This is a genomic window from Solicola agrisoli (genome assembly GCF_049059935.1).
GTDB lineage: Bacteria > Actinomycetota > Actinomycetes > Propionibacteriales > Nocardioidaceae > JAURVT01.
Genome location: NZ_JBMGQR010000009.1, coordinates 1 through 100,502 on the forward strand (window position 1 = coordinate 1; position 100,502 = coordinate 100,502).

Consider the following 100,502-nt stretch of genomic DNA (forward strand, 5'->3'; position numbering starts at 1 on the left):
GCAGCCGGGCCGTCGACGTCGTCGCCGAGGGGCAGCCGCCGATCATGGGCGAGGAGTTCGACCTGGTCGAGCAGATCCTGTGGGCCGACGCCGCCTGGGGCGCGGCGATGGCCAGGCGCGGGCTCCACGAGCCCGAGCGCGTGCGCATCTCGGCGCTCAGCGCCGGCTGCTTCGACATCCCCGGCGAGGAGGGGCGCCGCCTCGTGCGGTGCCTGTCGTTCCTGCAGCTCGACGACGACGACAACGTGTGGGCGCACCCCATCGACGGCGTCGTGGCGTACGTCGACCTGATCACCGCCGAGGTGGTCGAGCTGATCGACGACGGGATCCACCCGATCCCCACGGCCCGCGCCGACTTCCAGCGCGACGACGGCTCGCTGCCGCAGCGGACCACCCAGCGTCCGATCGAGATCACCCAGCCCGAGGGGGGCAGCTTCACCGTCGAGGGCGACGTCGTCACGTGGGAGAACTGGCAGTTCCGGATCGGCTTCGACCAGGTCGAGGGGCTCACCCTCCACCAGCTCGGCTTCCACGACCAGGGGCGGCTGCGGCCGATCGTCTACCGGGCGTCGGTGGCCGAGATGGTCGTGCCCTACGGCGACCCGTCGCCGGTGCGCTTCTGGCAGAACTACTTCGACGCCGGCGAGTACTCCCTGGGCAAGGAGGCCAACGCGCTGTCGCTCGGGTGCGACTGCCTGGGAGAGATCCACTACTTCGACGCGGTGGTCGCCGACGACGACGGCAACCCCCGCGAGCTGCCCAACGCGGTCTGCATGCACGAGGAGGACCACGGCGTCCTGTGGAAGCACACCGACGCGTACAACGGCACCAGCTCGGTGCGCCGCCAGCGGCGCCTCGTCGTCTCGTTCTTCATCACCGTGGGCAACTACGACTACGGCTTCTACTGGTACCTCTACCTGGACGGCACCATCGAGCTCGAGTGCAAGGCCACCGGCGTGGTGTTCGCGTCGGCCTACCCCGGCCCGCGTCCCGACGGCAGCCCCTACCCGTGGGCGAGCGAGATCGCGCCGGGCGTCGGCGCCCCGTACCACCAGCACCTGTTCTCGGCGCGCCTCGACCTGATGGTCGACGGTGTCGGCAACGCGGTCGACGAGGTGGACGCCGTCAGGGTGCCGGTGGGCGAGGACAACCCGTACGGCAACGCGTTCACCCGCCGCGCCACGCGGCTGGCCACCGAGTCCGAGGGTGCCCGGCTCGCCGACGGCTCGGTGGGCCGCACCTGGCACCTGACCAACCCCCACGAGCTGAACGCGCTCGGCCAGCCCGTCGCGTACGCCCTGCACCCCGAGGGGCAGCCGACCCTGCTCGCCGACGACAGCTCGTCGATCGCACGACGCGCGGCCTTCACCACGCGGCACCTGTGGGTGACCGCCCAGTCCGACCAGGAGCGTTACCCGTCGGGCCAGTTCGTCAACCAGAACGCCGGACGCACGGGGATCGACACCTGGGTGCAGGCCGACCGCGACATCGACGGCACCGACATCGTCGTCTGGCACACGTTCGGCCTGACGCACTTCCCCCGTCCCGAGGACTGGCCGATCATGCCCGTCGACCACACCGGGTTCGTGATCAAGCCGGTGGGGTTCTTCGACCGCAACCCCGCCCTCGACGCCCCCGAGCCCCGCTCGGCGCACTGCGGCAGCGGCGCCGAGGGCACGCCCTGCCACGAGGCCCCGTGAGCATGGGGGTGCTCCACGCGGTCTGCGTGGTGGCCGCCGCCGTGATGGTGCTGCAGTCGCGCACGACCCGGACCCGTGTCGCCCACGTGGTGATGCTGCTGGCCATGGTGGCGGTGGCCCTCGCGGGCACCGCCCTGGTCCTGGCCGCGTCGGCCGCCGCCCTGGTGGCCACGGGGCTGTGGCTGCTCGGCGGCCGGCGCCGGGCCGACGTCGCCTCGTGCGGCCTCGACCTGGTGGCCAACGCCTCGCTGGTCGCCCTGATGGGCGTCGCCACGGTGTGGGGCGACCACGACCACGGGGCCGGCTCGCACCCGATGCCGGGCATGGCCGACGGCTCGCATCCTCTCGTCGGCCTCGTCGTGCCCGCCCTCGCCGGGACCGTGGTCCTGACCTGGGCCGTCGTGCGCGCTCGGGTCGACCGCGGTGAGGGCGGCACGGGTGCGGCCCTGGCCGCGTGGTCGATGGTCCTCGTCATGGGCGCGATGTCGTTCGCCTGACTGCGTTCGGTACGCCGGCGGCTCGGACGACCGCCGCTGCCCGACCTGCACCTGGTCCGAGCCGGGGGGTTGACCTTTGTTGTGGCACACGTCATATTCATGGGAACGCTCCCACGGACGCGCCGGGGAGCAGTGGAGGAAGGGAGTCGTCATGACTCGCACCAAGGTTCGCTGGGCATCGGCAGCCGTCGCTCTCACCGTGGCCGTCGGGCTGGCCGGGTGCGGCGGCTCGGGCTCCGGCGACGGTGGCGGCGACGTCACGCTCCGTGTCAGCACGTTCGGGACGTTCGGCTACGAGAAGGCGTACGAGCAGTTCGAGAAGGACCACCCGGGCGTCACGGTCGTCGAGTCCGACGAGGGCGACCTCGGCAAGTACGGCACCCAGCTCACCCAGCGGATCGCCGCGGGCAACGGCGCCGGCGACGTGGTCGCGATCGAGGAGGGGCAGATCGTCAACTTCCTCCAGGCGCCGGACAAGTTCGTGAACTTCCAGGAGCACGGCTCGAACGAGCGCAAGGACCAGTGGCTGGACTGGAAGTACGCCCAGGCGACCACCGCCGACGGCTCGGCGACCATCGGGCTCGGCACCGACGTCGGCGGCCTGGCCATGTGCTACCGACGGGACCTGTTCGAGAAGGCGGGCCTGCCGACCGAGCGCACCGAGGTCGCGAAGCTCTGGCCCACCTGGGACGCCTACGTCGCCACCGGCAAGAAGTTCAAGGCCGGCATCGGCGACGACAGGACGGCGTTCCTCGACGCCGCGACCAACACTTACAACTCGATCCTCATGCAGGGCGCCGACGAGACGTACTTCGACCGCGACGACCGGCTGGTCATCGACTCCAACCCGGTGGTCAAGGACGCCTGGGACACCGCGGTCGGCATCTCCGAGTCCGGGCTGTCCGCCCGGCTCAAGGCGTTCTCCAACGAGTGGAACGCCGGGTTCAAGAACGGGGCGTTCGCCACCATCGCGTGCCCGGCGTGGATGACCGGGTACATCAAGGACCAGTCCGGTGAGGCCAACGCCGGCAAGTGGGACATCACCACGGTGCCCGGCGGCGCCGGCAGCTGGGGCGGCTCCTTCCTCGCCGTGCCCACCCAGGGCAAGAACCAGAAGCTCGCGATCGAGCTCGCCGAGTACCTCTCGGGCCCCGACGGCCAGCTCGCCGCGTTCGAGAAGGCCGGCAACCTGCCGTCCAACCCGACGCTGTACGACCGTCCGGAGCTGAAGTCGGCGACCAACCCGTACTTCAACGACGCCCCCATCGGCCAGCTGTTCGTCGCCGGCGCCCAGGGGCTGGAGCCGGTCTACCTCGGGGCCAAGAACCAGCCGGTGCGCGACGCGGTCGAGAACGCGATGCGCAGCGTCGAGGGCGGCCAGCGCTCGCCGGCAGCCGGGTGGAAGCAGGCGGTGAAGGCGGCCGAGCAGGCCGCCCGCTGACCTGACCGCCGGGGCCACGGACCTCGGTGCCCACGTCGCCGCCGGGTGTGCGGCGTGGGCACCGAGCACCACCCCGGACCACCACCCCCCGTTCCCATCCCTTCCTGACAGGACGCACATGAGCCTCACCGACCTGAGACGGGCGCCGCGCGCTGCGGCGAAGGCGCCCCCGCCGCCACCTGCACCGGCGCGCCGCCGACGCCGCCCCTGGCGGGACGTCCTGGCGCCCTACGCGTTCGTCTCGCCGTTCTTCGTCGTGTTCGCGGTCTTCGGGCTGTTCCCGCTGCTCTTCACGTTCTGGGTCTCGCTGCACGACTGGAGCCTGATCGGAGGGGACCGGCCGTTCGTGGGCCTGGGCAACTACCGCGAGCTCGCGGCCGACGGGGTGTTCTGGAACGCGATGGCCAACACGCTCGGCATCTTCGTGCTGGCGACCGTCCCCCAGCTCGTCGTCGCCACCGTCCTGGCGCAGGTGCTCAACACCTCCCTGCGCGCGATGACCTTCTGGCGCATGAGCGTCCTGGTGCCCACGGTGACGTCGGTCGCCGCGGTCGGCATCATCTTCAGCCTGATGTTCGCCCGCGACTTCGGCCTGGTGAACTGGCTGCTGTCGCTCGGCGGCGTCGACGCGATCTCCTGGCAGGACCACCGCTGGTCCGCCTGGGTGGCGGTGTCGGCGATGGTCGACTGGCGCTGGACCGGCTACAACGCGCTCATCCTGCTCGCCGCCCTCCAGGCCGTGCCGCGCGAGCTCTACGAGGCGGCCCGGATGGACGGCGCCAACGCCTGGCGCCAGTTCTGGTCGATCACCGTCCCGATGCTCCGACCCACGATCGTGTTCGTCACCGTGATCGCCACCATCGGCGGCGTCCAGCTCTTCACCGAGCCGCTGCTGTTCAACGCCGGCTCCAACGACCTCGCCGGGGGCACCACCGGGCAGTCCCAGACCGTCGCCATGTACCTGGTGCAGCAGGCCTTCACCGGCCAGCGGTTCGGGTACGCGGCGACCGTCGCGTGGGTGCTGTTCCTGGTGATCGCCCTCGTCTCGGCCGTGAACGTCCTGCTCCTGCGACGCATCCGATCGGCGGAATGACATGACCCTGCTGACCTCCCCGCCACCGGCGGCCGTCGCGACGGCCCCGGCCCGCCGCGGCCGGCGGATCGGCCGCGCCGGCTGGCGCACCTACCTGAGCCTCACGGTCGTGACCGCGCTGTCGCTCGCGCCGCTGTACTACATGCTCGTGATGGCCTCGCGCCCCAACAGCGACATCACCTCGACGCCGCCGCCCCTGCTGCCCGGCGGCGCCCTGCGCGACAACGTCACCCGGGTCTTCGACAACCAGGACGTGATGTTCGCCCAGGCGTTGCTGAACACGCTGCTGGTGGCGACCGTCGCGACCGTCAGCGTCGTCGTGCTCTCCTCGCTGGCCGGGTTCGCGTTCGCCAAGCTGAGGTTCCGCGGCCGGTCGGGCCTGCTGCTGGTGGTCGTGGCGACCATGATGGTCCCGGTCCAGCTCGGCCTCGTGCCGCTGTACATGCTGATGTCCGAGATCGGGCTGGCCGGGACCCTGTGGTCGGCCACGCTGCCGTTCGTCGTCAGCGCCTTCGGCGTGTTCATGATGCGCCAGTACGCCATCTCCGCCGTGCCCGACGAGCTGATCGAGGCCGCGCGCGTCGACGGCGCGTCCACCACCCGGATCTTCTTCCAGATCGTGTTCCCGGCACTGCGTCCGGCGGCCGCGGTGCTCGGGCTCCTGACCTTCATGGAGCGCTGGAACGACTTCCTGTGGCCCTACCTCACCCTCGACGCCGACCACCCGACCGTCCAGGTCGCCCTCTCGCGCCTGTCCGGCGGCTACTACGCCGACCAGGCGCTCGTCATGGCCGGCACCCTCGTCGGCACCGTCCCGCTCGTGCTGGTCTTCGTCGTCTTCGGACGGCAGATCATCGGCGGCATCATGGAAGGAGGCGTCAAGGCATGACGTCCACCCCGATCCACCCGACCCTCGACGCGGACCGTTTCCCCGCGTCGTTCACCTGGGGCGTCGCCACGTCCGCCCACCAGATCGAGGGCGCCACCGACGTCGGCGGTCGAGGCCCGTCGATCTGGGACACCTTCGCCGCCCGGCCCGGGCACACCGTCCGCGGCGAGACCGGGGCCGTGGCCAACGACCACTACCGCCGCTGGGCCGACGACCTCGACCTCGTCCGGAGCCTCGGCGTCGACGCCTACCGGTTCTCGGTCGCGTGGCCGCGCGTGCAGCCCGGCGGACGCGGCCCGGCCAACGCCGAGGGGCTGGCCTTCTACGACCGTCTCGTCGACGGCATGCTCGAACGGGGCATCGAGCCCTGGGCGACGCTCTACCACTGGGACCTCCCCGACGAGCTCGAGCAGGCCGGCGGCTGGCCCCACCGCGACACCGCCGACCGGTTCGCCGACTACACCGAGCTGGTCGTCGAGGCGCTCGGCGACCGGGTCGGTCGATGGATCACCCTCAACGAGCCGTGGTGCTCGGCCTTCCTGGGCTACGCCAGCGGACGGCACGCGCCCGGACGCACCGACCCGGCGGACGCCGTCCGAGCCGCCCACCACCTGCTGCTCGGCCACGGGCGCGCCGTCGACGTCGTCCGGGCGCTGCGCCCCGACGCCCAGGTCGGCGTGACGCTCAACCTCTACCCGGTCAGCCCCGTCGACGACACCGGACGCCACGACGACGCCGCCCGCAGGGTCGACGGCCTCGCCAACCGGCTGTTCCTCGACCCGGTCCTCCTCGGCCGCTACCCCGAGGACGTCGTCGACGACCTGCGGCCCTTCTGCGACCAGGCGCACGTGCGCCCGGGTGACCTGGGGACGATCTCGGCCGAGCTCGACTTCCTGGGCGTCAACTACTACACGCGCCACGTGGTCGAGGCCGGCCCGTTCCCCGGTGCCGCCGACGTCGTGTTCGCCGAGCGCGACCTCGCCCGGACGTCCACGGGGTGGGAGGTCGACCCCGACGGGCTGGTCGACGTCCTCGCGCAGGTGGTCCGCGACTACCCGCCCGTCCCGATCGTGCTCACCGAGAACGGTGCGGCGTTCGACGACGAGCTCGAGGACGGCAAGGTGCTGGACCACGACCGCGTCTCGTTCCTGGCCACCCACCTGGACGCCCTGGCCCGCGCCCGCGAGGCCGGTGCGCCCGTGGAGGGCTACTTCGCGTGGTCGCTGATGGACAACTACGAGTGGGCCGAGGGGTACGACAAGCGCTTCGGTCTCGTGCACGTCGACTTCGAGACCCAGGAGCGCACGGTCAAGGAGTCCGGACGCTGGTACGCCGACCTCGTCCGCGCCCATCGAGCCCTCACCGGGCGGTCCGACGGCCAGGCATGATGGAGCGGTGAGCCTCGCCCCCGACCACCCCACCCTGGAGCAGGTCGCGGCCCGCGCCGGGGTGGGGCGCGGCACGGCGTCGCGCGTCATCAACGGCTCCTCGCACGTGTCGGACCACGCCCGCAACGCCGTCGAGCGGGCGGTCCGCGAGCTCGGGTACATCCCCAACCAGGCGGCGCGCACCCTCAAGACGCGGCGCACCGGTGCCGTCGCGCTGGTCGTCTCCGAGACCGAGGACCGCGTCTTCGGCGAGCCCTTCTTCGCCACCCTCATCCGCGGCATCTCCGCCGCCACCGGGGACGCCGGCTACCAGCTGCTGCTCGCGCTGGTCCGCGGGCAGGAGGAGGCCTCCCGCGAGCACCCGTTCCTGTCGCCGCAGCACGTCGACGGCGCCCTGATGGTGTCGCAGCACGACGACGACCCGCTGCCGCACGCCCTGGCCGCCCGGGGGCTGCCGCTGGTCTTCGCCGGCCGGGTGCCCGACACCCTCGAGGCGTCGTCGGTCGACGTCGACAACGTCGGCGGGGCCGAGTCGGCCGTCGCCCACCTGGTCGCCGCCGGACGGCGCACCATCGCCACCATCGCGGGACCCGACGACATGACCGCCGGTCGCGATCGCGCCGCCGGCTACCGGTCGGGCCTGGGACGGCACGACCTGCCCGTCGACCCCCACCTCGTCGCGACGGCCGACTTCTCCGAGGCCGGCGGCGAGCAGGCCATGGCACGTCTCCTGGAGGCACGACCCGACCTCGACGCCGTCTTCGTCGCGAGCGACCTGATGGCCGTCGGTGCCGTCCGCGCGCTCCAGGCCGCCGGACGTCGGGTGCCCGACGACGTCGCCGTCGTCGGCTTCGACGACGCCCCCGTCGCGGGCCTGACCGATCCCGCGCTCACCACCGTCCACCAGCCGGTCGACGAGCTCGGACGACGCATGGCCGGCGTGCTGGTCGACCAGGTCCTGACCGGCGGAGGGCACAGCGCCGTCCACGAGGTGCTCCCCACCCGGCTGGTCGTGCGCGCCAGCGGCTAGACCCCCGGGGGGAGCCGGGACGGCTCCCGAGCTGCGGCCGGCCCGTCTGGTCCGCCACGTGGGTCGCGGACGCCGCACCGCCCACCGGACGCGGTGGGGCGTGCCGTCACGCGAGGTCCTCGGGTCGTGTCCGGAGCTTGGCCGCGATCGTGGCGAGCATGCGCTGCTCGGTGGTGTCGAGCGGATCGATCACCAGGCGGCGCACCGCCTCGACATGGGTGGGGGCGGCCCGGACGACGAGATCGAGGCCGGCGTCGGTGAGGGCGACGAGGGTGTATCGGCCGTCGACGGGGTCGGGGGAGCGCTGGACCAGACCGCGCTGCTCGAACCGCTTGACCACGTTCGAGAGTCGCGAGAGCGATCCGTTGGCCAGGAAGGCCAGCTCGCTCATCCGCAGACGGCGGTCGTGGGCCTCCGACACGTGGCTGAGCGTCAGGTACTCGAACAAGGTGAGCCCGGCGTGCTGCTGGAGCGGGGCCTCGAGCCGGCCGGGAAGCAGGAGCACCAACGACACCAGCCCGGTCCAGGCCGCCTTCTCCTCGTCGTCGAGCCACCGGGTGTCGTCGTCGTCCCCGCCAGCCGAGACGCCGTGCTCCGAAGCAGGCATGCGGGCAAGCCTAGCGGCCCGGAATCGCGAGATTTAGTTCACGTGTGAAGTGTCTGCTAGATTATTACTTCACACGTGAAGTCAAGGTCGAGAGGAACCCTCATGAGCAACGCGCAGTACTTCGCCACGCCGGGCTACGGCGAGACCATGCTGGCCAACCTGCACTACCACCAGGCGGTACGCGTCGGCGACCGCGTGGAGATCTCCGGGCAGGGCGGGTGGGGGGACGAGATCGACTTCCCCGACGACCTCGGGGAGGAGATCGTCCGCGCCTTCGACAACGTCGAGCGGACCCTGGCGACGGCCGGGGCCTCGTGGGACGACGTGATCTCGATCGACTCCTTCCACGTGCCCACCGAGGACGACTCGATCGGCGACGCGCACAACCGCGTGATGGTCGATCAGCTCCGTCGCCGCTTCGGGGACCGGGCGCCCATCTGGACCCAGATCGGAGTCGCTGCCCTCGGAGCGCCGGGGATGCGCGTCGAGATCCGCGTCAGCGCCGTGCTCGGTCAGGGGCGCTGACCCGTCGGGCGTGCGGGCGGACGCCTCGCACCTTGAGGTCGCCGATCGGTCGCGATAAGATTGTCTGCACAGGCAGATAGTAAGGAGTGAGCGATGACGCAGGACCGGTCCCCTCAGGACGTCGCGGTGGTGGCCCTCCCCGGACGGAACGACACGGTGGGCTACTACCAGTCGCCCCTCGAGGTGCTGCTTCGCGGCGAGGTCACCGGTGGGAAGTTCCTCATGACCCGCCAGCAGGGCATGCCGGCCGAGCTGGCGCCGCCGTTCCACGTGCACACCCGCGAGGACGAGATCTGGATCGTCGACCGGGGCACGTTCAGGTTCTGGCTGGGAGGCACGTCGCTGGACACCGCCGAGGTGCGGGACGTGGGGCCGGGTGGGGTCGTCTACGGTCCCCGGGACCTGCCGCACACCTTCCAGAGCCTCGACGGCCCGGGTGACGTCACGATCCTGTGGAGCCCCGCCCAGAGCCAGGAGTACTTCTTGAGCGTCGGAGACGGAGACCGACGTGAGGACTCCGAGCACGCCGAGGCGCTCGCCCGGGTCGGTGTCTTCATCCTCGACCGTGCACCGGTCGACGGTCGCTGAAGGCTCGTCGCGGAGCGACCGGGCGGCTTTCCCGCCGACCGTGCTCGCCGGGACGACGGACCTCGGGCGACGCGGCGGTGCGTCTCGGTCCGGTCAGCTCGCCAGTCGTCGTCGGGCCTCGACGAGCACGTCGTCGAGGCGGTCGCGGGTGGACAGCAGGTCGCGCGCCTGCCGGTCGATCCGGTCGCGCTCGTCGCTCAGCCTCTGGACCATCGCGGGGGTCGTGGTGCCGCTGTAGATGCAGGGCAGCAGGTCCACGACGCCACGGCTCGGCACCCCGGCGGAGAACAGCAGCTGGATCAGCTCCACCCGCTCGACGGCGTCGGCGCCGTACACCCGCTGGCCGCCCGCGGTGCGGTCGGACAGCAGCATCTGCTGCTCCTCGTAGTACCGCAGCGAGCGCACGCTCACGCCCGTCGCCCTCGCCAGCTCGCCGATCCTCACGGTCCTCCTGTGGTGCACCTCACGCCGCGACGCCTTGAACCTCACGTCAATGTGAGATTCTACGCTGGGCGGCATGAAGATCAACGACTCCACCGTCCTCGTCACCGGCGCCAACCGCGGGCTGGGCCGCGAGCTCGCCCGTCAGGCCCTCGAGCGGGGCGCCCGCAAGGTCTACGCCACCGCGCGTCGCCCCGAGACCATCGACCTGCCCGGCGTCCACGCGCTCCGGCTCGACGTGACCGACCCGGTCACCGTCGTCGCCGCCGCGGAGGTGGCCCACGACGTCGACGTGGTCGTCAACAACGCCGGCGTCGCGACCATCCAGAACCTCCTGACCGGCGACCCCGACCTGATCCGGCTCGAGATGGACACCCACTTCTGGGGCACGCTCGACGTCACCCGCACGTTCGCACCGGTCCTCGCCCGCAACGGCGGCGGAGCCATCCTCAACGTCATGTCCGTGCTCTCGTTCCGCGTCTACCCCGGCAACGGCGCCTACGCCGCCGCGAAGGCCGCCGAGTGGGCCCTCACCCACAGCACCCGGCTCGAGCTCGCCGGCCAGGACACCCAGGTCACCGGGGTCCACCTGTCTTCGACCGACACCGACATGATGGCCGGCTGGGACGTGCCCAAGAACGACCCGGCCGACGTCGTCCGCGCCGCGCTCGACGGACTCGAGGCCGGGCAGCAGGAGGTGCTCGCCGACGACGACACCCGTCAGGCCAAGGCGCTCCTGTCGGGGACTCCCGAGGAGCTCTACGCGCCGTTCGCCTGATCGGCCACGCTGCGGCGAGAGGACGGGTGCGTGGTCGAGGGCGGCCGGTTCGCAGGAGTCGACGCTCGCCGTGATGCCTGCGTAGGCAGATAAGGTCGCCCTGTCGGCGCGACGCGAGGAGAGGACGTCCCGATGGGTGAGGACTCGATGTCGGTCGAGGAGCGGGCGTGGGCGGGATTCCTGCGGACCCACGAGCGACTGTGGCGGCAGATGGAGGAGGGCCTGGCGGGTCTGAACCTCAGCATGGCCGAGCTCGACGTGCTGTTCGCGCTGGACGTCTCCGGTCGGGTCGGCGTGCGGATGTCCGACCTGGCCGAGCGGAGGCTGATGTCGACCGGGGGGTTCACGAGGTTGGCCGACCGACTGGAGCGGCGTGGCGTGATCGAGCGCCGACGCTCCGAGGCAGACGGGCGCAGCCTCGAGTGCTTCCTCACCGCCGAGGGCCGCACGCTGCTTCGCGTGGCACGCCGCACCCACGGACAGGACATCCAGCGGCTGTTCATCGACCGCCTGAGCGAGGACCAGCTGCGGGCCCTGACGGAGGTCTGGGCCTCGCTGGCACCCTGAGGAGCGCCCGGCCTGCGTCGCCGCAGGTGGTGGTCACCCACCCGGCGGTGGGCACGGCCCCACGACGACGCGGAAAGTGGGGCCGTACCCACCGCTCGGGTGCCGCCGAGCTCCGACGTCTGCCAGGCTCGCGTCGTGGCGACCGTCGGCGTGTGCGAGGACGACCCGGCGATCCGGCGCGTCCTGTCCGAGGGGCTGCGCCGCGGCGGACACACGGTGGTCGCGGCGCACGACGGCGGCGAGGCGCTGAGGATGTTCGGCGCCGGCAGCGCCGTCGACGTCCTCGTGCTCGACATCGGGCTGCCCGACTCCGACGGCCGAGACGTCTGCCAGGCGCTGCGCAGCGCCGGGCAGGACGCGCCGGTGCTGTTCCTCACCGCCCTCGGTGCCGTCCACGACCGGCTGGCCGGCTTCAGCGCGGGTGCGGACGACTACCTGGCCAAGCCCTTCGACGTGCGCGAGGTCCTCGCGCGGGTCGAGGTGCTCGCCCGCCGTCGTTCGGCGAGCAGCCCGCCCGGGCCCGCCGCCCTGGTCCTCGACCCCACCCGGCACAGCGTCCGCTTCGGGGAGGCCGAGGCCCCGCTGAGCCCCACGGAGTACCGGATGCTCGCCGCGGTCGCGGCGCGCCCCGGTGAGGTCGTGCGACGTCGGGCCGTCGTCGCGGCGGCGTGGCCCGACGGGGCGATCGTCAGCGAGAACACGGTCGACTCCTACATCCGCCGCGTCCGGGTCAAGCTCGAGCAGGTCGGGTCGCCGGTGGCCCTCACCACCGTGCGCGGCGTCGGGTTCACGCTGCGATGAGACCACCGGGCGGCTCTGGACGGTGGCGCGGGCCGACGTCGTTGCGGGCGCAGATCATCGTGTCCACCGTCGCCGTCACCGCGTTCGCGATGGTGCTCCTCACCCTGCTGGTCCAGCTGGTCCTCGCGGGGGTGAACGACCGCGGGGTCGACACCGTGCTGGAGGACCGGGCCGACGCCGTCACCTCGACGATCGAGGGCGTCGTCGCGTCCGGTGGCGCGCTGTCCCCGGCGACGCTCGAGCTCGACCCCGGGGTCGTGGTGTTCGACGCCGCTGGCCGCAGGGTCGCCGGCGTGGCGGCGGCCGGGGAGGGCGGACCGGTGCGGGCGCTCGCCTCGGCGAGCCGGGCCCGCTACCTGGACGGCCCGGGGGACGTCCGACTGCTCGCCGAGCCCTTCGACGCGGGCGGGGGCGGGGTCGTCGTCCTGAGCGAGCCCCTCGCGCCGTACGAGCGGGCCGAGACCTACGCCCTCGTCGCGAGCATCGCCGCAGGCGCGGTCGTCACCGCCGGCGCCGGCGGCGTGGCGGCCTGGGTGATGCGCCGGGCGCTGAGCCCGGTCGCCCAGATGGCCGCCCGCGCCGACGACTGGTCCGAGCACGACCTGGGACGACGGTTCGAGCTCGGCGAGCCCCGCAACGAGATCTCCACGCTCGGCGCGACCCTGGACCACCTCCTGGACCGGGTCGCCCGGACCATCGGGGCCGAGCAGCGGTTGACCTCCGAGCTCGCGCACGAGCTGCGCACCCCGTTGACGACCGTCCAGGCGACGGCTCAGCTCGTCCTCATGCGCGACGACCTCGACCCGTCGGTCCGCTCCGAGGTCGAGCAGATGGAACGCTCGTGCCACCAGATGGGCCAGACGATCAGCACCCTGCTCGACCTCGCCCGGACCGGCCGGGGTGCGGCGTCCGACTCGGTCGCGGTGACCGCCCTCCTCCGGGCCACGGTCGACGCCCGGGCCGACACCGGCACACGGGTCGTCGTCGAGGTCGAGGACGACCGTCTGCGGGTGGCCCTGCCCGAGGCGCTGGCGACCCGCGCGCTGGGACCCGTGCTCGACAACGCGCTGAGGTACGCCACGCAGGAGGTCCGCCTGACCGCCCACGCCGACGGTGAGCACGCGGTCGTCGTGGTGACGGACGACGGGCCCGGCCTCCCCGACCACGACGTCGACCTGTTCGAGCCGGGTGTCGCCGTGGGCGACCGGGGCGGGACGGGGCTGGGGCTGGCCCTGGCCAGACGGGTGGCCCGCGCCGGAGGCGGTGACGTCGTCGCCCGCCCCGGCGACCACACCGGGGCGCGGATCGAGGTGCGTCTGCCGGCGGTGAGCACCTGACGCCGCAGTCAGGTCGTTGGCAGGTTCGGCGCCGCACGCTTCGTCCATGCCCACACACTCCGCGAGCACCGCCACCACGCCGTTTACCGCGCGTCGCATGCTGAACAAGGTCCCCGAGGTGACCTTGCTCTTCTGGATCGTGAAGATCATGTCCACCACCGTCGGCGAGACCGCCGCGGACTTCCTCGCCGGCAACATCGGGCTCGGGCTGACCAACACGTCGCTGGTCATGGCGGCGCTGCTGGCCGCGGTGCTCGTGGTCCAGCTCCGGCTCCGGCGCTACGTCCCGGCGGTCTACTGGCTCGTCGTGGTCCTGGTCAGCGTCGTGGGCACCCTGATCTCGGACAACCTCGTCGACAACCTCGGCGTCAGCCTGTGGACGACGACGGGCGTCTTCGCCGCCGGGCTCGCCGTGAGCTTCACGGCCTGGTGGCGCTCCGAGCGCACCCTGTCGATCCACTCCATCACCACCACCCGCCGCGAGGCCTTCTACTGGCTCGCGATCCTGTTCACCTTCGCCCTCGGCACCTCGGCCGGTGACCTCGTCGCCGAGAAGCTCGCGCTCGGGTACCTGCCGTCCGCGGCGCTGTTCGGCGGCCTGATCGCCCTGGTCACCGTGACCTACCGCGCCAGGGGCATCAACGCCGTGCTCGCGTTCTGGACCGCCTACGTCCTGACCCGGCCCTTCGGCGCGTCGATGGGCGACTTCCTCACCGCGACCCCCGGCTCGGGCGGACTCGGCCTGGGCACCAACGGCACCAGCGCGCTGTTCCTCGCCGTCATCCTCGGCGTCGTCGGGTGGTTCACCTACACCGACCGCCGCGACGCCCCCGAGCGCGAGCTCGTCGCCTGACCCGTGCCGCACCACCCTCGGACCGCCACGGCCGCTCGGCCGTGGCGGTCCGCGTCTGGTCTCACGGCGCCGGGGAATCCTCCGCGGGATCGTCGTCGGCGGGCGGCGTGGCGAGGTCGGCGAGCTGGGGGGAGAAGTCCTCGGCGTCGTCCGGCGGGCCGGCCGCGGGGTGCTCGTCGTCGGCGGCCCGGGTCGTGTCCGGGGTGGGGTCGGGGTGCGTGCTCATCGGGTGCTCCTGGAGTGGTGGCGGGTGGGTCGGCGTGGGCTCAGACGCCCTCCCACCGGACCGGCTCGCGGGTGCCGAACGCCTGCACGGCCCGGTGGAAGTCATCGCTGCCGAACGCACGGCTGACGACGTCGTCGTCGGGGACGAGCAGGCGGCGCCGCGCGCGGCGGGTGATCTCCTTGGCCGCCCACATCGTCAGGGGCGCGTGCGAGGTGAGGGTCGACGTGACCTCGGCGACCAGGTCGTCGAGGCCGTCGTCGTCGCACAGCTCGTTGACGAAGCCGACCTGGTGACACGCGGCGGCGTCCAGCATCTTGGCGCGCAGCAGCACGTCGTTGGTGAGCGACGGACCCAGGTGCAGCAGCAGGAACGACTGGCTGTTGGCCGACAGGCAGTTGCCGAGGGTGGCCGCGATCGGCGCGCCGAACCGGGACGACCGCGTGGCCAGGCGCAGGTCGCAGGCTGCGGCGAGCGCGAGCCCACCGCCCACGCAGTAGCCCCTGACCGCCGCCACCGTGGGGACGTCGACGGCCTCGACGCGGTCGACCACGGTGGCGATCCTGCGCTCGTAGTCGATGCCGTCCTGGCCGGTGGTGAAGTCGGCGAACTGGCCGATGTCGGTGCCGGCGGCGAACGCGCGGTCCCCGGCGCCCACCATCACGAGCGCGCGGAGGTCGTCGTCGCCGTCCACGCGGTCGCAGGCGCGGTGGATGCCGTCGTACATCGCCCAGGTCAGGGCGTTGCGCGCCTGCGGACGGTTCAGCGTGCAGGTCAGGACGCCGTCGGCCTCGCTGACCACCAGCTCGTCGGTGGCGCTCATCCGGCGGCCCCGGACGCGATGACGGCCTCGGCCCGCTCGGGCCCGAGCAGCTCGTCGAGGACGTCGCGCGTGTCCTGGCCCAGGGACGGTCCGGCCGACCGCCGGGACGTGGCGGCGTCGGTGAACCGCAGCGGCGACCCGATCTGCCGCACGGGGGCACCGGCGGCGTCGGGCGCGTCCCAGAAGAAGTCGCGGGCGCGCAGGTGCGGGTCGTCGAAGACCTGGTCGAACGTCGACAGGGGAGCGCACGGCACGCCGTGCCGGGTCCAGGCCTCGACGAGGTCGTCGGTCGTGCGGGTGCGGGTGGTGCGCTCGATCTGCTCCATCAGCGCGTCGCGCAGGAGCCGGCGGTCGGCGACCGAGGCGTAGGCGGGGTCGTCGTGGAGGTCGGGCCGGTCGATCGCCGCGCAGAAGCCCTTCCAGGTCGGCGGGGTGATCGCGCCGACCGTCACCCAGCCGTCGCTGGTGGGCACGGCCTGGTAGGGCGCCTGGCTCTGGTGCGCGGTGCCCTGCGGGGTGCCGACCTCGCCGGTGGCGAAGAAGCGGCCGGCCTCCCACACCGCGAGCGACACCCCGGTCTCCATCAGCGAGACGTCGAGGTAGTCGCCCACGCCGGTCGTGTCGCGGCGACGCAGCGCGGCCACGGCCCCGAGGGCGACGTAGAGCCCGGCGACGAGGTCGCAGACGGGGACGCCCACCTTGGCCGGGCCGCTGTCGGCGTGCCCGGTGATGCTCATCAGGCCCGAGCGCGCCTGCGCCATGATGTCGAGGCCGGGCAGCGCCGACAGGGGACCGTCCTGGCCCCAGCCGGAGGCCGAGGCGTAGACGAGCCGCGGGTTGCGGCCGCGCAGTTCGTCCGGTCCGAGCCCGAGGCGGCGCATGGCGCCCGGCCGCAGGTTCTCGACGAGGACGTCCGCGGTGTCGACCAGGGCGAGGAAGGCCTCGAGCCCCTCGGGCTGCTTGAGGTCCAGCGCGACCGACCGCTTGTTGCGGTTGAGGCGCAGGAAGGCCGACCCCTCGCCGTCGACGAACGGCCCGGTGGCGCGGGTCGGGTCGCCCGTGCCGGGCGTCTCGACCTTGACGACGTCCGCCCCCAGGTCGGCCAGCTGCATGGTGGCGAACGGTGCGGCCATGAACACCCCGACCTCGATCACGCGGATCCCCGCGAGGGGGCCTCCGGGTCCGGTCGGCGTCGTCGACTCGATGTGCTCCACGCGGGATCCTCTCCTCGTGCCTGGGTGTGGCTGGACGTGTGCGTCGTCCCGCCGCCCCGGGCCGGGGTCAGGCGAGATCGTGCGCGAGCTGGGCGGCGACCCGGCGCAGCACCGGGACGGCCCGGTCGAGCAGCTCGTCGGTCATGCGCGGTGCAGGTCCCGACACCGAGACCGCCAGACGGACGGTGGCCTGCGGCACCGCGACGGCGACGCAGCGCACGCCGACCTCCTGCTCGCCCTCGTCGACGGCGTACCCGCGCGAGCGGGTCGAGGCCAGCTCGGCGGTGAACGCCGCGGCGTCGACGACGGTGTTCTCGGTGTGCCGCGGCATGCCCGTGCGGGCGAGCAGCGCGCGGACGTCGTCCTCGGGCGCCTCGGCCAGCAGCGCCTTGCCCACGGCGGTGCAGTGGGGCAGCACCCGGCGCCCGACCTCGGTGAACATCCGCATCGAGTGGCGGCCGGGCACCTGGGCGACGTACGCGACCTGGTCGCCGTCGAGCATCGCGAGGTTGGCGGTCTCGCCGAGCTCGTCGACCACCAGCCGCAGGTGCGGCGCGGCGAGCGAGTTGAGCATGGTCGACGAGCTCTCCGCGAGCAGCAGCAGACGGGGGCCGAGCGCGTACTGGCGCGACGGCTCCTGGCGCAGGTAGCCGAGGTCGACCAGCGTCCGCACCGCGCGGTGGATGGTCGGGAGCGGGAAGCCGGACTCGGCGGCGAGCTGCGACAGCCCCATCACCCCGCCGCGGGTGGCGACGATCTCGAGCAGCCGGAACGCCCGTGCGATCGACTGCACGCCGCCGGTCGACCGGGGTCCGTCGGGGGTGGGGTCCACCGCGTCCACTGCCATGTCGGACCTCCCCGGGTCGTCTCGTCTGCCGGAATCGTACTGTCGCCAGGTGGACCTGCGGGGGCGGGTGCCCCGAGGTCCCCGCCCCCACGCGGCTCAGCCCCAGCCGGGGAGGACGAACACGGCCCAGGTGACGATCGGCGCGATGACCACCATGGAGAAGCCCCACACCATCAGCTGACGGAACACCTGGTCCCGCTGCTCGGACGGAGCGTTGGCGACCACCAGGGCCCCGCTGGTGGAGAACGGGCTGGAGTCGACCACCGAGGACGAGATCGACAGCGCGATGATCAGGCCGATCGGGCCGATCTCGCCGGCGAGCAGGAACGGCACCGCGAGCGGGATGAGGGCGCCGAGGATGCCCGTCGTGGACGCGAAGGCCGAGACGACCGCGCCGATGAAGCAGATCAGGATCGCGGCGAACAGCGGTGCGCCGATGCCGGCGACGCCGTTGCCGAGCCAGTCGATCGTGCCGATGCGCTCCATCAGCGACACGTAGGTGACGATGCCGCAGATCAGGAGCACCGTCGGCCACGCGATCGCGCTCACGGCGCCCTTGTTGATGCCGGGCGAGAACAGCGAGATGACCACGGCCACCGTGATGGCCGAGAAGCCGACGTCCTGCTCGAAGAAGAGCACCGCCACGGCCAGGGCGCCGATGCCGACGAGGGTGATGATCCGGTTGCGGTCGAGCTCGCCGACGCTGGCGCCGGACGGTCCGCCGGGGACCGTGGTGGTCTGCACCGACGTGGTGCTGGCCCGGGCGGTGTGGTCCGACCCGGACGTCACGGGCCGACCGCCGCCGGAGGGGGCGGGGGAGCCGTCCGAGGAGTCGGTGACCTCGCCGCCGACGTCGCGCTTGCCGATCAGCTCGCGACCGCCGAAGAGGACGAAGACGACGGCGCCGAGCACGACGTTGAACACCAGGGACGACACGAACAGCAGCGTCGGGCTGCCGTCGATGCCCTCGCGGGACACGACGCCGTTGACGATGGAGCCGAAGATGCTCAGCGGGGAGAACCCGCCGGCGCTGGCGCCGTTGATCACCATCAGGCCCATCAGCAGCGGACGGATCTGGTAGCGCTTGGCGAACCCCATGCCCATCGGCGCGATGATCGCGACCGCCGCGGGGACGACCGCGCCCACCGAGGTGAGCAGGCCGGTGACGGCGAACATCACCCACGGGATCAGCGCGATGCGCCCGCCGACGGCCTGCACGGCCTTGCCGACGAGCCAGTCCACGGTGCCGTTGTCCTTGGCGAGGGCGAACAGGTAGGTGACGCCCACCAGGATGAGGAACAGGTCGGCCGGGAAGCCGGCCAGGATCTCGTCGGTGCTCTCGCCGAGCACCTGGGTGCCGACGACGAAGGCGGCGACCAGGGCGAGCGCGCCCATGTGCACGGGCAGCACCGTGGCCACCAGGAACAGTGCGGCGAGCACCAGGATCGATATCAGTTCGTGTGACACGGGTTCAGCTCCAGGGTTCGTTCGCGACGGGACGTGCGGGGGAGCGCTCCGTCACCGGAGGTCCGCGACCTGTTTCGCTAGGCGAAAGAGGACTTTCGATTTCCGAAGACTGTCGTGTGATCCAGGTCTCGTCAAGGGGTGGGCCGCGTCGAGACCGGATCGCCCGGTGGCTCTGACCCCCGCCACGCGGCCGAGGGGTGGACGTCACCCGGCCGGGAGACTAGCCTCCGACCAGCGGTATAAAACTTCCACCAGACGGATAACCGGAGTCGTCGCCCCGCGGCGTCCCCGACCTCGAGGAGCTCCCATGGGTCGCCACTTCCTGCAGATCCCCGGTCCCACCAACTGCCCGGACGAGGTGCTGCGGGCCATGTCCGCCCCCACGATCGACCACCGCGGACCGCGGTTCGCGGCGATGGGCACCCGGATCCTCCAGGCCGTCAAGCCGGTGTTCGGCACCACCAACCCGGTCGTGATCTACCCCGCGTCGGGCACCGGCGCCTGGGAGGCGGCGCTCGTCAACACCCTGAGCCCGGGTGACACCGTGCTCGCCTTCGAGACCGGGCACTTCGCGACGCTCTGGCAGACGATGGCCACCGAGCTGGGGCTGGTGGTCGACCTCGTGCCCGGCGACTGGCGCCACGGCGTCGACACCGACGTCCTCGCCGAGCGTCTGGCCGCCGACACCGGGCACCGGATCAAGGCCGTCTGCGCGGTGCACAACGAGACCTCCACCGGCGTCACCAGCCGGATCGGCGACGTCCGCGCGGCCATGGACGCCGCCGACCACCCGGCGCTGCTGCTCGTCGACACGATCTCCTCCCTCGGCTCGATCGACTACCGGCACGACGAGTGGAAGGTCGACGTCACCGTCGCCGGGTCGCAGAAGGGCCTGATGCTGCCGCCCGGCCTGAGCTTCAACGCCGTGAGCGACAAGGCGCTCGCCGCGTCGCAGACCGCCACGCTGCCGCGCTCGTTCTGGGACTGGAAGCCGATCCTCGCGGCCAACGAGCGGGGCATGTGGCCCTACACGCCGGCCACCAACCTGCTGTACGGCCTCGAGGTCGCGCTCGAGATGCTCGCCGACGAGGGCCTGGAGAACGTCTTCGCCCGCCACCAGCGCTGGTCACGCGCCACCCGCGCCGCCGTCGAGGCCTGGGGCCTGGAGGTCCTGTGCCAGGACGAGCGGGAGCACTCCGGCTCGCTCACCGCGGTGCTGGTGCCCGACGGCGTCGACGCCGACGCGATCCGCGCCGTGATCCTCGACCGGTTCGACATGTCGCTCGGTGCCGGCCTGTCCAAGCTCGCCGGCAGGGTCTTCCGGATCGGGCACCTGGGCTCGTTCGAGGACCTCTCGCTGGTCGGCACCCTCGGCGGCGTCCAGATGGGCCTGAACCTGTCGGGCGTGCCGATCAAGCAGGACGGCGTGCAGGCCGCGCTCGAGGTGCTCGAGCGCGGCTGACCCGCCCCCACCCACGCCCGCGCACGACACGACGGAGCCCGCGATGACCACGACCGCCGACACGACCGCCGAGACCCATCACGACGCGCCCGGCGGCCTCGCCGCCGAGCTGGAGGCCGCGGTGTCGGGCGAGGTGGCCTTCGACGAGTACAGCCGCCACCTGTTCTCGCGCGACGCCAGCATGTACTCGATCACCCCGCTGGGCGTGGTCTACCCCCGCAACGCCGACGACGTCGCCGCGACGGTGCGCGTCGCGGCGCGCCACGGGGTCCACGTGACCCCCCGCGGTGCCGGGACGAGCCTGGCCGGCCAGACGATCGGCGCGGGCCTCGTGCTCGACTTCTCCCGGCACATGAACCGGATCCTCGAGCTCGACCCCGAGGCGCGCACCGCGCGCGTCGAGGTGGGCGTCGTGCAGGACGACCTGAACCGGGCCGCGGCCCCGTTCGGGCTGATGTTCGGCCCCGACACGTCCACCAGCAACCGCGCCACGATCGGCGGGATGGTCGGCAACAACTCCGCGGGCAGCGGGTCGTTGCGCTTCGGCATGACGATCGACCACGTCCGCGCCCTCGACGTGGTCCTCGCCGACGGGTCGACGGCCCGGCTCGAGCCGGTCGGCGCCGACGAGGTGCACCGGCGTGCGGCGGCGCCGACCCTGGAGGGCTCGCTGTACCGCGAGCTGCCCGAGATCGTGCGGACGAACCGCGCGGCCATCGCCGACGGGTTCCCGCCGTTCTGGCGTCGTGCGTGCGGCTACCGCCTGGACCGGCTGGCCGACGAGTCCACCGACTTCGACCTCGCCACGTTCGTCGTCGGCAGCGAGGGGACGCTGGTGGTGGCGACCCACGCGGACGTCGACCTCGTCCCCAAGCCGAAGTTCACCGTCTACGCGGTCGGGCACTTCGACACCACGCAGAAGGCCATCGAGGCGACCGAGGACGCGCTGTCGTGCGAACCGGCCCAGGTCGAGCTGATGGACAAGACGATCCTCGACCTCTCGCGCCGGAAGATCGAGTACGCCGACCTCGGCTCGAGCCTCGTCGGCGACCCGGCCGCCCTGCTGTTCGTCTCGTTCACCGGCGACGACGAGCACGAGGTGCTGGCGCGCCTGGACCACCTGATCGAGGTCTGGGAGCGGGAGGACCACGGCTACCACACGCTCCGCCTGGTGACCGCGGCCCAGCAGACCGCGCTGCTGAAGGTGCGCAAGTCGAGCCTCGGCCTGCTGATGGCGGCGAGCGAGGGGTCCAACCGGCCGCTGGCCTTCGTCGAGGACACCGCGGTGCCCCCCGAGCGGCTCGCCGCGTACACCGCGCGGTTCGCCGAGATCCTCGACGAGAACGAGATGAAGGCCGGCTTCTACGGGCACTGCTCGGTCGGCTGCCTGCACATCCGTCCGTTCGTCGACCTGTCCCGGCCCGACGAGATCGTCCGGATGCGACGCGTCGCCGAGCGCATCAAGGACCTCGTCAAGGAGTTCGGCGGCGTCAACTCCAGCGAGCACGGCGACGGGCTGGCCCGCAGCGAGTTCAACCGCGAGATCTTCGGCGACGACCTCTACGAGGCAATGCGCGCGGTCAAGGGTGTCTTCGACCCGGCGAACATCATGAACCCGGGCAAGATCGTCGACGCGCCGAGCATGACCGAGAACCTGCGCGACGCCGCGCTCCCGCCGGCGCCGGCGATCCGCACCCGCCTGGACTTCGAGGTCGTCGGCGGCATGCGGGGGGCGGCCGACCGCTGCATGAACATCGGGCTGTGCCGCAAGAGCACGACGGGTGCGATGTGCCCGTCGTACATCGCGACCCGCGAGGAGGAGCACGCCACCCGCGGGCGCGCCAACGCGCTGGTCAAGGCGCTGTCCGAGCCCGACCCGGCCCACGCGCTGGGCGGCGAGCGGCTCCACGAGATCCTCGACCTCTGCCTGATGTGCAAGGCCTGCAAGTCCGAGTGCCCGCTCGGGGTCGACATGGCCAAGCTGAAGAGCGAGACCCTCTCGCACTACCACGACCAGCACGGGGTGCCGCTGCGCTCGCGCGTCTTCGGGTCCATCCGCGGGCTCAACCGGATCGGCTCCTTCTTCGGTCCGCTGGCCAACCTGCCCGGACGGATCCCGCTGCTGCGCGTCCTGATGGAGCGCACGCTCGGCATCGCCCGGCGACGTCCGCTGCCGCACTTCGAGCGTGCGAACCTGCTGCGCTGGTACCGGCGCGAGGGCCGCAACGCCAACGTCGACGCCACGCAGGGCACGGTCAACTTCCTCGCCGACTCGTTCACCTCGTACACCGAGCCTCACATCGGGCGGGCCGCGATCGGCCTGCTCCAGCGCTCGGGGTGGGACGTCGAGCTGGCGAGCACCGGGTGCTGCGGACGGTCCGCGCTGTCCAAGGGCCTGGTCGACGAGGCCACCGCCAAGGCGCGGACGATGGCGCGCGACCTGGCCGAGCGGACGCCGCCCGGCTCGCCGATCGTCGGCTGCGAGCCCTCGTGCCTGTTCACGTTGCGCGACGAGCACGTGACGATGCTGCCCGACGACCCGAACGTGCAGGACGTCGCCGGACGCGTCCGCCAGGTCGAGGAGCTGCTCGTCGAGGCCGTGGACGCCGGCCGCCTCGTGCTGGCCGAGGACTCGTGGCTCGCGGGCCGGCGGATCCTCTACCACGGGCACTGCCACCAGAAGGCCGAGGTCGGGACGGCCGCCACCGTCGCGCTGCTCCGGCGGATCCCGGGTGCCGAGGTGGTCGAGCTCGACGCCGGGTGCTGCGGCATGGCCGGGTCGTTCGGCTACGAGGCCGAGCACTACGAGATCTCGATGAAGGTCGGCAGCGACCGGCTCTTCCCGGCCATCGAGGCCGAGGACGACCGCACCGTGATCGCCGCCACCGGCACCTCGTGCCGCGAGCAGATCTTCCACGGCACCGAGCGCTCGGCCTGGCACCCCGTCGAGCTCGTCCTCGAGGCCCTCGTGGCCGGACCCGCCGGCAGACGGGCCGACCACCCCCGCCCCTGACGCGCCCGCCCCCCTCGACCCGTCGGCCCCCGCACCTGGTGCGGGGGCCTTCTGGTGTCCGGTGGTTGACGCGAGCCGTCGGTGCTCCTACTGTCGCTTTCACTCATAGGAATAGTTATTCCGCACAGTGAAAGTAGCTCTCATGGCCCACTCCCTCCGGTTCGCCGTCAACTGCTCGATCCTGTTCACCGAGCTGCCCCTGCACGCCCGGCCCGCCGCGGCCCGCGACGCCGGCTTCGAGGCGATCGAGCTGTGGTGGCCGTTCCCGACCGCGGTGCCCACCGACGCCGAGGCCGACGCGCTCGTCCGCGCCGTGCAGGACGCGGGCGTCCGGCTCGTGGGCCTGAACTTCCTCGCCGGCGACATGCCCGGCGGCGACCGCGGCCTGATGTCGTGGCCGGGTCGCGAGAGCGAGCTGGCGGAGAACGTCGAGGCCACGGTCGCCCTCGGGGAGCGCCTCGGGTGCCGCGCGTTCAACGCCCTCTACGGCAACCGCCTCGACGGGGTCGACGCGCAGGAGCAGGACGACCTCGCGGTCGCCAACCTCGCCCGCGCCGCCGAGGCCGCCGCACGGATCGGCGCGACGGTCCTCGTCGAGCCGGTCAGCGGCGCCCCGGCCTACCCGCTGCTGACCGCCGCGGACGCCCTCGCCGTCGTCGACCGGGTGGCCGACCGGACGGGCGCGACCAACCTCGGCCTGCTCGCCGACCTCTACCACCTGGCCGTCAACGGCGACGACGTCGACGCGGCGATCTCGGCCCACGTCGACCGGATCGCCCACGTGCAGGTCGCCGACGCGCCGGGCCGCCACGAGCCCGGGACGGGGTCGCTGCCCCTGGACGAGCAGCTCACCGCCCTCGAGCGCGCGGGGTACGACGGCTGGGTGGGGCTGGAGTACAAGCCCAGCGGCCCGAGCGCCGACAGCTTCGCCTGGGTCGCACGGCCCGCCACCGACGCCCTCAGGAGGCACGCATGACCACGATCGCGTTCATCGGTCTCGGCATCATGGGCGCGCCCATGGCCGGCCACCTCGTCGACGCCGGCTTCGACGTCGTCGGCCACAACCGCAGCCCCGGGCCCGTCGCGGCCCTCGCCGAGAGGGGTGGCCGGACGGCCGGCTCGGTGGCCGAGGCCGTCGCGGGCGCCGACGTCGTCGCGCTGATGCTGCCCGACTCGCCCGACGTGGAGGCGGTGCTGCTCGGCGACGACGGCGTGCTGGCCCACGCGCCCGCCGGCACCCTGGTGATCGACTTCTCCAGCATCCGCCCGGACGTCTCGTCGGCCCTCGCCGCGCGAGCGGTCGAGCGGGGCTCGAGCCTGGTGGACGCCCCCGTCTCCGGCGGTCAGGCCGGGGCGCAGAACGCCTCCCTGTCGATCATGGTCGGCGGCACCGACGTCGACGTCGCCCGCGCCCGCCCGGTGCTCGAGGTCGTCGGGTCGACCGTCGTGCACGTCGGCCCGAACGGGGCGGGGCAGACGGTCAAGGCGGCCAACCAGCTCGTCGTGGCCGGTCACCTGCAGCTGCTCGCCGAGGCCGTCGTGTTCCTGGAGGCGTACGGCGTCGACACCACGGCGGCGCTCGAGGTGCTGGGCGCCGGCCTCGCCGGGTCGACGGTCCTGCAGATGAAGGGCGAGCACATGCTCGGCCGCTCGTTCGACCCGGGCTTCCGGATCGACCTGCACCACAAGGACCTCGGCATCGTCACCTCGGCGGCCCGCGAGGCCGGCGTCGTGGTGCCCCTCGGGGGGCACCTCGCGCAGCTGATGGCCTCCGCCCGGGCGCAGGGCGACGGCTCGCTCGACCACTCCGCGCTGCTCCGGGGCGTCCTGCGCGCCAGCGGCCGCGACCTCACCTGATCCGACCCACCAGCAGAGAAGAGCCCGCCATGCCCCGAATGACAGCAGCCCGAGCGGCCGTCGAGATCCTGCGCCTGGAGGGGGTCGGCCACGTGTTCGGGCTGCCCGGCGCCGCGATCAACCCCTTCTACGCCGCGATGCGGGCCCAGGGCGAGCTCGAGCACGTGCTCGCGCGTCACGTCGAGGGTGCGTCCCACATGGCCGACGGGTACTCCCGTGCCGAGGCGGGCAACATCGGCGTCTGCGTCGGCACGTCGGGTCCGGCCGGTACCGACATGGTCACCGGCCTCTACGCGGCGGCGGCCGACTCGGTGCCCCTGCTCTGCATCACCGGGCAGGCGCCCGTCGCCCGGCTGCACAAGGAGGACTTCCAGGCCGTCGACATCGCCTCGATCGCCGCACCGCTGTGCAAGATGGCGATGACGGTGATGGAGCCCGCGCAGGTGCCGGGCGCGTTCCAGCAGGCGTTCCACCTGATGCGGTCGGGACGGCCGGGCCCGGTGCTGATCGACCTGCCGATCGACGTCCAGCTCACCGAGATCGAGTTCGACCCCGCCCTGTACGCGCCCCTGCCGGTGCACCGTCCCGCCGCCACCCGCGCCCAGGCGGTCAGGGCGATCGAGATGCTCCAGGCCTCCGACCGCCCGCTCGTCGTCGCCGGCGGCGGCATCATCAACGCCGACGCGGCCGCGCGGCTCGTCGAGCTGGCCGAGCTGACGGGCGTGCCCGTCGTCCCGACGCTGATGGGCTGGGGGACGATCCCCGACGACCACCCGCTGATGGCCGGCATGGTCGGCCTCCAGACGTCGCACCGCTACGGCAACGAGACGATGCTGGCCTCGGACTTCGTGCTCGGCATCGGCAACCGCTGGGCCAACCGCCACACCGGCGGCCTGGACACCTACCGCCGCGGGCGCACGTTCGTCCACGTCGACATCGAGCCGACGCAGATCGGCCGCGTCTTCGCCCCGGACCTCGGCATCGTCTCCGACGCGGGAGCCGCCCTCGACCTGTTCGTCGAGGTGGCGCGCGAGCTCCGGGACGCCGGACGCCTGCGCGACCGGTCGGCGTGGGCGGGGGAGTGCTCCCGCCGCAAGCAGACGTTGCAGCGGCGCACCCACTTCGACGACGTGCCGGTCAAGCCGCAACGGGTCTACGAGGAGATGAACAAGGTCTTCGGGCCCGACACCCGGTACGTCAGCACGATCGGGCTCTCGCAGATCGCCGGCGCCCAGTTCCTGCACGTCTACAAGCCCCGCCACTGGATCAACGCCGGCCAGGCCGGACCCCTCGGCTGGACGGTGCCGGCCACCCTGGGCGTCTGCGTCGCCGCCCCGGACGACACGGTCGTCGCGCTGTCCGGCGACTACGACTTCCAGTTCATGATCGAGGAGCTCGCGGTCGGTGCGCAGTTCCACATCCCCTACATCCACGTGGTCGTGAACAACGCCTACCTGGGCCTGATCCGCCAGGCCCAGCGGAGCTTCGACATGGACTACTGCGTCCAGCTCGCGTTCGAGAACGTCAACTCGCCCGAGCTCGGCGGGTACGGCGTCGACCACGTGAAGGTGGCCGAGGGCCTGGGGTGCAAGGCGCTCCGCGTCCACGCGCCCGACGAGATCCTGCCGGCGCTGGAGGAGGCCAGGAAGCTCGCGGTCGAGCACCGGGTGCCGGTCGTGGTCGAGGTGATCCTGGAGCGGGTCACCGACATCGCGATGAGCGGTGGCGACATCGACGGCGTCGTCGAGCACGAGGAGGTCGCGGTGGCCGGCGACCTCGCGCCGACCGCGCTCGCGGGCCGCGTCTGAGCCCCCGTCGCCCCGGTGCGGCGGTCAGGCCAGGGCGACGGTCGCGTCGCGGACGAACTGCGGGTCGGTGAGGCTGTCGCCGTACAGGTCGCGCAGCTGGCCCATGCGGTAGCGGACCGTCTGGGGGTGGACGAACAGGACCTCGGCGACGTCGTCGCGGCGGCCGTGGTGGAGCAACCAGGCGGTGAGGGTGTCGGTCAGCTTGTCCTGCGCCGCCGGCCCCAGCTCCGCGAGCGGCGCGAGCACGCGGGCGCGCAGGTCGGCCCGCGCGTCCGGGTCGGCCCCGACCACGAGGTCGGCGAGGTGGGTGTCGGTGTCGCCGGACAGCCCGAGCCGGTGGGCGTGGCGGGCCCGCTGGTAGGACGCGCCCGCCTGCGTCCAGGTGCGCGCCGGGCCCACGACGCCGTCGACGTCGGTCACCACGCGGACGAGGGCGCGGCGGTCGCGGCCGGTGCCGGCGGGGACGAGCAGCACGGACGCCCCGGCGTCGAGCGCCAGGCCGGTCGCGTCCTCGGGCAGGTGCAGGGTGCGGGCGTCGAGCCGCCCGCGGAGCGAGCGGACCTTGGCGTCGGCGACGATCACGGCGGTCAGGTGGCCGGGCGGGTCCCAGTCGGCACGGGCGGCGGCCGAGACGAGCTCGGTCTCGGGCGAGCCCTCGAGGATGCGGGTCGCGAGGCGGTCGAGGCGCTGCTGGCGCAGGCGGCCGGACGTGGCCAGCTCGTCGGCGTGACCGCTGACGCTGGCATCGGACAGGCCGTCGATGAAGGTGAAGACCAGCTCGGCCAGGCGCGCGACCGTCGTCGCGTCGAGCCCGCTCGCGACGGCCGCCGTGCTCATCTCCCGCCACGCCACCCGGGCGCCGACCCGGTAGGCCTGGGCGAGCGCGTCCATGCTGCGTCCGCTGCGGACCTCCCCCCGTCCCAGGGCGTAGGCGGCGTCCATCACCGCCTCGATCCGGTCGTCGGGGTCGATGCCCTCCTGACGCTCGGCGAGGTCGAGGAAGCCGTCGAGCGCGACGGTGACCGCGGTCTCGATGGTGCGGCCCATGCGACCCCGGAACGGGTCGCGGTAGCTCGGCACCTCGCTGACGACGGCCGCGACGGTCTTCTCGGCCACCCCGTCCATGCCCGCACGCATCTGCGCCACGACGGCGGCAGGGAGCCGCAGCGCGACGTCGTCGCCCGGGTGGTCCAGCTCACTCACGACGGCTCCTTTGTTCGCTGAGGACAAAGACTACGGCCCGATTCACGTCCATGGGTCATCTCTTTGTGTCGCTCAGCCATCAGGATGGAACCATGACGAACATCCTGGAGCGACCGACCGAGGCGCGCTCGCTGCGCCACCGGCTCTCGCGACTGGCCGAGGCCGCGACGACGCCTCTCCTGCCCTCGGACTACCTCGACCTGGCAGCCCCCCTCCGGTCCGGTGCCGACCTGCGCGCGCGCATCGTCGCCGTCGAGCCCGAGACGCGTGACGCCGCGACCATCGTCCTCAAGCCCGGCGCCGACTGGGCGGGCCACGTGCCCGGCCAGTACGTCCGGATCGGCATCGACGTCGACGGCGTCCGCGAGTGGCGCGCCTACTCCCTGACCCACGGCCCCCGCGCCGACGGCCTGATCTCGATCACCGTCAAGGCCGTGCCGGGCGGCAAGGTGAGCAACCACCTCGTCCACGAGGCGCGTCCGCGCATGCTCGTGCACCTCGAGCAGGCCACCGGCGACTTCGTCCTCGACCCGTCGGCCAGCAATCTGCTCTTCGTCACCGCCGGCTCCGGCGTCACCCCGGTGATCGGGATGCTCCGCAACCTGTTCCCCGTCACCGACTCCGGCGTGGTCGACCTGCCGCGCAGCAGCCACCTCGACATCGTCGTGGTGCACGTGGCGCCCACCGAGCCCGACTCGATCTTCCTGCGCAACCTCCGCGAGCTCGCCGACCACGGTGCGATCACCCTCGTCCCGCGGTACGACGACGAGCACGGCGTCCTCGACGTCGCCGAGCTCGCCCACCTCGTCCCCGACCTCGCCCAGCGCACCACCTACGCCTGCGGCCCCGGCGGCCTGCTGGACGCGCTGACCGACCACCACCAGGCCGCGGGCCTCGAGCTGTTCACCGAGCAGTTCCGCGCCGGCTTCGTCGAGGCCGGTGACGGCGGCACGATCGCCTTCTCCGACGGCACCGTGCTCGTCGCCGACGGCGCCACCCCCATCCTCGACGTCGCCGAGGCCGGCGGCCGGCTGATGCCGAGCGGCTGCCGCATGGGCGTCTGCTTCGGGTGCGTCCTGCCGATGACCGAGGGTTCCGTGCGCGACCTGCGCAACGGCGCCATCACCTCGGTCGACCCGATCTCCTCCGCCCACGGCGGAGTCCCCATCCAGACCTGCATCAGCGCCGCTGCCGGCGCGTGCCACCTAGGAGACAAGTCATGACCACGATCCAGCAGAAGGCCGACAACCCGACCGCTCACCTGAGCGCCGACGACATCGCCACCCTCGGACGTGAGCTCGACGCCATCCGTCAGGAGGTCATCGACACCCGCGGTGCCGACGACGCCGCGTACATCCGTCGGATCATCAAGACCCAGCGTGGCCTGGAGGCCGGCAGCCGTGCGCTGCTGCTGTTCTCGGTGCTGCCGCCCGCGTGGTTCCTCGGCACCGCCGGCCTGAGCGTCGCCAAGATCCTCGAGAACATGGAGATCGGGCACAACGTCATGCACGGCCAGTGGGACTGGATGCGCGACCCGAAGATCCACTCGACCAGCTGGGAGTGGGACAACGCCAGCCCGTCCGACCAGTGGAAGCACGGCCACAACGAGCTGCACCACACGTACACGAACGTCGTGGGCAAGGACAACGACCTCGGCTACGGCATCATGCGCGTCGACGAGGACCAGCGCTGGCAGCCGTTCTACCTGGCGCAGCCGGTGTGGAACTTCGTCAACGCCTGCTTCTTCGAGTACGGCATCGCGGCCTACGACCTCGAGCTGGCCAAGAACCTCGCCACGCCCAAGGCGCAGCGCCCCGCCGACTTCCCGGCCCGCGTCAAGCAGACCCTGAAGAAGATCCGCCAGCAGGCCACCAAGGACTACGTCGTCCACCCCGCGCTGTCGCTGCCCACCGGGTCGTTCGTCCCCACGCTCGCGGCCAACTTCACCGCCAACCTGGTGCGCAACCTGTGGACGCACTCGGTGATCATGTGCGGCCACTTCCCCGAGGGTGTCGAGACGTTCGAGAAGACCTCGATCGACGGCGAGACCCGCGGCGACTGGTACCTGCGCCAGATGCTCGGCTCGGCCAACATCTCCGGCAGCCCGCTCATGCACCTGATGACCGGCAACCTGAGCTTCCAGATCGAGCACCACCTGTTCCCCGACCTGCCGAGCAACCGGTACGCCGAGATCGCCCCCAAGGTGCAGGCGCTGTTCGACAAGTACGACCTCACCTACGTCACGGCCCCGCTGCCCAAGCAGGTCTACTCCGCGTGGCACAAGATCGTCCGGCTCTCGCTGCCCAACGAGTGGCTCGCCGAGACCACGCCCAGGAACGCCGCGTCGCAGCTGGTCAAGCTCTACAAGATGACCACCGGCGGACGTCGCGTCCGTCGCACCATCGAGCGCGAGGACCAGCTCCGTCGTCAGGACGTGGCCGAGGCCGCCTGACCTGCTGGACCACCCGCTCGACAGACTGCGGTCATGAGCACCCCGCACCCGCACCGGCACCCGCGCCCCGCGTGGGGTGCCGGTGCGCGGTCGTTCGCGAGGTCGCCGCAGGGGCGTGCGCTGGCCGCGGCCGCCCTCACGCTGCCCGGCGTCTGGCGCGCCCCGCGTGCGGTGCGGGTCGCGTGGGTGCTGCTGCCGTCGCTCCTGGTCGCGGGCAGGGTTGCCTCGACGATGCAGGCGCGGGAGGACCCGCCGTCGGCGCGTGCCGCCGTCGCCACCGCGTGCGCCGGTGCCTGCGTCAGCGCGGGCGCGGTCGCGACCGGCCTGCTGGTCGACGCCCGGCTCGAGCGCGCGCTGCGACGCGGCGGCGCTCCCTGGCCGAGGCTCGTCGTGGCCCTCGTCAACGGCGTCCTCAGCGCGACGATGTCGCACCTCGCCGGCCGTCGGCTCGACGCGCTCGCGGCGGACGGTCGGGGCCCCGGCGCGCGATGCACCGCCCCGGGGCGAGGTTCCCCCACGGACCCCCGCCCCCGAAGCGGCACTCACGTCTGACGTAGCGACCCGGGCCGTGGTTCCCGTGGTGCGGACTCCGCCTTGTCGATGCCGAACTATGTGGCAAGCCCAAGCACGGATGGTAGCGATGTTCGAGAGCAGGCGATCAGCGACCGATCAAGCTTCCCGCGAGGAGTCAGGCAGCAGCCTATGGATCTCTAGGTGCCCACGTTCTGGAAGTCTTGTCCCACAGGAGAAGCGCAGATTTCGGTTGCGCTACTTGATCATTGACGGCCGCCAGGCTTGTGGGTGACGCGGCGGCCCGTGGCGGAGGCAACTCAAAGAATCCATCTGCAACTTTGCCGAGGGCGCGGGCGGCCTCAAGCGCGACCTCTTCATCTCCGGTCTCGACTGTGGCCTTAAGTTCACGATCACCGTCCTTTACCACAAGATTGACTTTGGTCGGAACCGAGGCATCAGATCCGTCTGGCACTTTCCGCCGGCGAAACAGCGTCTTGAGCGCATCGTAGAGGGCGTTGCCGGCAACCCCGCTTGCGAGAATGCTGAATACGTTCCAAGCGAGTTCGAGGTATATCTGAGGGTCTGGGACTAGCTCGAACTGATAGACGCGGCGAGCCTCTATCGAAGCTTGGCTTCGAAGTTGAGTTTCCGCCGCTTCTAGGACCTCGTCTGTGAACCAGGCATGGTCACCTGCGAGGAATCCCACCAGGGGAGACGGTGGTTCGAAACTTGCGGCGCGACTCTCAAGCGGTGCTTGCAGGGCCATCGACATGGCACCCATGCCGGCTACGAGATGAACATCCTCAGGATGAATTTGGTAACGGAGTCGAAGTACCGTCACCCCGTCCTCACGCTTCTCGACTCTGGCATCATGGCGGCGTGTTCGAAGCGGCTTGGTTTGATCGTGGCTCGCAAGCATCGGAACAGTTCCGGCATTAAGCGAGCTAGCGGCCCGCTCGAGAGCTTCCACCGGCATTTGGAACCCACCGTATGCGGGGATGTGCTGATCGCTACCGAGGATCGATTCCATTTGGATCCACTCACTTGAGTCCTTCATCGCAAACTCCTCACCGTGCCTCGAAGGGTGAGCCTACTTGGCGTTGAGTACGAGGGCTATGCCGAGCGAGTAGGGCGCCTCACTTCCTGATGCTCAAGCCCTTCGATCTCAGTCCGAAAGATCCGCGGGCAATTGAGTAAGAAGGCCCGCGTTGGCTGCACGGTATTCAGTGAACCGTCAGTCGGTGCCGAACTCCATGGCGGCCCGGTCGAGCATCTCCTCGTCCTCGGAGACCTTGCCGCGCGACGCGATCGCCTGGGCGCCGCCCTGCGGCATCGCGCCGATGAGGCCGGTGGACGCGGCCTGCGCCGCGCCGATCGAGGTCTGGCCGGAGGTGCCGATCATGCCGATGCCGGCGTACTGCTCGAGCTTGGCGCGCGAGTCGGCGATGTCGAGGTTGCGCATCGTCAGCTGGCCGATGCGGTCGACCGGGCCGAACGCGGAGTCGACGGTGCGCTCCATCGACAGCTTGTCGGGGTGGTAGCTGAACGCCGGGCCCGAGGTATCGAGGATCGAGTAGTCCTCGCCGCGCCGCAGACGCAGCGTGACCTCGCCGGTGACGGCGTTGCCGACCCAGCGCTGCAGCGACTCGCGGATCATCAGAGCCTGCGGGTCGAGCCAGCGTCCCTCGTACATCAGTCGGCCGAGGCGACGTCCCTCGGTGTGGTAGCTGGCGACGGTGTCCTCGTTGTGGATCGCGTTGACGAGCCGCTCGTAGGCCGCGTGCAGCAGGCCCATGGCGGGCGCCTCGTAGATGCCGCGGCTCTTGGCCTCGATGACGCGGTTCTCGATCTGGTCGGACATGCCCAGGCCGTGACGTCCGCCGATGGCGTTGGCCTCCATGACGAGGTCGACGGCCGAGGCGAACTCCTTGCCGTTGATCGAGACCGGGCGGCCCTGGTCGAAGCCGATCGTCACGTCCTCGGGGAGGATCTCGACGTCCTGGTCCCAGAACCGCACGCCCATGATCGGGTCGACGATCTCCAGGCTGGTGTCCAGGTGCTCCAGCGTCTTGGCCTCGTGGGTGGCGCCCCAGATGTTGGCGTCGGTGGAGTAGGCCTTCTCGGTGCTGTCGCGGTAGGGCAGGTCGTGCGCCTGCAGCCACTGCGACATCTCCGTGCGGCCGCCCAGCTCGGTGACGAAGTCGGCGTCGAGCCAGGGCTTGTAGATGCGCAGGTTGGGGTTGGCCAGCAGGCCGTAGCGGTAGAACCGCTCGATGTCGTTGCCCTTGAACGTCGACCCGTCGCCCCAGATCTGCACGTCGTCCTCGAGCATCGAGCGGACGAGCAGCGTGCCGGTGACGGCGCGGCCGAGTGGGGTGGTGTTGAAGTACGCGCGTCCGCCGGAGCGGACGTGGAACGCGCCGCACGTCAGCGCCGCCAGTCCCTCCTCGACGAGCGCCTCGCGGCAGTCGACGAGTCGCGCGAGCTCGGCGCCGTACGCCAGCGCGCGGCCGGGCACCTGGTCGATCTCGGGCTCGTCGTACTGCCCGATGTCGGCGGTGTAGGTGCAGGGGACGGCGCCCTTGTCGCGCATCCACGCGACCGCGACGGAGGTGTCGAGGCCACCGGAGAAGGCGATGCCGACGCGCTCGCCGACGGGCAGGGAGGTGAGGACCTTGGACATAGGGATGAGTATGCAGGTCAGTGCATGACTATGCAAAACCGGGGAGGGCCCCGGTCGGGCTCAGTGCCGCCGACGTGCCCCGCGTCGTCCCCGTCCCGCCGCCTGGGGCGCCTTGGACCGGGTGCTGAACGCCACGACGCCGAGGACGATGACGACCGGGAGCGTGACGACCAGCGCGATGACCATCGTCTCGGTGAAGCCGAGGTTGCCCACGGGTGTGTCCTCTCGTCGCGTACGGGGTGGGGGAATCATCGCCTGTGCCCCCGCCCCGTGTCCGAGGTACGCGAGATCCGCCACCGGCGGCGCCCCGGTGGTGGATCTCGCGCACCTCGGCGACTCGGTGGGGCCGGGCATGGCAAGGGGGTGGTGACGGCCCGCCCCCGAGCCGTCACCACCCCCTCCGTCCGGCACGGGTGCCGGTCGGTCTCAGGCGCCTAGCGCGTGCCCTCCTGGGCGAACTTGAGCACCGCGTCGGCGTTCTCCTTGGTGATGAACGCCGGGCCCGAGTAGATGGGCTGGCCGCCGCCGACGTCGTTGCCGTTGATGCTCTTCAGGTAGAGCACCGCGACGCCCTCGTAGCCCTGGACGAAGGGCTGCTGGTCGACCGCGAAGGCGATCTTGTCGGACTGGATGTCCTTGATGACGTCCTCGGAGAGGTCGAACGTGGCGACCTTGGCCTTGCTGCCGGCCTCCTCGACCGACGCGACCGCGTCGATGGCCTGCTGGCCGCCGAGCGTCAGGACCGCGTCGATGCTGGTGTCGGCCTGGAGCTGCGAGGTGATGGTGGCGGTGACGGCGTTGTCGTCGGTGCCGTCGACCTGCAGGTTCTTCATCGTGCCGCCCATCGCGGCCTTGGCCGCGGCGCAGCGCTGCTCGAGGTTGACCGCGCCCGCGGCCTGGATGACGCACAGGGCGTTGGTGAAGCCCTCCTGCTTCATCCGCTCGCCCACGGCGGTGCCGGCGAGCTGCTCGGACTGCCCGACGTGGGTGATCGCGCCGAACGCCTTGGACTGCTCGAGGCCGGCGTTGATCGTGACGACGGGGATGCCCGCCGCGACGGCCTTCTCGACGCTCGTCTTCACGCCGTCGGGGTTGGCCATCGAGACCACGATGCCGTCGACCTTGTCGGCCACCGCGCCGTCGATCAGCTGCGACTGCTGCGAGGGGTCGGGGTCACCGGCGTAGTTGACCGTGACGCCGAGGTCCTTGCCGGCGCGGTCCGCGCCGGACTTGACCCGGTCCCAGAACGCGTCGCCGGACGGCGCGTGGGTGATGACCGCGTAGGTGAGGTCGAGGTCGGCGGAGTCGGCGGGGCCGCTGTCCTGCCCGGTGCCGCTGCACGCGCTGAGCGCGATGGCGCCGGCGGCCACCAGGGCGGCGAGCTTGAGCTTCTTCATGGCGTTCTCTTTCGTGGGAGGGGGTGCGGCCCCGTCGATGTTCGTCCTGACATGGAGCGCTCCACAAATTAAAGGGTGTGAAGTGGGCCACGTCAAGGGATCGGGATGGACTCCCCCCGATCGGAGGAGATGAGACCATCTCCTGGTGCAGAACCAGGGCCGGGTCCGGCCGACGATCTACGACGTCGCGCAGCGTGCCGGGGTCTCCAAGTCGCTGGTGTCGCTGGTGCTGCGGGGGCACCCCAACGTCAGCGACCGGCGACGTGCGGCCGTGCTCGCGGCGATCGACGAGCTCGGCTACCGCCCCAGCACCGCCGCCGCCGCGCTGGCCGGCAACCGCACGCACAGCATCGGTGTCGCGATCGAGGAGTTCGAGAACCTGTGGTTCGTCGAGCTCCTGCGCGGCATGCGCGAGGAGCTGCACACCCCCGGCTACCACGTCACGGTCGCCGACCGTGACCTCAACGCCCACATCGCGCTCGACCCGATCGACGGGTTCCTGTCGCTGCGCGTCGACGGCCTGGTGATGGCGATGGAGCCGGGCGAGGGCGTGCTGGAGCGGCTCGACCTGCCGTACGTCGTGGCCGGTCAGCGCGAGGACGTGCCCGCGGACGCCGACCTCGTCGCGGGCGACGACGTCCTCGGCGGGCGGCTGGCCACCGAGCACCTGCTGGGCCTCGGTCACGTCCGCGTCGCGCACGTGACGGGGCTCGGCGGCACCGCGGCCCTGCGCCTCGACGGCTACGAGGAGACGATGCGGGCCGCCGGGCACCGCGCGATGGTCGCCGGGCACGGCGAGCCCACCACCGAGCTCGCCGCCGGACGGGCCACCGCGGCGCTGCTGGAGGCCGAGCCCGACGTCACCGCCGTCTTCGCCGCGAACGACCTGATGGCGCTCGGCGCGATGGCCGCGCTCCGCGACCGCGGGCTGAGCGTCCCGGACGACGTCTCGGTGATGGGGTACGACGACACCCCGCTCGCCGGCTCGGCCTACCTGGGGCTGACCACCGTCGACGACCGCAGCACCGAGATGGGCGTCGAGGTGGCCCGCACCCTGCTGCGACGCATCGCCGACCCGTCTGTCCCGCCGGCCCGTGAGCTGCTCGAGCCCGCCGTCGTGGTGCGGACGACCACCGCGCCCCCGCGCGCCGGCTGACGGCGACAGGAGAATCTGCGTATGGCCGTCATGGCCGGCCATACGCAGATTCCTCGGCCCGAAGGGCGACGGGAGAATCTGCCTTCACGCGGCAGGGGCGGCCATACGCCGATTCTCGCGTCCGTGACAGCGGTCACGGCGCGCCCCGCACCTACAGGTCGAGCACCAGCCGCTCGCTGCACGACCGTGACACGCACACCATCATGCAGTCGTTGCGGGCCTGCTCCTGCGGGTCGAGGACCGAGTCGCGGTGGTCGGGCACGCCCTCCAGCACGGCGGTCTCGCACGTGCCGCAGGTGCCCTCGCCGCACGAGGTGAGGACGACGACGCCCGCGTCCTCGAGCACGTCGACGACGGGGCGGTCGACCGGGACGGTCAGCACCCGTCCCGAGCGTGCCAGCTCGACCTCGAACGGGACGTCGAGCGCGGGGGCGCCGACCTCCTTGGCCGCGAAGCGTTCGAGGTGCAGCGCGCCCTCGGGCCACGTCGCGCACTGGGCCTCGACGGCGTCGAGCAGGGGCGTGGGGCCGCAGGTGTAGACCAGCGTGCCCTCCTGCGGGGTGCCGAGGACGCCGGGCAGGTCGATGTGGCCGCGCTCGTCCTGCGGCCAGACCGTCACGCGGTCGCCGTAGGCGGCGAGCTCGTCGAGGTGCGCCATGGACGCGCGGTGGCGTCCCCCGTAGACGAGGTGCCAGTCGGCGCCCGCCGCCTCGGCGGCCGCGACCATCGGCAGGATCGGCGTGATGCCGATGCCCCCGGCGACGAAGACGTAGCGGGGCGACGGCTCCAGCGCGAAGTGGTTGCGGGGGCCCCGCACGTCCAGGCGGGAGCCCGGACGCAGGTGGTCGTGGACGAACGCCGACCCGCCGCGGCCGTCGGGCTCGCGCAGGACGCCCACGCGGTAGGCGCTCCGGTCGGCCGGGTCGCCGCTGAGGGAGTACTGGCGCACCAACCCGTCGCTGAGCACCAGGTCGACGTGGGCGCCGGGCTCCCACGCGGGCAGGTCCGAGCCGTCGCGCGAGGTGAGCGTCAGCGCCACCACGCCGTCGGACACGTCGACGCGCTCCTCCACCACGAGCGGCAGGACGTCGTGCGTCGCGGGGCCTGCCTCGACGGCGGGTGCGGACCGGACGTCCTCGACGGGGCCGTCGAAGGCGAGCGGCAGGTGCTTGAGCACGGCCATGTTGGGCGTCGAGGGATAGCGCGCGGGTGCGCCCGCGAGCCGGAACTCGCCGATGCGCGGCAGCACCTCCTCGAGCGCGACGCGCGCCTCGAGCCGTGCCAGCGGGTTGCCCAGGCACCCGTGCAGGCCCTCGCCGAAGCCGAGGTGACGGATGTCGGGACGGAGCGCGTCGAACTCCTGGGGGTCGGTGTAGCGCCGGGGGTCGTGGTTGGCCGCGCCGATCACCATCGCCACGCGATCGCCCTCGGCGATGCGCTGCCCGTGGTACTCGACGTCGCGCGTGGCCGTCCGCACGGTGACCTGCAGCGGGGTGCGGAACCGCAGGCCCTCCTCGACGGCGTTGCGGATCAGCCGCGGGTCCTCGCGCAGCGCCTTCTGCTGGTCGGGACGGACGGCGAGCTCCTGGAACAGGGTGGAGAGCAGGCCGGCGGTGGTCTCGATGCCGGCGAGGTAGAGGCCGAACACCAGGCCGACGGCCTCGGACGCGGCCAGGATCTCGTCCTCGGCGAGCGGGACGCCGTCGATCTCGGACTGGACGACGTGGGTGAGCAGGTCGGCCCTCGGGCGACGACGTCGCTCCATCAGCAGGTCGGCCAGGTACTCGCGCGAGCGTCGCGTCGACATCTCGGCCAGCGGCGTGAGGGCGTCGTCGTCGGGGACGCGGTCCTTGAGGCCGTGCGACCACTCGACCAGCTGCGCACGGTCGTCGCCCTCGGGCAGGCCGAGGAAGTCGAAGAACACCTCGTAGGGCAGCGGCCAGGAGAGCTCCTGGGCGAGGTCGACCTCGCCGCGGGAGGCGAACCCGTCGATCATCCGCACGGTGATCGCGCGGACGTCCGCCTCCAGCTTGGCGATGTTGCGCGGCATGAAGTGGCGCTGCACGACGCCGCGGATCTGGTCGTGGCGGGGGTTGTCGAGGATCGGGATGTTGCCCTCGCCGCCCTGGTCGTTGGTGGCGTCCAGGTCGATGCCCGGGTGGTTCTTGAACGTCTCGGGGTCGAGCAGCGCGCCGCGGACGTCGTCGTAGCGCGACAGGGCCCAGAAGCCCCACTTCTCGCTCCGGTAGAGCGGCGCCTCCTCGAGCATCCGGCGGTAGACCGGGAACGGGTCCTCCTGGAAGGCCACGCTGAAGGGGTCGTAGACCACGGACGACGTCATGGTGGCTCCTGGGCGCTCGGGGGGTGTGGGGCGTGCGGGCACCAGGCTAGAATGGAGCGCTCCATATTTCAACCGTTCCCAGGGCTTGGTTGGCGGTCGCCGTGCTGGCGGTGGGTATGGCCCCACGTTCGGGCTGATCCTGGTGCCATCCCCACCGCCAGGTGCGGCAGCCACCACCGGCGGTGCCTGAGCCACCACCTGACGCCCGATCGTGGTGGCTGAGGCACCGCCGGGTCGGACGCGTGGTGGCTCAGGCACCGCCAGGCACCCTGACGGGCGCGACCTCAGACCCGGACGGCCCCGGGCACGCCGTCGCGGACGGCGAACGACGCGTAGGTGTACTGCTCGGCGTCGGCGCGGGTGACGGTGCGCACCATCTGCAGGTCGGCGCGCAGCTGGTCGGGCCGCACCGTCACGCGCACGTGGCCGCGGCGGTCGCCGTCGAAGAACCGGATGTGCGGGTTGAACGGGATCATCGGGCCGTAGTACGGGCCGTACGGGGTGCGGTCGCCGTTCGACGACACCGAGGTGCCGACGATCTCCGAGGCCACCACCGGCGAGTCCGGACGGTCGAAGTCGGCCTTGATGTCGTTGACGAACGTCGAGTGCCAGTCGCCCGTCATGACCACGGGGTTGCGGGTGCCGGCGCGCTCCCACGCCTTGATCAGCCGCTGCCGCGCCGCCGGGTAGCCGTCCCAGGCGTCGTGCCACAGCCGCGTCCCGGCCGGGCCGTCGTGGTCGAGCCGGGCGAGCATGACGTTGCTGGCGAGGATGTCCCAGCGGGCGCGCGACTCCTCGAGCCCGCGGTACAGCCAGCGCTCCTGCTCGCGGCCGAGCATCGTCGCCTCCTTGGCGTACGCGGCGTCGCAGGCGTCGGCCTCGCCCCAGCCGCAGGCCGGGACGGTGCGGTGCTGGCGGCCGTCGACGAGGTCGATCTGCGCCAGGCGCCCCCACTGCAGGCGGCGGTAGATGCGGGCGTTGCCGTCGGCGGTGGGCCGCGACGACAGCCGGACGGGCTGGTGCTCGTACCAGGCCTGGTACGCCGCGGCGCGCAGCGCGCTGATGTCGCCCGAGACCGACTGCGTGCCGGCGTAGTCGTTGACCACCTCGTGGTCGTCCCAGGTGACGAGCCACGGGACGCGGGCGTGCAGGCGCTGCAGGTCGGGGTCGGACTTGTAGAGGGTGTAGCGCAGCCGCCAGTCCCGCGTGGTGGCCGGGGCGGTGCGATAGACCTCCGGCACCGCGACGGCGCGCTCGCGTCCCGTCGCGCCGATGGCGCCCTCGTACACGTAGTCGCCGAGGAAGACCATCAGGTCGAGGTCGTCCTCGGCGAGGTGCCGGTACGACGGGTAGAAGCCGTCGCCCCAGTTCTGGCACGACGCGAACGCGGCGTCGAGACGACCGACCCGGGCGCCCGGCGACGGTGCGGTGCGGGTGCGTCCGGTCTCGGACAGGTGCCCGCCGTGGCGGAACCGGTAGAACCACTCGCGGTCGGGCTGCAGGCCGTCGACCTCGACGTGCACCGAGTGCGCCAGCTCGGGCAGCGCTCGCGCGACGCCCGACCGGACGACCCGACGGAACCGCGGGTCGGCGGCCACCTGCCACTCGACGGCGGTGCGCCGCGCCGGCATGCCGCCGTCGGGCGACAGCGGCTCGGGGACGAGACGCGTCCAGAGCACGAAGCCGCGGTGGTGCGGCGCGCCACTCGCGATGCCGAGCGTGAACGGGTTGCCGCGCGGGCGGCCCGGGCCGGCCATCGCGCTGTCGAGCGGCGTCAGGCCGACGGCGGCCGCGCCCGCGACGGCGCCGACCGCCCGGATGAAGGCACGACGGTCGGTCATCGGGGCACCTCGGCGGTGTAGGTCAGCAGCTGGGTGCCGACGCCCTCATGGCTGTCGTCCGGGGCGGCGTACATGGTCAGCGTGCGGCCCTTCGCGTGGACGTCGACGGGGTTGCGCGTGGCGACGTGGCCGCCGGTGGAGAACTGCTGGAACGGGATCTCGTGCGTGACGGCGTGCGTGCGCAGGTCGACGAGCGCGAGCCCGCCGAGCTCGTAGGTGCCGATCGAGCCCGGACGCTGGGGCAGCTCGGTGACCCCGCTGCACAGGGCCTTGGAGCGCGCGGCGTACGTGCAGTCCTGGTAGTCGACCAGGTGGCTCGGGTTGAGCCAGGTCTCGCGCTGGCGGCCCGCCGTCGTCCAGGCGTAGAAGCGGCGCGAGCCCCACGTGTTGCCCACGAGCAGCTTGCGCTCGGGGTCGTAGACGATGCCGCCGACGTGGTCGTCCACCTCGAACATCCGCTGCGGGCGCAGGGTGGCGGTGGGGATCTTGTAGACGATCGCGTGGCTGTTCGGGCGGTACTCGGCGACGCTCACCCAGATGTTGCGGCCGTCGGTGCTGATGCCGCCCGGGTGGTAGCTGTCGCCCTCGCCGAGCGCGACGTCCTTCAGGAGCCTGCCGGTGCGGTCCATGACGAACAGGTGGCCGCGGCCCTTGCCGGGCGTGCGGTCGTAGCCGTCGGACGGGTCGGGGTTCTTGACCGGCGGCACGATGATCTCCACCGACGACAGGTAGATCCGGTCCTGCGTCACCACCAGCCCCTGTGGGTGGAAGGTGTCGAAGCCGAGGCGCAGGGCGTCGACGCGCTTCCAGACGGTGCTGCGCGTGGTGTCGGTGAAGGTGCGGGCGAGGTCGCCGTCGCGGCGGTGGCCGCCGTCCGACGAGGGGGTGCCGTGCACCGCGAGCGGGACGACGGCGGTGACGGCCGTCAGGGCGGCGACGGCGAGCGGGCGGGACAGGGTGCGGCGGGGCATGGGGGGTTCCAGGGGGCCGACGGGAACGGGCACGTCATCTCAGCCTGCCCGCCGATCCGCGGGCCAAACATCGGGCGATCGGCACGTGAACGGTTTGCGGTACCGCGGACGCGCACCCACTGTGAGCAGATGGGAGACACCGGCGGAGTCCTGGATCGCTCCGCCGTGCTCGCGGCGGTGCCCGACGTCCCGCCGCCGGGGGCGGGGGCCACCTGGCAGCGGTTCGCGGCGCTCGTCGACACCGGACGCGCGGACCTCGCGCGCGCCAAGCTCGTCGAGTCGCACCTCGACGCGCTCGCGATCCTGGACGAGCTGGCGCCGCGCACCGCACCGGCCGACTGCCTCTGGGCGGTGTGGGCCGCCGAGCCGCCGACGGCGAGGCTGCGGGCCGACGGTCCACGGCTCACGGGCACCAAGGCGTTCTGCTCGGGTGCGGCGGTCGTCGACCGTGCGCTCGTCACCGTGCCGGACGACGACGGCTCGCGGCTGTTCGCCGTCGACGTCGCGGCCGGACGTGCCGACGGGACCGTCGTCGTCGGTCCGGACGAGTGGGTGGCCGGCGGCATGGCGCGCAGCGGCACGCGGACGCTGACGCTGACCGACGTGCCCGCGACCGCCGTGGGCGGTCCCGGCGACTACACCGCGCGTCCCGGCTTCTGGCACGGAGCCGCGGGCGTCGCCGCCTGCTGGCACGGCGGCACGCTGGCCGTCGCCGACCTGCTGCTCGCCTCCTCCCGGCGGCGCGCGGACGACCCGCTCGTCCGGCGACGGGTGGCCGAGGTCGCCGCCGAGGTGGCGGCGACCGACGCCGTCCTGCGCCGTGCGTCCGAGCAGGTCGACCACGAGGTGCGCACCGACGCGGCGGCGGCGCGGCTCGTCGCCGAGCTGACGCGCACGCGCGCCGTCACGGCCGCCCGCCGGGTGCTCGAGGTGGCGCGCACGGCCCTCGGCCCCGGGCCGCTGGCGTTCGACCCCGCCGCCCGCGACGTCACCGAGGACCTCGCGATGTTCGTCCTGCAGCACCACGGCGACCGCGACCTGGCCGCGCTCGGCGGGCTGGTGCTGGACGCCGAGCACCCGTGGTGACACGGCGCGCCGGCGCCGCTCGCGACTCCACGCCGGAGGCGGCCTGGGCCGCGTGGCCGGGGTGGCTCGACCTGCCCGTCCTCGACGTGCCGCACGGGGCCCGCGTGGTGAGCGTCTCGGCGCACCCCGACGACGACGTGCTCGCCGTCGGCGGCCTGCTGCAGGAGCTGGTCGCCCGCGGGGCACGCGTCGACGCGGTGGTGCTCACCGACGGCGAGGGTTCCCACCCGGGCAGCCCGACGCTGGGCCCCGACGACCTGCGCCGCGTGCGACGTCGGGAGTCCGACGACGCGCTCGCCGCGCTCGGCCTGCACATGACCGCGCACCGGCCGGGGTTGCCCGACTCCGGGCTGCACCGGCACCCCGACCTCGCAGGCGCGCTGGCGCCGTCGCTCGCGGGCGCTGACGTCGTGCTCGCGCCGTGGAGGCTCGACGGCCACCCCGACCACGAGGCCGTCGGGCGGGCCTGCGCCGCGGTGACGGACGGCCGGTCCGCGTTGTGGGAGTACCCGGTCTGGGCGTGGCACTGGGCCCGTCCTGGCGCGGACGACCTGCCGTGGCACGCCGCCGCCGTGGTCCACCTCGACGACGACCAACGGCGCCGCAAGGCCGACGCCGTGGCGTGCTTCACCAGCCAGGTGACGCCGTTGTCGTCCGACCCGCGTGACGTCGCGGTGCTGCCGCCCGAGGTGCTGGCGCACTTCGCGAGGCCGTTCGAGGTGGTGCTGCGATGACCGACCCCGACTACTTCGACCGCGTCTACGCCGACGCCGCCGACCCGTGGCGCCTCGCGACGGACGCCTACGAGAACCGCAAGTACGACACGACGCTGGCCGCGCTCGGTCGCGAGCGGTACCGCCGTGCGTTCGAGCCCGGGTGCTCGGTCGGCGTGCTGACGGCACGGCTCGCCGAGCGGTGCGACCAGCTGGTCGCCTGGGACCGGTCGGCGGTCGCCGTCGAGCAGGCGCGGCGACGGGCGCCGTCGGCGGAGGTGACGGTGGGCGCGGTGCCGGGGGAGTGGCCGACGGGCGAGTTCGACCTGGTGGTGCTGTCCGAGCTCGTCTACTACCTCGACGCCGCGGCGCGGGGCCTGCTGCTCGAGCGCGCCGTGGGTTGCCTCGTCGACGGCGGCGAGGTGCTCGCCGTCCACTGGTCGCACCCGTTCGACGAGGCGGCCACCGACGGTCCGACCGTCCACCGCGAGCTGCGGGCGACACCGGGCCTGGAACCGGTCGCGACGCACGTCGACCCCGACTTCGGCCTCGACCTGCTCAGACGGGTCGCAGCGCCGACGACATCTCGGCCATCACCTGGCTGAAACCGCCGGGCGTCCGGCCGTGGGTGCGCGGCGAGGTGGTCACGGCCAGGGTCGTCCACGCGGCACGCGCACCCGCGCGGGCGAGCGCGTCGACGAGCAGGCGGTCCTCGTGCTCCCCGACCGGGGCGAAGCCGCCGACTGCCAGGTAGGCGTGCGCGGAGACGCCGAGGTTGGCGCCGTGGACGTGGCCGTGCGCACCCGGCCCGCGGAGCGCCCCGCCGAGGGCGTAGTCGTGCTCCCACCGGGAGAGGGCGTCGGGCCCGACGGTGCCGGGGTCGACCCGCACGGTGCCGAGGACGACGTCGGCGCCCGCGTCGGCGAGCGCCAGCTGGGTCTCCAGCCAGCCGGGTGGCACCTGGGAGTCGGCATCGGTGCACGCGACCCAGACCGTCGCCGGCGGGACCGCCAGCGCGTCCAGACCGACGAGCACGCCGTGCGCCCGCGCGGCGCCGACGGTGCCGAGCCGCACGCGTGGGACGAGTGCTCCGGTCGCCTCCGCGAGGTCGGCCGTGTCGTCGAGGCAGGTGTCCGCGACCACGACGACCTCGACGCAGACGCCGGACCGGCGGACCCGTGCGGCGGCGTCGTCCACCGCCTGCAGGCAGGACCCGATCCGCGCGGCCTCGTCACGGGCCGGCACCACCACGAGGACGGTGCCGACGCCCGAGGACCCGTCGGCGGGACCACACGGGGGCCCGGTCCCGCCGACGGGCGTGGAGGGGTGGCGGTCAGGAACCGCCACTGGCTGCGTCGTCGCCCTGGGAGCCGGCGATCTCGTCCGCGCCCATCTTCGACGGCTCGGTGCCGGTGACGCCCTGGCCGGACGGGTTGTCCGGGGGGACGGTGCCCGGCGCGTCGGAGTCGGGGACGTCGGTCGTCGGGTCCTCGTCGCCGCTCGGGGTCGAGGGCGCCCCGGGCGAGACGGTGGGCGCGGCGCTCATCGGCTCAGCAGACGGTCGCGCAGCTGCTGCCCGGGCTTCTGCTGCTCGCCCTGCTGGGCGGTCATCACGACGAGCACGGCGGTCAGCGCCGGGATGGCCCACTGCGTGATCTTCAGGTGCTGCTGGGCCGTCTTGAGCGCGGGCGAGGCGTCGGTCGACGGCTCGGTGGCGCCCTGGCCGCCCTGGTGGCTCTCGGCGTCGACCTTGCGGCCGAGGACGCCCGCGTAGGCGGTGGCGCCGGCCGCAGCGAGGGTGACGACCGTCTTGGCGACGGTGTTGGCCTGGGTGCCCTTCTGGCCCGCCACGCGCTTGCGGTTGGCCAGGATCAGGCCGAGGCCGCCGACGCCGTGCACGGCGATCGCCGCGGCGTTCACGGGGGCCCAGCGCGCCCAGCCGAGCGACGACAGGCGCAGGCGCTCGGTGGGGTCGTCGGCCTTGGCGGTGGCGCCGTTCAGGCCGACCGCGCCCATCAGGGCGCCTCCGGTCCAGACGGCGAGACCGAGGTCGTGCATGCTGCGGATGACGGTGTTGCGGTCGTTCATGGGGCTCCTTGGGCGACGGACGGACGCGGGGCACGAGGGGTCCGGCTCGTCGCCGTGCAGCTGTCCATCCGAGATGGCCGCTGCCGGTGAAGGCTCACGGGAGGTGACGGCCGGGGATGATCCCGGCCTCACCGTCGACGTTAGGCGTGCTGCGCCCGCGGCACCGATCGGCGGGCGACGGCCTTGGTTCGGTGCGAGCGCGGATGCTCCCCTAGGTTGGACGCACGGGCTCAGGACACGGGTCCCCTCTCGTCCGCCGACCCACGGCCGCGGCCCCTCCGTCGAGGCCGCGCCCCCAGAACTGGTCGGTCGGCCCCCATCCCGGCACCGCCGGACGCACGCCTCGCAGCCGACCGCCCCACGGGTGTCTCGACGGCCGCGACCGCACACCCGCGCACCGACGGTGCCGGTTCCCTCGCAGGTCGACGCCGCCGAGCACGGCTCCGGCGTCCCTGCCTCCCCCCACGGAGGCCACATGACCACCACCCCGTACACCGAGAACGCCTCCGGCGCGACGCCTGGCGGCCCGTCGGGCGACGGCTCGTCCGACGCGAAGCAGAAGGCGCAGCAGGCCGCGAACGAGGCCGCCGACCAGGCGCAGCACGTCGGCGGCGTCGCCAAGGACCAGGCGTCGCAGGTGGCCGACGAGGCCAAGCAGCACGCCAAGGGCCTGCTCGACGACGCCACCAGCCAGGTCGACGACCAGGCCCGCACGCAGCTCGGGCGCCTGTCCGAGACGCTGCGCAGCGTGGGCGGCGACCTCGACGACATGGCCGCCGGCAGCGACCGCGACGGCGTGGCCAGGACGCTCGCGCAGGAGGTGGCCACGCGTGCACGCACGCTCGGCGAGCACCTCGACGGCCGCGAGCCGCGCGACCTGCTCGACGACGTCCGCGCCTACGCGCGTCGTCGACCCGGCACGTTCCTGCTCGGCGCGGTCGTGGCCGGGGTCGTCGCCGGTCGTCTGACGCGCGGCGCGAAGGCGGGGTCCGACGCGTCGGGCGCCTCCTCGACGTCGGCCACGCAGCGTCCCGTCACGCCGGTGGACCCGTCCGGCACGGGCACCACCGCGTCCACGTCGTACGGCGACCCCAGCACCGGCCTGCGCGAGCCCGGCCTGGACGGCCTCGGCTCGCCCGCCGGCACCACGCCCGACCTGGACGGCCTGCGGTGACCGTCTCGGACGACGCCCGTCGCGACGCGGCGACCGACGACCGCTCGGTCGGCGAGATCCTCGGTGACATCACCACCGACCTGACGACGATGGTCCGCCAGGAGCTCGAGCTGGCCAAGACCGAGGCCAAGCAGGAGGTCACCAAGCTCGGCACCGGCGCCGGTCTGCTCGGCGCCGCCGGGCTCGCGGGCTGGATGTTCCTGGTCTTCTTCTCGCTGTTCGCCGTCTACCTGCTCGACAAGGTCGTCGACGCCTGGCTGGCGGCGCTCGTCGTCGCCGTGGTGTGGGGCGCGGCCGCGGCCGTCCTCGCGCTGCTCGGTCGCACGAAGATCAAGCAGGCCAACCTGCAGCTCCCCACCACCCAGCAGAGCATCAAGGAGGACCTCCGATGACCCAGGACCCGCAGGCCATGAGGGCCGAGATCGACGCCCGCCGCGACGACCTCACCCGTGACGTCGACGCGCTCAACGACAAGGTCAACCCGACCCGCGTCGTGTCGCGCAACGTCGACGCCGTCAAGGGCCGCGCGTCGCGGCTGAGGGAGTCGGTCATGGGCGGCTCGGGCTCGAACGGACCGGGTGTGGGCGACCGCGCGTCGGACGCCACCTCCGCCGTCGGCGACCGCACCCGGGGAAACCCGCTCGCCGCGGGGCTCGTCGCCTTCGGCGCGGGCATGCTGCTCTCGGCGCTGCTCCCCGCGAGCGAGTCCGAGGCGAAGGCCACCCAGAAGCTCGTCGACGCGGCCAAGGACCACGGCGTCGTCGACGAGGTCAAGCAGGCCGGGCAGGACACCGCCCAGGGCCTCAAGGAGCACGCCCGGTCCGCCGCGCAGGACGTCGCGGGCTCGGCACAGGACTCGGCACGGCACGTCGCCGACGAGGCCAGGTCCGGCGCCCAGAGCGCCGCCGACCAGGCCCGCAGCTAGACGAGACGGTCGAGAACAGGTGCCCGGCAGGTCCCCCGACCTGCCGGGCACCGTCATGTCCGGGTCCGGTCGCCACGGGGGCACCACTTCCCCCGGTGGTCCGACGAGACCACGGAAAGTTCTTCGTGGTCCCGTCGGTTTCCCAGGTTCACCTGGGAAACCGACACCCTCCCGCGGCGGGCGGGGAGCTCAGCGGGGGGCGGGGGCGACGCGGTCGCGGGCGCGGTCGAGCCAGGTCATGACGGGGGTGGCGGTGACGCCGTGCACGACCACCGACAGGACGACGGCGAGCGCGAGGGTCGACCACAGCAGCGGGACGTCCTCGAACTCGGCGTGGCCGGTCGCGTAGGCGAGGTAGTACAGCGAGCCGATGCCGCGGACGCCGAAGAACGCCGTGACGAGGCGCTCGCGGGGGCCGAGGTGGGGGTCGTCGTCGCGGTCGGAGTAGCGGCGCGTGCGCACCATGAGCGCGACCACCCCGCTCAGCGGACGCACCACGAGGACGAGCACGACGGCGAGGACGGCCGAGCCCCACGTCATCGCCTCGAGCAGCCCGTGCGTGAGCGCGACGCCGAGCAGCAGCAGGACGACGAGGGTCAGGATGCGCTCGAGCCGCTGCACCACCTGGTGCATGAGCACGTGGTACTCGTGGCTCGGCTCGGACGACCGGATCGTCAGCGCGCACACGAACACCGCCACGAATCCGTAGCCGCCGGCCACCTGCGCGACGCCGTACGACAGCAGCACCGCCGCGACGGCGAGCAGCGGCTCGCTGTTCTCCGACGTCCGCAGCGACGGCGCACGCGAGCGGAACGCGATGCGTCCCAGCAGCCACCCGACGGCCACGCCGAGGACGACGGCGACGACGGTCTTGCCCACCAGGTCCCACGCCACCCAGGTGACGCCCCACTCGCCGACGGCGCCGACGGTGGCCAGCAGGATCGCGGCGTGCACGAACGGGAACGCCAGCCCGTCGTTCAGCCCCGCCTCGGAGGTGAGGGCGAAGCGGACCTCGTCGGTCTCGTCGGTCTCGGACGGGTCCTCGGCCGACGTCGGGCCCTCGACCTGCACGTCGGAGGCGAGGACGGGGTCGGTCGGCGCGAGCGCCGCTGCGAGCAGGAGGGCGGACGCGGGCGCCAGCCCCACGACCCACCAGCCGAGGAGGGCCACGCCGGCGATCGACAGCGGCATGGCGATCAGGAGCATCCGCCACGTCGGCGACCAGCGTCGCCACGTCGACGGCTTGAACAGGTGGAGCGGCCGGTCGAGCGCCAGGCCCACGCCCATCAGCGCGACGATCACGGTGATCTCGGTGACGTGCTCGATGATCGCGCGGTCGTCGACGACCTCGGGCGCGAACCCGTCCGAGATCGGCAGCAGCCCGATGACGGCGCCCACGCCGAGCAGCACGACCGGCGACGACAGCCACGCGCGGCGCAGCACGTACGGCAGCACCACCGCCAGCAGCATCGAGACGCCGACGAGCAGGAAGGCCAGGTTGCTGGTCACGCGGTCGTGCGCGTGCGTCGGTGCGGCTGCATGAGGACTCCACGAGGTCGGGGGCGGCGGCGCCCGGACGTCGTGTCGACCCCGGTGCGTCGCCGGGGTCGGGCGTGACTACGACGCTAGGCGCGCGGGGCCGTTCGCGCCGACCGGCACCCGTCCGGACGGATGTAACTGCGAGTTGCAGGCCGGCTCGAGGGCGCGTAGGTATTAGTTGCCAAATGCAACTGACGTGACGTGGAGGTGGCGACGATGTGTGGGATCTCGGGCTGGGTGTCGTACGACGACGACCTGACGCAGCGACGGGCGACGGCCCTCGCGATGACCAGGACGATGGCCTGCCGGGGTCCTGACGACGAGGGCCTCTACCTGCGCCCGCACGTCGCGCTCGGGCACCGCCGGCTCGCGGTGATCGACGTGCCGCAGGGTCGGCAGCCGATGCTGGTCGAGCGGAGCGGCGCGCTGGCCACCGGTCGGTCGGCCGACGAGGCCTCGGACGACGACCTGGCGATCGTCTACTCCGGCGAGGTGTACGACTACCGCGACCACCGGGCGTCCCTCGGCGGGCGGTTCGACACCGACAGCGACACCGAGGTGGTGCTCCGGGCCCACCTCGCCGGACGTGGACGCGACCCGCGCGAGGTCGTCTCCGGCCTGAACGGCATGTTCGCCTACGCGCTGTGGGACGCCCGCCGCGAGGAGCTGCTGCTCGTCCGCGACCGGCTGGGCGTCAAGCCGCTGTACTACCGGCGCACGGGCGACGGCGTTCTGTTCGGCTCCGAGCCCAAGGCCGTCCTCGCGCACCCCGGCGTGCCCCGCACCGTCGACGCGGCGGGTCTGCGCCAGGTCTTCGGGCTGGTCGCCGACCCGTCCCACACCGCCTTCGCCGGGCTGCGGGAGGTGCCGCCCGGGCACGTCGTGCGCGTGACGCGCACCGGCGTCGAGGAGCTGCGCTACTGGCAGCTGGAGTCGTCCCCGCACACCGACGACGTCGACGCCACCGTCGGACGCGTCCGCGAGCTGCTCGACGACACCGCGGCCCGGCAGCTGGTCGCGGACGTGCCGCTGTGCACGTTGCTGTCCGGCGGGCTGGACTCCTCGGCCCTCACCGCGCTCGCGGCCCGCCAGCTCGCCGACGCCGGGAAGGGGCCCGTGCGCTCGTTCTCGGTCGACTTCGCCGGCAACGACGACGACTTCGTGGCCGACGACGTGCGCGGCACCCCCGACGCGCCCTACGTCCTCGACGTGGCCCGGCACGTGGCCAGCGACCACACCGGCATCGTGCTCGACGACGCCGGCCTGCTCGACGCGGACACCCGTGCAGCGGTGCTGCGCGCCCGGGACACCCCCGCGATGGGCGAGCTCGACACGTCGCTCTACCTGCTGTTCGCCGCGGTGCGGGAGAGCTCGACGGTGGCGCTGTCGGGCGAGAGCGCCGACGAGGTGTTCGGCGGGTACATCGACTTCCACGACCCCGCGGCCGTCGGCGCCGACACCTTCCCGTGGCTGGCCGGCCGGATGGTCGGCGGCTACCGGATCGGCGACCTGCTGCACGAGCGGGTGGCCAAGGAGCTCGACCTCGACGGGCACGTCGCCGACGCCTACGCGCGGACGATGGCCGAGGTGCCGCGGCTGGAGGGCGAGACCGGCCACGACGCCCGGATGCGCGAGGTGTCGTACGCCTACCTGACGCGGTTCCTGCCCACGCTGCTCGACCGCAAGGACCGGATGAGCATGGCCGTCGGGCTCGAGGTGCGGGTGCCGTTCTGCGACCACCGGCTCGTCCAGTACGTCTTCAACGCGCCCTGGCACCTCAAGACCTTCGACGGCCGGGAGAAGAGCCTGCTGCGCGCGGCCACGGCCGACCTGCTGCCGCAGTCGGTGGTCGAGCGCGTCAAGAGCCCCTACCCGTCGACGCAGGACCCGCGGTACGGCGCCGAGATCGCCCGCCGGTTCGGTCTGCTGGCCGACGACCCCTCGACGCCGCTGGCCGACCTCGTCGACCTCGACGCGGCGCGCGAGGCGCCGCGGAACGTGCAGGACCGGCTGCTCTACGTGGCCGACTGGATGCGCGAGTACGAGGTCGACGTCGCGATCTGATCGTGCGGTGGCGGGCGGCGCGTGGTGCGGTGGCACCGTCCCGTCGTCCGCCGACCGTGGAGCACGCTCATGCCGTCCAGCGACCACCCGCCCGTGCTGCGCCTGGCCACCGTCAACGCGGCGGGCGGCCGCGACCTCGGCGGCACCGACGTGGACGTCGAGCGGCTGGCGTCGGCGGTGGCCGGTCTCGGGGTCGACGTCGTGGCGCTGCAGGAGGTCGACCACCACCTGCGGCGCTCGGGCGACGTCGACCAGGCGGCCGTCGTCGCCGGGGCCTGCGGGGCCGACGGCCGGCCGTGGAGCCACGCGTTCGTCGCCGCCGTCCGCGGCACGCCGGGCGAGGACGCCGCACCCGCGCCCGACACGGTGCAGGGGCTCCCGTCCTACGGCGTCGCGCTGCTGACGCCGCTGCCCGTCCTCGAGCGGGACGAGCTGCGGATGCACGCGTCGAGGGCGAAGCTGCCGATGCTGCTCCCCACTGGCGCCTCCCACCGGCTCCGGTGGTTCGACGACGAGCAGCGGGTCGCCGCGGCGTCGGTGCTCCAGACGCCGCTCGGTGCCCTGACGGTGGTCACCACCCACCTGTCGTTCTTCCCGCCGCGTGCGCTCGGCCAGCTGCGTGAGGTGCGCGACTGGGCGGCCCGCCTGCCTCGTCCGCTGGTGCTGCTCGGCGACCTCAACCTCCCCGCCGGCGTGCCGGACCGCGTCACCGGCTGGGGGTCGTTGGTGCGTGGCCCGACGTTCCCCGCCCCCGACCCGCGCGTCCAGCTCGACCACGTCCTCGCCGACGGCCTCACCTGGCCCGTCCGCGGCACGGAGGTCACCCGGGTGGGTGGCAGCGACCACCGCGGCGTCGTCGTCACGCTCGGCGGGTGACCGCTCGGCGGGTCCAGCGGTAGGGGGTGGTCGTCGACACGGCGACGAGCCCGGAGCGTTCGAGGATGGGGCGCGAGTACTCCGTGGAGTCGCTGTGGACCAGCGTCCTGCCGAGGGCGATCGCGGACCGTGCGCGTGCGGCGGTGAGCGCCCGGTAGATCCCCCGACCGCGCCACGGCGGGCGCGTCGCCCCACCCCAGATCCCGGCGAACTCCGTGCCGGCCACCGGCTCCAGGCGTCCGGCCGAGACGATCTCGTCTCCGGCCTCGGCGACCCACAGCTCCATGCCGTCGTCCGTCGCGAGCCGTCTCAGCAGCGCGTCGGCCGACGACTGCGAGACGGGGTCGCCGAAGACCTCGTCCTGCATCGCGCTCATGGCGCGGACGTCGTGCTCCTCGGTCACGCGCCTCAGCCCCACCCCGTCGGGCAGCGGGACGTCGACCGCGAGGCCGCGCGCCTCGCCGACCATGATCGACTCCCGCTCGTCCGGGGTGAAGCCGTGGTCGAGCAGCGCCTCGTGCAGCCCGGGGGCGTGGTCGTGGCCGCGCGTCTTCCACTCCACGCGGGTGATCTCGGCGTCGTCGACGAAGTGGGCGAGTGCCCCGGCGACGAGCCCGCGGATGGCCTCGGCGTCGGCTCCGCCGAGGTCCCGGTAGGTGACGAAGCCGCGGCCGCCCGCGAACGTCACCAGACGCAGCGGGCCCAGCCGTTCGACGCTGGTCGCGCTCGGTGTCTCCGCGTCGGTGCGCAGCTGGCGGTCGTAGGCCTCGAGGAGGGCGGCGGTGTCGGTCATGTCCGCACACCGTGCCCCTCGGCGGCGATCGGGGCAACCCGATTTCCGCGCCTGTGGACGGCCGATCCGCCGCGGGTGGGAAAACCCGCTCCACGTCCACACCATTGCGAACACGTGTTCGACTGTCGTAAAATGTGGCCATGACGGTCACCGCACTCCCGCTCACCGAGCACCCCGCCTTCGCGGTGCTCGCGGCGGTCGAGAGCGCCCTGGATGGAGGCGACCTGTCGGTGTTCGAGGGGCTGTCCGGTGACGATGCGACGCAGGTCGCGGCCCGGTGGGCGCGGGTGCAGGCTCGGGTGTCGGCGCACTCGGTGGCCGCGGCGCGGGCGGTCGAGCGTTCGGGTGCGGCGACGAAGGCTGGTGCGACGTCGACCGGGTCGCTGATGGCCGGACAGTTCGGTGGCGACCGCCCCGCGGCCGCGCGCGACGTGCACCTGGGCGAGGACCTGGCGAAGGCGAGCACCACCGAGACAGCCCTCGCCAAGGGTCAGGTGACCAAGGAGCAGGCCCGTCTGATCGCCCGGACGGTCACATCTCTGCCTGAGACAGTCCCAGACGAGACGCGCGAGAAGTGCGAGCGGGCGCTGATCGAGGACGCCCAGACCCTGACGATGCCCGACCTGCGACGCCGGGCCGACCGGATCACCGACGTCTTCAAGCCCGCTTCCGAGGTCGACGCCGACGAGGGCGAGATCGTGCGCGACCGCGAACGCGACGCGTACGCCCGGTCGGAGTTCTGGATGCAGGACCAGGCCGACGGCACCTGGGTCGGACACTTCCGCCTCCCCGAGGCCCAGGCCGGGATGCTCAAGCACGCCCTCGACCGGTTCACCGCACCCCGCCGCCGCCACCTCGACCACGGCCAAGCCGCTGAGGACCTCACGTACTCCCAGCGCCAGGGACGGGCGTTCGTGGCGCTGGTCGAGCACCTGCCCACCGGCGGACTCCCCGACGCCGGCGGCTCCGGCCTCGTCGTGACGGTCAACGTGGACCTCGACACGCTCGTCGAGGGCGTGGGGGTCGGGATGACCTCGACCGGTCAGCGCATGTCGGCCGGTGAGGTCAGGCGTGCCGCCTGCCGGGCAGGCGTCATTCCCCAGGTGCTCGGCGGAGCGTCCCTCCCGCTCGACCTCGGCCGCACCCAGCGCCTCTTCAACCGTGCCCAGCGGTTGGCCCTGGCCCACCGCGACGGCGGGTGCGCGTTCCCCGACTGCGACCGATCACCGTCCTGGACCGAGGCCCACCACGCCCGCGAACCCTGGTCCCACGGCGGGGCCACGGATCTGGACGACGGTGTCCTGCTCTGCCCGTTCCACCACAGGACCGTCCACGACGACGGATGGACCATCACCTTCGACACCCCCGACAGACGGCCCGCGTTCGTCCCACCCGCCCGACTCGACCCGTACGTCAGACCCCGCACGAGCACGAGGTACCGACCGCGCCAGGACGTCGTGCGCACTCAGGTCGTGCGGCCTACCGTGGAGGCAGGCGTCCGGGCGCCAGGGACGGCCCCGGTCCAGGGGCCTCCTCCGAGCACCACCGACGCCGACGGCCGGGTGAGACGGTGACACCGCAGCTCCTCGCGATCGCGGTCGCGCTCGTCCCGCTGCTCGTCGTCGGCGTGAGGTTCTGGCGCGTCGAGCGCCGGCACCGACGCCTGGCCCTGCCCACGGACGAGGTCGACGTGCCCACGCTGCCGATGGGCTGCTTCACCGGGCGGCTGGACCTGCTGTCCGACGACGAGCTCGCGCGCCGCTGGGACGTGAGCGGTGTCGTGGTCCGAGGCGGGGGAGACCCGGTCGTGGTGGCGTCGGCCGCGAGCGACCGCGCGATCTACCTCGACGAGATGGAGCGACGCCGCGACCACCCGGCGGGCGACCGGTGACCGTCCCCTCCGAGGACGCCGCGTGGTCGCGTGCGCACGGGGGGCTCGACCCGTCGTCGTCGATGTGGGTGGCCGGCTGGCTGCGGATGGTGCGGTGGTTCGCCGCGCCGCTCGTCCGGCGCGGGGTGACACCCGACGCGGTGACGCTCACCGGTGTCGCCGTGTCGGCCGTCGTCCCGCTGCTCGCCTGGGCCGGTGACGGGTGGCTGCTGCTCGCCGCCGTCGTGGCGCTGGCGGCGGCCGTCGTCGACGGGATCGACGGCGCGGTGGCCGTCGCCACTGATACCGCGTCGGCCTGGGGACGGGTGCTCGACCCGCTCGCCGACCGCGTCTCCGACCTGCTGTTCCTGACCGCGCTGTGGCTGCTCGGTTCGCCCGCCTGGCTCTGCGTCCTGCTCGGGGCACTCACCCTGCTGCACGAGTCGGTGCGGTCGTCCGGCGTCGCCGCCGGCCTCGACGGCGTGGGTGCAGTCACCGTCTGGGAGCGGCCCTCCCGGGTGATCGTGACGATCGTGGTGTCGCTCGCGTGCGGTTCCGCGGCGGTGCTGCCGCTGCCGGGCTGGGCACCGGCCGACCCCGTCGGGCTGCTGGCCTCGGCCGGGGCCGCGGTGGGGCTGGTGCTCGCGGTCGTCGGGTTCGTGCACCTGGTGGTGGCCGTGCGGCGGCAGCTGCGGGGCTGCCTGACGGGTTGAACCGCTGCAGCGGCACCGCGAGCACCCCGACCTACGCCGGCCCCACCAACGACGCCACGATCCGGGCCGACAGCGTGACGAGCGGCAGCCCGCCCCCGGGGTGGGACGAGCCGCCCACCAGGAACAGCCCGCGCACGCCGGACGCGTTGGGCGGGCGGAGGAAGGCGGCGCGGGCCCCGTTGGAGGACGAGCCGTAGATGGAGCCGCCGGGGGTCAGGGTGGCGCGCTCGAGGTCGGCGGGCGTCATCACGTGGCGCCACCGCACGTGCGGGCGGACGTCGAGGCCGCGGTCGGCCATCACGGCGAGCACCTGGTCGGCGTAGGAGTCCGCGAGGCCGGGGGTGTCCCAGTCGACGCCGCCGACGACCTCGTGACGGGGTGCGTTCACCAGGACGAACCAGGCCGCGGTGCCGGGGCCGGGGACCACGGCGGGGTCGTCGGGGGCGGAGACGTAGACGGTGGGGCGCGCGACCGGGCGCGGCGGGCCGCCCAGCCCGAAGACCGCGTCGAACTCGGCGTCGTAGTCCTCGGCGAACAGCACCCGGTGGTGGACGGGGTCGGGTCCGGCGTCGTCGAGGGCCAGGAGCAGCACGAAGCCCGAGAGGGACGGCGTGGCGCGGCTCAGGCGTGCGCGGTCGGCGCCGCCCGAGCCCGGGACGAGGTGGCCGTAGACCTGGGTCGCGTCGGCGTTGGCGACGACGACGTCGGCGGGCAGCTCCTCGCCGCTCACCAGGCGGACCCCCGTGGCGCGGCCCTGCTCGACGAGCACCTGCGACACCTCGCTCGACGTGCGGACGACGGCGCCGCGCTCGACGGCGCGGTCGCGGACGGCCTCGGCGATCCGCACCAGGCCGCCGTCGACGTACCAGGACCCGTGGGCCTGCTCGACGTACGGGACGGTGGCCAGCGCCGCCGGGGCCAGGCGCGGGTCCGAGCCGGTGTAGGTGGCGTAGCGGTCGAGGAGCATCCGCAGCCGGGGATCGGTCAGGTACTGCGCCCCCAGCGCACGCAGGCTCAGCCACGGCGCGACGGTGCGCAGGTCGCCCACCCGGCGCGAGAGCCTCAGCAGGTCGCGGGGCCCGATGGGCGACTCGAGGAACGCCTCGTGGGTGGCGTCCCAGATCCGCTCGGCGCGGTCGAGGAACGCCGACCACTGCGCGCCGGTGCCGTCGCCGAGCGCGGCGTCGAGCGCGGCCGGGACGGCGTCGAGGTCGCCGGGGAGGTCGAGCACCGTGCCATCGGGGAACCGGTAGCGGCAGGCGACGTCGAGCCGGCGCAGCGACAGGACGTCCTCCAGCGGTCCGCCGGTGTCGTCGAAGAGCTCGCGCAGCAGGTGCGGCATCGTCACCAGCGAGGGGCCGGTGTCGAAGACGAACCCGTCGCGCTCGTGGGTGCCGAGCTTGCCGCCCACCCGGGCGGCCTGCTCGAGCACCGTGACGTCGTGGCCGGACGCCGCCAGGCGGGCCGCCGCGGCGAGCCCGCCGAGCCCGGCCCCGATGACGACGACGCGGCTCACCTCAGCACCCGCCCCTTCCAGGTCAGGCTGCCGGTGCGACGACCCCGCCACGAGTCGGCGGTGAGGGCGGCGAGCGCCAGCACCGACGCCGGGTGGGCGAGCGCGTCGGCGACCGGCGAGCGCGTCCGCCGGGCCACGAGGGCCCGCGAGGCGACGGCCGCGCCGTACCCGGCGAGGCCGACGCGCGACCCGGCCAGCGCGGCGACGGGCGGCACCACGAACGTGACGAGCAGGCCCGTCGTCACCGCGACAGCGCCGCCGGGCGACCCGAACGCCGCCCACAGCGACTTGCCGTAACCCGCCCTCAGCTCGCCTGCGCCGCGGTACATCCGGCAGGTCGCGACGTCCGTGCCGTCGACGACGACGCCGTGCCCGCCGACGGCCTTGACGGCGCGCAGCAGCGCGAGGTCGTCGAGCACCTCGCCCCGGACGGCCGCGTGGCCGCCCGCGCGCTCGTAGGTGCCGCGGTCGACGGCCATCAGCTGGCCGTTGGCCGCGCCGAGGGACGGACGCGACGACCGCTCGGCCAGGTGCAGCGGCAGCGTGGACGCCCACGACCACTGCAGCAGCGGCTGGACGAGGCGCTCGGCCCACGACCCCGTGAGCTGGCGGGGGTACGGGCTGACGAGGTCGAGGTCGGCGTCGCGCAGCAGGCCGACGGTGGCCGCCAGCGCGTGCGGCTCGAGCACGACGTCGGCGTCGACGAAGACCAGGACGGTGGAGTCGGTCGCGGCGGCCGAGGCCAGCTGGTGGCAGGCCCACGGCTTGCCGAGCCACCGGTGGGGCAGCACCGCGCCGTCGAGCAGCCGGACGCGGGAGTCGTCGCCGGCCGCCTCGAGGACGACCTCGACGGTGGCGTCGCGCGAGCCGTCGTCCAGCACCAGCACCTCGACGGGCGACCCGCACCGGTCGGCCGCGGCGAGCACCGAGCGCAGGCAGGCCCCGACGTCGCGCTCCTCGTCGCGCACGGGCAGGAGCACCGAGACCGGGTCGGCCGCCGGCGCCGGGGAGGCGGACGGCACCCGCATCCGTCGCAGGTTGTCGACCGTGAGCGCCAGGCCGGCCACCGACAGCCCGGTGCCGACGGCGACCAGGGCGTCCCAGGCCCTCATCGGACCCTGGCCCGCCACAGCGACACCGCGAGGGGCACGGCCACCGTGGCCATCAGCAGCCCGCCGACGAGCGCGACGGGTGGACGCCCGAAGAAGACCGCGTTGGCGAGCACCGACGAGCCGAAGGTCCAGAGCAGCAGCGCGTGGGGCATCAGGTCGGCGGAGCGCACGCGCGGCCGCGCGACGAGCACCTGCAGCAACGCGCACAGCAGCGCCGACACGACCAGCCACCCGGCGTAGTTCGTCAGCGGCACGTCGGCGACGCCCGGCAGCGCGGGGGTCGGGTCCGCCCAGCGCCAGTGGCCCGCGTCGACCATCTGCGGGTCGAGGAACACGTCCCAGGTGGTCATCGTCCACGCGGCCAGGAGCACGGTGGGGACGGGGCGGTCGCCGGTCAGCCGTCGCGCCGCGAGCAGGCACGGGTAGGCGATCATGATCCAGGCCAACGGGACGACGAGCGGCACGCCGAGCACGGACGCGCCCAGCGAGCGCGTGTAATCGTACTCGCCGAACGGGTAGCCGGTCGCCACGCCCACCGCCTCCGCGACCAGCGCGCCGCCGCCGGCCACGAGGAGCAGCGCGAGCGCCGACCGTGCGCCGCGCGAGGACGCCGCGTGGACGAGGGCCGCCCCGGCGAGGAGCACGACGACCACGACGGCCAGCACCGCGTCGCCGCCACCGGAGAACGGGAAGCTCATCTGCACCAGCACGCCGGCCGCGGCCAGGCCCCACGCCACGAGGGAGCCGCGCACCCGCACCCGGGACGGACGGTCGTCGACCGCGGTCACGGCGTGCGTCCCCGGTAGGTGCCCGACGCGCCGAGCACGGCGAAGCGGGCGAACAGCTCCTCGGCGTACCAGCCGACCTCGGCCGTGCGGCGCACCGCCTCCAGGTGGGGCGCGCTGCGGTAGGCGAACGCGAGCAGGTCGTCGGCGGAGTCCCACAGGCTGAAGGTGCCCTGGAGCCCGACGGGTGCCTCGCCGACGCCGACCGACATCCGCAGGCCCGGCGAGCGGGCGAGGTCGGCCGACACCGGCGGCACCGCGCGCCAGAACGTCAGGGCTCGCGACGGACGGAGCCGGGCGCGGGTCAGCGCGGCCACGGGCCCGTCGGTGGTCGCAGGTCCGTGGGTCTCGAAGGGCGAGCGTCCCGCCCAGGTGCCGCGGGTGGTGAGCGGGCGCATCGTGACGGTGAGGCGCTCGGTGGCGAAGCCGTCCCACCCGCCGACGACGCGGCCGGCGTCGAAGCGCTCGGCGTCGGCCACCGAGTCCCAGGTGGTGAGCAGCGCCCAGTGGTGCGGGTCGGCGTCGCGGACGGTGAACGTCTCGCCGGACCCGGTGCCCATCAGCTTGGCGAACCGCAGACCGGCGACGTCGCGCAGCCGCCACCGGTCGGTGGCCATGTGGCGCAGCGCGGTCCTGACCTTCTCGACGCCCCACAGGTGCAGCACGGCGACGGTGCCGCCACCGCTCACGTGGCGCGTCCGACGCGGGACGCGCGCAGGCGGCGGTCGAGCACGGTGGTCGCCACCCACCCGACGAGCAGCACGGTGTGCAGCAGGTAGAGCCAGAACCCGACGGCGACGACGCCGCCGACCACGCCCAGCCCGCCGAACGGCACGCCGACGTCGACCGGGATGGCCAGGAACAGCAGGAAGCCGTGCAGGAACCCGGCCAGGAACGCCGCGGTGCCGAGCGCGCCGACCCACACCGCCGCCCAGCTCGCGTCACGGGGAGCCACGTGCCGGAAGACCCACGCGAGCGGCACGCTCAGCGTCAGCCACAGGGCGGTGAATCCGATGAGCACCCGGAACGTGAGCGGCCAGAAGCCGTCCTGCGTCGCGAGGTCGAGCAGCGGGCCGTCGGACAGCTCGACCAGCACCCAGGTGAGCGCGGGGACGACGACCAGCACCGGCAGCAGCCAGGCCCGGGCCCGCCACCCGGTCCAGGAGTCCTCGCGGGGCACCAGCGACAGGCAGGCCCGCCTGACGCCCTCGCCCCAGAACGACGCCGGCAGCACGGTGACGACCGCGCCGAGCCAGCCGAGGTGGGTGCCCGCGTGGACGAGGGCCTCGAAGGCGGGCCGCGCGCCCATCTGCGCGGGCACCAGCGCCTCGAGCGAGAGCAGCCGGGCCTCGGCGGCGTCCGGGCCGGCCGTCCACGACGTCGACCAGATCGCCAGCAGCAGCCAGGGCACGACCGAGATCGCGCCGAAGTAGGTGAGGGCCGCGGCGGCACGGGCGACGTCGCGGCCGGCGAGCGCACGGCCCGTCCCGCGGGCCACCTCGACGCCCTCGTGGACGACGCGCTCGACGGGCGCGCCGGAGGGCGTCGTCGCGTCGGTGGCCGTCATCTGTCCATCGTCGTCGCTGGGGGGCCCGGGCGCCGACCGGTCTGCGTCGGTGCGCGCGCCGGGCGAGACTGGTGGCGGTCGCCCGGTCCGGTCCGGCGCCGGGAGGGACGGGTCATGCGCGCGTGGACGTACGCCGGCATGCTCGTGTTCGTCCTGCTGGCGACGCTGCCGCTCGAGGTGTTCCTCGGCACCCGCGTCTACGCCCGCCTGCGCCGTCTCGCGCTGACGCTGCTGTGCGTCGCGCCGGTCTTCGTCGTCTGGGACCTGCTCGCGATCCACGCCGGTCACTGGTCGTTCGACCTCGACCAGACGCTCGGCGTCGTGCTGCCCGGCGACCTGCCGCTCGAGGAGCTGCTGTTCTTCGTCGTGGTGCCGGTGGCGTCGGTGCTGTCGCTCGAGGCGGTGCGCCGCGTCCGTGGGTGGACGGTCGGCGACGAGGTGGAGCGGTGACGCACACCGAGGTGTCGCTGGTCGCCGTCGCGCTCACCGTGGTGCTCGACCTGTGGGTGCTGCGGACGCGTCTGCTCACCCACCGCGCCTACTGGGTGTCGTACGCGATCGTGCTGTTCTTCCAGCTGCTCACCAACGAGTGGCTGACGTCGCGCGGCGTCTTCCGCTACGACCCCGACGCGATCCTGGGCTGGCGCATCGGGCACGCGCCGGTCGAGGACTTCCTCTTCGGCTACGCCCTGGTCACCCAGTCGATGATCTGGTGGGTGTTCTGGGGCCGCCGCGGCGTGCAGCGCGAGGAGACTCCCGTCGGCGGGCTCGTCGGGCAGCGGCGAGACGCGGCAGCGCGGTCCGCAGCCGACGGGGCAGCGACACCGCCACGCGCTGGTTGAGCACGTCGTGGTCGGCGCGCTCGACCGCGTCGAGGATGCCGCCGTACAGCGTGAACGCGGTGCGCACGCAGTCGCGGCTCGTCGGCTCGAGCATGTCGATGCCGGGCTCGGCCTCGGCGTACAGCGAGCGGGCGCGCGCCACCTCGTGCCGGACGAGCGCGCGGACGCCGTCCGACACCGGACCGGGTCGCAGGTCGTCGGGCGTGACGCCGAACGCGTCGAGGTCCTCCATCGGCAGGTACACCCGTCCGCGGACGAGGTCCTCGGCGACGTCGCGGATGAAGTTCGTCAGCTGGAACGCCTCGCCGAGCGTCCGGGCCCGCGGGTACGCCTCCGGCGTCAGCACGCCGAGCACGGGCGTCATCTGCAGCCCGATCACCGCGGCCGAGCCGTACATGTACGCGCGCAGGTCGTCGTACGTCCGGTAGCGCGTGACGGTGATGTCCTGGCGCATCGAGGCCAGGAACGCCTCGACGTGGGCGACGGGGATGTCGTACCGGTGCATGGTGTGGCCGGCCGCGGCCGCAACGGGGTCGCGGGAGCCGCCGTGGCGCAGCGCGTCCAGGAACTCCGCGCCCCAGCTGACGAGCCGGTCGGGGTCGGGCGCCTCGAGCGAGTCGACGAAGTCGTCGGCGTACCGCGCGAAGCCGTACAGCGCGTGCACGTGCGGACGCTTGTGCGGGGGCAGCAGGAGCGTCGCGAGGTAGTAGGTGCGGCCGTGCTCGGCGTTGAGCCGGCGGCACGTCTCGTACGACGCCCGCAGCGCGGGGTCGGTGATGCCGGCCGCGTCGAGCTCGCGGGTGCTCATCGCCAGGTCCGTGACTGGTAGCCCGGCTGCGGGCCGGTGATGCGCTCGGCGGCCAGCCGGCCCGAGATCAGCACCATCGGCACGCCGACGCCGGGCGTGGTGCCCGACCCGGTGAACACGACGTTGTCGCCCCAGATGTTGCGCGGACGGAACGGTCCGGTCTGCCCGAACGAGTGCGCGGCGGCGAACGGCGCGCCGCGCTCCATGCCCTGGCGCTCCCAGTCGAGCGGAGTCGTCACGTGCTCGACCTCGATCGCGTCGCCGAAGCCGGGGTAGCCGCGCTGCTCCAGCGTGCGCACCACCTGGTCGCGGTACCGCGGGCCGAACTCGGTCCAGTCGATGTCGGCGTCGAGGTTGGGCGTCGGGAACAGGACGTAGTAGCTGTGCTTGCCGGCCGGGGCGAGCGAGGGATCCATGTGCGTCGGCACGGTGACGAGCAGCGACGGGTCGGACATCACCGTCCGCTGGTCGATCAGCTCGTCGAACACGCCCTCCCAGGAGTGCCCGAACGAGATGTTGTGCAGGGCACCGGGGGAGTAGTCGGCGCTCGAGCCGGCGAGCATCAGGAAGCACGACGGCGAGTAGCTGAGCCGCTTGACGCGGCGCGGCGTCTGGCCGAGCAGGTCGCGGTACGCCACCGGGAGGTCGGGGTTGAGCACGACGGCGTCGCACGCGATGCGCTCGCCGTCGGCGGTGTGCACGGCGACGGCGCGGCGCCCCTGCAGCTCGACGCGGTCGACGGTGGTGCCGTACCTGAACGTGACGCCGTGCTTCTCGGCCGCTCCGGCGAGCGCGCGCGGCACGGCGTTCATGCCGCCCTTGGCGAAGAACACGCCGGCCACCGAGTCCATGTAGGCGATCACGCTGTAGATCGCGAGCGCGTCGTACGGCGACAGGCCCGCGTACATCGCCTGGAAGCTGTAGACCTTCTGCAGCCGCTCGTCCTTGAGGTACTGCGCGACCTTGGGCGCCATCTTCCGGAACCCGCCGACGGCCGCGAGCCGGGCCAGGTTCGGGCCCAGCACGGACAGCGGGCTGTCCATGTTGGTGTCGATGAAGTCGCGCATCTCGTAGCGGTAGACCTTCGACACGAAGTCCACGAAGTCGCGGTACCCCTTCGCGTCCTCGGGGCCGCAGACCTCGGCGATCTCCTGGGCCATCTGGTCGGGGTCGGCGTGCACGTCGAGCCTGGAGCCGTCGGCGTACGTCGCCCGGTACAGCGGGGCGACGGGCTCGAGGTCGAGCCAGGCGTCCATGTCCTCGCCGACGCAGTCGAACGCGTCGCGGATCAGGTCGGGCATCGTCAGCACGGTCGGGCCGGTGTCGAAGGTGTAGCCGTCGGCGCGGACGACGCCCGCGCGTCCACCTGGCTCGTCCTCGCGCTCGATGACGGTGACCTCGCGTCCGGCACCGGCGAGGCGCAGCGCGGCCGAGAGCCCGCCCAACCCCGCCCCGACGACGACGACGTGGTCGGTGGGGCCCTTGACGGTGCGCATCAGGCGGTTCTCCGGGTCGAGGTGACGGCGAGGTCGGCGAGCACCAGGTGGGCGTCGTCGGGAAGCTGGAGGGCGTGCAGGTGGGTCTCGGCCTCGGCGACGAGCGCGTCGATCCGCGCCTCCACCTCGTCCACCGCCCCGGTGTCGACGAGGACGCGGGCCAGCACCGAGCGGCCGTCGTCGTCGAGGTCGGGGTCGCCGAGGAGGCCGTCGAGGTGGGCGCGCTGCTGGAGCCCGGCCCGCTCGCGGGCGATCGCGACGAGCAGCGTCTTCTTGCCCTCGCGGAGGTCGTCGCCCACGGGCTTGCCGGTGGTGGCGGGGTCGCCGAACACGCCGAGCAGGTCGTCGCGCAGCTGGAACGCCTCACCCACCGGGAGCCCGAACGCGGCGTAGCCGTCGAGCAGCTCGCGGGGCGCCCCGGCCAGCGCACCACCGAGCACGAGCGGGTGCTCGACGCTGTACTTGGCGCTCTTGTAGCGCAGCACGGTGGCGGACGCGTCCGCACGGACGCCGGGTCGGGCCTGCTCGAGGACGTCGAGGTACTGCCCGCCCATCACCTGGGTCCGCATCTGCGCGTAGACGCGGCGCGCACGCCGGACGGCCGCGGGCGAGGCGCCGCAGTCGGCGAGCATCTCGTCGGACCAGCTGAGCAGCAGGTCGCCGACGAGCAGCGCCGCGCCGTCACCGAACTGGACGGGGTCGCCGTCCATCGCCCCGTCGCGGTGCTGGTCGGCGAAGCGCAGGTGCGTGCTCGGCATCCCGCGACGGGTGTCGCTGCGGTCCATCAGGTCGTCGTGGACGAGCGCCGCGGCGTGGAAGAGCTCGAGCGAGGCGGCGGCGCGGACGGCGACGTCGGAGTCGGGCTCGCCGGCCCCGCGCCAGCCCCAGTAGCAGAAGCTCGCCCGCACCCGCTTGCCGCGGGCGACGAGGTCGCGGGCGGCGTCGACCACGGGCGCCAGGTCGGGGCTGACGTCCAGCAGCATCTGCGCACGCTCGTCCACCAGCTCGACCAACCGGGTCCGGACCCGCTCCCCGAGGGGGGCGTCGGGCTCCGGCGTCTGGTCGAACCTCGTGTCGAGGTCGTCGGCGATGGACGTCATTGGTTCCATCGTCGGACGCCCCCGGGCACGACGCCGAACGAAGGTGCGTCGGTTCCGACACGCGCCGACTTCTGGTCAGAATGGCTGATCGACTGCGCCAGACGGGGGAGATCCGCCACGATCCGACCATGATCTCTCGTCTGCTCCGCAGCCTCCGCGAGTCCGCTGGACCGCGCACGCTCCTCGTCCTCGCCTGTGTGACCACCGTCGTCCTCTCGGTGGGCGGCGGCGCGACCGCCGCCCGGCTCATCACCGGGGCGGACATCAAGAACAGCTCGATCGAGGGCAAGGACGTCAAGAACGGCACCCTCCAGCTGCGCGACATCAGCGACGCCTCCGAGCGCAGCCTGCGTGGTCGCCCCGGTGCGACGGGAGCCACGGGCGCCAAGGGTGCGACGGGCGCCACCGGCGCCACCGGTGCGCCGGGGCCGGCGGGGTCGGACGCGCCCGGTGCGCGGTGGGTGCTCATCGACGCCACCGGTCAGATCGAGGCGCAGTCGGGCGGCTTCACGATCGCCAGCGCCTACGACGCTCCGGGCACTCCCGCCGGTGCCGTCGGCAACGTCTACATCGATGCCGGCGAGGATCTCTCCGGCCACGCGGTCGTCGCGACCATCGCCCTGCAGAACCAGATCGACCAGAACGGCGACACCATCACGAACGGACGCTCGCTGAACCCCGACGCCAACCCCGAGTTCTCCGGCGAGATCACCGCGACCCGCTGCGCCGTCGCGGCCATCGTCGCGTGCGCCCCGACCGGCACCAACACCCCCGAGCACCTCGTGGTCAGCCCCCGCCTCAGCGACGGCCAGGTGACCACCGCGACCACCCGCAAGCGGTTCTACGTCGTCATCGTCTGACCGGTCGACGCCCGGACCACCAGCTCGGGCAGCAGCTGCACGTGCTCGTGCCGGTGGTCGTCGTTGTCGGCCTCGTCGATGACGAGCGCCGCGGCCGTCGAGCCGATCAGGTGCCGCGGCTGGCGCACCGAGGTGAGCGGGACGACGGCGGCCGCGGCGAAGTCGATGTCGTCGTAGCCGACGATGGCCAGGTCCGAGGGGACGTCGACGCCCAGACCGGCGCACCTCTGCAGCAGGCCGAGCGCCAGCAGGTCGTTGGCGCACACGACGGCCGTGGGGCGCTCGGCGCGGGGGACCGCCGCGATGCGGTCGAGCGCGAGCCGGCCCTCGTCGACCGTGAGCGCGGCGGTGACCACCTCGTGCACCGCCGACGGTGACAGGCCGGCCCGGTCGACGGCGCGGCGCACGCCGGCGATCCGGTCGCGCACCTGCCCGAGGACCGCCGGGCCCCCGACGAACCCGATGCGACGGTGGCCGGCGTCGAGCAGGTGCTGCGCGGCCAGCTCGCCGCCGAGGACGTCGTCGACCGCCACCGAGCAGTGCGTCTCGGCCTCGCGGGTGCGGTCGACGATGACGACCGGGGTGCCGCGGCGCGGCAGCTCGGAGATCAGGGGGTGCGCGGGATCGACCGGTGTCACCATCACGCCCTGCACCCGCTGCTGCTCCAGGCGCCCGAGGTAGGCGGCCTCGCGCTGGGGGTCGTTGCTGGTGTTGCACAGGAACAGCGACAGGTCGGCCGCCTCGGCGGCGTCGCCCATCGCGGCGGCGACGTCGGTGAAGAACGGGTTGCCGGCGTCGAGCATGACGTAGGCCAGCGTCCGGCTGCTGCCTGCACGGAGCTGCCGCGCGGTCTCGTTGCGCACGAAGCCGAGGTCGGCCATCGCGCCCTCGACGCGTTCGCGGGTCGCGTCGCTCACGCGGTCGGGGCGGTTCAGGACGTTGGACACCGTGCCGAGGCTGACCCCCGCGGCAGCCGCCACGTCCTTCACGCTCGCCGCGTGCCCGTTCCTGCGCACCCGCGTCCCCTTCCGGTCGCTCCGCCGGTCAGCGTAAGGGGCACCGCGGTCACGGTGGTGCCGACGTCGTGCCCGTCCCCCACGATCTGCGTTCACTTCCCCGAAACGCTTGACGCTGTGTGCGCCATCACATACTGTCCACCAAGAATTGTAACGTTTCAATCCGGAGGTGGACATGAGCACGAGCCCGTCGAGCACGCCGACGCTCGAGCTGCGCGACGTCGCCAAGTCCTTCGGCCCCGTGGTCGCGCTGAGCTCGGCGAGCCTGTCGGTCGACGCCGGCTCGATCCACGCGCTCGTCGGCGAGAACGGGGCCGGCAAGTCGACGCTGATCAAGGTGGTGGCGGGCGTCCACCGCCGCGACTCCGGCGACTTCCTGCTCGACGGCATCAACGTCGACTTCGGGTCGACGTCGGACTCCAAGTCCGCGGGGATCGCCGTCATCTACCAGGAGCCGACGCTCTTCCCCGACCTCTCGGTCACCGAGAACATCTTCATGGGGCGCCAGCCGCTCACCCGCGGACGCCGCGTCGACCGCGCCGCGATGTACGCCGAGGCCGAGGCGCTTTTCACCCGGCTGGGCGTCGGGCTCGACCCGCGCCGCCCCGCCCAGGGCCTGTCGATCGCCGACCAGCAGATCATCGAGATCGCCAAGGCCATCTCGCTCGACGCGCGCCTGCTGATCATGGACGAGCCCACCGCCGCACTGTCGGGCGTCGAGGTCGACCGGCTGTTCGCCGTCGCCCGCAGCCTGCGCGACGAGGGCCGCGCGCTCGTGTTCATCTCGCACCGCTTCGACGAGGTCTTCGCGCTGTGCGACGTCGTCACCGTGATGCGTGACGGCGAGTACGTCGCCACCAGGTCGATCGCCGAGACGAACGAGGACGAGATCGTCGCGCTGATGGTCGGCCGCGAGGTCGGCGACCTGTTCCCCAAGACCCCGGCCGAGGTGGGCGACGTCGTGCTGTCCGTCGACGGGCTGAGCGCCGTCGGCCAGTTCCACGACGTCAGCTTCGAGGTCCGCGAGGGCGAGATCGTCGGCCTGGCCGGGCTCGTCGGCGCGGGCCGCAGCGAGATCGCCCGCGCCGTCTTCGGCGTCGACGGCTACGACGCCGGCTCGGTGAGGATGAACGGCGCACCCGTCGCGCCGCGGAGCCCGCGGGCCGCGATCGACGCCGGCATGGCCTTCATCCCCGAGGACCGCCGCAAGCAGGGCCTGGTCACCGACGCGTCCGTCGCGCGCAACGTCGCCGGCGTGATCCGCGGTGGCCTGTCCCGTCTCGGCATCCTCACCGAGGGTGCCGAGAGCAGGGCGGCCGGGCCGTGGGCCCAGCGGCTCGAGGTCAAGACCGGCGCGCTCGACATGACCGCCGCGACCATGTCGGGCGGCAACCAGCAGAAGGTCGTCATCGCCAAGTGGCTGGCGACGAACCCCAGGCTGCTGATCATCGACGAGCCCACCCGCGGCATCGACGTCGGCACCAAGTCCGAGGTGCACCGGCTGCTGTCCGAGCTCGCCGGGCAGGGCCTGGCGATCCTGATGATCTCCTCCGAGCTCCCCGAGGTGCTCGGGATGGCCGACCGCGTCCTCGTCGTCTGCGAGGGCCGCCTCACCGCCGACATCGCCCGCGACGACGCCACCCCCGAGACCGTCATGAGGGCCGCGACCACGAGCCTGGAGGCCCAGCGATGAGCGCGACCCAGCAGGGCGCCGACCCGTCGGTGCCCGAGTCCCTCGAGCACCTCGTCGAGCCGAGCCGGCAGTCGTCGACCCGCCGCGTGCTCACCACGGTGCTGCGCTCGCGCGAGCTCGCGATCCTGATCGTGCTGCTGCTGGTCGTCGCGGCCGCCACCGTCGTCACGCCGAGCTTCCTGTTCAGCTCCAACAGCTGGCGCGACCTGCTGCTGACGCCGTCGATCCTGCTGCTGCTCGCCGCGGGCCAGACCGTCGTCGTCATCACCCGCAACGTCGACCTGTCGGTCGGCTCGGTGCTCGGGCTGACGGCGTACCTGACCGGCCGCCTGTTCATCGACACCGGCCTGCCGGTGGTGGCGGTGATCGTCGCGGGCGTCGTCGTCGGCATGCTGCTCGGGCTCGTCAACGGCGTGCTCGTCGCGTTCGGACGGGTGCCCGCGCTCGTCATCACGCTCGGCACCCTCTACATCTACCGAGGCGTCGTGCTCACCTGGGCGGGCAGCGACCGGATCAACGCCGACGACCTGCCGGCGTCCTTCCTGCGGCTCGGCACCCGGTCCGTCCTCAGCATCCCGGTGCTGACGATCATCGCGTTCGTCGTGCTCGCCGCCGTCGGCTACTACCTGTACGCCACCCGCGGTGGTCGCGAGATGTACGCGATCGGCTCCGACCCCGACGCCGCCGTCCTGTACGGCCTGGACGTCCGGCGCCGGGTGCTCGCGGCCTTCGCGCTCAGCGGCGCCCTGGCGGGGCTCGCGGGCGTGCTGTTCGCCGCCCGCTACGGCACCGTCAGCTCGGGCGCCGGCAACGGCATCGAGCTGCAGGCGGTGGCCGCCGTCGTCATCGGTGGCGTCGCGATCTTCGGCGGCAGCGGCACGGTCTCGGGCGCGGCCATCGGCGCGTTCCTGCTCGTCACCATCAACCGCGCGCTGCCCATCGTCGGGATCCCCGACTTCTGGCAGCGGGCCGTCGTCGGCGCGCTGATCATCGGCGCGATCGTGCTCGACCGCGTCCTGGCCAACCGCACCGCACGCAAGCTCACCGAGGCGAGGGAAGAGTCATGAGCCGCACCTACCCCGAGCACGCGCGCCCGCTGTGGCAGCGCCTGCTGGTCACGCGCGAGAGCGCGGTGATCTTCCTGCTGGTGGTCGTCGTCCTGTACTCGATCATCAACGTGCCCTTCTTCGACGGGCCGCTGACGCTCACCTACCTGCTGCTCGACGTCGCCCCGATCCTGCTGATCGCGCTGCCGATGACGATGGTCATCGTCACCGGCGAGATCGACCTGTCGGTGGCGAGCGTCGTGGGCCTGTCGAGCGTCCTGCTCGGCGTGCTGACGCAGGCGGGCGTGCCGTTCGTCGGTGCGGCCGTCGTCGCGCTCGCCGCCGGTGCGGTGTGCGGGGCGTTCAACGGCTTCCTGATCGCCTACGTCGGGCTGCCCTCGCTGGCGGTGACGATCGGCACGCTCGCGCTGTTCCGCGGCCTGGCCGTCGGCCTGCTCGGCACCACCGCCGTCACCGAGTTCCCCCAGACGTGGACCGACCTGGCCAAGGCCACCATCGGCACCACCGGCGTCCCCGTCGTCGTGATCCCGATCGTGGTGCTCGGGGTCGTGTTCGGCCTGCTGCTCCAGTACTCCTCGTTCGGCCGCGGCATCTACGACATCGGGCTCAACGACGAGGCGGCGCGCTTCACCGGCGTCGACGTCCAGCGCTCCAAGTTCGTCGTGTTCGTCCTCACCGGCCTGGTGTCGGCGTTCGCGGGCATCTTCTTCACGCTCCGCTTCGGCAGCGCCCGCGGCGACAACGCCACCGGGCTCGAGCTGCAGGTGATCGCGGCGGTGCTCCTCGGCGGCGTCTCGATCTTCGGCGGACGCGGCAAGCTCCCCGGCGTGATCGCCGGGGTGCTCCTCATCGGCGTGATCGCGAGCGCCCTGCGCCTGCAGGGCGTCACGGTCAACGTCATCAACATCATCATCGGGCTGCTCCTCGTGGCCTCGGTGATGTCCACCAGCGTCCTGGAGGCGGTCTCACGACTGCGCTCCCGGTCGAACCGGCGGGCCGCAGGCCCCACACGTGCGCCAGCGGTTGGCGCCGGTACCCAGGGAAGGCACACTCCATGAAGATCCACACCAGGCGGGTCACCGCGCTCGCGGCGCTCACGCTCAGCGCCGCCATGGTCCTCACCGCGTGCGGTGGCGGCAGCGACGACTCGGGCTCCGGCTCGGGCGGTGGCGGCGGCGACACCACGGTGACGTTCCTGCCCAAGAACCTCGGCAACCCCTACTTCGAGGCCTCGGACGCCGGCGGCAAGAAGGCCGTCGAGGAGTTCGGCGGCACGTTCGACGAGGTCGGCCCGCAGGAGGCCACGCCCGACGCGCAGGTGCAGTACATCAACACGGTCGCGCAGCAGGGCATCAAGGCGCTCGTGCTCTCGGCCAACGACCCCAAGGCCGTCGGCGACGCCCTCGACGAGGCGCGCAGCGCCGGCACCAAGGTCGTCACCTTCGACTCCGACACCGAGCCGCAGTACCGCGACGCCTTCGTGAACCAGGCCACGGCCGAGGGCATCGCCAAGGCGCAGGTCGACCTGATCTCCGAGCAGATCGGCGACTCGGGCAAGATCGCCATCCTCTCGGCGGCGGCCAACGCGACGAACCAGAACACCTGGATCGAGCTGATGAAGAAGGACCTCGCGGCCAACCACCCGAACATCGAGCTCGTCGACACCGTCTACGGCAACGACGACGACCAGGAGTCGTTCGACAAGACCGCGGCCCTGCTGCAGTCCAACCCCGACCTCAAGGGCATCGTCTCGCCGACCACCGTCGGCATCGCCGCGGCGGCGCGCTACCTGTCGGACTCGGACTTCAAGGGCAAGGTCCAGCTGACCGGCCTCGGCACGCCGAACCAGATGCGCGAGTACGTCAAGGACGGCACCGTCAAGGGCTTCGCGCTGTGGAACCCCGAGGAGCTCGGCTACCTCGCCGCCTTCACCGCGCAGGCGCTCGTCGACGGCACCATCACCGGCAAGGAGGGTGACAAGTTCACCGCCGGCGACCTCGGTGAGTACACCGTCGGGGCCGACGGCGAGGTCGTGCTCGGCGACCCCACCGTGTTCAACGCCGACAACATCGACGACTTCAACTTCTGAGTCGCACCCCCTCTCGCGCCGGCCGGCGGTCATCGGCCGCCGGCCGGCGCGCTCCACCCCCTCCATCCCAGCCCTCCCCCTCCCCGAAGGCGGTCCGTCATGCCTCGCGTCTGCTTCCAGCTGCAGGTCAGGCCCGACCGCCTCGAGGAGTACAAGCAGCGGCACGCCGCCGTCTGGCCCGAGATGCTCCACGCGCTCGAGGCCACCGGCTGGCACAACTACTCCCTGTTCCTGCGGCCCGACGGCCTGCTGATCGGCTACCTCGAGACCCCGTCGCTCGAGGCCGCGCAGGCCGGCATGGCCGCCACCGAGGTCAACGCCCGGTGGCAGGCCGAGATGGCCGAGCTCTTCGTCGACCTCGGGGACGACGCGCCCGACACCGGCTTCCTGCAGCTCGAGGAGGTCTTCCACCTGGAGGACCAGATCGCGCTCCACCCACGAGAAGTGATGTGAGATGACCACCACCTTCGACTCGATCAGCCACCGGCTCGAGGCCCTCGCCATCGAGGTGCCGTCCTGGGCCTACGGGAACTCCGGCACCCGCTTCAAGGTGTTCGGCAGCCCCGGAACCCCGCGCGACGTGCGCGAGAAGATCGCCGACGCCGCGACCGTCCACCGGTTCACCGGCCTGGCGCCGACCGTCGCCCTGCACATCCCGTGGGACGAGGTCGACGACTTCGACGACCTGCGCGGGTACGCCGAGGACCACGGCGTCGCGCTCGGCACCGTCAACTCCAACACGTTCCAGGACGACGACTACAAGCTCGGCAGCCTGACCAACGCCGACCCCGCCATCCGGCGCAAGGCCGTCGAGCACAACCTGCACTGCATCGACGTGATGGACCAGACCGGCTCGCGCGACCTGAAGATCTGGCTCGCCGACGGCTCGAACTACCCCGGCCAGGCCGACTTCCGCGCCCGCCAGGACTGGCTCGCCGAGAGCCTGCGCACGATCTACGACCGCCTCGGCGACGACCAGCGCCTCGTGCTCGAGTACAAGTTCTTCGAGCCGGCGTTCTACCACACCGACGTCCCCGACTGGGGCACGTCGTACGTCCAGGTGAGCGCGCTCGGCCCCAAGGCCACGGTCTGCCTCGACACCGGCCACCACGCGCCGGGCACCAACATCGAGTTCATCGTCGCGCAGCTGCTGCGCCTCGGCCGGCTCGGCTCGTTCGACTTCAACAGCCGCTTCTACGCCGACGACGACCTCATCGTCGGTGCCGCCGACCCGTTCCAGCTCTTCCGCATCGTCGTCGAGGTGATCCGCGGCGGCGGCTTCGGCCCGGGCAGCGACGTCGCGCTGATGCTCGACCAGTGCCACAACATCGAGAAGAAGATCCCCGGGCAGATCCGCTCGGTGCTCAACGTCCAGGAGATGACGGCCCGCGCGCTGCTGCTCGACACCGAGGCGCTCGACGTCGCCCGCCGCGAGGGCGACGTCCTCGGCGCGCACGACGTCTTCAACGACGCCTTCTACACCGACGTCCGGGGCGACCTCGCCGCGTGGCGCGAGAGCCGCGGGGTGCCCGCGGACCCGATGCGGGCCTACCTCGCGAGCGGCTACCAGGAGCAGATCGAGGCGGACCGCGTCGGCGGCTCGCAGGCAGGATGGAACTGAACCCATGACCAGCACCCCCGCAGAGCTGATCGCGCGGTCGAACCGCCTCGGCGCCGACCCCAAGAACACCAACTACGCCGGCGGCAACACGTCGGCCAAGGGCACCGAGACCGACCCGGTGACCTCCGAGCCCGTCGAGCTGCTCTGGGTCAAGGGCTCGGGCGGCGACCTCGGCACCCTGACCGAGTCCGGCCTGGCCGTGCTCCGCCTGGACCGCCTGCGCGCGCTCGTCGACGTCTACCCCGGCGTCGAGCGGGAGGACGAGATGGTGGCCGCGTTCGACTACTGCCTGCACGGCAAGGGCGGTGCCGCCCCGTCGATCGACACCGCGATGCACGGCCTGGTGGACGCGCCGCACGTCGACCACCTGCACCCCGACTCCGGCATCGCGATCGCGACGGCCGCCGACGGCCGCGAGCTGACGCGGGCGATCTTCGGCGACAAGGTGGCGTGGGTCGACTGGCGCCGTCCGGGCTTCCAGCTCGGCCTCGACATCGCCGAGATCAAGGCGAAGAACCCCGACGCGATCGGCTGCATCCTCGGCGGCCACGGCATCACCGCCTGGGGCGACACCAGCGAGCAGGCCGAGCAGGCGTCGCTGTGGATCATCGACACCGCCGCCGCGTACATCGCCGAGCACAGCAGCGCCGAGCCCTTCGGCCCCGCGCTCGACGGCTACGCCGCGCTGCCCGAGGCCGAGCGCCGCAGCAAGGCCGCGGCGCTCGTCGCGACGGCGCGCTCGATCGCGTCGCAGGACAAGCCGATGGTCGGTCACTTCACCGACTCGGACGTGGTGCTCGATTTCCTGGCGTCGTCCGAGCACCCCCGACTGGCGGCGCTGGGCACGTCCTGCCCCGACCACTTCCTGCGCACCAAGGTCAAGCCGCTCGTGCTCGACCTGCCCGCGGACGCGTCCGTCGAGGACTCGATCGCGCGCCTGCGCGAGCTGCACGCGGCGTACCGCGAGGACTACGCCGGCTACTACGACCGGCACGCGACGCCCGACAGCCCCGCGATGCGCGGCGCGGACCCGCTGATCGTGCTGGTGCCCGGCGTCGGCATGTTCAGCTTCGGCAAGGACAAGCAGACCGCCCGGGTCGCCGGCGAGTTCTACGTCAACGCGATCAACGTGATGCGCGGCGCGGAGGGCCTGTCGACGTACGCGCCCATCGACGAGTCGGAGAAGTTCCGGATCGAGTACTGGGCGCTGGAGGAGGCCAAGCTGCAGCGGATGCCCCAGGCCAAGCCGCTCGCCACGCGCATCGCGCTCGTGACGGGCGCCGCGTCGGGCATCGGCAAGGCCATCGCGGTCAAGCTCGCCGCCGAGGGCGCCGTCGTCGCGATCGCCGACCTGGACCTCGCCAAGGCGCAGGCCGCGGCAGCCGAGATCGGCGGCCCGGACGTCGCCGTCGGCGTGCAGGCCGACGTCAGCGACGAGGACCAGGTGCGCGCGGCCGTCGAGGAGACGCTGCTCGCGTTCGGCGGGCTCGACCTCGTCGTCAACAACGCGGGGCTGTCGCTCAGCAAGTCGCTGCTCGAGACCACCGTGGCGGACTGGGACCTGCAGCACGCCGTCATGGCCAAGGGCTCGTTCCTCGTCGCCCGCACCGCGGCCAGGGTGCTCATCGAGCAGGGTCTCGGCGGCGACATCGTCTACATCTCCAGCAAGAACTCGGTCTTCGCCGGGCCCAACAACATCGCGTACTCCGCGGTGAAGGCCGACCAGGCCCACCAGGTGCGGCTGCTGGCCGCCGAGCTGGGCGAGCACGGCGTCAAGGTCAACGGCATCAACCCCGACGGCGTGGTGCGCGGCTCGGGCATCTTCGCCGGCGGCTGGGGCGCCAACCGCGCCGCCGTCTACGGCGTGGAGGAGAAGGACCTGGGTGCCTTCTACGCCCAGCGCACGCTGCTCAAGCGCGAGGTGCTGCCCGAGCACGTCGCCAACGGCGTCTACGCCCTGGTGGGCCCCGACCTGACCCAGACCACCGGCCTGCACGTGCCGGTGGACTCGGGCGTGGCCGCGGCGTTCCTGCGCTGACGATGACCGACGTCCTGCGGCTGGCGGCCGTCGACCTCGGCGCGACCAGCGGTCGCGTCATGGTCGGCACCGTCGGCGACGGCCGGCTCGAGCTCGACGAGGTGCACCGCTTCGCCAACGGACCGGTCACCGCCGACGACGGGTCGCTGCACTGGGACGTCGGGCGGCTGTGGTCCGAGGTGCTCGTCGGCCTCGGCCGCGCGGGCCTGGTCGACGCCGTCGGCGTCGACTCGTGGGCCGTCGACTACGGCCTGCTCGACTCCGACGGCGAGCTGCTCGGGCAGCCGTTCAGCCACCGCGACCCCCGCACCGACGGGGTCCGGGAGCGGGTGGCGAAGGAGCTGGGGGAGGAGCGGCTGTACGCCACCACCGGCCTGCAGCAGCTGGGCTTCAACACGATCTACCAGCTGGCCACCGAGGAGTCGTTCGACGACGTCGGGACCCTGCTGCTCGTCCCCGACCTGCTCGGTCGGTGGCTGACCGGCGAGACCGTCGCGGAGTCGACCAACGCGTCCACCACGCAGCTGCTCGACGTGACCACCCGCCGCTGGGCGGTCGACCTGGCCGAGGCCGTGGGGGTGCCGCCGCGCGTGCTGCCGCCGCTCGTCGAGCCGGGCGACGTCGTGGGCACGCTGCTGCCGTCGGTGGCCGAGGCCACCGGGCTGCCGGCGACCACCCCCGTCGTCGCCGTGGGCTCGCACGACACCGCGTCGGCCGTCGTGGGCGTGCCGCTCGACCCGGCCGTGCCCGCAGCCTTCATCTCGTCGGGCACCTGGTCGCTCGTCGGCATCGAGCTGGACGCGCCGGTGCTCACCGACGCCGCCCGCGAGGCCGACTTCACCAACGAGGGCGGCGTCGACCGCACCGTCCGGTTCCTGCGCAACGTGATGGGCCTGTGGGTGCTGAGCGAGACGCTGCGGGCCTGGGGACGCGACGACCTCGGTGCGCTGCTCGACCAGGCCGCGGCGGCGCCGGCGTTCGGTCCTGTGGTCGACGTCGACGGTCCCGCGTTCCTCGCGCCCGGCGACATGCCGGCGCGCATCGCCGACGCGTGCCGCGCGTCCGGCCAGGCGCCTCCGGAGACTCCCGGGTCGGTGGTGCGCTGCGTCCTGGAGAGCCTGGCACTGGCGTACCGCCGCAACGTCCGGCTCGCCGCGCGGCTCAGCGGCCGCGACGTCGAGGTCGTGCACGTCGTGGGCGGCGGGTCGCAGAACGCGCTGCTGTGCCAGATGACGGCCGACGCGTGCGGCGTCCCCGTGCTCGCCGGGCCGGTCGAGGCCGCGGCGCTGGGCAACGTCCTGGTCCAGGCCCGGACGCTCGGTGCCGACCTGCCCGACCTCGCCGCGATGCGGGCGCTCGTCGCGTCCACCCACCGCCTCCGCCGGTACGAGCCGGCGGGCACGGGTGTGCACTGGGACGAGCTGGAGACCACACTGGCCGGACGACGAGAGGAGCGCACATGAGGGTCGCCCTGATGGTCACCTGCATCAACGACGCGATGTTCCCCGGCACGGGGCAGGCGGTCGTGAGGCTGCTGCGCCGGCTCGGCGTGGACGTCGACTTCCCGGCCGGCCAGGCCTGCTGCGGCCAGCCGATGGTCAACACCGGCTACCTCGACGAGGCCGTGCCGGTCGTGCGCGGCTACGCCGACGCGTTCGCCGGGTACGACGCGATCGTGACGCCGTCCGGCTCCTGCGCGGGCTCGGCCCGTCACCAGCACTCGATCGTCGCCCGCCGCTCGGGCGATCCCGCGCTCCAGGCGGCCGTCGCCGAGCTGTCGCCCAAGGTCTACGAGCTGTCGGAGTTCCTCGTCGACGTGCTGGGCGTGACCGACGTGGGCGCCTACTTCCCGCACACCGTCACCTACCACCCCACGTGCCACTCGCTGCGGATGCTGGGCGTCGGCGACCGTCCCACGCAGCTGCTGTCGAAGGTGCGCGGGCTGCGGCTCGTGGAGCTGCCCGGCGCCGACCAGTGCTGCGGCTTCGGCGGGACGTTCGCGGTCAAGAACGCCGACACGTCGGTGGCGATGGGCTCGGACAAGGCGCGCCTGGTGCAGGGCACCGGCGCCGAGGTGCTCGTCGCGGGCGACAACTCGTGCCTGATGCACGTGGGCGGCCTGCTCTCGCGGCAGCGCTCACGCGTCCGCACGATGCACCTGGCCGAGATCCTGGCGGCCACCGAGGACGACCCCGCGACGCCCGACCCGGGCGCGCACCCCGTCGACGCCCGGAGGGCCGGCTGATGAGCCACACGTTCGTCGGCATGCCGCCGTTCCCGACCGCGGCCCGCGAGGCCCTCGCCGACACCCAGCTGCGCGCCAACCTCGCGCACGCGACGTCGACGATCCGCGACAAGCGGCTCAAGGTCGTCGCCGAGGTGGACGACTGGGAGGAGCTGCGCCTGGCCGGCGCGGCGATCAAGGACAACACGCTGATGCACCTCGACGAGCACCTCGTGCTGCTCGAGGAGCGGCTCACGGCCAACGGCGTGACCGTGCACTGGGCCAACGACGCCGCCGAGGCGTGCGCGATCGTCGCGTCGGTCGCCCGGAGCCACGGCGTCGACGAGGTCGTGAAGATCAAGTCGATGGCCACCCAGGAGATCGAGCTCAACGAGGCCCTCGAGGCCGAGGGCATCGCCGCCTGGGAGACCGACCTCGCCGAGCTCATCGTGCAGCTCGGCGACGACCTGCCCAGCCACATCCTGGTGCCCGCGATCCACCGCAACCGCGCCGAGATCCGCGAGATCTTCCGCCGCGAGATGGCCGGGGCGGGCCGACCGGCACCCGACGACCTGTCCGACGAGCCCGCCCGCCTGGCCGAGGCGGCGCGCCTGCACCTGCGCGAGAAGTTCCTGCGCGCCAAGGTCGCGATCTCGGGCGCCAACTTCGCCGTCGCGGACTCCGGCACGCTGGTCGTGGTGGAGTCCGAGGGCAACGGACGCATGTGCCTGACGCTGCCCGAGGTGCTGGTCTCGGTGGTGGGCATCGAGAAGGTGGTGCCCACCTGGAGCGACCTCGACGCGTTCCTGCAGCTGCTGCCGCGCTCGTCCACCGGCGAGCGGATGAACCCGTACACGTCCACCTGGTCCGGCGTGACCCCCGGTGACGGACCGCAGGAGATGCACGTCGTCCTGCTCGACAACGGACGCACGCGTGCGCTGGCCGACGAGGTCGGCCGTCAGGCGCTGCGCTGCATCCGGTGCTCGGCGTGCCTCAACGTGTGCCCGGTCTACGAGCGCACCGGTGGCCACGCCTACGGCTCGGTGTACCCCGGCCCCATCGGGGCGATCCTCAACCCGCTGCTCAAGGGCGTCGGCGTGGACGAGCAGACCGACTCGCTGCCGTACGCGTCGTCGCTGTGCGGCGCGTGCTTCGACGCCTGCCCGGTCCGCATCGACATCCCCTCGGTGCTGGTCGACCTGCGCGCCAAGGTGGTCGACGCGCACCGCGGCGGCGTACCGAAGGCGGAGGCGGTCGCGATGAAGGGCGCCGCGATGACGCTGTCGTCCGGTGCCCGTCTCGGCGCGGCCGAGCAGGTGTCGGGCCTGGCCGGACGGTTCTTCGACCGCAAGGGCTCGAAGGGACGGCGCGCCGGCGGCGGCCGTCACGTGCTCTCCCACCTGCCCGGCCCCGGCGGCAAGTGGACGGGCGCCCGCGACATGCCCACGCCGCCGGCCGAGTCGTTCCGGCACTGGTGGCGCCGCACCGACGGCGGGACGCGCCCGTGAGCGCCCGCGACGACGTCCTGCGCCGCGTGCGGAGCGCGCTCGCGCAGGCCGACACGTCCCCGGTGACGGTGCCGCGCGGCTACCGCCAGGGCACCGTCGGCGACGTCGACCTGTTCGTCGAGCGGGTGGAGGACTACAAGGCCGTCGTCGTGCGCTGCTCGGCCGACGAGGTGGAGGCCCGGATCGCCGAGGCGCTGCCCGACGGCGCCCGCGTCGTCGTCCCGCCCGGTCTGCCCTGGCACGTCGAGGGAGCCGAGGAGGACCACGGCCTGACGTCCACCGAGCTCGACGACGTGGCCGCCGTGGTCACCGGCGCCACGTGCGGCATCGCGGTGACCGGCACGATCGTGCTGTCGCACGGGCCGGGGGAGGGCCGCCGCGTGGCGACCCTCGTCCCCGACCTGCACGTGTGCGTGGTGCGGGCCGACCAGGTGGTGGCCGACGTCCCCGACGCGGTCGCGACCCTCGACCCGTCCCGCCCGCAGACCTGGATCAGCGGGCCGTCCGCCACCAGCGACATCGAGCTGAACCGGGTGGAGGGCGTCCACGGCCCCCGCACCCTGCACGTCGTCGTCGTCGGCTAGCCGCGGACCCTCGGGCGACCGGGGGCGAAGAGGGCGGCGACGGCGGCCACGGCCACGGACGCCGCGCCGACGAGGAGGGCCGGGCCGATCGCGCCGTCGTAGCCGGTCGGCGTGAAGGAGCCGTCCTTCGCCAGGAAGACCGCGGTGAGCAGGGCGACGCCGAGGGCGATGCCGAACTCGCGGATCGTGGCGTTGGCCGAGCTGGCGACCGCGAAGTCGTCCTCGGAGATCCGGTCGAGCACGGCGATCGCACTGGGGGCGAACGTCAGGCCCATGCCCACGCCGGCCATCACGAAGGCGGGGACCAGCGAGCCGTAGGAGCTCGCGGACTCCGTCAGCGCCGCCATCCAGACCAGCGACCCGGTCTGCAGCACCAGGCCGGTGACGAGCAGCGCCCGGATGCCGACGCGCGGCGCCAGCATCCCGGCGATCGGGGCGACGACCATCGGTGCGGCGGTCCACGGCAGGGTGCGCAGGCCCGCCTCGAAGGGCGAGTACCCCATGACGACCTGCAGGTTCTGCGCCAGCAGGAACACGGCGCCGAACATGCCGAGCGTGAAGGTCAGGCCCACGACGTTGGCGACGCTGAACCCGCGCGAGGCGAACAGCCGCAGCGGCAGCACGGCGTCGACCCGATGCGAGGCGTGCCGGACGAACAGCGGCACCATGACGGCGGCGGCCACCAGCGGCAGCAGCACCTGCGGCGAGCCCCAGCCGTCGTCGTTGCCGTGCACGATGCCCCAGACGCCGAGGAACACCGCTCCGCCGAGCAGCACCGTGCCGCGCAGGTCGAGACGACGACGCGCGCCGTGGGACTCCTCCAGGGCCAGACGGGCGAGCGGCAGCGCCACGACGGCGACGGGCACGTTGAGCCAGAAGATCGCCTGCCACGAGATGCCGTCGACGACGGCCCCGCCGACGACCGGGCCGAGCGCGACGCCGAGGCCGGACACCGCGCCCCAGACGCCGATGGCCGCGGCGCGGCGCGCCTCGGGCACGGCGGCCGCCAGCAGCGTCAGCGACAGCGGCATCAGCGCCGCGGCGCCGAGACCCTGCAGGGCGCGGGCGACGATCAGCTGCTCGGGGCCGCTCGACAGCGCCGCACCGATGGAGGCGATGGTGAACAGCGCGATGCCGGCGAGGAAGACGCGTCGCCGTCCGAGCCGGTCGCCGAGGCTCGACGCGGTGAGCATGAACGTCGCGAAGGTCAGCGTGTACGCGTTGACGAACCACTGCAGCTGGCCGACCGAGGCGGACAGGTCGGCGCTGACGACGGGCAGCGCGCTCGTCATCACCAGGTTGTCGAGGGTGGCCATGAACATCGGCAGCGAGGCCGCGACGAGCACGAGCCAGGTGGGTGGACGACGTCGCGGCGTCGCCCCCGCGTCGGGGCGGGCGGGTGAGGTGACGGTCATGGTCGCTCCAGGTGAGGCGCCGGGGTGGCGAGGACTGCAAGAAGGCATCGGATGATTACTTAAGGGGACGTTAAGTAATGAACTGATAACCTGTCAAGCGTGAGTCCGTCAGCGAGCCCGGAGAAGACCACCCGCATGGGTGCGGCGGACCGACGCGCGCTCGTCCTCGCGGCCGCCACCCGCGCCTTCGCCCAGGACGGGTACGCCGGCACCAGCACCGACGCGATCGCCCGCGAGGCGTCGGTGTCGCAGCCGTACGTCGTGCGGATCTTCGGCAGCAAGCTCGACCTGTTCCTCGAGGTGCTCGACGGTGCCGCCGAGCGCATCCGGGCCGCGTTCGAGGCCGAGGTCGCCCGGGCGCCGTTCGACCCCGACGACCAGGAGGACTGGGGTCGGCTGGGGGCGGTCTACTCCGGGCTCCTCACCGACCGCGACCACCTGCTCGTGCTCATGCACGGCTTCACCGCGTCCGCCGTGCCCGAGATCGGTCGGCACGCCCGTCGGGCGATGGGACGCATCCACCGCGACCTGACCGCGACCGGCGCCACCCAGGACCAGGTCCGCGCGTTCATCGCCCACGGGATGCTGCTCAACGTGATGATCGCGATCGAGGCCCCCCAGCACGTCGGCGAGGACGCCGACGTCGACGCGCTCAGCGCCTGCGCGTTCGACGGCAACCTCGACGCGGAGCTGTTCGGCGCCTGAGGCGCACCGGTGGTCCACGTCACGGGCGGGGCGGGGTGTGACCTGCGCCCTGACGGTTGTGTGCCGTCAGCAACTACCGTGGGGTCTTCCCCCGTCACCCCTGCTCCGAGGAGACCCGTGCGCCGCCGGTCCTACCGCACCACGTTCGCCGTCCTCACCGTGTCGGTGATGTCGTACGCGCTGGTCCAGTCCATGACGGTGCCGACGCTGCCGCTGCTGCAGACCGAGCTGGGCACCACCCAGAGCGCGGTCACCTGGGTGCTCACCGCACAGCTGCTCGCCGCCGCGATCTCCACGCCGATCCTCGGTCGGGTCGGCGACGCCGTCGGCAAGAACCGGATGCTCGTCGTCGCCGTGGGCGCGCTCGCCGTCGGGTCGGTCGTGGCCGCGCTCGCGACGCACATCGGCGTCCTGATCGGCGCCCGCGTCATCCAGGGCGTCGGCGGCGGCGTGATCCCGCTGGCCTTCGGCATCATCCGCGACGAGGTGCCCGAGAAGCACCGCTCGATGGCGATCAGCGTGGTCTCCTCGCTGCTGGCCGTGGGGTTCGGCATCGGCATCGTCGTCGCCGGCCCCATCCTCGACGTGCTCGGCTTCCACTGGCTCTTCGTGCTCCCCGCGATCGTGGCCACCCTCGCGGCCGTGGCCGCGTTCGTGCTCGTCCCCGAGTCGCCGGTGCGCACCCCCGGCGGCGTCAGCCTGCTGCCCGCGGTGCTGCTCGCGGGGTGGCTGTCGAGCTTCCTGCTCGCCGTCAGCCAGGGTCCGGCCTGGGGCTGGACGTCGCCCGGCGTGCTGGGCCTGCTCGTCGCCGCGGTGGTGCTGACGCTCGCCTGGGTGCGCTCGGAGCAGCGTGCCCGCGTCCCGGTCGTCGACCTGACGATGATGCGTCGTCGCCCGGTCTGGGCCGCCAACCTCGTGGCGCTGCTGGTGGGCGTCTCGATGTACGCCTCGTTCGGCTTCGTCCCCCAGCTCGTGCAGACCCCGTCCGCGTCGGGCTGGGGCCTCGGCGCCACCGTGACGCAGGCCGGCCTGGTCATGCTGCCGAGCGCCGCCGCCACCTTCGTGGCCGGTCTCGTCGCCACCCCGCTGGCCCGCCTGTTCGGGCCGAAGCCGATGGTCATCGCCTCGTGCATGATCGGCGCGGTCGGCCTGCTGTCCACCGCGCTGGTCCACGACACGCTCGTGCAGACCGCGATCGGCGCGGGCATCGCCAGCGTCGGCGTGGGTCTGGTCTTCGCGCTGCTCGCCAACCTCGTCGTGGCGGCCGTCCCGGCCGAGCAGACCGGCGTCGCGAGCGGCATGAACGCCAACGTGCGCACCATCGGCGGAGCGGTCGGCTCGGCGATGGCCACGAGCATCGTCACCGCCCAGGTGCTGCCGAACGGACTCACCGCCGAGATCGGCTACACCGTGACGTTCGTCGTGCTCGCGGTCGTCATGGCGTCGGCCGGGCTCGCCGGGTTCCTGGTGCCGGGCGCCGCCGCCGACCGGGCCGCGGCGCAGGCAGCGGCCCGCGTCGACGAGCCCGCGCGCCCCACCGAGGACGTCGCGGCCTGATCCTCAGCCGGCCGTGACGAGCCGGTGCCGCGCGAGCCAGTCGTCGAGCCGCGCGTACGCGGCCTCACGGGGCTCGGCGAGCGACAGGAACACGTCGTGGCGCGCGTCGGCGATCGGCACGACGGTGGTCTCGCCGCCGAGGCAGCCGGCCCAGCGGGCGATCTGGCGCACGTCGAGGACGGTGTCGGCGCGGTCGCTCTCGTCGCTGTAGCGCGAGGAGTAGTGCGTCTTGTCCGAGCGCAGCACCAGGGACGGCACGCCCACGTCGAGCCCGCGGTGCAGGCGCGCGTGGCCGCGGCGGACGGCGTTCAGCCAGCCGACCGTCACCGGGAAGCCCTCGAGGGGCTTGAGGGCGACGTCGAAGTCCCACTCGCCGGTGCCGCTGGTGTGCAGCGTCGGGCCGTAGAGGCTCTCGGGCAGGTCGAGGGCACGCAGCGGCGTGACGCGGGCGACGCCCTGCAGCGCGAACGTGACCGGTCCGCGCATGACGGGCTTGCCCTGCAGGTCGAACCACGGGCTGTTCAGCACCAGCCCCGCGACGGGGGCGGTGCGCCCGGCGCGGCGGCGTCGGTCGAGCCAGAGCGGGAGGATCAGCCCACCGGTCGAGTGCGCCATCGCCGTCACCGGCAGGTCCGGGTGCTCGGCCGCGACGATCGCCAGGGACGCGTCGAGCTCGGCGTCGTACTGCTCGAGGTCGGACGTGTAGTGGGCGGTCTGCCCGGGGCGACGCGCGCGTCCGCACTTGCGCAGGTCGAGCGCGTAGAACCCCAGGCCGCGCGCGGCGCAGAAGTCGGCCAGGGCGGTCTGGAAGAAGTAGTCCGAGAAGCCGTGGACGTAGAGCACCGCCCCGTCGACGGCCTCGCCGTCGCGCGGGGTGCGGCGCACCAGGACGGCGGCGACGTCGCCCTCGCCGTCGGGGTCGGCGCCCAGCTCGATCGTGTGCTGCTCGTAGCCGTCGCCGAGGACGTCGGGCTCCCAGGTGGTGGTGCGGGTCATGGGTCCATCATCGTGCACCGGCCACCGGTCGCGCTTGACCCCCGACGACAACGGCTTGACCGGGGACGACAGGTGGTTCACGCGTGCGTGACCCTCAGGACCCTTGCCTGGCGGGCGGACCGACCTACTGTGTTGACGTGAGCGAGACCGTCACCCCACCGATGCCCGCGATCGTGCTCGTCTCCGGCGAGCACGGCGACCACCTGCGCGAGGCGTTCGCGCGCTACGAGCGTGAGTACGACCTGCACGTCGCCCGGTCCAGCCAGGAGGCGATGGACGTCACCGCCGCCGTCCGCGCGGCCGGCGGCACCGTCTGCCTCTACGTCTCGGACTCCCGGCTCCCCGACGACCACGTGCTGCGCGCGATCGGGCGCTGGCGGGCCGAGGTGCCCACGGCGCGCCGGATGATCGCCGCCCACTTCGACCACTTCGTCGCCGACGCCCCCGGGCTGCGCGAGGCGATGGCCAAGGGCAAGTACGACGCCTACCTGCTGATGCCGCGCGGCGTGCGCGACGAGGAGTTCCACCACGCCCTGACCGACCTGCTGTCGGACTGGGGCTCGACGGTCCCCGACCCCGAGGTGGTGTCGGTCAAGATCGTCTCCCCGGTGCGCGACGCGCTGACGCTCGCCATCGGCGACTACCTGTCGCGGATGGGCATGCCGAGCCGGGTCTACGACCCCGAGAGCGACGTCGGCCGCCACATGCGCGAGCTGCACGGCCTCGTCGACGCCTCCTACCCGCTGGTGTTCGCGCACGGACGGACGCCGGTCGCCGCCACGTCGGTGCGCGACGTGGCGGTGTCGATCTACGGACGTCCCGACGAGATCGAGGTGGACGACGTCGTCGACCTCGCCGTCGTCGGCGCCGGCCCGGCCGGGCTCGCCGCGGCGGTCTACGGCGCGTCCGAGGGGTTGTCGACGGTGGTGCTCGAGGCCGAGGCCATCGGCGGCCAGGCCGGCACCAGCTCGATGATCCGCAACTACCTGGGCTTCCCGCGCGGCATCTCGGGCATGCGGCTGTCCCAGCGGGCGCGCAACCAGGCGCTGCGGTTCGGCACCCGGTTCTTCACCGGCTGGACCGTCGACTCGCTCGTGCCCGGCGGCGACGGCGAGCCGCACGTCCTGCACACCGCGGGCGGCGAGCTGCGGGCGCGCGCGGTGATCGTCTCGACGGGCGTCGCGTACCGCAAGCTCGGCGTGGCCCCGCTGGAGGACCTCGTCGGCGCGGGCGTCAACTACGGTGCCGCGCTCACCGCCGCCCGCGAGATGGACGGCGCCGACGTCTTCGTGGTCGGCGGTGGCAACTCGGCGGGACAGGCGGCCGTCCACCTGGCGCGGTCCGCGCGGTCGGTGACGATCGTGGTCCGGCGCCCGTCGCTGGAGGAGACGATGTCGTCGTACCTGGTGGAGGAGATCCGCTGGAGCCCGCGCATCGAGGTGCGCACGTGCACCCGCGTGGTCGACGGCGGCGGCTCCCCGCGCCTGGAGCACCTGGTGCTCGAGGACGTGCGCGACGGCAGCGTCGAGAAGGTCGCGGCCCAGGGGCTGTTCCTGCTCCTCGGCGCCGAGCCGCACTGCGACTGGCTGCCCTCGTCGCTGGCCCGCGACGAGCGGGGGTTCGTCCTCACCGGCCGCGACGTGCCGCAGGACCGCTGGACCGACGGCCGTCCGCCGGCCAACCTCGCCACGACCGTCCCCGGCGTCTTCGCCGTCGGCGACATCCGCGCCGGGTCGATGAAGCGCGTCGCCGCGGCCAGCGGCGAGGGGGCGTCGGCGGTGCCGCTCGTCCACGCCCACCTGGCGCCCGCCCCCGACTGATCCGGGCGGGCGCCGTGGACCGCCCTCGTAGGCTCGGCGGGGTGAGGCGATCCTGGGGCACCGTGACGGCCGGCGCGGCGGCGTGCGCGCTGCTCGCGGCCTGCGCGCCCGCCGAGCGCGAGGTGGCCCGCGACGAGGTGCCGGCCCCGTCGGCCACCACCACCGCGCCGACGACACCGCCCACGACGGCGCCGCCGACCACGCCCGCGACCACCGCCGCACCCGCCGTCGCCGGTCCCGTCCCGAGCGACGGCGCACCCGCCCGCGCGCGGATCCGCGTGAGGTCGGCCGGTGTCGACGACCTCGTCGTCGTGCCCTACGAGGGCCGCACCGACGACGCCGTCGGCACGAGGATCCAGGACGGCGGCGTGGCGGCCAGCCCGCACGGACCCGAGGGTGGCGTCGGCCCCGGCGGCATCGGCAACTACCAGGTGACCGCGCACCGGCTCTCGTCCACCAAGGCGTTCCTCGACCTGCCCGACACCGACGTGGGCGACCAGGTCGCCGTCGAGTCCGGCGGCACCACCTACGTCTACCGGATCACCGAGACGCGCAGGACCTCGTTCCGCAGCCCCGCGTCGCTGGCCGCCCAGCGTGCGGCCGTGCCCGGCCGTCCGGGCGTCGAGCCCACCCGGGCGATGATCACGCTGTCGACCTGCGCCACCCCCGAGGACCACGCCGAGGGCAACTACTGGTCCGACGAGTTCAAGAACCCCGAGCACCGCATCGACAAGATCGGCGTCCTCGTCCGCACCACCCCCGCCTGACGCCCCACCCGCCGGCCCCGCGCGTCGAGGTCCGAGTCGTGCAACGCATCACGTGCTGATGCGTTGCACGACCCGGACCTCGGCGGGGGCCGGGTGGCGTGCCGGGTGCTAGGCGTCGCCGCCCGCGTTGCCGGTGGTGCCGGCGTTGACGTCGAGCAGGCGGTACTTCTCGGCGGCCTGGCGGGGGGCCGACGCGTCGACCTTGCCCTCGGCGACCAGCTCCTGCAGGGCCCGGACGACGATCGAGTGCGCGTCGATGTGGAAGTACCGACGTGCGGCCGAGCGGGTGTCGGAGAAGCCGTGCTCGTCCGCGCCCAGGGTCGCGAAGCGACGCGGGACGAACTGGCGGATCTGGTCGGGCACCTCGGACACGTAGTCCGTGCTCGCGACGAGCGGACCCTCGGTGGACTCGAGCTTCGAGGTCACCCACGGCGTGCGGGGCTCGTCCTCGGGGTGCAGAAAGTTGTGCTTCTCGGCGGCCAGTCCGTCGCGACGCATCTCGGCCCACGACGTCACCGACCACACGTCGGCGCTGACGCCCCACTCCTGGCCGAGGATGACCGCGGCCTCCTGCGCCCAGCCCACCGAGACGCCCGAGCCCAGCAGCTGGACCTTGGGGCCGTCGCCGCCGGTGCTGATCCGGTGCATGCCGCGGACGATGCCGTCGATGTCGACGTCCTCGGGCTCGGCGGGCTGCAGCATCGGCTCGTTGTAGACCGTCAGGTAGTACATGACGTTCGGGTCGGTGCTGTCCGGCCCGTACATCTGCTCCAGGCCGGCCCGGACGATGTGCGCGATCTCGTACCCGAACGCCGGGTCGTAGATCTTCATCGCCGGGTTGGTGCCCGCCAGCACCGGGCTGTGGCCGTCGGCGTGCTGCAGGCCCTCACCGGTGAGCGTGGTGCGCCCGGCGGTGGCGCCGATGATGAACCCGCGCGTCATCTGGTCCATGGCGGCCCACAGGGAGTCGCCCGTGCGCTGGAAGCCGAACATCGAGTAGAAGATGTAGACCGGGATCATCGGCTGGCCGTGCGTCGAGTACGAGGTGCCGGCGGCGGTGAACGCCGCGACCGAGCCCGCCTCGTTGATGCCCGCGTGCAGGATCTGGCCGTGCTCGGACTCCTTGTAGGCCAGGAAGAGCTCGCGGTCGACGGCGGTGTAGCGCTGGCCGTTCGGGTTGTAGATCTTGGCCGTCGGGAAGAACGAGTCCATGCCGAACGTGCGCGCCTCGTCGGGGACGATCGGCACGATGCGGTCGCCGATGCCCTTGTCGCGGATCAGGTCGCGCAGCAGCCGGACGAACGTCATCGTCGTCGCGGCCATCTGCTTGCCCGAGCCCTTGCGGGCGCCCGCGTAGGTGCTGTCGCCGGGCAGCGTCACCGAGACGGGGGCGTTGCGCCGCTCGGGCGTGAACCCGCCGAGCTTGCGACGGCGCTCGAGCGCGTACTCGATCTCGGGGGCGTCGGCGCCCGGGTGGTAGTACGGCACGCCGTAGGCGTCCTCGTCGATCTCCTTGTCCGTGACGGGGATGTTCAGCGAGTCACGGAACTTCTTGAGGTCGTCGGTGGTGAGCTTCTTCATCTGGTGCGTGGCGTTGCGCGCCTCGAAGTTCGCGCCGAGGCCGTAGCCCTTGACGGTCTTGGCGAGCACGACCGTCGGACGGCCGTTGTGCACCGTCGCCTGGTGGTAGGCGGCGTAGACCTTGCGATAGTCGTGGCCACCGCGCTTGAGGCCCCAGATCTGGTCGTCGGTCATGTCCTTGACCATCAGCTTGGTGGCCGTGGACTTGCCGAAGAAGTGCTCGCGGACGTAGCTGCCCGACTCGCCCTTGTAGGTCTGGAAGTCGCCGTCGGGCGTCTCGTTCATGATCCGCAGCAGGTCGCCGGTCTTGTCGGCCGCGAGCAGCGGGTCCCACTCGCGGCCCCACAGCACCTTGACGACGTTCCAGCCGGCGCCGCGGAAGAAGCCCTCGAGCTCCTGGACGATCTTGCCGTTGCCGCGGACGGGTCCGTCGAGGCGCTGCAGGTTGCAGTTGATGACGAAGGTGAGGTTGTCCAGGCCGTCGTTGGCCGCGAGCTGCAGCAGCCCGCGCGACTCCGGCTCGTCCATCTCGCCGTCGCCGAGGAACGCCCAGACGTGCTGGTCGGTGGTGTCCTTGAAGCCGCGGTCGCGCAGGTAGCGGTTGAACTGCGCCTGGTAGATCGCGTTCATCGGGCCGATGCCCATCGACACCGTGGGGAACTGCCAGAACCCGGGCATCAGGCGCGGGTGCGGGTACGACGACATGCCGTGCGGCGCCTTGGACTTCTCCTGGCGGAAGCCGTTCAGGTCGTCGGTGCCGAGGCGGCCCTCGAGGTAGGCGCGGGCGTACATGCCCGGCGAGGCGTGGCCCTGGTAGAACACCTGGTCGCCGCCGCCCGGGTGGTCGGGGCCGCGGAAGAAGTGGTTGAGCCCGACCTCGTAGAGGGTCGCGGCACCCGCGTAGGTGGAGATGTGGCCGCCGACGCCGATCTCGGGGCTCTGCGCGCGGTGCACCATGACCGCGGCGTTCCAGCGGACGTACGCACGGAAGCGACGCTCGATCTCCTCGTCGCCGGCGAAGTCGGGCTCGTCCTCGGTGGAGATGGTGTTGACGTAGTCGGTGACGACGCCGGGCTCGACGGTCACGCCGGCGCTGCGGCCGCGTTCCTGCATCGCCGCCAGGATCTGGCGGGCCCGGTCACGGCCGGAGACGGCGACGAGGTCGTCGAACGACTCCAGCCACTCGGACGTCTCCTCGTCGGGGGTGCTGCCACGGGGATCGGCGCTCATCGGGGCGCCTCCTTTGCTGGTCGTGCCTCGGGTCGGACGGTCGGTCCGTTCGGTGCGGCGACGCACACCCGCACCTGACGACGGTAGTCGTCGGTGACGGGCGTCCGCAGGACGCCGGATACCAATCTATCGACCGACGCGACGGGGCCGCCCACCCCCGTGGCGGGTGGGCGGCCCGGCGTGACCGATCAGACCTGCGCGTCGAGCCGCACGGGCAGGCCGCTGAGCCGCGACTGCTCGGCCGCGTCGGCGATGCGGAAGGCCGCCAGGGCGTCGTCGACGGTGCACGGGCTCGGCGTGCGTCCGGCGACGACGTCGCAGAACGCGGCGAGCTCGGTGCGGTACGCCGGCAGGAAGCGCTCCATGAACGACCACTTCTGCGGGCCGGCCGGGTAGGTCGCACCGGGCTCGGCCGAGACCAGCGCGAGGGAGTCGTCGTAGCCGACGCCGAGCGTGCCGTCCGACCCCATGACCTCCATCCGGACGTCGTGGCCGCCGCCGTTGTAGCGCGTGGCGGTGACGGTGGCGAGCGTGCCGTCGTCGAGCGTCAGCAGGACGGCGGCGGTGTCGACGTCGCCGGCCGCGGTGAAGAAGTCGGCGCCCTTGTTGGCGCCGACGGCGTACGCGCTGACGACCTCGCGGCCGGTGACGAACCGGATGATGTCGAAGTCGTGGATGCTGCAGTCGCGCAGGATGCCGCCGCTGGTGGGCAGGTACTCCGCGGCGGGCGGCGCCTGGTCGTGCGTCTGCGCGCGGATGGTGTGCACGAAGCCCAGCTCGCCGGACTCGACCGCGGCCCGGACGCGCTGGTACCCAGCGTCGAAGCGGCGCTGGAAGCCCACGTGGACGGGCACCGAGGACGCCTCGACCAGGGCGGCCAGCTCGAGGGTCTCCTCCAGGGTCGCCGCGACGGGCTTCTCGCAGAACGTCGGGACGCCGGCCGCGACGCCGGCGCGGACGAGCGGCGCGTGGCCGGGCGTCGACGTCGCGACCACGAGGCCGTCGACCTGGCCGAGCAGCTCGTCGACGTCCGCGGCGAACCCGTACCCCTCCTTGTCGGCCAGGGCGCGCGCGGGGTCGGGGAAGTGGTCGGCGACGACGACCTGGTCGATCTCGTCGAGCTCGGCGAGGGTGGAGGCGTGGAAGGCGCCGATGCGCCCGACGCCGGCAAGTCCGATGCGCATGGGTGTGTCCCGGTTCTGCGAGGGGGCGGGGTTCGCGTCCGATCCTCCGGCATGCGCCTCTGTGCGGTCAACCTCATGTCTTGACAAATAAGCGAGGATCGAAGGGCGGCGTGGCCGCCGCCGGTCTGCCTCAGCCGTCGTCGGTGAGCGGACGCGTCACGACGTCGGCGACGATGCGGCGCGGCACCGAGTCGAGCTCCTCGTCGGGGTCCCACGGTCCCGGGACGATCGAGCCGACCACGACCACGACGTCGTCGACGGCGAGGGCGCCCACCACCGTGCCGGCGAGGTCGCCGAACGCGCGGACGTGGCAGACGGCCGGGTCCAGGGGGCTCCAGCGGCCCGACCCCACCTCGGCCTGACGGTCCACGCGCACCATCACGTCGGCGAACGGTGCGCCGCTGCGGGAGGCGGAGGCGGCCGGGGTCTGCGTCACGACACCCATCAGGACGTTGGTCATGGCACGGCTCCTGGGGTTCGACGCGACCGGGCGGACCGGCCTCACCACACCCTACGGCCCCGACGGTGGCCCCTCACGAGTTGACGGGTTTCGGTCCGCGACGCGCCGACGGTGACGACCCGGACGTGTCGAGTCGTGCGGACGGGGCCGGGCCCGGCAAGATCGCGTCAAGGCCCGTCAAGGTCGCGAGAGGATCGCCGTCGGCGGGCGGGGCCGGGCGTTGCCTGGGGGCATGCACCTCGAATCCGCTGCGCTGCTGCTGGCCGTCGTCGGCCTGTGCGGCTACCTGCTCGCGGCCCTGCTGTGGCCGGAGAAGTTCTGATGGGCCCCACCGTCGCCGGCCTGCTGACGATCGCCGCGCTGCTCGGCGTCCTGGCGCTCGTCTACCGGCCCTTCGGCGACTACATGGCCACCGTCCTCACCTCGCCACGGCACCTGCGGGCCGAACGCGTCGTCTACCGCCTGGTCGGCGTCGACCCCGACGGGCGCCAGGGCGCGCGGGGGTACGCGCTGTCGGTCGTCGGGTTCACCGCCGTCAGCCTGCTGGTGCTGTTCGTGGTCCTGGTGGGGCAGGCGGCGCTGCCGTTCAGCCGCGGGCTGCCGGGCATGCCCTGGGACATGGCGCTCAACACCGCCGTCTCGTTCGTCACGAACACCAACTGGCAGTCCTACGCCGGTGAGTCGACGCTCGGGTGGACCGCGCAGATGGCCGGGCTCGCCGTGCAGAACTTCGTGTCGGCCGCGGTCGGCATCGCCGTCGCCGTCGCGCTGGTGCGTGCCTTCACCCGTCGCGAGTCCGACGACCTCGGCAACTTCTGGGTCGACCTCGTCCGGATCAACCTGCGGATCCTGCTGCCGGTGGCGTTCGTCGCGGCGATCGTCCTCGTCGGCCTCGGAGCCGTGCAGAGCTTCGCGCCCGACCGCGTGGTCGACACCGTGCTGGGCGGGCAGCAGACGCTGACGTTCGGACCGGTCGCGTCGCAGGAGGCGATCAAGGAGCTCGGCACCAACGGCGGCGGGTTCTTCAACGCCAACTCCGCGCACCCGTTCGAGAACCCCACGGCCCTGTCGAACCTGGTCGAGATCTTCCTGCTGCTGCTGATCCCGGTCTGCCTGACCCGCACGTTCGGGACGATGATCGGCAGCCGCAAGCACGGGTACGCCGTGCTGGGCGCGATGACGTTCCTGTGGGGCGCGATGCTCGCCGTCGCGCTCGTCTCCGAGGTCGGCGGCCACGGTGACTCCGCCCGTGCCGCGGGAGCGGCCATGGAGGGCAAGGAGACCCAGCTCGGCACGTGGGCCTCGACGCTGTTCGCGGTCAGCACCACCGGGACGTCGACCGGTGCGGTCAACGCCTCGCACGACTCCCTGACGCCCGCCGCGGGCGGCTCGACGATCGTGCACATGATGTTCGGCGAGGTCTCGCCGGGCGGCACCGGCTCGGGCCTGTACGGCTTCCTGGTCATGGCGGTGCTGACGGTGTTCGTCGCCGGGCTGATGGTCGGACGCACGCCCGAGCTGCTCGGCAAGAAGATCGGCACGACGCAGATGACCTACGTCGCGCTCTACACGTTGTCGGTGCCCGCGCTCGTGCTCGTCGGCATCGGCGTCGCGATCGCGCTGCCGTCCACGGCCGACGCGATGGGCAACGCGGGCGGCCACGGCTTCTCCGAGGTGGTCTACGCCTACACGTCCGCCGCCAACAACAACGGCAGCGCGTTCGGCGGGATCACCGTCACCTCGACGTTCTTCCAGCTGACGCTCGCCGCGGCCATGCTGCTCGGTCGGCTGGTGCCGATCCTGCTCGTCCTCGGGCTGGCCGGGTCCCTGGCCCGCCAGGGGACGGTGCCGACGACCGCCGGCACGCTGCCCACCCACACGGTCCAGTTCTCGGCCCTCGTGGTCGGCGTGATCGTGCTGGTCACCGGGCTGACCTTCTTCCCGACCCTGTCCCTCGGCCCGATCGCGGAGGCCCTCTCGTGAGCACCCTGACCACCCCGCCCGAGACGTCGCACGACGCCGCTCGGCGCCGGATCCCCACCCAGCAGGGACTGAGCGGCCGGCAGCTCGCCGCCCAGCTCGTCCCCGCGCTGCGCAAGCTCGACCCCCGTCACCTCTGGCGCAACCCGGTCGTGCTGATCGTCTGGCTCGGCTCGGTGCTGACCACGGTCCTCGCCATCGCCGACCCGAGCGTCTTCGCCGTCGCCATCGCGGTGTGGCTGTGGCTCACCGTGGTGTTCGCGAACCTCGCCGAGGCCGTCGCCGAGGGGCGCGGCAAGGCGCAGGCCGACTCCCTGCGCGCCGCGCGGCAGGACACCGTCGCCCGACGGCTCGACGCGGGAGGCGTCGAGTCGCAGGTGGCCGGCACCGACCTGCGCCCGGGCGACCGCGTGGTGGTCGAGGCGGGCCAGGTGGTCCCCGGCGACGGCGACGTCGTCGAGGGCGTCGCGAGCGTCGACGAGTCCGCGATCACCGGCGAGTCCGCGCCGGTGATCCGCGAGGCAGGTGGCGACCGCTCGGCCGTCACCGGAGGCACGACGGTCCTCTCGGACCGGATCGTCGTCGAGATCACCTCGGCGCCCGGCCAGACCTTCCTGGACAAGATGATCGCGCTCGTCGAGGGGGCGTCGCGCCGCAAGACCCCCAACGAGATCGCGCTGTCGATCCTGCTGGTGAGCCTCACGCTCGTGTTCCTGCTGGCCGTCGCCTCGCTCGCCCCGATGGCCCGGTACGCCGGCGCCCCGCAGTCGACCGTCGTGCTGGTGGCGCTGCTGGTCTGCCTGATCCCGACGACGATCGGGGCGCTGCTGTCGGCGATCGGCATCGCCGGCATGGACCGGCTCGTCCGCGTCAACGTCCTGGCGATGTCGGGCCGGGCGGTCGAGGCGGCGGGAGACGTCACGACGCTGCTGCTCGACAAGACCGGCACGATCACCATCGGCAACCGGCAGGCGTCCCGGTTCGTGCCGATGCCCGGCGTCGGCGAGGACGAGCTGCGCGACGCCGCACGGCTGTCCAGCCTCGCCGACCAGACCCCCGAGGGACGCTCGATCGTCACGCTCGCCGAGCAGCAGGGGGCGTCGGGCGAGGTGCCGCAGGGCGCCGAGTTCGTCGAGTTCACCGCCCAGACCCGGATGTCGGGCGTCGACCTCGCCGGCGGGCGCCTCGTCCGCAAGGGCGCCGCGTCCGCCGTCCACCGCTGGGTCGGCGGCGACGTCGCCCCCGAGCTCGCGGACGCCGTCGACGAGATCAGCGAGGCCGGTGGCACGCCCCTCGTGGTGGCCGAGCAGTCGGCCGACGGGACGGGACGCGTGCTCGGCGTCGTCCACCTCAAGGACGTCGTCAAGGACGGCATGCGCGCGCGGTTCGACGAGCTGCGCCGCATGGGCATCCGCACCGTGATGATCACCGGCGACAACCCCAAGACCGCCAAGGCGATCGCCGACGAGGCCGGGGTGGACGACTTCCTGGCCGAGGCGACGCCCGAGGACAAGCTCGCGCTGATCCGCCAGGAGCAGGCCGGCGGTCGCCTGGTCGCGATGACCGGCGACGGCACCAACGACGCGCCCGCGCTCGCCGCGGCCGACGTCGGCGTGGCGATGAACACCGGCACGTCGGCGGCCAAGGAGGCCGGCAACATGGTCGACCTCGACTCCGACCCCACCAAGCTGATCGACGTCGTGGCCATCGGCAAGCAGCTGCTCATCACCCGCGGCGCGCTCACCACGTTCTCGATCGCCAACGACGTCGCCAAGTACTTCGCGATCGTGCCGGCGATGTTCGTGGCCGCTTACCCGGGCCTGGACGCGCTCAACGTCATGCGGCTCGGCTCGCCCGAGTCGGCGATCCTCTCGGCCGTGGTCTTCAACGCCCTGGTGATCGTCGGCCTGATCCCGCTCGCGCTGCGGGGCGTCGCGTACCGCGCGGCGTCGGCGGCGTCGGTGCTGAACCGCAACCTGCTCGTGTTCGGCGTCGGCGGGGTGCTGGTGCCGTTCGTCGGCATCAAGCTGATCGACCTCGTCGTCTCGCCCCTGCTGTCCCTGTGAAGAACTGGATCCCCACATGACCACCACCACCGACGTCGTCGCCCGTCCCTCGACCGCCACGCTCCTGACCGACCTCGTGCGCCAGTCCTGGACGGGCCTGCGCGCCCTGCTCGTCCTCACCGTCCTGCTCGGGGTCGTCTACCCGGTGACGGTCTGGGCCGTCGGGCAGGTCGCCCTCGGTGACCGGGCCGACGGCCAGCTCGTCCGACGGGACGGCGCCGTCGTCGGGTCGGCCCTGATCGGTCAGCGGTTCGACGCCGAGACGGCACCGGGGCTGTTCCACTCGCGTCCGTCGGCGGGTGACTACGACCCGCTCGCGACCGCGCCGTCCAACCTGGGGCCGTCGGACCCCGACCTCGTGAGGACCATCGAGGAGCGCCGGGCCCAGGTGGCGCGCGACAACGGCGTCGCCCCGTCGGCGGTGCCGCCCGACGCGGTCACCGCGTCCGGATCGGGCGTCGACCCGTACGTCTCGCCCGCCTACGCCGCGCTCCAGGTGGACCGCGTCGCGCGGGCGTCGGGCCTGACGGTCGGCGAGGTGCGCACGCTCGTCGCCGAGCACACGCGCGGCCGGTCGCTCGGCTTCCTGGGCGACCCGAAGGTCGACGTGCTGCGGCTCAACCTCGCCGTCCTCGACGCGACGCGCTGACGGTCACGGGAGGTTCTCCACCTCGACGGGGACGAGGTCGTCGGCGGGCGTGAAGCCGAACACCTGCGCGTAGAACGACAGCTCGCACTCCAGCGCGCGCACCTGGTTGTCGAGCGCGCGGAAGCCGTGGCCCTCGCCCTCGAACAATACGAGCGCGACGGGCAGCCCCTTGGCGCGCAGGGCGTCGGCCATCAGGTGCGCCTGCGCGGGCGGGACCACCCTGTCCTCGGTGCCCTGCAGCAGGATGAGGGGTGCGGACAGCCGGTCCACCTGGGTGAGCGGCGAGCGCTCGTCGTACACGGCCTCGCCCTCGGGCCACGGCGCGACCAGGCCCCACAGGTACCGCGACTCCAGCTTGTGCGTGTCGCGCGCGAGGGCGCCGAGGTCGCTGACGCCGAAGTGGCTGGCGCCGGCGGCGAAGACGTCCGTGGTGGTCATGGCCGCGAGCGTCGTGAAGCCGCCCGCACTGCCACCGGTGATGCAGAGGCGGTCGCCGTCGACGACGCCGGTGTCGGCCAGGTGACGCGCGCCGCTCGCCGCGTCCTGGACGTCGACCACGCCCCACGTGCCCTGCAGACGACGGCGGTACTCGCGCCCGTAGCCGACCGACCCGCCGTAGTTGACGTCGAGCACCGCGAAGCCGCGGGAGGTCCAGAACGTGCGGGCCGTGGAGTACGCCGGCGGGCTGGCCGCGGTGGGGCCGCCGTGCAGCGTGACGATCAGCGGCGGCAGCTCGCCGTCAGGTCCGACGACGTCGGGGTGGGTGGGCCGGTAGAGGAACCCGTGCGCCAGCGCACCGTCGGGCGTCGGCCAGCTGACCGGCTCGGGGCGGGAGGCCAGGGTGGGGTCGACCTGCGTCGCGCCGGCCACGGGCGCGACGCTGCCGTCGACGAGGTCGATCGTCACCAGCTCGGCCGGACGGTCGGCGAAGAAGGCCCGGGCCACGCCGCGGTCGCCCCAGACCCGCAGGTCGGCCAGCGCGGTGACCGACGTGGGCACCGTCGTGAGGTCGCCGGTGGCGGGGTCGAGGACGACCACGGTCCGGTACCCGTCGACGAAGCGGTGGCTGAGCAGCCGCCCGTCGGGCAGCAGGTCGTAGGACCACTGGTCCTGGGTCCACCGGGGCTGACCGAGGTCGTGCTCGTCGGGGCGGATCGTCTCGAGGACGGGGGCGTCGGCGGTGACGTCCACGACCGCGTGGTTGCCCCACCCCGACCGGTCGGTGACCACGACGAGGCGGTCGTCGTCCAGCCACAGCGGCTGCTCGATCGCCTCGCCGTCGCCGCCGGCCAGCAGCCGGACGTCGACCAGGTCGCCCGCGTCGTCGAGCCCGCCCACCCACAGGTACGTGGAGTCCCAGGCCATGTCGGGGTGGTTCCAGGTGAGCCAGGCGAGGCGGCCGCCACCGGGGGAGAGCACCGGGTCGGCGACGAAGTCGGGCGCCGCGGTGGCGTCGGCGGTGCCGGTGGGCTCACCCACCGGACGCACGCGTCCCGCGACGAGCGGCGTGCCGAGGTCGTCGGCGCCGTCGAGCGCGAGTCGCACGAGCGAGGTCACCGGCTCGACGGACGGGTCGCGCTGGTCCTCGCGCACCGTGTAGGCGACGCCTCGCGGGAGGTCGAGGGCGAAGCGGCCGAACCTCACCCGGCCGTCGGTGGGCGGCGTGATCGCGCGCGGCTCCTCGCCCGGCCCGGTGCGCCAGACCCGCTGCTCGGTCTGCTCCACCCACAGCACCACCCCGTCGCGGACGCCCACGTCGCCACCGCCGTACTCGTGGATGCGGGTGCGCACGTCCTGCCCGGGCGGCGAGACGTCGTGCGGCACCCCGTCGGGGCCGACGCGCACCAGCGTGACGCGCCCGGCGTCGTCGGGTCGCGACTCGAGCCAGTAGAGGGTGTCGCCGTCGGGGTGCGGCGAGCGGCGGACGGTGCCGCCGGCGTAGGTGTCGCGCGCCGACACCGGGGAGGGCCACGAGCCGTGCGGGAGGGGACGGGGCGTCGTCGAGGGCATCGCCCCAGCGTGTCACCGACGAGCGCCGAGGGGCACCCCCGCGGTCGGTCGAACCTCCCGGATCCCGTGACGACGGGTCGACGGCTGTGGGAGTCTGTGCCCGGGGCGGGGGCCCAGCGATGCCGCGACGGCGGCGTCCGTTCGGTGGTGCGGGAGGTGGCGGACCGGTGGAGTGTTCCGACCAGGTCCCGTCGACCCTCGACGACGCCCTGTGGGTGGGGCTGTCCGACCTCGAGCGTCTCGTCCGCGACGGTGACGACCTCGTCCCGATGTTCGCGGCCGCGACGCGTGCCGCCGCCGCCGTGCCCGGTGCGCTCGACGCGCGGCTCTCCCGGATCGACTGGCAGGCCGGCGTCGCCGTCGAGGTCGCGCGGTGCGACGCCGCCGCGCTCGATCCCGACGCACCCGAGGCGGCCGTCGGTCGTCCCCTCGCCGACGTCCCCCACGCCGCCCGAGCGGCTGCGGCCGGACGCGGCGCCGTCCTCCGTCTCGACGACGCCGACCTGTCGGCCGACGAGCGGGCGATGCTCGAGACGTCGGGCGGCCGGCTCGCCTACTCCTCGCCGGTCCAGGTGGGCACGGCGGTCTGGGGCACGCTGACGGTCTGCCTCGTGGACGAGGGCGCCGAGGCCGTCGGACGGCGTCACGGCGACCTGGTCACCTCGCTCCTCGCCCAGGGCCTCACGCGCCTGGAGCGGCTGGCGGCCCTGCACGAGATGGCGTTCACCGATCCGCTGACGGGCATCGCCAACCGCCGCGCCGCCGAGGACCTCCTCGACCGCTACATCCACGACCCCGACCTGCCCGACGTCAGCCTGGTGCTCCTCGACGTCGACCACTTCAAGCAGGTCAACGACTCGCGCGGCCACGACGGCGGCGACCGGCTGCTGCGCGTGGTCGCGCTGACGCTGCGCCAGGTCGCCGCCGGGCTCGACGGCGGGCTCGCCGCCCGGTTGGGCGGTGACGAGTTCGCCCTCGTCGCCCGCACCTCCCGCGGACTCGACGTCGCCGACGTCGTCGGGACGCTGCGCGACGCCGTCCGCCCGTCCGTCCCGACGTTCGACATCTCCACCGGCGCGGCCGTGAGGGGCGTCGACGTGCCCGTGGTCCTGCCCGCCGACGAGGTGCGCCGCGCGCTGATGCGCAGCGCCGACGCCGACCTGTACCGGCACAAGCAGTCGCGGCGCGCCCCGTCGGCCGAGCTGGCCGGCCAGCACTGGACCGAGCACGTCTACGACTCGCTCGCCGAGCTGACGCAGTCGCTGCAGATGACGCCCGACGCGCCGCCGTCGTCCCGGCTGCGGATGGTCGCCGAGGCGGTCTGCGCCGTCACCGAGGCGGCCACCTGGATGATCGGTCGCACCGACGGCGACGGGCAGCTGCACGACGACGTGTTCGGCTACAACCCGCTGCGCCGCACCGACGACCCGCCCGTGCCGTTGGGCTCGTACGACCTCGCCGACTTCCCAGCCACCCGCGCGGCGCTGGCGGGCTACCCGTTCTTCGCCACCGTGATCGAGGGCGACGTCGCCGAGCGCCGGGTGCTGGCCACCACGCCGTTCACCGCCGTGGTGGGCGCCGGCGGGCACGACCGTGACGGCACGGGCTGGCTCGTCGAGATCTACGCCGACGACTTCTCCGGCGACGTCAGCTGGGCCACGTCGACCCTGCAGGTGCTCGTCACGCTGGCGCTGGGCTAGACGCGACCGAGCCCCGCCATCCGCAGGGACGACGGGGCTCGGGTGGGGCGAGGACTACTTCTTGAAGACGTCCTTGACGTTCTCGCCGGCCTGCTTGGTGCTGGACTTGGCCTGGTCGGCCTTGCCCTCGGCCTTGAGCTCGTCGTTGTTGGTGACGTCGCCGACGGCCTCCTTGGCCTTGCCGGCGAGGTCCTCAGCGGTGTTCTTGATCTTGTCTCCGAGGCCCATGAGGGTCTCCCTTCGGTTGGCGTCCCGTCCCCCGATGGGACGGAGCTGGTGGGGTGTGGGTCAGTGGACTCGTGCGGTCGAGCCGGTGGCCTTGCGGACGAGCTTGGATCGTGAGGGCCCGTCGAGGACGATGCGGCACGTCGCGTCCCCGTCGGGGAGTGCGGTGGCGACGTCCTGGGTGCAGGTGCGGGCGGCGGTGCCGATGGACTCACCGTCGGCGCGGGGGTCCAGACGGGCCCGGAGCTCCACGACCTGCTTGGACCCGTACGAACGCGTCCGTCCTGACACCGACTGAGTCGGGGTCATGGTGTCGAAGCGCTCGGCGGTCGCGGCCGCGATCGAGGTCAGGTCGGCCTCGAGGCGCCCGTGGTCGTCCGAGCCCTTGAGCCGGACGCTGGACTGGTGCGGGCGTCGGGCGTGCGCGGCGAGCCACCACAGGCCCAGCAGGCCCAGGACCAGGCCGACGGCGGCGAAGACCCAGGTGAACCAGGTGGCGTCGACGATGTCCGAGGCGGGTCCGGTGGACAGCGAGGACTGGTAGGTGAAGACCCAGCCGTACTTCCAGTCCAGGGCGAAGAACC

General features: G+C 73.0%; 93 protein-coding genes and 1 pseudogene. 57 read left to right on the forward strand and 37 right to left on the reverse strand.

Translation table 11 applies throughout. The features are described from left to right. The 7 genes from ACI6PP_RS05150 to ACI6PP_RS05180 form a co-directional block, all read left to right on the forward strand. Positions 1-1,700: primary-amine oxidase (locus ACI6PP_RS05150; RefSeq protein WP_421109689.1), on the forward strand; the 1,700-nt coding region annotated here is incomplete at its 5' end. Next, on the forward strand, positions 1,697-2,197 hold the full coding sequence (locus ACI6PP_RS05155) for a hypothetical protein (RefSeq protein ID WP_421109691.1): 501 nt from the start codon (positions 1,697-1,699) through the stop codon (positions 2,195-2,197). The genes ACI6PP_RS05150 and ACI6PP_RS05155, both read left to right, overlap by 4 nt. A gap of 151 nt (positions 2,198-2,348) precedes the next feature. After that, the gene (locus tag ACI6PP_RS05160) at positions 2,349-3,638 is read left to right on the forward strand and encodes an ABC transporter substrate-binding protein (protein ID WP_421109692.1); all 1,290 of its coding nucleotides are present in this window, start codon (positions 2,349-2,351) and stop codon (positions 3,636-3,638) included. 118 nt (positions 3,639-3,756) lie between these two features. Further along, a complete protein-coding gene (locus ACI6PP_RS05165; protein WP_421109694.1) occupies positions 3,757-4,731 on the forward strand; it encodes a carbohydrate ABC transporter permease in 975 nt (324 codons plus the stop codon). Position 4,732: 1 nt separating this feature from the next. After that, positions 4,733-5,620: a carbohydrate ABC transporter permease gene (locus ACI6PP_RS05170; protein ID WP_421109696.1), complete on the forward strand. Its 888-nt coding sequence runs from the start codon at positions 4,733-4,735 to the stop codon at positions 5,618-5,620. Next, positions 5,617-7,008 (forward strand): GH1 family beta-glucosidase, encoded by a 1,392-nt coding sequence (locus ACI6PP_RS05175; protein WP_421109698.1) that lies wholly within the window; start codon positions 5,617-5,619, stop codon positions 7,006-7,008. The genes ACI6PP_RS05170 and ACI6PP_RS05175 overlap by 4 nt, the downstream gene beginning before the upstream one ends. A 7-nt stretch (positions 7,009-7,015) precedes the next feature. Further along, positions 7,016-8,038, forward strand: a complete 1,023-nt coding sequence (locus ACI6PP_RS05180) for a LacI family DNA-binding transcriptional regulator (protein WP_421109700.1) — start codon at positions 7,016-7,018, stop codon at positions 8,036-8,038. A gap of 106 nt (positions 8,039-8,144) precedes the next feature. Here ACI6PP_RS05180 and ACI6PP_RS05185 read toward each other — a convergent pair whose 3' ends face one another. After that, positions 8,145-8,645 carry a MarR family winged helix-turn-helix transcriptional regulator gene (locus tag ACI6PP_RS05185; RefSeq protein ID WP_421109701.1) on the reverse strand — a complete coding sequence of 167 codons (501 nt, stop codon included), beginning with the start codon at positions 8,643-8,645 and terminating at the stop codon, positions 8,145-8,147. 102 nt (positions 8,646-8,747) lie between these two features. On the opposite strand from ACI6PP_RS05185, the gene ACI6PP_RS05190 reads away from it, so the two are divergent. Both ACI6PP_RS05190 and ACI6PP_RS05195 read left to right on the forward strand, forming a co-directional pair. Next, the gene (locus tag ACI6PP_RS05190) at positions 8,748-9,170 is read left to right on the forward strand and encodes a Rid family hydrolase (RefSeq protein ID WP_421109703.1); all 423 of its coding nucleotides are present in this window, start codon (positions 8,748-8,750) and stop codon (positions 9,168-9,170) included. A 93-nt stretch (positions 9,171-9,263) separates the two neighbouring features. Continuing rightward, positions 9,264-9,758: a cupin domain-containing protein gene (locus ACI6PP_RS05195; RefSeq protein ID WP_421109705.1), complete on the forward strand. Its 495-nt coding sequence runs from the start codon at positions 9,264-9,266 to the stop codon at positions 9,756-9,758. 93 nt (positions 9,759-9,851) lie between these two features. Here the strand turns inward: ACI6PP_RS05195 and ACI6PP_RS05200 are convergent, their stop codons facing one another. Then, a complete protein-coding gene (locus ACI6PP_RS05200; protein ID WP_421109707.1) occupies positions 9,852-10,202 on the reverse strand; it encodes a MerR family transcriptional regulator in 351 nt (116 codons plus the stop codon). 73 nt (positions 10,203-10,275) lie between these two features. On the opposite strand from ACI6PP_RS05200, the gene ACI6PP_RS05205 reads away from it, so the two are divergent. From ACI6PP_RS05205 to ACI6PP_RS05225, 5 genes are all read left to right on the forward strand, one after another. Beyond that, complete coding sequence (locus ACI6PP_RS05205; RefSeq protein WP_421109709.1) at positions 10,276-10,977, forward strand: SDR family oxidoreductase; 702 nt, start codon at positions 10,276-10,278, stop codon at positions 10,975-10,977. A gap of 132 nt (positions 10,978-11,109) precedes the next feature. Further along, positions 11,110-11,544, forward strand: coding sequence for a MarR family winged helix-turn-helix transcriptional regulator (locus tag ACI6PP_RS05210; protein ID WP_421109711.1), 435 nt, complete (start codon positions 11,110-11,112; stop codon positions 11,542-11,544). 135 nt (positions 11,545-11,679) lie between these two features. Then, entirely contained in the window at positions 11,680-12,345 is a 666-nt protein-coding gene (locus tag ACI6PP_RS05215) for a response regulator transcription factor (RefSeq protein WP_421109713.1), read from the forward strand. Between the two features lie 59 nt (positions 12,346-12,404). Continuing rightward, positions 12,405-13,682, forward strand: coding sequence for a sensor histidine kinase (locus tag ACI6PP_RS05220; protein ID WP_421109715.1), 1,278 nt, complete (start codon positions 12,405-12,407; stop codon positions 13,680-13,682). A 46-nt stretch (positions 13,683-13,728) separates the two neighbouring features. Continuing rightward, positions 13,729-14,535, forward strand: coding sequence for a COG4705 family protein (locus ACI6PP_RS05225; protein WP_421109717.1), 807 nt, complete (start codon positions 13,729-13,731; stop codon positions 14,533-14,535). 61 nt (positions 14,536-14,596) lie between these two features. Here the strand turns inward: ACI6PP_RS05225 and ACI6PP_RS05230 are convergent, their stop codons facing one another. The 5 genes from ACI6PP_RS05230 to ACI6PP_RS05250 form a co-directional block, all read right to left on the reverse strand. Then, complete coding sequence (locus ACI6PP_RS05230; protein ID WP_421109719.1) at positions 14,597-14,761, reverse strand: hypothetical protein; 165 nt, start codon at positions 14,759-14,761, stop codon at positions 14,597-14,599. A gap of 40 nt (positions 14,762-14,801) precedes the next feature. Then, positions 14,802-15,581, reverse strand: a complete 780-nt coding sequence (locus ACI6PP_RS05235; protein ID WP_421109721.1) for an enoyl-CoA hydratase — start codon at positions 15,579-15,581, stop codon at positions 14,802-14,804. Further along, positions 15,578-16,795, reverse strand: a complete 1,218-nt coding sequence (locus ACI6PP_RS05240; protein ID WP_421109723.1) for a CaiB/BaiF CoA transferase family protein — start codon at positions 16,793-16,795, stop codon at positions 15,578-15,580. The genes ACI6PP_RS05235 and ACI6PP_RS05240 overlap by 4 nt, the downstream gene beginning before the upstream one ends. 67 nt (positions 16,796-16,862) lie before the next feature. After that, complete coding sequence (locus ACI6PP_RS05245) at positions 16,863-17,642, reverse strand: IclR family transcriptional regulator (protein WP_421109725.1); 780 nt, start codon at positions 17,640-17,642, stop codon at positions 16,863-16,865. 96 nt (positions 17,643-17,738) lie between these two features. After that, positions 17,739-19,109 carry an SLC13 family permease gene (locus tag ACI6PP_RS05250; RefSeq protein WP_421109727.1) on the reverse strand — a complete coding sequence of 457 codons (1,371 nt, stop codon included), beginning with the start codon at positions 19,107-19,109 and terminating at the stop codon, positions 17,739-17,741. A 307-nt stretch (positions 19,110-19,416) separates the two neighbouring features. On the opposite strand from ACI6PP_RS05250, the gene ACI6PP_RS05255 reads away from it, so the two are divergent. The 5 genes from ACI6PP_RS05255 (at position 19,417) to gcl (ending at position 27,249) form a co-directional block, all read left to right on the forward strand. Next, positions 19,417-20,571: a pyridoxal-phosphate-dependent aminotransferase family protein gene (locus ACI6PP_RS05255; protein WP_421109729.1), complete on the forward strand. Its 1,155-nt coding sequence runs from the start codon at positions 19,417-19,419 to the stop codon at positions 20,569-20,571. 43 nt (positions 20,572-20,614) lie between these two features. Next, complete coding sequence (locus ACI6PP_RS05260; RefSeq protein ID WP_421109731.1) at positions 20,615-23,584, forward strand: FAD-binding and (Fe-S)-binding domain-containing protein; 2,970 nt, start codon at positions 20,615-20,617, stop codon at positions 23,582-23,584. A gap of 142 nt (positions 23,585-23,726) precedes the next feature. Continuing rightward, a complete protein-coding gene (locus ACI6PP_RS05265) occupies positions 23,727-24,560 on the forward strand; it encodes a hydroxypyruvate isomerase family protein (RefSeq protein WP_421109733.1) in 834 nt (277 codons plus the stop codon). Further along, a complete protein-coding gene (locus ACI6PP_RS05270) occupies positions 24,557-25,441 on the forward strand; it encodes an NAD(P)-dependent oxidoreductase (protein ID WP_421109735.1) in 885 nt (294 codons plus the stop codon). Before ACI6PP_RS05265 ends, ACI6PP_RS05270 begins: the two co-directional genes overlap by 4 nt. 38 nt (positions 25,442-25,479) lie before the next feature. Beyond that, complete coding sequence (gene gcl, locus ACI6PP_RS05275) at positions 25,480-27,249, forward strand: glyoxylate carboligase (protein ID WP_476712922.1); 1,770 nt, start codon at positions 25,480-25,482, stop codon at positions 27,247-27,249. Between the two features lie 24 nt (positions 27,250-27,273). Here the strand turns inward: gcl and ACI6PP_RS05280 are convergent, their stop codons facing one another. Beyond that, complete coding sequence (locus ACI6PP_RS05280) at positions 27,274-28,452, reverse strand: PucR family transcriptional regulator (protein ID WP_421109739.1); 1,179 nt, start codon at positions 28,450-28,452, stop codon at positions 27,274-27,276. Positions 28,453-28,544: 92 nt separating this feature from the next. Here ACI6PP_RS05280 and ACI6PP_RS05285 point away from each other — a divergent pair, with 92 nt between their 5' ends. The 3 genes from ACI6PP_RS05285 to ACI6PP_RS05295 are packed head-to-tail and all read left to right on the forward strand — an operon-like array spanning position 28,545 to position 31,456. Beyond that, positions 28,545-29,675 (forward strand): ferredoxin reductase, encoded by a 1,131-nt coding sequence (locus ACI6PP_RS05285; RefSeq protein ID WP_421109741.1) that lies wholly within the window; start codon positions 28,545-28,547, stop codon positions 29,673-29,675. Beyond that, on the forward strand, positions 29,672-30,904 hold the full coding sequence (locus tag ACI6PP_RS05290) for a fatty acid desaturase family protein (protein WP_421109743.1): 1,233 nt from the start codon (positions 29,672-29,674) through the stop codon (positions 30,902-30,904). The genes ACI6PP_RS05285 and ACI6PP_RS05290 overlap by 4 nt, the downstream gene beginning before the upstream one ends. Before the next feature lie 33 nt (positions 30,905-30,937). Beyond that, complete coding sequence (locus tag ACI6PP_RS05295; protein WP_421109745.1) at positions 30,938-31,456, forward strand: hypothetical protein; 519 nt, start codon at positions 30,938-30,940, stop codon at positions 31,454-31,456. A gap of 148 nt (positions 31,457-31,604) precedes the next feature. On the opposite strand, the gene ACI6PP_RS05300 is transcribed toward ACI6PP_RS05295, so the two are convergent. The 4 genes from ACI6PP_RS05300 to ACI6PP_RS05315 all read right to left on the reverse strand — a co-directional run bounded on the left by ACI6PP_RS05300 (position 31,605) and on the right by ACI6PP_RS05315 (position 35,497). Next, on the reverse strand, positions 31,605-32,474 hold the full coding sequence (locus ACI6PP_RS05300; RefSeq protein WP_421109747.1) for a hypothetical protein: 870 nt from the start codon (positions 32,472-32,474) through the stop codon (positions 31,605-31,607). 177 nt (positions 32,475-32,651) lie between these two features. After that, entirely contained in the window at positions 32,652-34,100 is a 1,449-nt protein-coding gene (gene argG, locus ACI6PP_RS05305; protein WP_421109748.1) for an argininosuccinate synthase, read from the reverse strand. A 60-nt stretch (positions 34,101-34,160) separates the two neighbouring features. Beyond that, positions 34,161-34,313 carry a hypothetical protein gene (locus ACI6PP_RS05310; RefSeq protein WP_421109750.1) on the reverse strand — a complete coding sequence of 51 codons (153 nt, stop codon included), beginning with the start codon at positions 34,311-34,313 and terminating at the stop codon, positions 34,161-34,163. A gap of 221 nt (positions 34,314-34,534) precedes the next feature. After that, complete coding sequence (locus tag ACI6PP_RS05315) at positions 34,535-35,497, reverse strand: sugar ABC transporter substrate-binding protein (RefSeq protein WP_421109751.1); 963 nt, start codon at positions 35,495-35,497, stop codon at positions 34,535-34,537. 145 nt (positions 35,498-35,642) lie between these two features. Here ACI6PP_RS05315 and ACI6PP_RS05320 point away from each other — a divergent pair, with 145 nt between their 5' ends. Next, on the forward strand, positions 35,643-36,653 hold the full coding sequence (locus tag ACI6PP_RS05320; RefSeq protein WP_421109753.1) for a LacI family DNA-binding transcriptional regulator: 1,011 nt from the start codon (positions 35,643-35,645) through the stop codon (positions 36,651-36,653). Between the two features lie 151 nt (positions 36,654-36,804). On the opposite strand, the gene ACI6PP_RS05325 is transcribed toward ACI6PP_RS05320, so the two are convergent. The 3 genes from ACI6PP_RS05325 to ACI6PP_RS05335 all read right to left on the reverse strand — a co-directional run bounded on the left by ACI6PP_RS05325 (position 36,805) and on the right by ACI6PP_RS05335 (position 41,806). Continuing rightward, positions 36,805-38,994, reverse strand: coding sequence for a cytochrome P450 (locus tag ACI6PP_RS05325; RefSeq protein WP_421109754.1), 2,190 nt, complete (start codon positions 38,992-38,994; stop codon positions 36,805-36,807). Positions 38,995-39,278: 284 nt separating this feature from the next. Beyond that, positions 39,279-40,835, reverse strand: a complete 1,557-nt coding sequence (locus ACI6PP_RS05330) for an alkaline phosphatase D family protein (protein ID WP_421109756.1) — start codon at positions 40,833-40,835, stop codon at positions 39,279-39,281. Continuing rightward, complete coding sequence (locus ACI6PP_RS05335; protein ID WP_421109758.1) at positions 40,832-41,806, reverse strand: DUF6454 family protein; 975 nt, start codon at positions 41,804-41,806, stop codon at positions 40,832-40,834. Before ACI6PP_RS05335 ends, ACI6PP_RS05330 begins: the two co-directional genes overlap by 4 nt. 129 nt (positions 41,807-41,935) lie before the next feature. Here ACI6PP_RS05335 and ACI6PP_RS05340 point away from each other — a divergent pair, with 129 nt between their 5' ends. Genes ACI6PP_RS05340 through ACI6PP_RS05350 form a run of 3 tightly spaced genes read left to right on the forward strand, consistent with a single transcriptional unit; the run spans position 41,936 to position 44,210 of the window. Then, on the forward strand, positions 41,936-42,892 hold the full coding sequence (locus ACI6PP_RS05340; RefSeq protein ID WP_421109759.1) for an acyl-CoA dehydrogenase family protein: 957 nt from the start codon (positions 41,936-41,938) through the stop codon (positions 42,890-42,892). Continuing rightward, positions 42,889-43,626 (forward strand): PIG-L deacetylase family protein, encoded by a 738-nt coding sequence (locus ACI6PP_RS05345; RefSeq protein WP_421109760.1) that lies wholly within the window; start codon positions 42,889-42,891, stop codon positions 43,624-43,626. Before ACI6PP_RS05340 ends, ACI6PP_RS05345 begins: the two co-directional genes overlap by 4 nt. Next, a complete protein-coding gene (locus tag ACI6PP_RS05350) occupies positions 43,623-44,210 on the forward strand; it encodes a class I SAM-dependent methyltransferase (RefSeq protein WP_421109762.1) in 588 nt (195 codons plus the stop codon). Before ACI6PP_RS05345 ends, ACI6PP_RS05350 begins: the two co-directional genes overlap by 4 nt. Here the strand turns inward: ACI6PP_RS05350 and ACI6PP_RS05355 are convergent. The 3 genes from ACI6PP_RS05355 to ACI6PP_RS05365 all read right to left on the reverse strand — a co-directional run bounded on the left by ACI6PP_RS05355 (position 44,164) and on the right by ACI6PP_RS05365 (position 45,693). Continuing rightward, positions 44,164-44,853 carry a glycosyltransferase gene (locus ACI6PP_RS05355; RefSeq protein WP_421109764.1) on the reverse strand — a complete coding sequence of 230 codons (690 nt, stop codon included), beginning with the start codon at positions 44,851-44,853 and terminating at the stop codon, positions 44,164-44,166. The genes ACI6PP_RS05350 and ACI6PP_RS05355 overlap by 47 nt on opposite strands. A gap of 85 nt (positions 44,854-44,938) precedes the next feature. After that, positions 44,939-45,151 carry a hypothetical protein gene (locus tag ACI6PP_RS05360; protein WP_421109765.1) on the reverse strand — a complete coding sequence of 71 codons (213 nt, stop codon included), beginning with the start codon at positions 45,149-45,151 and terminating at the stop codon, positions 44,939-44,941. Continuing rightward, on the reverse strand, positions 45,148-45,693 hold the full coding sequence (locus ACI6PP_RS05365) for a hypothetical protein (protein ID WP_421109766.1): 546 nt from the start codon (positions 45,691-45,693) through the stop codon (positions 45,148-45,150). Before ACI6PP_RS05365 ends, ACI6PP_RS05360 begins: the two co-directional genes overlap by 4 nt. Before the next feature lie 475 nt (positions 45,694-46,168). Here ACI6PP_RS05365 and ACI6PP_RS05370 point away from each other — a divergent pair, with 475 nt between their 5' ends. The 3 genes from ACI6PP_RS05370 to ACI6PP_RS05380 are packed head-to-tail and all read left to right on the forward strand — an operon-like array spanning position 46,169 to position 47,792. Next, entirely contained in the window at positions 46,169-46,867 is a 699-nt protein-coding gene (locus tag ACI6PP_RS05370; RefSeq protein WP_421109767.1) for an ATP synthase subunit B family protein, read from the forward strand. Then, entirely contained in the window at positions 46,864-47,259 is a 396-nt protein-coding gene (locus tag ACI6PP_RS05375; RefSeq protein WP_421109769.1) for a phage holin family protein, read from the forward strand. The genes ACI6PP_RS05370 and ACI6PP_RS05375 overlap by 4 nt, the downstream gene beginning before the upstream one ends. Continuing rightward, the gene (locus tag ACI6PP_RS05380; RefSeq protein ID WP_421109770.1) at positions 47,256-47,792 is read left to right on the forward strand and encodes a DUF3618 domain-containing protein; all 537 of its coding nucleotides are present in this window, start codon (positions 47,256-47,258) and stop codon (positions 47,790-47,792) included. The genes ACI6PP_RS05375 and ACI6PP_RS05380 overlap by 4 nt, the downstream gene beginning before the upstream one ends. Positions 47,793-47,981: 189 nt before the next feature. Here the strand turns inward: ACI6PP_RS05380 and ACI6PP_RS05385 are convergent, their stop codons facing one another. Beyond that, a complete protein-coding gene (locus ACI6PP_RS05385; RefSeq protein WP_421109771.1) occupies positions 47,982-49,301 on the reverse strand; it encodes a cation:proton antiporter domain-containing protein in 1,320 nt (439 codons plus the stop codon). 246 nt (positions 49,302-49,547) lie between these two features. On the opposite strand from ACI6PP_RS05385, the gene asnB reads away from it, so the two are divergent. Further along, positions 49,548-51,395, forward strand: a complete 1,848-nt coding sequence (gene asnB / locus ACI6PP_RS05390) for an asparagine synthase (glutamine-hydrolyzing) (RefSeq protein WP_421109772.1) — start codon at positions 49,548-49,550, stop codon at positions 51,393-51,395. A gap of 69 nt (positions 51,396-51,464) precedes the next feature. Next, positions 51,465-52,271 (forward strand): endonuclease/exonuclease/phosphatase family protein, encoded by an 807-nt coding sequence (locus ACI6PP_RS05395; RefSeq protein WP_421109773.1) that lies wholly within the window; start codon positions 51,465-51,467, stop codon positions 52,269-52,271. Here ACI6PP_RS05395 and ACI6PP_RS05400 read toward each other — a convergent pair. After that, the gene (locus ACI6PP_RS05400; protein ID WP_421109774.1) at positions 52,255-53,064 is read right to left on the reverse strand and encodes a GNAT family N-acetyltransferase; all 810 of its coding nucleotides are present in this window, start codon (positions 53,062-53,064) and stop codon (positions 52,255-52,257) included. The genes ACI6PP_RS05395 and ACI6PP_RS05400 overlap by 17 nt on opposite strands. 140 nt (positions 53,065-53,204) lie before the next feature. Between ACI6PP_RS05400 and ACI6PP_RS05405 the strand changes: the two genes are divergently transcribed. From ACI6PP_RS05405 to ACI6PP_RS05415, 3 genes are read left to right on the forward strand one after another with little or no spacing between them, the layout of a single operon-like run. Next, positions 53,205-54,638 (forward strand): HNH endonuclease signature motif containing protein, encoded by a 1,434-nt coding sequence (locus tag ACI6PP_RS05405; RefSeq protein ID WP_421109776.1) that lies wholly within the window; start codon positions 53,205-53,207, stop codon positions 54,636-54,638. Further along, entirely contained in the window at positions 54,635-54,955 is a 321-nt protein-coding gene (locus ACI6PP_RS05410; protein ID WP_421109778.1) for a hypothetical protein, read from the forward strand. The genes ACI6PP_RS05405 and ACI6PP_RS05410 overlap by 4 nt, the downstream gene beginning before the upstream one ends. Next, positions 54,952-55,647, forward strand: a complete 696-nt coding sequence (locus tag ACI6PP_RS05415; RefSeq protein ID WP_421109780.1) for a CDP-alcohol phosphatidyltransferase family protein — start codon at positions 54,952-54,954, stop codon at positions 55,645-55,647. The genes ACI6PP_RS05410 and ACI6PP_RS05415 overlap by 4 nt, the downstream gene beginning before the upstream one ends. A 31-nt stretch (positions 55,648-55,678) precedes the next feature. Here ACI6PP_RS05415 and ACI6PP_RS05420 read toward each other — a convergent pair whose 3' ends face one another. The 5 genes from ACI6PP_RS05420 to ACI6PP_RS05440 are packed head-to-tail and all read right to left on the reverse strand — an operon-like array spanning position 55,679 to position 60,627. Then, positions 55,679-57,163: a phytoene desaturase family protein gene (locus tag ACI6PP_RS05420; RefSeq protein ID WP_421109782.1), complete on the reverse strand. Its 1,485-nt coding sequence runs from the start codon at positions 57,161-57,163 to the stop codon at positions 55,679-55,681. Further along, complete coding sequence (locus tag ACI6PP_RS05425) at positions 57,160-58,275, reverse strand: glycosyltransferase family 2 protein (protein WP_421109784.1); 1,116 nt, start codon at positions 58,273-58,275, stop codon at positions 57,160-57,162. Before ACI6PP_RS05425 ends, ACI6PP_RS05420 begins: the two co-directional genes overlap by 4 nt. Next, positions 58,272-59,063, reverse strand: a complete 792-nt coding sequence (locus ACI6PP_RS05430; RefSeq protein WP_421109786.1) for a carotenoid biosynthesis protein — start codon at positions 59,061-59,063, stop codon at positions 58,272-58,274. Before ACI6PP_RS05430 ends, ACI6PP_RS05425 begins: the two co-directional genes overlap by 4 nt. After that, complete coding sequence (locus tag ACI6PP_RS05435; RefSeq protein ID WP_421109787.1) at positions 59,060-59,749, reverse strand: hypothetical protein; 690 nt, start codon at positions 59,747-59,749, stop codon at positions 59,060-59,062. Before ACI6PP_RS05435 ends, ACI6PP_RS05430 begins: the two co-directional genes overlap by 4 nt. Then, entirely contained in the window at positions 59,746-60,627 is an 882-nt protein-coding gene (locus ACI6PP_RS05440) for a YhjD/YihY/BrkB family envelope integrity protein (RefSeq protein ID WP_421109789.1), read from the reverse strand. Before ACI6PP_RS05440 ends, ACI6PP_RS05435 begins: the two co-directional genes overlap by 4 nt. Positions 60,628-60,741: 114 nt before the next feature. On the opposite strand from ACI6PP_RS05440, the gene ACI6PP_RS05445 reads away from it, so the two are divergent. Beyond that, a complete protein-coding gene (locus tag ACI6PP_RS05445; RefSeq protein ID WP_421109791.1) occupies positions 60,742-61,077 on the forward strand; it encodes a lycopene cyclase domain-containing protein in 336 nt (111 codons plus the stop codon). A 56-nt stretch (positions 61,078-61,133) separates the two neighbouring features. Next, a pseudogene (locus tag ACI6PP_RS05450) lies at positions 61,134-61,286 on the forward strand (hypothetical protein); the annotation flags it as partial. A 34-nt stretch (positions 61,287-61,320) separates the two neighbouring features. Here ACI6PP_RS05450 and ACI6PP_RS05455 read toward each other — a convergent pair. The 3 genes from ACI6PP_RS05455 to ACI6PP_RS05465 are packed head-to-tail and all read right to left on the reverse strand — an operon-like array spanning position 61,321 to position 64,873. Further along, complete coding sequence (locus tag ACI6PP_RS05455) at positions 61,321-62,277, reverse strand: phytoene/squalene synthase family protein (RefSeq protein ID WP_421109792.1); 957 nt, start codon at positions 62,275-62,277, stop codon at positions 61,321-61,323. Further along, positions 62,274-63,773 carry a phytoene desaturase family protein gene (crtI, locus tag ACI6PP_RS05460; RefSeq protein ID WP_421109793.1) on the reverse strand — a complete coding sequence of 500 codons (1,500 nt, stop codon included), beginning with the start codon at positions 63,771-63,773 and terminating at the stop codon, positions 62,274-62,276. The genes ACI6PP_RS05455 and crtI overlap by 4 nt, the downstream gene beginning before the upstream one ends. Further along, the gene (locus ACI6PP_RS05465; RefSeq protein ID WP_421109795.1) at positions 63,773-64,873 is read right to left on the reverse strand and encodes a polyprenyl synthetase family protein; all 1,101 of its coding nucleotides are present in this window, start codon (positions 64,871-64,873) and stop codon (positions 63,773-63,775) included. The genes crtI and ACI6PP_RS05465 overlap by 1 nt, the downstream gene beginning before the upstream one ends. A gap of 128 nt (positions 64,874-65,001) precedes the next feature. Between ACI6PP_RS05465 and ACI6PP_RS05470 the strand changes: the two genes are divergently transcribed. Further along, positions 65,002-65,733: a hypothetical protein gene (locus tag ACI6PP_RS05470; protein WP_421109797.1), complete on the forward strand. Its 732-nt coding sequence runs from the start codon at positions 65,002-65,004 to the stop codon at positions 65,731-65,733. On the opposite strand, the gene ACI6PP_RS05475 is transcribed toward ACI6PP_RS05470, so the two are convergent. Continuing rightward, on the reverse strand, positions 65,715-66,749 hold the full coding sequence (locus ACI6PP_RS05475; protein ID WP_421109798.1) for a LacI family DNA-binding transcriptional regulator: 1,035 nt from the start codon (positions 66,747-66,749) through the stop codon (positions 65,715-65,717). The two genes, ACI6PP_RS05470 and ACI6PP_RS05475, sit on opposite strands and share 19 nt — an antisense overlap. 175 nt (positions 66,750-66,924) lie before the next feature. On the opposite strand from ACI6PP_RS05475, the gene ACI6PP_RS05480 reads away from it, so the two are divergent. From ACI6PP_RS05480 to ACI6PP_RS05530, 11 genes are all read left to right on the forward strand, one after another. After that, the gene (locus tag ACI6PP_RS05480) at positions 66,925-68,442 is read left to right on the forward strand and encodes a sugar ABC transporter ATP-binding protein (protein WP_421109800.1); all 1,518 of its coding nucleotides are present in this window, start codon (positions 66,925-66,927) and stop codon (positions 68,440-68,442) included. After that, a complete protein-coding gene (locus ACI6PP_RS05485) occupies positions 68,439-69,509 on the forward strand; it encodes an ABC transporter permease (protein ID WP_421109801.1) in 1,071 nt (356 codons plus the stop codon). The genes ACI6PP_RS05480 and ACI6PP_RS05485 overlap by 4 nt, the downstream gene beginning before the upstream one ends. Further along, positions 69,506-70,567: an ABC transporter permease gene (locus ACI6PP_RS05490; protein WP_421109803.1), complete on the forward strand. Its 1,062-nt coding sequence runs from the start codon at positions 69,506-69,508 to the stop codon at positions 70,565-70,567. The genes ACI6PP_RS05485 and ACI6PP_RS05490 overlap by 4 nt, the downstream gene beginning before the upstream one ends. Continuing rightward, positions 70,564-71,598, forward strand: coding sequence for a rhamnose ABC transporter substrate-binding protein (rhaS, locus tag ACI6PP_RS05495; RefSeq protein ID WP_421109805.1), 1,035 nt, complete (start codon positions 70,564-70,566; stop codon positions 71,596-71,598). The genes ACI6PP_RS05490 and rhaS overlap by 4 nt, the downstream gene beginning before the upstream one ends. 99 nt (positions 71,599-71,697) lie before the next feature. Further along, on the forward strand, positions 71,698-72,051 hold the full coding sequence (locus ACI6PP_RS05500) for an L-rhamnose mutarotase (protein WP_421109806.1): 354 nt from the start codon (positions 71,698-71,700) through the stop codon (positions 72,049-72,051). Between the two features lies 1 nt (position 72,052). Then, on the forward strand, positions 72,053-73,219 hold the full coding sequence (gene rhaI / locus ACI6PP_RS05505; RefSeq protein WP_421109808.1) for an L-rhamnose isomerase: 1,167 nt from the start codon (positions 72,053-72,055) through the stop codon (positions 73,217-73,219). A gap of 4 nt (positions 73,220-73,223) precedes the next feature. Further along, positions 73,224-75,257, forward strand: coding sequence for a bifunctional aldolase/short-chain dehydrogenase (locus ACI6PP_RS05510; RefSeq protein WP_421109809.1), 2,034 nt, complete (start codon positions 73,224-73,226; stop codon positions 75,255-75,257). A 2-nt stretch (positions 75,258-75,259) separates the two neighbouring features. Next, positions 75,260-76,720 (forward strand): rhamnulokinase, encoded by a 1,461-nt coding sequence (locus ACI6PP_RS05515; protein ID WP_421109811.1) that lies wholly within the window; start codon positions 75,260-75,262, stop codon positions 76,718-76,720. After that, complete coding sequence (locus ACI6PP_RS05520; RefSeq protein ID WP_421109813.1) at positions 76,717-77,502, forward strand: (Fe-S)-binding protein; 786 nt, start codon at positions 76,717-76,719, stop codon at positions 77,500-77,502. Before ACI6PP_RS05515 ends, ACI6PP_RS05520 begins: the two co-directional genes overlap by 4 nt. After that, positions 77,502-78,989, forward strand: coding sequence for a lactate utilization protein B (locus ACI6PP_RS05525; RefSeq protein ID WP_421109815.1), 1,488 nt, complete (start codon positions 77,502-77,504; stop codon positions 78,987-78,989). Before ACI6PP_RS05520 ends, ACI6PP_RS05525 begins: the two co-directional genes overlap by 1 nt. Then, positions 78,986-79,573 (forward strand): LutC/YkgG family protein, encoded by a 588-nt coding sequence (locus ACI6PP_RS05530; RefSeq protein WP_421109816.1) that lies wholly within the window; start codon positions 78,986-78,988, stop codon positions 79,571-79,573. Before ACI6PP_RS05525 ends, ACI6PP_RS05530 begins: the two co-directional genes overlap by 4 nt. Here the strand turns inward: ACI6PP_RS05530 and ACI6PP_RS05535 are convergent. After that, positions 79,570-80,988, reverse strand: a complete 1,419-nt coding sequence (locus ACI6PP_RS05535) for an MFS transporter (RefSeq protein ID WP_421109817.1) — start codon at positions 80,986-80,988, stop codon at positions 79,570-79,572. The two genes, ACI6PP_RS05530 and ACI6PP_RS05535, sit on opposite strands and share 4 nt — an antisense overlap. Positions 80,989-81,087: 99 nt before the next feature. Here ACI6PP_RS05535 and ACI6PP_RS05540 point away from each other — a divergent pair, with 99 nt between their 5' ends. Next, a complete protein-coding gene (locus ACI6PP_RS05540; RefSeq protein WP_421109818.1) occupies positions 81,088-81,693 on the forward strand; it encodes a TetR/AcrR family transcriptional regulator in 606 nt (201 codons plus the stop codon). A gap of 117 nt (positions 81,694-81,810) precedes the next feature. Next, positions 81,811-83,250, forward strand: coding sequence for an MFS transporter (locus tag ACI6PP_RS05545; protein ID WP_421109820.1), 1,440 nt, complete (start codon positions 81,811-81,813; stop codon positions 83,248-83,250). Positions 83,251-83,253: 3 nt separating this feature from the next. Here the strand turns inward: ACI6PP_RS05545 and ACI6PP_RS05550 are convergent, their stop codons facing one another. Further along, positions 83,254-84,246 carry an alpha/beta hydrolase gene (locus ACI6PP_RS05550; RefSeq protein WP_421109822.1) on the reverse strand — a complete coding sequence of 331 codons (993 nt, stop codon included), beginning with the start codon at positions 84,244-84,246 and terminating at the stop codon, positions 83,254-83,256. A gap of 137 nt (positions 84,247-84,383) precedes the next feature. Here ACI6PP_RS05550 and ACI6PP_RS05555 point away from each other — a divergent pair, with 137 nt between their 5' ends. Together ACI6PP_RS05555 and ACI6PP_RS05560 are read left to right on the forward strand one after the other, a co-directional pair. Further along, positions 84,384-86,066 carry an NAD(P)/FAD-dependent oxidoreductase gene (locus ACI6PP_RS05555; protein ID WP_421109824.1) on the forward strand — a complete coding sequence of 561 codons (1,683 nt, stop codon included), beginning with the start codon at positions 84,384-84,386 and terminating at the stop codon, positions 86,064-86,066. Positions 86,067-86,107: 41 nt separating this feature from the next. Continuing rightward, the gene (locus ACI6PP_RS05560; protein ID WP_421109826.1) at positions 86,108-86,833 is read left to right on the forward strand and encodes a sortase domain-containing protein; all 726 of its coding nucleotides are present in this window, start codon (positions 86,108-86,110) and stop codon (positions 86,831-86,833) included. 108 nt (positions 86,834-86,941) lie between these two features. On the opposite strand, the gene aceE is transcribed toward ACI6PP_RS05560, so the two are convergent. The 3 genes from aceE to ACI6PP_RS05575 all read right to left on the reverse strand — a co-directional run bounded on the left by aceE (position 86,942) and on the right by ACI6PP_RS05575 (position 91,288). Continuing rightward, on the reverse strand, positions 86,942-89,644 hold the full coding sequence (gene aceE, locus ACI6PP_RS05565) for a pyruvate dehydrogenase (acetyl-transferring), homodimeric type (RefSeq protein WP_421109828.1): 2,703 nt from the start codon (positions 89,642-89,644) through the stop codon (positions 86,942-86,944). A 188-nt stretch (positions 89,645-89,832) separates the two neighbouring features. Beyond that, the gene (locus ACI6PP_RS05570) at positions 89,833-90,828 is read right to left on the reverse strand and encodes a Gfo/Idh/MocA family protein (protein ID WP_421109830.1); all 996 of its coding nucleotides are present in this window, start codon (positions 90,826-90,828) and stop codon (positions 89,833-89,835) included. Positions 90,829-90,958: 130 nt separating this feature from the next. Next, the gene (locus tag ACI6PP_RS05575) at positions 90,959-91,288 is read right to left on the reverse strand and encodes a single-stranded DNA-binding protein (protein ID WP_421109832.1); all 330 of its coding nucleotides are present in this window, start codon (positions 91,286-91,288) and stop codon (positions 90,959-90,961) included. Positions 91,289-91,520: 232 nt separating this feature from the next. Here ACI6PP_RS05575 and kdpF point away from each other — a divergent pair, with 232 nt between their 5' ends. Genes kdpF through kdpC form a run of 4 tightly spaced genes read left to right on the forward strand, consistent with a single transcriptional unit; the run spans position 91,521 to position 95,983 of the window. After that, positions 91,521-91,610 (forward strand): K(+)-transporting ATPase subunit F, encoded by a 90-nt coding sequence (gene kdpF / locus ACI6PP_RS05580; RefSeq protein ID WP_421109834.1) that lies wholly within the window; start codon positions 91,521-91,523, stop codon positions 91,608-91,610. Next, the gene (gene kdpA, locus ACI6PP_RS05585) at positions 91,610-93,271 is read left to right on the forward strand and encodes a potassium-transporting ATPase subunit KdpA (protein WP_421109835.1); all 1,662 of its coding nucleotides are present in this window, start codon (positions 91,610-91,612) and stop codon (positions 93,269-93,271) included. The genes kdpF and kdpA overlap by 1 nt, the downstream gene beginning before the upstream one ends. Before the next feature lie 50 nt (positions 93,272-93,321). Then, the gene (kdpB, locus tag ACI6PP_RS05590; RefSeq protein ID WP_421109843.1) at positions 93,322-95,334 is read left to right on the forward strand and encodes a potassium-transporting ATPase subunit KdpB; all 2,013 of its coding nucleotides are present in this window, start codon (positions 93,322-93,324) and stop codon (positions 95,332-95,334) included. A 16-nt stretch (positions 95,335-95,350) separates the two neighbouring features. Then, the gene (kdpC, locus tag ACI6PP_RS05595) at positions 95,351-95,983 is read left to right on the forward strand and encodes a K(+)-transporting ATPase subunit C (RefSeq protein ID WP_421109837.1); all 633 of its coding nucleotides are present in this window, start codon (positions 95,351-95,353) and stop codon (positions 95,981-95,983) included. Positions 95,984-95,986: 3 nt separating this feature from the next. On the opposite strand, the gene ACI6PP_RS05600 is transcribed toward kdpC, so the two are convergent. Further along, positions 95,987-97,993, reverse strand: a complete 2,007-nt coding sequence (locus ACI6PP_RS05600; protein WP_421109839.1) for a S9 family peptidase — start codon at positions 97,991-97,993, stop codon at positions 95,987-95,989. A 167-nt stretch (positions 97,994-98,160) separates the two neighbouring features. Between ACI6PP_RS05600 and ACI6PP_RS05605 the strand changes: the two genes are divergently transcribed. Next, positions 98,161-99,693, forward strand: a complete 1,533-nt coding sequence (locus tag ACI6PP_RS05605) for a GGDEF domain-containing protein (RefSeq protein ID WP_421109840.1) — start codon at positions 98,161-98,163, stop codon at positions 99,691-99,693. Positions 99,694-99,747: 54 nt separating this feature from the next. Here the strand turns inward: ACI6PP_RS05605 and ACI6PP_RS05610 are convergent, their stop codons facing one another. Further along, positions 99,748-99,921 carry a CsbD family protein gene (locus ACI6PP_RS05610; protein ID WP_421109841.1) on the reverse strand — a complete coding sequence of 58 codons (174 nt, stop codon included), beginning with the start codon at positions 99,919-99,921 and terminating at the stop codon, positions 99,748-99,750. 60 nt (positions 99,922-99,981) lie between these two features. Beyond that, the coding region (locus ACI6PP_RS05615; protein WP_421109842.1) for a hypothetical protein at positions 99,982-100,502 on the reverse strand (521 nt) is incomplete at its 5' end.

Bases quoted from the DNA above. Each gene is read 5' to 3' on its own strand.
- ACI6PP_RS05490 (WP_421109803.1), top strand. From the start codon at position 69,506: ATGAGCCGCACCTACCCCGAGCACGCGCGCCCGCTGTGGCAGCGCCTG.
- ACI6PP_RS05170 (WP_421109696.1), top strand. From the start codon at position 4,733: ATGACCCTGCTGACCTCCCCGCCACCGGCGGCCGTCGCGACGGCCCCG.
- gcl (WP_476712922.1), top strand. From the start codon at position 25,480: ATGACAGCAGCCCGAGCGGCCGTCGAGATCCTGCGCCTGGAGGGGGTC.
- ACI6PP_RS05425 (WP_421109784.1), bottom strand. From the start codon at position 58,275: ATGAGGGCCTGGGACGCCCTGGTCGCCGTCGGCACCGGGCTGTCGGTG.
- ACI6PP_RS05295 (WP_421109745.1), top strand. From the start codon at position 30,938: ATGAGCACCCCGCACCCGCACCGGCACCCGCGCCCCGCGTGGGGTGCC.
- ACI6PP_RS05265 (WP_421109733.1), top strand. From the start codon at position 23,727: ATGGCCCACTCCCTCCGGTTCGCCGTCAACTGCTCGATCCTGTTCACC.
- ACI6PP_RS05470 (WP_421109797.1), top strand. From the start codon at position 65,002: ATGATCTCTCGTCTGCTCCGCAGCCTCCGCGAGTCCGCTGGACCGCGC.
- ACI6PP_RS05245 (WP_421109725.1), bottom strand. From the start codon at position 17,642: ATGGCAGTGGACGCGGTGGACCCCACCCCCGACGGACCCCGGTCGACC.
- ACI6PP_RS05300 (WP_421109747.1), bottom strand. From the start codon at position 32,474: ATGAAGGACTCAAGTGAGTGGATCCAAATGGAATCGATCCTCGGTAGC.
- argG (WP_421109748.1), bottom strand. From the start codon at position 34,100: ATGTCCAAGGTCCTCACCTCCCTGCCCGTCGGCGAGCGCGTCGGCATC.
- ACI6PP_RS05270 (WP_421109735.1), top strand. From the start codon at position 24,557: ATGACCACGATCGCGTTCATCGGTCTCGGCATCATGGGCGCGCCCATG.
- ACI6PP_RS05520 (WP_421109813.1), top strand. From the start codon at position 76,717: ATGAGGGTCGCCCTGATGGTCACCTGCATCAACGACGCGATGTTCCCC.
- ACI6PP_RS05175 (WP_421109698.1), top strand. From the start codon at position 5,617: ATGACGTCCACCCCGATCCACCCGACCCTCGACGCGGACCGTTTCCCC.
- ACI6PP_RS05260 (WP_421109731.1), top strand. From the start codon at position 20,615: ATGACCACGACCGCCGACACGACCGCCGAGACCCATCACGACGCGCCC.
- ACI6PP_RS05535 (WP_421109817.1), bottom strand. From the start codon at position 80,988: ATGACCGTCACCTCACCCGCCCGCCCCGACGCGGGGGCGACGCCGCGA.
- ACI6PP_RS05330 (WP_421109756.1), bottom strand. From the start codon at position 40,835: ATGACCGACCGTCGTGCCTTCATCCGGGCGGTCGGCGCCGTCGCGGGC.
- ACI6PP_RS05160 (WP_421109692.1), top strand. From the start codon at position 2,349: ATGACTCGCACCAAGGTTCGCTGGGCATCGGCAGCCGTCGCTCTCACC.
- ACI6PP_RS05235 (WP_421109721.1), bottom strand. From the start codon at position 15,581: ATGAGCGCCACCGACGAGCTGGTGGTCAGCGAGGCCGACGGCGTCCTG.
- ACI6PP_RS05195 (WP_421109705.1), top strand. From the start codon at position 9,264: ATGACGCAGGACCGGTCCCCTCAGGACGTCGCGGTGGTGGCCCTCCCC.
- rhaS (WP_421109805.1), top strand. From the start codon at position 70,564: ATGAAGATCCACACCAGGCGGGTCACCGCGCTCGCGGCGCTCACGCTC.
- ACI6PP_RS05365 (WP_421109766.1), bottom strand. From the start codon at position 45,693: ATGAACGACCGCAACACCGTCATCCGCAGCATGCACGACCTCGGTCTC.
- ACI6PP_RS05570 (WP_421109830.1), bottom strand. From the start codon at position 90,828: ATGCGCATCGGACTTGCCGGCGTCGGGCGCATCGGCGCCTTCCACGCC.
- ACI6PP_RS05165 (WP_421109694.1), top strand. From the start codon at position 3,757: ATGAGCCTCACCGACCTGAGACGGGCGCCGCGCGCTGCGGCGAAGGCG.
- ACI6PP_RS05525 (WP_421109815.1), top strand. From the start codon at position 77,502: ATGAGCCACACGTTCGTCGGCATGCCGCCGTTCCCGACCGCGGCCCGC.
- ACI6PP_RS05360 (WP_421109765.1), bottom strand. From the start codon at position 45,151: ATGAGCGCCGCGCCCACCGTCTCGCCCGGGGCGCCCTCGACCCCGAGC.
- ACI6PP_RS05190 (WP_421109703.1), top strand. From the start codon at position 8,748: ATGAGCAACGCGCAGTACTTCGCCACGCCGGGCTACGGCGAGACCATG.
- ACI6PP_RS05225 (WP_421109717.1), top strand. From the start codon at position 13,729: ATGCCCACACACTCCGCGAGCACCGCCACCACGCCGTTTACCGCGCGT.
- ACI6PP_RS05230 (WP_421109719.1), bottom strand. From the start codon at position 14,761: ATGAGCACGCACCCCGACCCCACCCCGGACACGACCCGGGCCGCCGAC.
- ACI6PP_RS05455 (WP_421109792.1), bottom strand. From the start codon at position 62,277: ATGAGCACCCGCGAGCTCGACGCGGCCGGCATCACCGACCCCGCGCTG.
- crtI (WP_421109793.1), bottom strand. From the start codon at position 63,773: ATGCGCACCGTCAAGGGCCCCACCGACCACGTCGTCGTCGTCGGGGCG.
- ACI6PP_RS05255 (WP_421109729.1), top strand. From the start codon at position 19,417: ATGGGTCGCCACTTCCTGCAGATCCCCGGTCCCACCAACTGCCCGGAC.
- rhaI (WP_421109808.1), top strand. From the start codon at position 72,053: ATGACCACCACCTTCGACTCGATCAGCCACCGGCTCGAGGCCCTCGCC.
- ACI6PP_RS05440 (WP_421109789.1), bottom strand. From the start codon at position 60,627: ATGACGGCCACCGACGCGACGACGCCCTCCGGCGCGCCCGTCGAGCGC.
- ACI6PP_RS05515 (WP_421109811.1), top strand. From the start codon at position 75,260: ATGACCGACGTCCTGCGGCTGGCGGCCGTCGACCTCGGCGCGACCAGC.
- ACI6PP_RS05205 (WP_421109709.1), top strand. From the start codon at position 10,276: ATGAAGATCAACGACTCCACCGTCCTCGTCACCGGCGCCAACCGCGGG.
- ACI6PP_RS05380 (WP_421109770.1), top strand. From the start codon at position 47,256: ATGACCCAGGACCCGCAGGCCATGAGGGCCGAGATCGACGCCCGCCGC.
- ACI6PP_RS05325 (WP_421109754.1), bottom strand. From the start codon at position 38,994: ATGACGTCGTCCGTGGTCTACGACCCCTTCAGCGTGGCCTTCCAGGAG.
- ACI6PP_RS05405 (WP_421109776.1), top strand. From the start codon at position 53,205: ATGACGGTCACCGCACTCCCGCTCACCGAGCACCCCGCCTTCGCGGTG.
- ACI6PP_RS05480 (WP_421109800.1), top strand. From the start codon at position 66,925: ATGAGCACGAGCCCGTCGAGCACGCCGACGCTCGAGCTGCGCGACGTC.
- ACI6PP_RS05340 (WP_421109759.1), top strand. From the start codon at position 41,936: ATGGGAGACACCGGCGGAGTCCTGGATCGCTCCGCCGTGCTCGCGGCG.
- kdpF (WP_421109834.1), top strand. From the start codon at position 91,521: ATGCACCTCGAATCCGCTGCGCTGCTGCTGGCCGTCGTCGGCCTGTGC.
- ACI6PP_RS05400 (WP_421109774.1), bottom strand. From the start codon at position 53,064: ATGACCGACACCGCCGCCCTCCTCGAGGCCTACGACCGCCAGCTGCGC.
- ACI6PP_RS05500 (WP_421109806.1), top strand. From the start codon at position 71,698: ATGCCTCGCGTCTGCTTCCAGCTGCAGGTCAGGCCCGACCGCCTCGAG.
- ACI6PP_RS05315 (WP_421109751.1), bottom strand. From the start codon at position 35,497: ATGAAGAAGCTCAAGCTCGCCGCCCTGGTGGCCGCCGGCGCCATCGCG.
- ACI6PP_RS05510 (WP_421109809.1), top strand. From the start codon at position 73,224: ATGACCAGCACCCCCGCAGAGCTGATCGCGCGGTCGAACCGCCTCGGC.
- ACI6PP_RS05485 (WP_421109801.1), top strand. From the start codon at position 68,439: ATGAGCGCGACCCAGCAGGGCGCCGACCCGTCGGTGCCCGAGTCCCTC.
- ACI6PP_RS05600 (WP_421109839.1), bottom strand. From the start codon at position 97,993: ATGCCCTCGACGACGCCCCGTCCCCTCCCGCACGGCTCGTGGCCCTCC.
- ACI6PP_RS05445 (WP_421109791.1), top strand. From the start codon at position 60,742: ATGCGCGCGTGGACGTACGCCGGCATGCTCGTGTTCGTCCTGCTGGCG.
- ACI6PP_RS05335 (WP_421109758.1), bottom strand. From the start codon at position 41,806: ATGCCCCGCCGCACCCTGTCCCGCCCGCTCGCCGTCGCCGCCCTGACG.
- ACI6PP_RS05395 (WP_421109773.1), top strand. From the start codon at position 51,465: ATGCCGTCCAGCGACCACCCGCCCGTGCTGCGCCTGGCCACCGTCAAC.
- ACI6PP_RS05185 (WP_421109701.1), bottom strand. From the start codon at position 8,645: ATGCCTGCTTCGGAGCACGGCGTCTCGGCTGGCGGGGACGACGACGAC.
- ACI6PP_RS05610 (WP_421109841.1), bottom strand. From the start codon at position 99,921: ATGGGCCTCGGAGACAAGATCAAGAACACCGCTGAGGACCTCGCCGGC.
- ACI6PP_RS05285 (WP_421109741.1), top strand. From the start codon at position 28,545: ATGACGAACATCCTGGAGCGACCGACCGAGGCGCGCTCGCTGCGCCAC.
- ACI6PP_RS05575 (WP_421109832.1), bottom strand. From the start codon at position 91,288: ATGACCAACGTCCTGATGGGTGTCGTGACGCAGACCCCGGCCGCCTCC.
- ACI6PP_RS05550 (WP_421109822.1), bottom strand. From the start codon at position 84,246: ATGACCCGCACCACCACCTGGGAGCCCGACGTCCTCGGCGACGGCTAC.
- ACI6PP_RS05465 (WP_421109795.1), bottom strand. From the start codon at position 64,873: ATGACGTCCATCGCCGACGACCTCGACACGAGGTTCGACCAGACGCCG.
- ACI6PP_RS05290 (WP_421109743.1), top strand. From the start codon at position 29,672: ATGACCACGATCCAGCAGAAGGCCGACAACCCGACCGCTCACCTGAGC.
- asnB (WP_421109772.1), top strand. From the start codon at position 49,548: ATGTGTGGGATCTCGGGCTGGGTGTCGTACGACGACGACCTGACGCAG.
- kdpC (WP_421109837.1), top strand. From the start codon at position 95,351: ATGACCACCACCACCGACGTCGTCGCCCGTCCCTCGACCGCCACGCTC.
- ACI6PP_RS05210 (WP_421109711.1), top strand. From the start codon at position 11,110: ATGGGTGAGGACTCGATGTCGGTCGAGGAGCGGGCGTGGGCGGGATTC.
- kdpA (WP_421109835.1), top strand. From the start codon at position 91,610: ATGGGCCCCACCGTCGCCGGCCTGCTGACGATCGCCGCGCTGCTCGGC.
- aceE (WP_421109828.1), bottom strand. From the start codon at position 89,644: ATGAGCGCCGATCCCCGTGGCAGCACCCCCGACGAGGAGACGTCCGAG.
- ACI6PP_RS05370 (WP_421109767.1), top strand. From the start codon at position 46,169: ATGACCACCACCCCGTACACCGAGAACGCCTCCGGCGCGACGCCTGGC.
- ACI6PP_RS05350 (WP_421109762.1), top strand. From the start codon at position 43,623: ATGACCGACCCCGACTACTTCGACCGCGTCTACGCCGACGCCGCCGAC.